Annotated in this window: 104 protein-coding genes, 1 pseudogene and 1 other annotated feature; of the genes and pseudogenes, 57 read left to right on the top strand and 48 right to left on the bottom strand. The window is 50.3% G+C overall.

Annotated elements, in window-relative coordinates; genetic code table 11:
* Positions 1-291: 291 nt before the first annotated feature.
* The 4 genes from AK95_RS14040 to AK95_RS14025 all read right to left on the bottom strand — a co-directional run bounded on the left by AK95_RS14040 (position 292) and on the right by AK95_RS14025 (position 4,786).
* Positions 292-1,797 (bottom strand): alpha/beta hydrolase, encoded by a 1,506-nt coding sequence (locus AK95_RS14040; RefSeq protein WP_071220606.1) that lies wholly within the window; start codon positions 1,795-1,797, stop codon positions 292-294.
* A gap of 110 nt (positions 1,798-1,907) precedes the next feature.
* Positions 1,908-2,513 carry a response regulator transcription factor gene (locus AK95_RS14035; RefSeq protein WP_071220605.1) on the bottom strand — a complete coding sequence of 202 codons (606 nt, stop codon included), beginning with the start codon at positions 2,511-2,513 and terminating at the stop codon, positions 1,908-1,910.
* Positions 2,510-3,631 (bottom strand): sensor histidine kinase, encoded by a 1,122-nt coding sequence (locus tag AK95_RS14030; protein WP_071220604.1) that lies wholly within the window; start codon positions 3,629-3,631, stop codon positions 2,510-2,512. The genes AK95_RS14035 and AK95_RS14030 overlap by 4 nt, the downstream gene beginning before the upstream one ends.
* 18 nt (positions 3,632-3,649) lie before the next feature.
* Positions 3,650-4,786, bottom strand: a complete 1,137-nt coding sequence (locus tag AK95_RS14025; RefSeq protein WP_071220603.1) for a DUF418 domain-containing protein — start codon at positions 4,784-4,786, stop codon at positions 3,650-3,652.
* A 393-nt stretch (positions 4,787-5,179) separates the two neighbouring features.
* Here AK95_RS14025 and AK95_RS14015 point away from each other — a divergent pair, with 393 nt between their 5' ends.
* A complete protein-coding gene (locus AK95_RS14015; protein WP_071220617.1) occupies positions 5,180-7,282 on the top strand; it encodes a TerD family protein in 2,103 nt (700 codons plus the stop codon).
* A gap of 112 nt (positions 7,283-7,394) precedes the next feature.
* On the opposite strand, the gene AK95_RS14010 is transcribed toward AK95_RS14015, so the two are convergent.
* The 3 genes from AK95_RS14010 to AK95_RS14000 all read right to left on the bottom strand — a co-directional run bounded on the left by AK95_RS14010 (position 7,395) and on the right by AK95_RS14000 (position 9,936).
* Complete coding sequence (locus AK95_RS14010; RefSeq protein WP_071220601.1) at positions 7,395-7,952, bottom strand: YdeI/OmpD-associated family protein; 558 nt, start codon at positions 7,950-7,952, stop codon at positions 7,395-7,397.
* A gap of 9 nt (positions 7,953-7,961) precedes the next feature.
* On the bottom strand, positions 7,962-8,396 hold the full coding sequence (locus tag AK95_RS14005) for a VOC family protein (RefSeq protein ID WP_071220600.1): 435 nt from the start codon (positions 8,394-8,396) through the stop codon (positions 7,962-7,964).
* A 94-nt stretch (positions 8,397-8,490) separates the two neighbouring features.
* On the bottom strand, positions 8,491-9,936 hold the full coding sequence (locus AK95_RS14000; protein WP_071220599.1) for a DEAD/DEAH box helicase: 1,446 nt from the start codon (positions 9,934-9,936) through the stop codon (positions 8,491-8,493).
* A 263-nt stretch (positions 9,937-10,199) separates the two neighbouring features.
* On the opposite strand from AK95_RS14000, the gene AK95_RS13995 reads away from it, so the two are divergent.
* From AK95_RS13995 to AK95_RS13980, 4 genes are all read left to right on the top strand, one after another.
* On the top strand, positions 10,200-11,072 hold the full coding sequence (locus tag AK95_RS13995) for an SMI1/KNR4 family protein (protein WP_071220598.1): 873 nt from the start codon (positions 10,200-10,202) through the stop codon (positions 11,070-11,072).
* 202 nt (positions 11,073-11,274) lie between these two features.
* Positions 11,275-12,015 carry a Bax inhibitor-1/YccA family protein gene (locus AK95_RS13990; protein ID WP_071220597.1) on the top strand — a complete coding sequence of 247 codons (741 nt, stop codon included), beginning with the start codon at positions 11,275-11,277 and terminating at the stop codon, positions 12,013-12,015.
* A 186-nt stretch (positions 12,016-12,201) separates the two neighbouring features.
* Positions 12,202-13,680, top strand: a complete 1,479-nt coding sequence (locus AK95_RS13985) for a protein adenylyltransferase SelO (RefSeq protein ID WP_071220596.1) — start codon at positions 12,202-12,204, stop codon at positions 13,678-13,680.
* 210 nt (positions 13,681-13,890) lie between these two features.
* Positions 13,891-14,880: an aminoglycoside phosphotransferase family protein gene (locus tag AK95_RS13980; protein WP_071220595.1), complete on the top strand. Its 990-nt coding sequence runs from the start codon at positions 13,891-13,893 to the stop codon at positions 14,878-14,880.
* Between the two features lie 50 nt (positions 14,881-14,930).
* On the opposite strand, the gene AK95_RS13975 is transcribed toward AK95_RS13980, so the two are convergent.
* Positions 14,931-15,779 (bottom strand): SDR family NAD(P)-dependent oxidoreductase, encoded by an 849-nt coding sequence (locus AK95_RS13975; protein WP_071220594.1) that lies wholly within the window; start codon positions 15,777-15,779, stop codon positions 14,931-14,933.
* A gap of 17 nt (positions 15,780-15,796) precedes the next feature.
* Positions 15,797-16,192, bottom strand: a complete 396-nt coding sequence (locus tag AK95_RS13970) for a MerR family transcriptional regulator (protein WP_071220593.1) — start codon at positions 16,190-16,192, stop codon at positions 15,797-15,799.
* A 208-nt stretch (positions 16,193-16,400) separates the two neighbouring features.
* On the opposite strand from AK95_RS13970, the gene AK95_RS13965 reads away from it, so the two are divergent.
* Together AK95_RS13965 and AK95_RS13960 are read left to right on the top strand one after the other, a co-directional pair.
* Positions 16,401-17,537 carry a VanZ family protein gene (locus tag AK95_RS13965; protein ID WP_071220592.1) on the top strand — a complete coding sequence of 379 codons (1,137 nt, stop codon included), beginning with the start codon at positions 16,401-16,403 and terminating at the stop codon, positions 17,535-17,537.
* 128 nt (positions 17,538-17,665) lie between these two features.
* Positions 17,666-18,193 (top strand): DinB family protein, encoded by a 528-nt coding sequence (locus tag AK95_RS13960; RefSeq protein ID WP_071220591.1) that lies wholly within the window; start codon positions 17,666-17,668, stop codon positions 18,191-18,193.
* 188 nt (positions 18,194-18,381) lie between these two features.
* Here the strand turns inward: AK95_RS13960 and AK95_RS13955 are convergent, their stop codons facing one another.
* The 4 genes from AK95_RS13955 to AK95_RS13940 all read right to left on the bottom strand — a co-directional run bounded on the left by AK95_RS13955 (position 18,382) and on the right by AK95_RS13940 (position 23,312).
* Entirely contained in the window at positions 18,382-19,545 is a 1,164-nt protein-coding gene (locus AK95_RS13955) for a glycoside hydrolase family 18 protein (RefSeq protein WP_071220590.1), read from the bottom strand.
* A 6-nt stretch (positions 19,546-19,551) separates the two neighbouring features.
* Positions 19,552-20,643, bottom strand: coding sequence for an acyltransferase (locus tag AK95_RS13950; protein WP_071220588.1), 1,092 nt, complete (start codon positions 20,641-20,643; stop codon positions 19,552-19,554).
* Between the two features lie 30 nt (positions 20,644-20,673).
* A complete protein-coding gene (locus tag AK95_RS13945) occupies positions 20,674-22,026 on the bottom strand; it encodes a glycosyltransferase family 2 protein (RefSeq protein WP_071220586.1) in 1,353 nt (450 codons plus the stop codon).
* A 398-nt stretch (positions 22,027-22,424) separates the two neighbouring features.
* Entirely contained in the window at positions 22,425-23,312 is an 888-nt protein-coding gene (locus AK95_RS13940) for a LysR family transcriptional regulator (RefSeq protein WP_071220585.1), read from the bottom strand.
* Positions 23,313-23,430: 118 nt separating this feature from the next.
* Between AK95_RS13940 and AK95_RS13935 the strand changes: the two genes are divergently transcribed.
* Positions 23,431-24,171 (top strand): SDR family NAD(P)-dependent oxidoreductase, encoded by a 741-nt coding sequence (locus AK95_RS13935; protein WP_071220584.1) that lies wholly within the window; start codon positions 23,431-23,433, stop codon positions 24,169-24,171.
* A 167-nt stretch (positions 24,172-24,338) separates the two neighbouring features.
* Here the strand turns inward: AK95_RS13935 and AK95_RS13930 are convergent, their stop codons facing one another.
* Entirely contained in the window at positions 24,339-25,253 is a 915-nt protein-coding gene (locus tag AK95_RS13930; protein WP_071220583.1) for a phosphatidate cytidylyltransferase, read from the bottom strand.
* Positions 25,254-25,359: 106 nt separating this feature from the next.
* Here AK95_RS13930 and AK95_RS13925 point away from each other — a divergent pair, with 106 nt between their 5' ends.
* From AK95_RS13925 to AK95_RS13900, 6 genes are all read left to right on the top strand, one after another.
* Positions 25,360-25,896, top strand: coding sequence for a hypothetical protein (locus tag AK95_RS13925; RefSeq protein WP_071220582.1), 537 nt, complete (start codon positions 25,360-25,362; stop codon positions 25,894-25,896).
* A gap of 234 nt (positions 25,897-26,130) precedes the next feature.
* On the top strand, positions 26,131-26,880 hold the full coding sequence (locus AK95_RS13920) for a class I SAM-dependent methyltransferase (RefSeq protein WP_071220580.1): 750 nt from the start codon (positions 26,131-26,133) through the stop codon (positions 26,878-26,880).
* 78 nt (positions 26,881-26,958) lie between these two features.
* Entirely contained in the window at positions 26,959-27,906 is a 948-nt protein-coding gene (locus tag AK95_RS13915; protein WP_071220579.1) for a helix-turn-helix transcriptional regulator, read from the top strand.
* 63 nt (positions 27,907-27,969) lie between these two features.
* Complete coding sequence (locus AK95_RS13910; RefSeq protein ID WP_071220578.1) at positions 27,970-28,509, top strand: DinB family protein; 540 nt, start codon at positions 27,970-27,972, stop codon at positions 28,507-28,509.
* A gap of 14 nt (positions 28,510-28,523) precedes the next feature.
* Positions 28,524-29,000, top strand: coding sequence for an EVE domain-containing protein (locus tag AK95_RS13905; RefSeq protein ID WP_235613109.1), 477 nt, complete (start codon positions 28,524-28,526; stop codon positions 28,998-29,000).
* Positions 29,001-29,103: 103 nt separating this feature from the next.
* The gene (locus AK95_RS13900) at positions 29,104-29,604 is read left to right on the top strand and encodes a cupin domain-containing protein (protein WP_083397623.1); all 501 of its coding nucleotides are present in this window, start codon (positions 29,104-29,106) and stop codon (positions 29,602-29,604) included.
* A 130-nt stretch (positions 29,605-29,734) separates the two neighbouring features.
* Here the strand turns inward: AK95_RS13900 and AK95_RS13895 are convergent, their stop codons facing one another.
* Entirely contained in the window at positions 29,735-30,079 is a 345-nt protein-coding gene (locus AK95_RS13895) for a DoxX family protein (RefSeq protein ID WP_071220575.1), read from the bottom strand.
* Positions 30,080-30,194: 115 nt separating this feature from the next.
* On the opposite strand from AK95_RS13895, the gene AK95_RS13890 reads away from it, so the two are divergent.
* Positions 30,195-30,893, top strand: a complete 699-nt coding sequence (locus AK95_RS13890) for a Crp/Fnr family transcriptional regulator (RefSeq protein ID WP_071220572.1) — start codon at positions 30,195-30,197, stop codon at positions 30,891-30,893.
* A gap of 119 nt (positions 30,894-31,012) precedes the next feature.
* Positions 31,013-32,029: an SDR family oxidoreductase gene (locus tag AK95_RS13885; RefSeq protein ID WP_071220571.1), complete on the top strand. Its 1,017-nt coding sequence runs from the start codon at positions 31,013-31,015 to the stop codon at positions 32,027-32,029.
* Positions 32,030-32,778: 749 nt separating this feature from the next.
* On the opposite strand, the gene AK95_RS13880 is transcribed toward AK95_RS13885, so the two are convergent.
* The 3 genes from AK95_RS13880 to AK95_RS13870 form a co-directional block, all read right to left on the bottom strand.
* On the bottom strand, positions 32,779-34,059 hold the full coding sequence (locus tag AK95_RS13880) for a polysaccharide deacetylase family protein (RefSeq protein WP_071220570.1): 1,281 nt from the start codon (positions 34,057-34,059) through the stop codon (positions 32,779-32,781).
* A 38-nt stretch (positions 34,060-34,097) separates the two neighbouring features.
* Positions 34,098-34,838, bottom strand: coding sequence for a hypothetical protein (locus AK95_RS13875; RefSeq protein WP_071220568.1), 741 nt, complete (start codon positions 34,836-34,838; stop codon positions 34,098-34,100).
* Between the two features lie 154 nt (positions 34,839-34,992).
* Positions 34,993-35,979, bottom strand: coding sequence for a glycerophosphodiester phosphodiesterase family protein (locus tag AK95_RS13870; protein ID WP_071220567.1), 987 nt, complete (start codon positions 35,977-35,979; stop codon positions 34,993-34,995).
* 192 nt (positions 35,980-36,171) lie between these two features.
* Between AK95_RS13870 and AK95_RS13865 the strand changes: the two genes are divergently transcribed.
* Together AK95_RS13865 and AK95_RS13860 are read left to right on the top strand one after the other, a co-directional pair.
* Complete coding sequence (locus AK95_RS13865) at positions 36,172-36,867, top strand: FHA domain-containing protein (protein ID WP_235613108.1); 696 nt, start codon at positions 36,172-36,174, stop codon at positions 36,865-36,867.
* Between the two features lie 177 nt (positions 36,868-37,044).
* Complete coding sequence (locus tag AK95_RS13860; RefSeq protein WP_071220565.1) at positions 37,045-38,670, top strand: glycoside hydrolase family 9 protein; 1,626 nt, start codon at positions 37,045-37,047, stop codon at positions 38,668-38,670.
* A 77-nt stretch (positions 38,671-38,747) separates the two neighbouring features.
* Here AK95_RS13860 and AK95_RS13855 read toward each other — a convergent pair whose 3' ends face one another.
* The gene (locus AK95_RS13855; RefSeq protein ID WP_071220564.1) at positions 38,748-39,206 is read right to left on the bottom strand and encodes a hypothetical protein; all 459 of its coding nucleotides are present in this window, start codon (positions 39,204-39,206) and stop codon (positions 38,748-38,750) included.
* Positions 39,207-39,577: 371 nt separating this feature from the next.
* Here AK95_RS13855 and AK95_RS13845 point away from each other — a divergent pair, with 371 nt between their 5' ends.
* The 5 genes from AK95_RS13845 (at position 39,578) to greA (ending at position 45,572) form a co-directional block, all read left to right on the top strand.
* Entirely contained in the window at positions 39,578-41,011 is a 1,434-nt protein-coding gene (locus tag AK95_RS13845; protein WP_071220560.1) for a PTS mannitol transporter subunit IIBC, read from the top strand.
* 74 nt (positions 41,012-41,085) lie between these two features.
* Positions 41,086-43,155: a BglG family transcription antiterminator gene (locus tag AK95_RS13840; RefSeq protein ID WP_071220615.1), complete on the top strand. Its 2,070-nt coding sequence runs from the start codon at positions 41,086-41,088 to the stop codon at positions 43,153-43,155.
* A gap of 16 nt (positions 43,156-43,171) precedes the next feature.
* Positions 43,172-43,612 carry a PTS mannitol transporter subunit IIA gene (locus AK95_RS13835; RefSeq protein WP_071220559.1) on the top strand — a complete coding sequence of 147 codons (441 nt, stop codon included), beginning with the start codon at positions 43,172-43,174 and terminating at the stop codon, positions 43,610-43,612.
* Positions 43,609-44,778, top strand: coding sequence for a mannitol-1-phosphate 5-dehydrogenase (locus tag AK95_RS13830; RefSeq protein WP_071220558.1), 1,170 nt, complete (start codon positions 43,609-43,611; stop codon positions 44,776-44,778). Before AK95_RS13835 ends, AK95_RS13830 begins: the two co-directional genes overlap by 4 nt.
* 317 nt (positions 44,779-45,095) lie before the next feature.
* Positions 45,096-45,572: a transcription elongation factor GreA gene (gene greA, locus AK95_RS13825; RefSeq protein WP_071220557.1), complete on the top strand. Its 477-nt coding sequence runs from the start codon at positions 45,096-45,098 to the stop codon at positions 45,570-45,572.
* 121 nt (positions 45,573-45,693) lie between these two features.
* On the opposite strand, the gene AK95_RS13820 is transcribed toward greA, so the two are convergent.
* The 3 genes from AK95_RS13820 to AK95_RS13810 all read right to left on the bottom strand — a co-directional run bounded on the left by AK95_RS13820 (position 45,694) and on the right by AK95_RS13810 (position 47,821).
* Complete coding sequence (locus AK95_RS13820) at positions 45,694-46,899, bottom strand: MFS transporter (protein WP_071220556.1); 1,206 nt, start codon at positions 46,897-46,899, stop codon at positions 45,694-45,696.
* A 286-nt stretch (positions 46,900-47,185) separates the two neighbouring features.
* On the bottom strand, positions 47,186-47,476 hold the full coding sequence (locus tag AK95_RS13815; protein ID WP_071220555.1) for a transporter: 291 nt from the start codon (positions 47,474-47,476) through the stop codon (positions 47,186-47,188).
* Between the two features lie 33 nt (positions 47,477-47,509).
* Positions 47,510-47,821, bottom strand: coding sequence for a hypothetical protein (locus AK95_RS13810; RefSeq protein ID WP_071220554.1), 312 nt, complete (start codon positions 47,819-47,821; stop codon positions 47,510-47,512).
* A 152-nt stretch (positions 47,822-47,973) separates the two neighbouring features.
* On the opposite strand from AK95_RS13810, the gene AK95_RS13805 reads away from it, so the two are divergent.
* The 5 genes from AK95_RS13805 to AK95_RS13785 all read left to right on the top strand — a co-directional run bounded on the left by AK95_RS13805 (position 47,974) and on the right by AK95_RS13785 (position 51,324).
* Positions 47,974-48,330, top strand: coding sequence for a nucleotide excision repair endonuclease (locus AK95_RS13805; RefSeq protein WP_071220553.1), 357 nt, complete (start codon positions 47,974-47,976; stop codon positions 48,328-48,330).
* A gap of 268 nt (positions 48,331-48,598) precedes the next feature.
* On the top strand, positions 48,599-48,928 hold the full coding sequence (locus AK95_RS13800) for an ArsR/SmtB family transcription factor (RefSeq protein ID WP_071220552.1): 330 nt from the start codon (positions 48,599-48,601) through the stop codon (positions 48,926-48,928).
* A gap of 29 nt (positions 48,929-48,957) precedes the next feature.
* Entirely contained in the window at positions 48,958-49,467 is a 510-nt protein-coding gene (locus tag AK95_RS13795; protein ID WP_071220551.1) for an SRPBCC domain-containing protein, read from the top strand.
* Between the two features lie 264 nt (positions 49,468-49,731).
* A complete protein-coding gene (locus tag AK95_RS13790) occupies positions 49,732-50,793 on the top strand; it encodes an LLM class flavin-dependent oxidoreductase (RefSeq protein ID WP_071220550.1) in 1,062 nt (353 codons plus the stop codon).
* Between the two features lie 96 nt (positions 50,794-50,889).
* The gene (locus AK95_RS13785) at positions 50,890-51,324 is read left to right on the top strand and encodes a hypothetical protein (RefSeq protein ID WP_235613107.1); all 435 of its coding nucleotides are present in this window, start codon (positions 50,890-50,892) and stop codon (positions 51,322-51,324) included.
* A 16-nt stretch (positions 51,325-51,340) separates the two neighbouring features.
* Here AK95_RS13785 and AK95_RS13780 read toward each other — a convergent pair whose 3' ends face one another.
* The 3 genes from AK95_RS13780 to AK95_RS13770 form a co-directional block, all read right to left on the bottom strand.
* On the bottom strand, positions 51,341-52,084 hold the full coding sequence (locus tag AK95_RS13780) for a zf-HC2 domain-containing protein (protein ID WP_071220549.1): 744 nt from the start codon (positions 52,082-52,084) through the stop codon (positions 51,341-51,343).
* Complete coding sequence (locus tag AK95_RS13775; RefSeq protein WP_071220548.1) at positions 52,081-52,569, bottom strand: RNA polymerase sigma factor; 489 nt, start codon at positions 52,567-52,569, stop codon at positions 52,081-52,083. The genes AK95_RS13780 and AK95_RS13775 overlap by 4 nt, the downstream gene beginning before the upstream one ends.
* Before the next feature lie 80 nt (positions 52,570-52,649).
* Positions 52,650-53,348, bottom strand: coding sequence for a Crp/Fnr family transcriptional regulator (locus tag AK95_RS13770; RefSeq protein WP_071220547.1), 699 nt, complete (start codon positions 53,346-53,348; stop codon positions 52,650-52,652).
* A 101-nt stretch (positions 53,349-53,449) separates the two neighbouring features.
* Here AK95_RS13770 and AK95_RS13765 point away from each other — a divergent pair, with 101 nt between their 5' ends.
* The 6 genes from AK95_RS13765 to AK95_RS13740 all read left to right on the top strand — a co-directional run bounded on the left by AK95_RS13765 (position 53,450) and on the right by AK95_RS13740 (position 58,410).
* Positions 53,450-54,223, top strand: coding sequence for an HAD-IIB family hydrolase (locus tag AK95_RS13765; RefSeq protein WP_071220546.1), 774 nt, complete (start codon positions 53,450-53,452; stop codon positions 54,221-54,223).
* A 137-nt stretch (positions 54,224-54,360) separates the two neighbouring features.
* Positions 54,361-54,951, top strand: coding sequence for a TetR/AcrR family transcriptional regulator (locus AK95_RS13760; RefSeq protein ID WP_071220545.1), 591 nt, complete (start codon positions 54,361-54,363; stop codon positions 54,949-54,951).
* A gap of 93 nt (positions 54,952-55,044) precedes the next feature.
* Positions 55,045-56,409 carry an MFS transporter gene (locus tag AK95_RS13755; RefSeq protein WP_071220544.1) on the top strand — a complete coding sequence of 455 codons (1,365 nt, stop codon included), beginning with the start codon at positions 55,045-55,047 and terminating at the stop codon, positions 56,407-56,409.
* A gap of 42 nt (positions 56,410-56,451) precedes the next feature.
* Complete coding sequence (locus AK95_RS13750) at positions 56,452-57,066, top strand: FMN-dependent NADH-azoreductase (RefSeq protein WP_071220543.1); 615 nt, start codon at positions 56,452-56,454, stop codon at positions 57,064-57,066.
* 321 nt (positions 57,067-57,387) lie between these two features.
* Complete coding sequence (locus tag AK95_RS13745) at positions 57,388-57,786, top strand: hypothetical protein (protein WP_071220542.1); 399 nt, start codon at positions 57,388-57,390, stop codon at positions 57,784-57,786.
* A gap of 138 nt (positions 57,787-57,924) precedes the next feature.
* Positions 57,925-58,410, top strand: coding sequence for a DinB family protein (locus tag AK95_RS13740; RefSeq protein WP_071220541.1), 486 nt, complete (start codon positions 57,925-57,927; stop codon positions 58,408-58,410).
* 147 nt (positions 58,411-58,557) lie between these two features.
* On the opposite strand, the gene AK95_RS13735 is transcribed toward AK95_RS13740, so the two are convergent.
* The 4 genes from AK95_RS13735 to AK95_RS13720 form a co-directional block, all read right to left on the bottom strand.
* Entirely contained in the window at positions 58,558-60,507 is a 1,950-nt protein-coding gene (locus AK95_RS13735) for an ABC transporter permease (protein ID WP_071220540.1), read from the bottom strand.
* Positions 60,497-61,258, bottom strand: a complete 762-nt coding sequence (locus tag AK95_RS13730) for an ABC transporter ATP-binding protein (RefSeq protein ID WP_009591195.1) — start codon at positions 61,256-61,258, stop codon at positions 60,497-60,499. The genes AK95_RS13735 and AK95_RS13730 overlap by 11 nt, the downstream gene beginning before the upstream one ends.
* A gap of 99 nt (positions 61,259-61,357) precedes the next feature.
* A complete protein-coding gene (locus AK95_RS13725) occupies positions 61,358-62,362 on the bottom strand; it encodes a sensor histidine kinase (protein ID WP_071220539.1) in 1,005 nt (334 codons plus the stop codon).
* Positions 62,359-63,048, bottom strand: a complete 690-nt coding sequence (locus AK95_RS13720; RefSeq protein ID WP_071220613.1) for a response regulator transcription factor — start codon at positions 63,046-63,048, stop codon at positions 62,359-62,361. Before AK95_RS13720 ends, AK95_RS13725 begins: the two co-directional genes overlap by 4 nt.
* A 252-nt stretch (positions 63,049-63,300) precedes the next feature.
* Between AK95_RS13720 and AK95_RS13715 the strand changes: the two genes are divergently transcribed.
* The 8 genes from AK95_RS13715 (at position 63,301) to AK95_RS35145 (ending at position 70,650) form a co-directional block, all read left to right on the top strand.
* A complete protein-coding gene (locus AK95_RS13715; protein WP_071220538.1) occupies positions 63,301-64,812 on the top strand; it encodes a copper amine oxidase N-terminal domain-containing protein in 1,512 nt (503 codons plus the stop codon).
* A 264-nt stretch (positions 64,813-65,076) separates the two neighbouring features.
* Complete coding sequence (locus AK95_RS13710) at positions 65,077-66,030, top strand: DMT family transporter (RefSeq protein WP_071220537.1); 954 nt, start codon at positions 65,077-65,079, stop codon at positions 66,028-66,030.
* Between the two features lie 120 nt (positions 66,031-66,150).
* Entirely contained in the window at positions 66,151-66,393 is a 243-nt protein-coding gene (locus AK95_RS13705; RefSeq protein WP_071220536.1) for a helix-turn-helix domain-containing protein, read from the top strand.
* 4 nt (positions 66,394-66,397) lie between these two features.
* Positions 66,398-66,916: a peptide deformylase gene (def, locus tag AK95_RS13700; RefSeq protein ID WP_071220535.1), complete on the top strand. Its 519-nt coding sequence runs from the start codon at positions 66,398-66,400 to the stop codon at positions 66,914-66,916.
* Between the two features lie 231 nt (positions 66,917-67,147).
* Positions 67,148-68,125 carry a ring-cleaving dioxygenase gene (locus tag AK95_RS13695; protein WP_071220534.1) on the top strand — a complete coding sequence of 326 codons (978 nt, stop codon included), beginning with the start codon at positions 67,148-67,150 and terminating at the stop codon, positions 68,123-68,125.
* 201 nt (positions 68,126-68,326) lie between these two features.
* Positions 68,327-68,815, top strand: coding sequence for a GNAT family N-acetyltransferase (locus AK95_RS13690; protein ID WP_071220533.1), 489 nt, complete (start codon positions 68,327-68,329; stop codon positions 68,813-68,815).
* The gene (locus AK95_RS13685) at positions 68,815-69,312 is read left to right on the top strand and encodes a phage tail protein (protein ID WP_071220532.1); all 498 of its coding nucleotides are present in this window, start codon (positions 68,815-68,817) and stop codon (positions 69,310-69,312) included. The genes AK95_RS13690 and AK95_RS13685 overlap by 1 nt, the downstream gene beginning before the upstream one ends.
* A gap of 363 nt (positions 69,313-69,675) precedes the next feature.
* Positions 69,676-70,650, top strand: a complete 975-nt coding sequence (locus AK95_RS35145; RefSeq protein ID WP_162487576.1) for a hypothetical protein — start codon at positions 69,676-69,678, stop codon at positions 70,648-70,650.
* 67 nt (positions 70,651-70,717) lie between these two features.
* Here the strand turns inward: AK95_RS35145 and AK95_RS13675 are convergent, their stop codons facing one another.
* Positions 70,718-71,122, bottom strand: coding sequence for a YybH family protein (locus tag AK95_RS13675; protein WP_071220530.1), 405 nt, complete (start codon positions 71,120-71,122; stop codon positions 70,718-70,720).
* A gap of 129 nt (positions 71,123-71,251) precedes the next feature.
* Between AK95_RS13675 and AK95_RS13670 the strand changes: the two genes are divergently transcribed.
* Together AK95_RS13670 and AK95_RS13665 are read left to right on the top strand one after the other, a co-directional pair.
* Positions 71,252-71,590 (top strand): winged helix-turn-helix transcriptional regulator, encoded by a 339-nt coding sequence (locus tag AK95_RS13670; RefSeq protein WP_071220529.1) that lies wholly within the window; start codon positions 71,252-71,254, stop codon positions 71,588-71,590.
* A gap of 129 nt (positions 71,591-71,719) precedes the next feature.
* The gene (locus AK95_RS13665) at positions 71,720-73,270 is read left to right on the top strand and encodes a BCCT family transporter (RefSeq protein WP_071220528.1); all 1,551 of its coding nucleotides are present in this window, start codon (positions 71,720-71,722) and stop codon (positions 73,268-73,270) included.
* Between the two features lie 196 nt (positions 73,271-73,466).
* Here the strand turns inward: AK95_RS13665 and AK95_RS13660 are convergent, their stop codons facing one another.
* The 4 genes from AK95_RS13660 to AK95_RS13645 all read right to left on the bottom strand — a co-directional run bounded on the left by AK95_RS13660 (position 73,467) and on the right by AK95_RS13645 (position 77,327).
* The gene (locus AK95_RS13660) at positions 73,467-74,477 is read right to left on the bottom strand and encodes a FecCD family ABC transporter permease (protein WP_071220527.1); all 1,011 of its coding nucleotides are present in this window, start codon (positions 74,475-74,477) and stop codon (positions 73,467-73,469) included.
* Positions 74,474-75,484, bottom strand: a complete 1,011-nt coding sequence (locus AK95_RS13655) for a FecCD family ABC transporter permease (protein WP_071220526.1) — start codon at positions 75,482-75,484, stop codon at positions 74,474-74,476. The genes AK95_RS13660 and AK95_RS13655 overlap by 4 nt, the downstream gene beginning before the upstream one ends.
* A 69-nt stretch (positions 75,485-75,553) precedes the next feature.
* Positions 75,554-76,531 carry an iron-hydroxamate ABC transporter substrate-binding protein gene (locus AK95_RS13650; RefSeq protein WP_071220525.1) on the bottom strand — a complete coding sequence of 326 codons (978 nt, stop codon included), beginning with the start codon at positions 76,529-76,531 and terminating at the stop codon, positions 75,554-75,556.
* Entirely contained in the window at positions 76,455-77,327 is an 873-nt protein-coding gene (locus AK95_RS13645; RefSeq protein WP_071220524.1) for an ABC transporter ATP-binding protein, read from the bottom strand. Before AK95_RS13645 ends, AK95_RS13650 begins: the two co-directional genes overlap by 77 nt.
* A 324-nt stretch (positions 77,328-77,651) precedes the next feature.
* Here AK95_RS13645 and AK95_RS13640 point away from each other — a divergent pair, with 324 nt between their 5' ends.
* Positions 77,652-78,701 carry an NAD(P)/FAD-dependent oxidoreductase gene (locus tag AK95_RS13640; protein ID WP_071220523.1) on the top strand — a complete coding sequence of 350 codons (1,050 nt, stop codon included), beginning with the start codon at positions 77,652-77,654 and terminating at the stop codon, positions 78,699-78,701.
* Between the two features lie 80 nt (positions 78,702-78,781).
* Here AK95_RS13640 and AK95_RS13635 read toward each other — a convergent pair whose 3' ends face one another.
* Positions 78,782-79,393, bottom strand: coding sequence for a TetR/AcrR family transcriptional regulator (locus AK95_RS13635; protein ID WP_071220522.1), 612 nt, complete (start codon positions 79,391-79,393; stop codon positions 78,782-78,784).
* Positions 79,394-79,564: 171 nt separating this feature from the next.
* On the opposite strand from AK95_RS13635, the gene AK95_RS13630 reads away from it, so the two are divergent.
* From AK95_RS13630 to AK95_RS13605, 6 genes are all read left to right on the top strand, one after another.
* A complete protein-coding gene (locus AK95_RS13630; RefSeq protein WP_071220521.1) occupies positions 79,565-80,743 on the top strand; it encodes a YhgE/Pip domain-containing protein in 1,179 nt (392 codons plus the stop codon).
* Positions 80,744-80,937: 194 nt separating this feature from the next.
* Positions 80,938-81,591 (top strand): response regulator, encoded by a 654-nt coding sequence (locus AK95_RS13625; RefSeq protein WP_071220520.1) that lies wholly within the window; start codon positions 80,938-80,940, stop codon positions 81,589-81,591.
* Positions 81,592-81,638: 47 nt separating this feature from the next.
* Positions 81,639-82,712 (top strand): sensor histidine kinase, encoded by a 1,074-nt coding sequence (locus tag AK95_RS13620; protein ID WP_071220612.1) that lies wholly within the window; start codon positions 81,639-81,641, stop codon positions 82,710-82,712.
* Between the two features lie 207 nt (positions 82,713-82,919).
* Entirely contained in the window at positions 82,920-83,855 is a 936-nt protein-coding gene (locus tag AK95_RS13615) for an ABC transporter ATP-binding protein (protein WP_071220611.1), read from the top strand.
* A 29-nt stretch (positions 83,856-83,884) separates the two neighbouring features.
* On the top strand, positions 83,885-85,003 hold the full coding sequence (locus AK95_RS13610) for an ABC transporter permease (RefSeq protein WP_071220519.1): 1,119 nt from the start codon (positions 83,885-83,887) through the stop codon (positions 85,001-85,003).
* Positions 85,003-86,154: an ABC transporter permease gene (locus tag AK95_RS13605; RefSeq protein ID WP_083397620.1), complete on the top strand. Its 1,152-nt coding sequence runs from the start codon at positions 85,003-85,005 to the stop codon at positions 86,152-86,154. Before AK95_RS13610 ends, AK95_RS13605 begins: the two co-directional genes overlap by 1 nt.
* 75 nt (positions 86,155-86,229) lie before the next feature.
* Here AK95_RS13605 and trpS read toward each other — a convergent pair whose 3' ends face one another.
* On the bottom strand, positions 86,230-87,213 hold the full coding sequence (gene trpS / locus AK95_RS13600) for a tryptophan--tRNA ligase (RefSeq protein ID WP_071220518.1): 984 nt from the start codon (positions 87,211-87,213) through the stop codon (positions 86,230-86,232).
* A gap of 49 nt (positions 87,214-87,262) precedes the next feature.
* Positions 87,263-87,540: a binding site (T-box leader), on the bottom strand.
* 259 nt (positions 87,541-87,799) lie between these two features.
* Between trpS and AK95_RS13595 the strand changes: the two genes are divergently transcribed.
* The gene (locus tag AK95_RS13595) at positions 87,800-89,380 is read left to right on the top strand and encodes a sigma-70 family RNA polymerase sigma factor (protein ID WP_083397619.1); all 1,581 of its coding nucleotides are present in this window, start codon (positions 87,800-87,802) and stop codon (positions 89,378-89,380) included.
* Positions 89,381-89,543: 163 nt separating this feature from the next.
* Here the strand turns inward: AK95_RS13595 and AK95_RS13590 are convergent.
* A pseudogene (locus AK95_RS13590) lies at positions 89,544-90,309 on the bottom strand (SDR family oxidoreductase).
* A gap of 200 nt (positions 90,310-90,509) precedes the next feature.
* Complete coding sequence (locus AK95_RS13585) at positions 90,510-91,379, bottom strand: MerR family transcriptional regulator (protein ID WP_071220517.1); 870 nt, start codon at positions 91,377-91,379, stop codon at positions 90,510-90,512.
* 284 nt (positions 91,380-91,663) lie between these two features.
* Between AK95_RS13585 and AK95_RS13580 the strand changes: the two genes are divergently transcribed.
* Entirely contained in the window at positions 91,664-92,470 is an 807-nt protein-coding gene (locus AK95_RS13580; RefSeq protein WP_071220516.1) for a phosphotransferase family protein, read from the top strand.
* Between the two features lie 138 nt (positions 92,471-92,608).
* Positions 92,609-93,295 carry a hypothetical protein gene (locus AK95_RS13575; RefSeq protein ID WP_071220515.1) on the top strand — a complete coding sequence of 229 codons (687 nt, stop codon included), beginning with the start codon at positions 92,609-92,611 and terminating at the stop codon, positions 93,293-93,295.
* Here AK95_RS13575 and AK95_RS13570 read toward each other — a convergent pair.
* The 5 genes from AK95_RS13570 to AK95_RS13550 all read right to left on the bottom strand — a co-directional run bounded on the left by AK95_RS13570 (position 93,290) and on the right by AK95_RS13550 (position 98,957).
* Positions 93,290-94,378, bottom strand: coding sequence for a DUF418 domain-containing protein (locus AK95_RS13570; RefSeq protein ID WP_083397618.1), 1,089 nt, complete (start codon positions 94,376-94,378; stop codon positions 93,290-93,292). The two genes, AK95_RS13575 and AK95_RS13570, sit on opposite strands and share 6 nt — an antisense overlap.
* A 3-nt stretch (positions 94,379-94,381) precedes the next feature.
* Positions 94,382-96,313 carry an ABC transporter permease gene (locus AK95_RS13565; RefSeq protein ID WP_071220514.1) on the bottom strand — a complete coding sequence of 644 codons (1,932 nt, stop codon included), beginning with the start codon at positions 96,311-96,313 and terminating at the stop codon, positions 94,382-94,384.
* Positions 96,288-97,058 (bottom strand): ABC transporter ATP-binding protein, encoded by a 771-nt coding sequence (locus AK95_RS13560; RefSeq protein ID WP_071220513.1) that lies wholly within the window; start codon positions 97,056-97,058, stop codon positions 96,288-96,290. The genes AK95_RS13565 and AK95_RS13560 overlap by 26 nt, the downstream gene beginning before the upstream one ends.
* A 190-nt stretch (positions 97,059-97,248) precedes the next feature.
* Positions 97,249-98,259: a sensor histidine kinase gene (locus AK95_RS13555; protein WP_071220512.1), complete on the bottom strand. Its 1,011-nt coding sequence runs from the start codon at positions 98,257-98,259 to the stop codon at positions 97,249-97,251.
* The gene (locus tag AK95_RS13550) at positions 98,256-98,957 is read right to left on the bottom strand and encodes a response regulator transcription factor (protein WP_071220511.1); all 702 of its coding nucleotides are present in this window, start codon (positions 98,955-98,957) and stop codon (positions 98,256-98,258) included. Before AK95_RS13550 ends, AK95_RS13555 begins: the two co-directional genes overlap by 4 nt.
* 196 nt (positions 98,958-99,153) lie before the next feature.
* Between AK95_RS13550 and AK95_RS13545 the strand changes: the two genes are divergently transcribed.
* Positions 99,154-100,569, top strand: a complete 1,416-nt coding sequence (locus AK95_RS13545; protein ID WP_071220510.1) for a hypothetical protein — start codon at positions 99,154-99,156, stop codon at positions 100,567-100,569.
* A gap of 48 nt (positions 100,570-100,617) precedes the next feature.
* Here the strand turns inward: AK95_RS13545 and AK95_RS13540 are convergent, their stop codons facing one another.
* The 5 genes from AK95_RS13540 to AK95_RS13520 form a co-directional block, all read right to left on the bottom strand.
* Positions 100,618-101,823, bottom strand: coding sequence for a Ger(x)C family spore germination protein (locus AK95_RS13540; RefSeq protein WP_071220509.1), 1,206 nt, complete (start codon positions 101,821-101,823; stop codon positions 100,618-100,620).
* Entirely contained in the window at positions 101,820-102,929 is a 1,110-nt protein-coding gene (locus tag AK95_RS13535) for a spore germination protein (protein ID WP_071220508.1), read from the bottom strand. The genes AK95_RS13540 and AK95_RS13535 overlap by 4 nt, the downstream gene beginning before the upstream one ends.
* 30 nt (positions 102,930-102,959) lie before the next feature.
* Entirely contained in the window at positions 102,960-104,627 is a 1,668-nt protein-coding gene (locus AK95_RS13530; protein WP_071220607.1) for a spore germination protein, read from the bottom strand.
* A gap of 224 nt (positions 104,628-104,851) precedes the next feature.
* Positions 104,852-107,044 (bottom strand): GH92 family glycosyl hydrolase, encoded by a 2,193-nt coding sequence (locus AK95_RS13525; RefSeq protein ID WP_071220507.1) that lies wholly within the window; start codon positions 107,042-107,044, stop codon positions 104,852-104,854.
* 35 nt (positions 107,045-107,079) lie between these two features.
* On the bottom strand, positions 107,080-108,174 hold the full coding sequence (locus AK95_RS13520; protein ID WP_071220506.1) for a GntR family transcriptional regulator: 1,095 nt from the start codon (positions 108,172-108,174) through the stop codon (positions 107,080-107,082).
* Positions 108,175-108,540: 366 nt separating this feature from the next.
* On the opposite strand from AK95_RS13520, the gene AK95_RS13515 reads away from it, so the two are divergent.
* Positions 108,541-109,020, top strand: a complete 480-nt coding sequence (locus tag AK95_RS13515; protein ID WP_071220505.1) for a MarR family winged helix-turn-helix transcriptional regulator — start codon at positions 108,541-108,543, stop codon at positions 109,018-109,020.
* 206 nt (positions 109,021-109,226) lie between these two features.
* Positions 109,227-109,757, top strand: a complete 531-nt coding sequence (locus AK95_RS13510; RefSeq protein WP_071220504.1) for a cysteine hydrolase family protein — start codon at positions 109,227-109,229, stop codon at positions 109,755-109,757.
* Positions 109,758-109,884 lie beyond the last annotated feature (127 nt).

Below are 109,884 nucleotides of genomic sequence, written 5' to 3'. Positions count from 1 at the left end.
TTTGTTTTACAACAAGGAACGTTTCCAAAACAAACTGGGCGACCTCTCCCCGATTGAGTTTCGGGAGAAAGTCGCCGCTTAATAAAATTTCTCTTTTTTTATTGTCTACTTGACGGGGCTATGACCATTTATAATGAGAATCGATTTTTTTATTTATGAGGTATATTATGAGCGAATATACAAAGAAATGGACACAGAGCGGGAGGGTGTTTGATTCTTGAACAAAAATGACCCGAAAAGATCACTTATTCCAAAGTGCCTCATGCGGGTCATTGACTCATACTTATGGATTTATTCACCTTGAAAAACCGAGCTCGGATATTTCACTTCCGGATAGTCCTCAGTGGGACCGGCCAGAAGCTTACTCTCGATTCCGCGTAAATGCTGGTTGAAAAACTCCAAAAGATAGCGATTGACGATTTCTGCGCCCCTTGCTCCATTCATGCTTCCGGTCATGCCAGTCAGTCCGATAAGCGGAGAGTACAACTGGAGATCAGTGAAGTTATAATGCCCGGCTCCTTCAATATAAACGGTCCTTCCATACCCTTGCTGCGATAAACGGTCCATCAGCTTCAGTTCCGTTTCCCGATTCGCCAGAATGGTGTCAAATTGTTCTCGCGTTAATCGGAGCCCCTTGAGCTCAGCATCCGTGGCCGGTGTTTTGCGGTACTTCGCCTGCTGCTCGTTCACATTCATAAAATCTTCGGATTCCATGAACATAAACGGTTTCTTCATGTCGTCCCGATCCTTCGTGATGAACAACGTGCCATCCATATTCACGCCGGCCTTGATTCGCGGGTTGGAATAAACGGCTTCAAAAGCTGCTGCCCCACCGAAGGAATGACCCAACATGCCGATGTTGTCTATATCCAGCATTCCTTCGAATTTGCTGGTAATGGCGCCTGAATGCAGCTTCTCTAACTGATTCACAATAAATGCTGTATCCTTGTTCCACACATCTAAAATGGCGCGGCTGTCTTCAAATAATCGCTCTTGAGACTGCTCCGTAAGGAATCCGGTCTTGCGCCCGTCCGGAAATGCAGTCATAACGGTACTGTAAGTATGATCGACTGCGAATACGATATAGCCGTGGCTGGCAAGATGTTCAGCCTGCGAGGTATGCAAAATTCTGCCGACCCCCATGCCGTGTGACAGCAGCACCACTGGATACGGATTGTCCGCGGGATGCAAATCGGCATGGATAGATGTATTGGCCTTGCTGTATTTCCAGTAGTCGAGGGTGGGAGCGGGAAGGCCCAGATATCCGGAATAAGCTTGCATATAGGCATGGAAGAGCCTTCTATCCTTAGGGAACACCGAATTTTTCTCTGCGCTCCGTCCAGATTCCGCAGCAGGGTACCATACCTGAACGACCAGCTCTCGCTTGTCGCCCTTCTGCTCGGTAAACGATTCTTCCCGGTCGTCATCGATAAAATGGAACGTTTCTGTTCCCACACTGAACTCGCCTAAAGGCTTGGGTAAATGAAAGACCGGCAGCAATACCGATAAGGCAACCGATACGCCCAGCAAAACAATGGATAGAGCCAATATCGTGTAACGCAGCAGTTTTCCGACTTTTCTGCGTCTAAATAAGACGAAGGCGAGGAGCAAAGCGGCGACGATATAGGCCGGAATCATCTGCCACCTATAGCCCTCAAACAGCAGTTGCACGGCTAACAGTGAGCCACAAGCGACGCCGGCTATAGCCTCTGTCGTCCGGTTGATTGTGTTACGGAACAGTAAGACCATCAGCACCAAAACGCTGGATGCCACCAACACCATTTCCAATACTCGCATACGTTCTCGTTCTCTCCCTTGTTGCTCCAATTTCCTATTATCGTAACGGATCAAGGTTAAAACGAGCGGACGGTTCTGGTTAAAAATGGTTTAAATTTGGGTCACGTGTTTTACAGCCACCCTTTATCTTCGGCGATCGCCACGGCCTGCTGCCGGGAATCAGCCTCCAGCTTCTGTATGGCGGAGGAGAGGTAGTTGCGAACGGTGCCTCTCGTCAGAAACAGGGCTTTACTGATGTCGCCGGTGGTCATGCCTTCCTTGGTTAAGCGAAGCATTTCAATTTCCCGTTCGCTGAGCGGATTCTCCTCCTTCATGAAGAGCGCGGCCGCCAGATCGGTACTCACAACCCGCTCGCCCTTCATGACCCGCCGAATGGCTTCGATCAAGAAATCGATCGGCTCATCTTTTAACAGATATCCCTCTACCTGAGCATCCATTGCTTTTTGCAAATAGCCCGGGCGCGCAAAGGTCGTAACGATCATGATTTTGCAGGGCAGACCTGCTTGACGTATGGAATCGGCCAATTCCAGACCGCTGATATGGGGCATCTCGATGTCGAGCAGGCACACATCCGGCTGATGCTGCCGGATCGCGTCCCAGGCTCGCTGCCCGTCCGGCACCTCGGCAACGACCTCGATGTCATCTTCGAAATGAAGCAATGAGGCGAATGCTCCGCGAAGCATTTTCTGATCTTCCGCAATAACGATTCGAATCATGAAGCGTCCTCCTTTTCATGCCGGCGAAGCGGGAGATTCAAGGATACCCTGGTGCCTCCCTCAGGCGATGGGGCGATGGCGAAAGAGCCGCCCAGCGTCTTCATCCGCTCCATGATCGACGGGATGCCGTTTCCGTCGCGGTTCCCCGCCAGCCCCACGCCGTCATCCGCGATATGGATTCCGAAGGCATGGTCCTTCGTTTCCAGTCTGATCGTGCACCGCTTGGCACGGCTATGCTTGATAATATTGGTCATGGCTTCCCGGACGCAGAGCGCAAGCATCGTTTCCTCCACGCTGGATAACAGCGGGAGCTTCTCCGGATTCTCGATGCTCAGCGAAATTCCTGCTGTATGCAGCAGTTTGGCCGAATGCTCCAGCTCGCTTGCCAGCGAGATGAACTTCATATCGGATACCAGCTCCCTCACTTGCTTCAGGGCCGTTCGGCTGGTATCGAGTATCTCGCTTAGCTCTCGCTTGGCTTGGGCAGCATCCTTATCCACCCATTTCGTTGCCAGCTCGCTCTTCATTTTGATCATCATGAGGGTCTGCCCCAAGGTATCGTGGAGATCCCTGGCGATTCGCTGCCGCTCCTCCTGCTGGATATACTTTGCGATCTGCTCGTTGGCTTCATCCAGCTCCCCCTGCAGGCTTTTTGCTTTCTCCTTGATGTAGATGACGATAGGGTATACCGTCTGGATGATCATGAACGGAAGGTAAATGGCGTTGGACGTTTCAAGCAACGGTTCCTGACGGATAACAAACACGAGCAGGTACGATAGAGCAATGGCCCCGCTGCCGATGGCGATGTGCCCCTTCGACTTGGACCGGCCCAGCAAGTCGGCAAAAATAATCCCGAACATCAGGGTGCTCGGCCCCGTATATACCCCGAGTACGCCAATGGCGAACAGGCCTGTCAGCACGGCAGCCAGCAGCCAGCCGCCCCTGCGCCATAGCGCGACATAGAACGAAACAAGGAACAGCAGGAGCAGCAAGAGGCTGCCCCACAATCCCAGTGCCGTATCCGAACGAAACACCCGGTAGCATAAGAATACGGTAAGTATGATATCAATGAGCAAATAACTTTTAATCTGATCCCTCGGATACAGCTTATAGAACATATCTAGCCCCCAATCCGGCTATCTTGATTCGAAGAAACCTACCGCCTGTTTACGGACGGTTTCCATGGGTCCCAGCTTGAAGCCGCGAAGCCACAAGGATGCCATGCCCAGCTGAAACACGGAGATTACCAGCCAGACGGCGATAATGGCGGCCGAATTCAGCTTGCCGGCAAGGCCCAAGCCCCAGCCGTAGAATACGGCGGATGCCATGAGATTTTGGAGCACGTAGCAGCTCAGCGACATTTTCCCGGCATTCTCCAGAAGGCGCCACAGCCATTCCAACTTCGTATATTGTATCATTCTCGCCAAAATTGCTATATACCCCATGGACATCAGCGGGGCGAATAAATAGCGCACCGGCAGATCGAAAGCGCCGCCAGGCACAAAAATAAGCAGGTTGAGCGGTACGCCTACATATATTCCCAGCCTAAATAGCCTTTTCCGCAGCCTTTTGCCGTTCTCGTCCGGGGAGAATACGCCTGAGCGCATGAAGCGAATCCCGAGCAGGAACAGAAACACGTTGGTCGGTATCACGAGGATGGCTTCCATTCGCAGCTGAAGGAAGTTCGCCAGCCGATATTGGACTTGCTCCATCCAGGTGCCATCCTGATAAAGGGCAACAACATCGTCAAAGCTGCCCAACGATACGCTTGCGCCGCTAGCCAGCATAAGTCCCGCGAGGGCCAGAATCGCAATAGCGAAGACGCTGCCGATTACGTTCATCGTACGCGCGATGATCCGGTCGCCGCCCTTTACGATGAAGGCTGCAATGATGGCGGTTACTCCATAACTCATTAAGATGTCATACTCCATGACCAATATAAAATGCAGCAGGCCTTCGAGGACCAGGAACAGGACGGCCCACAAATAAACGCCAGGCCACGGTTTTCCCTTGCGCTTGGCCTGCCGATACTTCATTTCCAGACCGACGCCGAACATGATGGTCAGCAGTCCGAGCAGTTTCCCGTTCACCAGGAATAAAACAATCATGCGAAGTAAGTCATTCGCTCCCCACCAACCGGAATGATCAAAGGTAGTAATGTACCTGAGGTCCCCCGCATGCGCGAAAATCCAAATATTCGTCCCGAGCGTTCCCAGGATCGCGAAGCCCCGCAAAATGTCCAGCAGGCGGATTCTGTCCTTTCGTTGTTCCATCTCCCATTCCTTCTTTCTTCTAAGTTCTCTTGTCACTATTGTAGGAACGATCCGACCGGCGCAACATTCACACCTGTAAAGAGATCCGTATGACACGTGTCATAAATGTTGGGAAAGCGAACGGTGGTTATTTTCCAAAGTCGTAATACTTTCGCCCTGTTGGCCGACTATCGGGTATGGGATGATGGGTTCATCAAAGATTTTGAGGTCATGGACTTTGAAACTTTGGCCTTCAGGCTATTGCGATCCTTCCTTCTATTTCAATTGGCGAACCTAGGGTCGCAGCTTTCCTGAAGGAGTTTTATTCAAGAGAGGAGGCGTCCAGGCTATCATATTCCTTCCTTCTACTATTCCTTTAATGACATTAGGGATATGGCTCTCCTGGACTCTTTTATGATGATGAATACCATTTATTTGCGAAGAGCGAACAAATTGATTGTAAATGAAGGCCAAGGGCCGGGGCGGCTATCGAAAGCTTATTTGGCGACGGCTATAAAAAACATCGAACATCTTGGATTTGCGTTCTCATATCCACTATTACACGCGATTCGTACCTTATCCGAGGAACAGTTTGAAGCATTTTACCAACCACTGATTGCCGATTTAAGGCTGCTGGTAGGTGCGCATGTGAAATATGAGCCGATGTATCCTGCTTTTCCGATGCAGGTGATGGAGGAGGATGACGCGGAGCTCTATCTGAATGCCATCTATCATTACCTTACTTGGGATCTGCCTGAGTATGAGCTTGAGGAGAGACTTCCGCTGCAGGACGAAGTCAGACTGAAAGTCATTGAACTGGGGAGCAAAACGGATTTTTATGCCATGATACGTCAGCTTATCCAGGCTAAAGGCTCCATCTCCCAAACAGATAAAGAGGATATTGAGGCCGTTATCAAGTTAGCAGATGCGGATGAACTGGATGCCATTCTCCCTCCCGAGATTCCGTTCAAGGAGAATGCGGGATTCGTGGCAGCCTCATTAATGAAGCATGACAAGGGGGGTATCGAGGTGATCGGGCGTTATTTCAAAACCGCAACCGATGTCCTTCGTCTGGCGGTGGCGTGGTCAGACGGAGATGTCAGTCTGGCGGAAGCCACGCGGTTTCGCAAATTTAAGCGGCGTGAAAGACGGCTGTTGCTCGGATTGCTGGAACGCTGCCATCCGATAACGGAGGATATGCTCAGATTTAAGGACCGCTGGATTCGTTTGGGCGAAATTCTGCATCCATCCGAATATAAGCATCGGTATATACGCTGCGAGGAAGCTTTTGATATTTTACGCAATCATAAGCCCTTTACCACGTATAACGGGAGTGTGGAGCTTGCATTTCAGTACAACCAGGTCTGGAATTTGATTGATCTGTTGATGCAGCGTCCGGGGGAATTTGCCCGCAGATTGGATCAGTTATTGCGATCCACCGAACATACGGAGTATGTTGTACTGGCCTTTGGCGAAGTCGCGAGTCAAGTATCGACGCCTGTATTGCTGCAAGTGAAGAACCATTTTGCCCGCCGCCGTGAGCCTCAAGAGCTGCGCGTCTTTTTTCCAAAAGGAAATGTGGCCAAAGCCTTTGCCGTGCCCCATACGCTCCCGGAGATTGATGAAGCGGCATGCCGGGACATCGTGCAGGTATGCGAGCAGGCGTTGATCCAGCGGTTTGCCGCACTGCCGCCCTTAGGAAAGGCCTATGTCGACGAGCGCTTGAAGGACTATCATGTGCCGTTCTCCCAGAGATCGGCAAGCAAAGCCCTGCATACGTTGGTTCGGGGAAGCCGCGTGCCGATGACGGAAGGGGATACCATCCGTTTCTTCAGCTGGTGGAAGGAGGGACGGGTTGACGGGGAGCCTACGGGCCGCGTGGATATTGACCTGTCCGCCGTCATGTATGATCACGACTGGCAGTATGTCGAGCATATCTCTTATACGAATCTGCGGTCATCCAATTACAAGGCTGTCCACAGCGGAGACATCGTGTCGGCCCCTCAAGGAGCATGCGAATTCATTGATTTGCATATTCCATCCATCGTCCAGTACGGCGGACGTTATATTGTGGCGACTCTTCATTCGTTTACGAATCAACCGTACTGCAACCTGCCGGAGTGCTTCGTGGGCTGGATGATGCGCAAGAAACCCGGTTCCGGTGAAATATTCGAGCCATCGACGGTGGCCAATAAAATCGATGTCGCAGCAGATACGCAGATCGCTATTCCTGTTATTTTGGATTTGGCGGAACGTACGGTTATCTGGACCGATCTGTCCCTGACGAGACATCCACATTACTACAACAATGTAGAAGGGAATCAGAAGGGGATGGTCTTGATGGGGAAAGCCATGACAACCTTACGGAAAGCTGACCTGTATGATCTTTTCATGCTGCATGCGAAGGCAAGAGGAGAGTGGGTAGATACAGCGGATCAGGCGGAAACGATCTTTTCGGTGGAAAATGGGGTTACTCCATTCGATATTGAGCAGATTATGGCGGAGTATGTGGTGTAAAAGTGGATGCAAATGGAGGTCATGATGAATGAGGAGCAGCTTACGCTGCTCCTTTTGGGGCCTGGAGCGTGAAGTAACATAGAAGGGAAGCATAGTTTCGGCTTTGAGGGGTTTACTTCCCTAAAAGACGACCATCATCATTCCATTTTCCATACATTTTATTTATACGAGTATGTTCGATGAATTTATCCAATCGTGTATGATACAGACTTGCGTCGCTTTGCACGGACTGGATGTTGTCGATCCTGACTCTAACATATAGCTCTGGCAGGGCTTTGAAGTTGTGGTATAGCACTTCGTCCTGCTGCAACTCCATCCATATAGATTCCTGAATTACAAAAGCTTCGGTCCTCATATCGGGCAGTACTTTCTTTCCTGCTTCAGTCATTAATCCTAATCGCTCTAACCGTCGGACGCGCTCTTTATTGAGCTCTGACCAGTTGCTGTTTTTCTTCCTGGGCGAGAAACGTTGTGCTGTATACGTGGCATCCATTTTTTTGCGTGTGCTGTCAATCCAGCCAAAACATAAGGCTTCCTCAACCAAATCCAAATAATTTACGGAAGGGTCCGTAATGATCGACCAACAATAATCTTCAGCACGGTGATGATCACTTAACCACTTCCGCCAATCCTGCCGAGTCTGCACGTGTACCGTCTTATCGATTTCCATGTTTTTGGGTCACCCCTGGCTTCGTGAATTCAGCATCTCTAGATAGTGAGCATTGTACATAATGCCGAGCACGTTGCCGAATGGATCTGTAACAGATGCCGTGATAAAACCTTCCCCCCGATGCACGAGCGGCTCGTACTCTTTAGCACCCATGGATTTCAATTGGCTCAGGGTGGCCTCTATATCATCGACATGCCAGTACATGATCGCTCCGCCGGGGCCGGACGTTGGTTGTGCAGGGGCAAAACGGCGATCAATGAGACCCAGCTCGTGCTGGTAGTCTCCAACTCGAAATTCGGCATAGGCCAGTTGACCATCGGGTCCCAAACGTTCGAAATAAGGCGTTATACCCAGCAGATCCGAATACCAAGCCTTTGCCGCTTCCATATCGTCCGACCAGTAACTGATGGTTGCAAATCCTCGCAATGTTGGGTGTGTGCTCATTATTATTTTCCTCCTATAACCCGCTATGGTTGGTGTTATAGCTATTATGAGCTGCGATGACTGACGGCGTTATGTCAGTGTTCTTATTAAGTTTTTATTTATTCCCTTGGCGCACTTTTAACAGCTTGCCTTTTACCGTCGTGTTTTTCATCATTTCAAGCACAAGAGGTCCCTTGCCATTCAGAATCTCAACATCCGTCACAAAATCGTGGATCGTAATAATCCCAATATCGTCGGCGGTTACCCCTTCAAGCTTGGCAATTGTTCCGACAAAGTCTACGGCTCTAAGCTTCTTTTTCTTGCCGCCATTGAAGTTAAGCTTCATAATTTGTTTGTTTAATTGCTCACGCTTATCCTTTTTCAGTTCGGGTTGGATTCTTAGTTTGTGCCCGAAAGCTTCTCGCCGGTGATCGACTTCTTCTTTGGAGGGAGCTTTCACTACGGGTATGGGAAACCCAATATACTCTTCAATGTCGGCTAATCTTCTATCGTCCCTTGGTGTGACGAAAGTAATCGCTTTACCCGTTTTGCCTGCTCGCCCCGTACGTCCCGTGCGATGAACATAGCTTTCCTTCTCAAGCGGGATATCGTAATTAATCACATGAGTGATATTCGTGATATCGATACCTCTCGCGGCTACATCCGTCGCTATCAAGTAACGGAATTGCCCTCTTCTGAACGCATTCATGACCTCGAAACGCTCTTCCTGCTCCATTCCACCGTGAATACGATCACATGGGTAGCCAAGATCAGCCAATGATCTGAATAGATTATCCACATGCTCTTGCGTACGGCAGAACACGATACAGCTCTCCGGACTCTCAACAATGAGCAGATCTTGAAGAAGGGCGAGCTTCCTCGTCTCCATCACCTGAATGAGCTCGTGTTCTATCGTGGCAGTTGTTATACCGCTGGCTTGAATCTCAATGTGGGCAGGATGGTTCATATATTTGTGGGCCAAATTGGCCACATCCTCAGGAAACGTGGCGGAGAATAACATGGTGACCCTGTCACGAGGCAGCCGTTGAATAATAGACTGAACCTGCTCAATAAAGCCCATATTCAGCATCTCATCCGCTTCGTCAATGACGAGATAAGCAATCCGCTCCAGTGAGAGCGATCCGCGTTCCATATGGTCCAGCACACGTCCCGGCGTACCCACAACCATGTGCGTTCTTTGCTTTAACTCGGCTTTTTGTATGTGAAAAGGATGTTTCCCAAAAAGAGGAGTTGCTTTGATTCGCTTAAAACGCCCAATATTCGTGATATCTTCGTTGACCTGTAACGCCAGTTCGCGGGTTGGTGTCAGGATTAATGCCTGCGGCTTATTCTCATTCCAATCCACTAGCTCGCAGAGCGGGATCCCATAAGCAGCTGTTTTGCCGCTACCTGTTTGCGATTTGACCACCAGGTCCCTTTTCTCAAGCGCAACCGGAATGACTTCCTGTTGTACCTCCGTCGGTGTCTCATAGCCCAAGCTATTTAGCGCTTTCACAATCGATTCGCTTAATTGATAATCCGTAAAGTGTTTCTTACTCATCTTCAACCTCTTCTACGCTATATTCGAATACCTATATACAGGCTCTCACCGTACATCTACAGTATGCTCATTTATTATACTGTGAATCTGGTTTTGATATTGAAATTTATACATTCGAACCAGGAGGGATCGTAAAGCAGGTCCCAAAAGAGCATAGTCTTGTCCAAGGGCATAGTATGCACCGCTAGCTTCACTATGCTGGAGAGTGACATGCCGGAATGGTATAATCTCAGAAAGATGATTAGAGTGGGAGGCGTGAAACGATGAGTGAGGAGCTAATAGAGCAGTTGGAAGAGTGGCATGAAGAGGATGAATTTGAAGAAATCGTAGATGCGATTACGGAGATTCCTGCGGAAGATCGCGATTATGCGCTGATCAGTCACTTGGGCAGAGCGTTGAATAATCTTGAACGTTATGAAGAGGCGGTTGAGCAATTCCTATCCATTCAAGAAGAGGGCAAGGATGATCCCTTATGGCATTACCGCATAGGCCTTGCTTATTACTATTTGGAGCGGTATGAGGATGCTCGCAAAGCATTTGAAGTGGCTGATCACCTGGATCCCGGCGATGAGGATACGCTGGAGTTTCTGGAGTGGATTCGGAACAAAACCGCTCCGAAACCTGCTAAAGAACCCACTGAAGTGTCTTATACGGACCCTGATGTGTTGAATTTCTGGGATGATGGCGCGCTTGAGGCAGACCAATACGTCTCGGCTCCGCCTACGGATGAATTGATTGAATCCGTGGAGGAAGCATTAGTCTTCAAGCTTCCCGCCTCTTATATTCAAGCAATGAAATTACATAATGGCGGGATTCCCCGCAAACGGAAATTTCCTATCGGAGATGGAGCGCAGGATTATATTGAAATTACAGGTATTTTGGGCATTGGACGAGAGAAGAAGAAATCATTGTGCGGAAGCTTGGGCAGCCGCTATATGATCGAGCATGGCGGATACCCTGAGATTGGCGTGGTCATTTGCGATTGTCCTTCCCAATCCGAGGTCGTGATGCTGGACTACCGTTCATCCGGAAATGACGGGGAGCCCGAGGTTATCCATGTGGGCAAAAACAATGATTACAAGATTACCCGTCTTGCTACGAACTTTGAGGCATTTATTGGCGGACTGGAAAAATAACATAAGCATAAAATGAATAAAGCATTTCCTGAGTGGGAGATGCTTTTTTCTTTGTATATGTAAAGATAGGGGTTATATTAGTTCTCCCGATGATCCATGTATTGTTAGAATCTTTGGATGATGATGCAATATTTTTCGTATCCTAAAATATTCCAACCTATGCTAAAATGAATACAAAAAAGAAGGTTAGGGAGGCATTTAATTGATAGGGCGCAGTGGAAATCCGACACTAAACGAGGAAACATTTGAGAAGAGTGGGTATTACAACGGCCAGGAAACGATGACGATTGGCGGAACGGTGAACAAATCGTTCATGCTGCTCGCGCTGCTGATCGGGGCAGCCGTCATTTCGTGGGTTATGTATTTTAACGGGTATGATGTATTCCCGTTCATGATCGGGGGAGCCATAGGCGGCTTTGTTCTGGCGCTGATCATCAGCTTTGTGCCGAAGGCAGCCCCTTACTTGGCGCCCATCTATGCGATTGTGGAGGGATTTTTCCTCGGGGCATTATCCGCTCATTACGAAAATCTGTATTACGGAATCACATTGCAAGCGGCTTTACTGACGATGTGCATATTCCTCGGGATGCTGCTCGCTTATAAAACAGGTCTGATCCGGGCAACCGCAGGCTTCAAAAAGGGGATCATTGCAGCAACCATCGGCGTTGCACTTGTATACCTGTTTAGCTTCGTTCTGGGCATGTTCGGTGTGGCGGTGCCTTACCTGCACGACAGCACCCCGATCGGCATCGGAATATCGGTTGTCATCATCATCATTGCTGCGCTGAATTTCATACTCGATTTTAACTTTATCGAAGAGGGAGCACAGCAAGGTGCACCCAAATATATGGAGTGGTACGGCTCTTTCGGTTTGTTGGTTACGCTCGTATGGCTATATATCGAAATTATCCGGTTGCTGGCGAAGCTGGCGAATCGGGATTAATATCTGGATGGGTACGATTCGCTGTCGAGGCATTCTCGACAGCGATTTTTTTTAAGATATCAGAAAGTATATGGCCTTTGAACCAGCAGAATAATAAATTTCCTTCAGTAAACCCTACAAAGAGCGACTTGTGTTTAAATAATAAGTAGATACTGTCACATCAACCTGCTTGAAGAAGGAGATCCCATGACCCATAAGAAAGCCATGATCGATATAGGATGGAATTTTGACAACAGTTATGCCGAGCTGCCTGAGTCCTTTTTTACCAAACAAGATCCCACGCCTGTGCGCTCACCGGAGCTGATTATCCTTAATGAGACGTTGGCGGCATCCCTGGGTTTAAACGCCGAGGGGCTGAAGAGCCCAGAGGGTGCAGCGATCCTCGGGGGTAACGAGATACCCGAGGGGGCATCGCCGCTCGCACAGGCTTATGCCGGGCACCAATTCGGTTATTTTACGATGCTGGGCGACGGTCGTGCGATCCTGTTGGGTGAACAAATCACGCCGCAGGATGAGCGTATGGATATTCAGCTTAAAGGCTCGGGCCGGACCCCGTACTCCCGTGGAGGAGATGGTCGGGCGGCTCTGGGTCCGATGCTGCGCGAATATATTATCAGCGAGGCCATGCATGCGCTGGGGATACCGACTACCCGCAGCCTCGCGGTGGTGTCCACCGGCCAGCCTGTCACTCGTGAGAGGGAGCTGCCGGGTGCGATTCTGACCCGTGTGGCCTCGAGTCATGTGAGAGTGGGGACTTTTCAATACGTAAGGGGAGCGGGTACAACCGAGGATCTGCGGATTCTGGCAGACTACACCCTGCAGCGGCATTACCCGGAGGCTGACCATGGTGACGGCGCCAACCGTTATCTGGTCTTGCTTCAGGAGGTCATCAAGCGTCAGGCCGCTCTAATCGCCAAGTGGCAGCTCGTTGGTTTTATCCATGGGGTGATGAATACCGATAATATGACCCTCAGCGGCGAAACGATTGATTATGGCCCTTGTGCCTTCATGGATACCTTTGACCCGAATACGGTATTCAGCTCCATCGATTCACAAGGCCGCTATGCCTATGTGAACCAGCCGTATATTGCGGCATGGAATCTCGCAAGATTGGCCGAATCCCTGCTGCCACTGCTGCATGAAGATGAGGAACAGGCCGTCAAGCTGGCCGAGGGTGCGATCGGGACCTTTACCGATCTGTATCACGAGCTGTGGCTTGCAGGCATGAGAGCCAAACTGGGGATCTTCCATGAAGAGGAGGACGACGAATCCCTGATCGAAGATCTCCTCAAGATGATGAAAAATCACCAGGCGGATTATACCAATACCTTTCGTGCGTTAACGTTTGACAAGCTGGAGGATACGCCTCTAAACGGCACATCCGAATTGGCTTCCTGGTATGAGCGCTGGCAGGCGAGAATTGGCAGCCAGCAGGAATCGAAGGAACAATCCCATCAATTAATGCGCAGCAGCAATCCTGCGGTCATTCCCCGGAACCATCGGGTGGAGGAAGCGCTGGAAGCAGCGGAGCAGGAGGGGGACTACAGCGTGATGGAGCAGCTGCTCCATGCGCTGTCCGATCCATATGCGCATTCCCCGGAACAAGCGGAGTATGCTATCGTGCCTGAGCTGTCGCGTCCTTACCGAACCTTCTGCGGCACGTAAGGATAGCGGAACGTTCCCATAGTGAGCATGAATCGGGTGCTATCAAAAAAGCCCTTGGACTGGTGTCCAAGGGCTATTCATCGGATGACTATTTTATTCGAGACATTATTCAACATCATAGCAGAGCCGAAAGAAACAGTCTATTTTTTTGCCCGGAAATGCCATAGAGTAGGGAAGCCGGCAAAACCAAATGAAATGGAGCGTGGTCTCATGAGTTGGACTTGTCACCTCGATGAAACAGATGTACAGGAGTATGTCGGAAAGGTTTTGGGTACCGGTTATGTTGTGGCGGATGTCACGAGGATGCATGGCGGGGCGCAAAAGGTCGTCTATAAGATCCAGTGTCAAAATGGATTCTCATGCGTGTTGTATGTGTGGGACTTGACGAAGAATTATTTTCAGGAAGAAATAGCGAACGAAAGTGTGCATGAACGATCCTTTGGCGGCCATTCGTTCGAAATCAATAACAGATGGTTAAAGGAGCATGGTATTTCTACGCCTGCTCTATATGATCTGCACACGGAACGGGAGCGATACCCGTTTGACTATGCATTAGTCGAATATATGGAGGGACAGAAGGCGGAAGCCTACTTTCAGCATCCGGATCAACGGGTTCGGGATGAGGTCTTTGAACGGGTGGGCACCATGGTCGCACGCATGCATGCAAACCACAGACAAAACTATGGAAAGCCCGATCAAAGCGGGAATCAACGGGAGCGATGCCATCTTGTACAGCTGGAAAATGCCAAGGAACAGCTGTCCTATATCGTGCTGCATAACGAGAGTATCCGGAAGAATCACGACAGGCTGCTCGCTGTGTTGCATGAACTGGAATCCAGGATAGATTCACGCAAGCGATATGGCTTTATCCACGGCGAGTTGGGACCCGACCATGTCCTGGTCACAGACCGTTTAGAGCCCTATCTCATTGATATTGAAGGTGCGCAATTCTTCGACATCGAGCATGAACATACATTTCTTGAGCTGCGATTCGGGAAGCATTATCGGTATTTCCAACAAAACGGGCTTGATCCGAATCGGATGCTATTTTACCGTCTGCATCACTATATCTCATTAACCTCGGGCGGCTTGAAGCTGCTTCACCGTGGATTTCCGGATCAGGTCTTTGCTTCGAATTTGGCTGATTATCATGCGCGCAACACCCTACGATTCATGGAGGAATGGCAGCTCGATAACTAGTCTTCATGAGAAAAGGCTGAAAACATCACGAATTCTCCGCTGCATAGGTTCTAAGATTTGGCTGCAAACTCCTGCTTATAGATTAGCTCGATCGTGCTAAGCAGCGCTGCACCTTGGCTTGAGAATTTCAAAGGCGTTATCTTGCCCTTGTTGAGAAAGACGCCCGTCGATTGTCGGGAACGGCCTAGCGCTGCTTCATACAGACGTGAAGCTCCTTCACTGGGATGGGAGAAGAACAGGTTACGGATCGGGATCATGAATTTTGGCATCCCGGCGTTTTTGGTCATAGTTGTTTTATTCCCTCCCGGACAAACGCTTCGGATCGTAATGCCATCTGCCTGCATGGAAGGGGCGATCTCCTGAGTCCACAACGATAAGGCTAATTTACTCGCCGCATAAGGCCCAATCAGCTTCTTGAACCCGACAGGGGACGCCAAGGTACTTTGATCGAACTCTTTGAGATACAACAACGCATTCGAAGACGTATTGATTACCGTCTTGAAGCTGCCCTTCCCAAGAAGCTCCTTCAGCTCCATCAAGATGATATAAGGGACGATAGAGTTTACTTCAAAATGCATCTCGCGCCCTTGTTGGGAGTAGGATAATTCGCCGAAGGAGACTCCTGCGTTATTGAACAGCAAGTCAATATGACCCTCGTGTTTCTTGATCTGATCCAGCGAGGCTTGGAGATCCTTGAAATCCGATAAATCAGCCTTGTACGTTATGAGCTGGCGCAATCGCAGTGCATCTTGAATCTGTGCATCGTCCGTTGGAAAGGCAGAACGGATCAAGGCGATGACTTGCCAGCCTTCGGATAACAATCGCTTGGTTAGCTCCAAGCCAATGCCGGAGCTTGCGCCCGAGATCAAGGCGACTCGATTATTTCTTTTATGTGTCATGTGTCATTCTCCTATACTTAAGATTCTTCACTGGTCGCCCTATCGGGTTTTAACAGGGACTGATTATGGATCAACTTGTCATCGATGAACCGCAGAATGCGCTGCAGGTCCGAAATTTGATCGGTAATTTTCTGACGGTAATTCTGGAGCATAGCGTTCAGCTCCGGAACGGATTGAATATTTTCCTTAAAGGGAAGATGCACATAGGCTTTCATATCCTCCAGTGACATTCCTGTCTTCTTTAGGCATGTGATGAGTTCCATAATTTCGGCATCCACTATGTGATATACACGATGGCCATTATCTTTCCTTGCGGGAGGAGGAAGGAGACCGATCTTCTCGTAATAGCGAATGGCATCCTCAGTCAAACCGGTTCGTTTAGATACTTGTTTGATGGAAAATGTGTCTCCCATGTTGGCACCTCTTTCTGCAGCAGCGCTTGGTTTGCCCTATTATCGTACAACTTGGTGTTAACACCAAGTCAATATCGATTTTTATTCACAGATCATTTACGTCTATGTGCCCTTTGATGAACTGGATCATAAAGTATTGCCGGATCAATCTTTTGGAAACACTTATATAAACACTAAAGAGTAGCTGCTTCTAGAAAGGGAGAATGAAATGCAAGCCTATGTAATGCCTGTTTTCATTGCTTTATCCATTTGTTTTGTATTAGCTTCCTTTCTGACGCTCCCTTGGGCCGTTTATCAGTATCGTAAACATGGGTATTTTAGCTTTTGGAGAACATTACTTATCTTAAGTTTTATCTTCTATGGATTAAGTGCTTTCTTCTTAGTGATTTTCCCACTCCCCAGCGCCCGGAATAATTGTGCTTCAATGGATCCCGGCACGATTTTTACTCAATATCATCCTTTTCAATTTATACGGGATATTCAACGCGAAAGCGGATTTCATTGGACGGCCCCTTCGAGTTATATCCATGTGTTAACAACGCGGGCCTTTTATCAAATGTTTTTTAATGTTTTGCTTTTGTTTCCATTAGGTGTTTTTCTGAGATATTTTTTTAGGGGGAAAGCGAAATGGTTTCATGCTGCTCTTATTGGCTTTGGTGTTTCGTTTTTCTTTGAAATAACCCAACGAACCGCTTTGTTTGGCTTTTATGAATGCCCCTATCGTATATTTGATGTAGATGATTTGTTAACGAATACGGTTGGGACTGTACTTGGCTTTATACTCGCCCCCATGTTTTTGGTGTTAATACCATCGCGGGAAACCCTTAGTGAGCAAAGCCACTTCTTTCACAATCAGAGAAAAGCAACCTTTGGTGCCCAGCTCATGGAGGTTCTTCTAAATATTATGATTGCCAGAGTGATAACCGGCTTTATATTCGGGTTGCTGAAGAGTCCAGGATTACTTGTTGACGAGATCATCTTTGCCATTGTTTTCTTTGTGTTGATGGTCGTTATCCCTGTGATTTGGAAAGGAAATACGGTGGGTTCTAAGATCGTTCGCATGAGATTACTTCCGGAAAAGGGGAATTGGATAGGAAGTTTGAGTCGACGTTACGCCATTGTCTATTTGCCTTTATTGTGTTCAGCCTTATCGGAGATATTTTCTAATCATATGGGTGAAGATCTTCTAGCCAACCTTTTTGCAATTGGGGTGGTTTTCCTTACAGGTCTGTTATGGTTCTTTATCTTCTCCCATATCGTGATTAGATGGATCAAAAGGGACAAAGTTCTTTACTTTAATCGATACAGTCACATAGAGCCTGTTAGAATCACAGGTGAAAAGTGATCAATGTAAAAATAGGATACGAATTCATGTGGAACTAAGAATAAGTCGATTGCGTTATTAAATCGAGACGATTCCGGTTTCTATAGGAAGTGGCATGGTGAATACGGAACGGATGGGAGCTGAGGGTTATGAATTTTGATATCAAGGAAGCCGTTGAGATTCTGGAGCGAACCCCCGTCACCTTGGAGCACATGTTATCCGGTTTATCGGATGGATGGCTTAGGAGCCATGAAGGGGAAGGCACCTGGAATGCCATGGAAGTGATTGAGCACCTAATCGAAGGTGAGCGGACCAATTGGATACCGCGGCTGGAGTTTATGCTGCAGGAAGGCGAGGGCAAGCCGTTTCCGCCCTTTGACCGTTACGCTCACTTAAACGAACCTGGCGGGGGATCTATCGATCAAAAGCTGCATGCATTTAAGGTTATCCGTGCTCAAAACCTGGCTAAACTAAAGGATCTAATGGAATCCGAGCCTAATCTCGAACGGACCGGCCTGCACCCGGCATTCGGTGTGGTGAAGTTGAGAGAGCTGCTGTCGACGTGGGTGGTGCACGATTTAACGCACACGTCTCAAATCGTTCGGGTGTTGGCTGAGCGTTACCGGAATGACGTGGGGCCTTGGATCGAGTATTTGGGAATCCTAAAGAGACGATAAAATGGTTAGCAGGCAAGCTCTTTAAACGGCCGCACTAGGCACTCACGAGAGTCTGACAGATTCAAAAAGCCGATGATCTGCATTCGACTGCGATGATCATCGGCTTTTTTGTGGTAGGGGCGTGGTGACGCCAGGCATATACCCCAGTAAAGATGCTGTCAAGGATAGCTTAGAAAAGGTATTGAATGTTACCGCTTGTCGTCTTGCTGTCTCTCATTCAAATGCTCCGTCAGATACTTCACGATGCCATCCTCCGCGTCCTGGGAGTACTGCCAGACCATCGCCCCTCCGAGATTCTTACTCTGGATGTACGCCACCTTCTCCTTTAAGGCTTCTTGATCCTCGTAACTGATGAAGGTGTTGCCGTCATAGAGGTAGGCGGCCTTCGCTTTGTTGTCGTAATAACGCATGAAGCCGTTTTTGTTCAGGTAGGCCTTCTCGATCTGCTTATAATTGAGGTTCACCTTGTCGATGTCGATGGGCGTACCGGGAGCGAAGAGTCCGTCTTTGGCACCCTTGGCCACCTTCACGTTTTTCCAGCCGTACGAATAAGCAGGGACGCCAAGCAGCAGCTTCTGACTGTCGATATCATGGTCCAGGTACATCGAGATAATGCCATCAATGGAGTGCTTGGATTTCCCCTGGCTGTCCACATACAGATTGGAGTTAAAGCCAGTGGTGTCGGACCACTTGCCTGTCAGGTCGTAGGTCATGACGTTGATGTAATCCACGTATTTCTCCACTTTTTTGACCTCGACGTTTTGGAAATACCAGTCCTGGGTTCCGGAGGCAAACGTCAGCAGATATTTCTTGTTCTTGTGAGGCAGCCTGTACAGCTTCTCGCGCAGCTCCTTCATCAGACTGGTGAAATTCTTCGTATCCTCCGGGCGCGCTTTCTGCGTATTCCAGGCATGGAACGCCGGATACTCCCAGTCGATATCCACGCCGTCCAGATCCAGCTCCTTGACCAGGTTGATGATGCTCTCGGTGAAAAGGTACCGGTTGCCTTCCAGCGAAGCGTCGGAAAATCCATCCGCACCATAGCCACCTACGGCCAGCACCATTTGGGTCTTCGGATTCGCCGCTTTCAACTGCTTGATGTTTTCTTTGATCTGGTTGTTGGTCGTGCTGTCTTCATGGAAGTAGAGGTCCGTTCCATTGATCTTCGCAAAAGCGATAAACGCGATATCCACGCCTTTCTCCGATAGCTTGATGTTTCGGTAATCCTGCCAGGCCTCCACGTAGACTGCCGTGATTTTCCGGTCCTCTGCCGCGGAGATCTTATAGAAATAGAGACCCATGCCCGCAAGCAGCACCACAATGAATATTTTCGTATATATCGTTATTCGCATCGTCCTTTAACCCCGCCCGCCGAATAGAATGTAGGTTGCCGTCTTGCTTAGGTTCAGCACCTTGACGGTGATGTAGCTGATGGCGAAGATGATGGAGATATTCACGATCAGACTGAGGGAGGCTTCCAAAAACGTGGCCTCAACCTCGGTTCGGCCGGATAACATCATCTCGACCAGCAGGTGAATCAGATAGATGCTGAAGCTCGCCCGGGAGACCGAGCTGATCAATTTCTGGATTTTATGGTTCACTTGATCGCTGATTCGTGCCTCCTTTTCCTTAAAGAAGATAAACAGTCCGACAGCCATGAAGAACGTGGTGATCGAATAGTTGCCGTAGAACATTTCATCCAGAACACCGCTGCGCAGCGAGACAAAATAGGTGGCTACCGGCGTGATAAAAAACGAGATGATGCCCAGATTGTATAGGATGTTTTTGGCTTTGAGCGGCAGCTCGAAATGAAAGAGATAGTACCCCAGTATAAAATAGCCGAGGAAGCCCATAAAGAACGGGATGTTCATGATCGGGATGTTGATGTATTGATCCGTTGCACGAAATACGGTATCCGAGATGAAGCGATAGGCGATACTGACGATGAACCAGAGGAGCAGATAATACCGGAGATCCTTCTCGCTGCAGGATTTGATAAATTTGCTCATCAGCGGCACCGTCATGTATATGGCAATAATGGCGTACAGGAACCACAGATGCACATAATTCCGGTCGGTCAGCAGCCGATACCCGAAGTCAACAACGAACTCATAGGCATTCAGCTTGCTTCGCATCAGATAGTATTGATTGTACAAGCCATAGATGAGCGACCAGGTCAGAAGGGGAATGAGCAGCGGTACGACGCGCTTTGTATAAAACTCCCTGTAGGATGTAATCTTCGTGCGCAGGATCATCGCTCCGCTGATCATGAAGAAAACCGGTACAGCGAAGCGGGATATGGAGTTGAAGCCGTTGCTGATCCACCAGGAGGAGGAATTGAAATCATTCGTGCTGGTCAGCACCTCCGCCGTGTAGTGCAGGATAATGACGGCAACAATGGATAGAATTCGTAGGATATCGACATAGATAATTCTTTTATTGGGAACCATGCTGTTTCAGGCAGCCTCCTTCACCATAAGTTAATTCGATCCTGCGGCGATGTTCTGGCTGATGGCGGCCACGCCTTTGCGCTCCACGAAGCCCCAGCCTTCATCATTGTCAAAATATTTGAATGTCCCCGCAATGTTAATGTACAGCAGCAAATTTCGGTAGGTTAACAGCTCCGCTTGGCTGAACAAGAACATCTTCATATAATCGGAAAATGTATACGTACTGCCATATTTACGGCATAAGTACAGGGCGATCATGATCTGTGCCGCATTCAGCAGCACGCTCATCAGCAGGAAGATGATGGCATGCAGGAGGTTTCCGCCAACGATCAGGGTCTGCCCCAGATAAAAAATAGTAGTAAACGCGGAGAGTGTCCCCAGCAAAAATCCGTCAATCGCAAAGAACAGGCTCACGCTGACGCTGAATTTCCGGGACAGTCTGGACCAATAGATGAGGATGCAGTCAATAAAGGCCTTTTGCCAACGAATGCGCTGCTTATAGAAGTTGGGTAGATTCTCCGGACATTCGGTGTAGCACACCGCTTCGGGGGCGTAGACGAGTTTTTTCTTCAGGCTATTGGCCTTAATGTACTCGTGGATTTTCAGCGTAATGTCGATATCCTCCCCGACCGTGCTGCGGAAGCCGTCAACATGAATGAGAACGTCTTTATAGAAAGCGCCAAACGCGCCTGAAATCACAACGATGGAATTAAAATACGATTGCGTGAGTTTGCGAACGTAGAAGCCGTGCGTATAATTGATGATCTGGCTCTTGATGAGCCCTCTTCCGCGAAACTTCTCAACGATGGCCCCGTTCTTGTCCCGCACGGCGCCCTGTACAATTTTGACGGTACCGCCCAGCGCAATGATGTCGTTATCGTGAAAATATTGATTCACATACTTGAGCGAGTCGGCTTCCAGCATGCTGTCCGCATCCAGTGTGATGACGATATCGGAGGCGGCATGATCGATTCCAGCATTTAGCGAATCCGCTTTTCCGCCATTCACCTTATCGATAACATAAATATGGCGGTATCGATTGGAGCGATAGAATCCTTTTATCGGCTTGTAGTTCAGCTTGCTGTCGGCCGATCTGGTACTCGGCTCCAGATCCAGGAGCTCGTCTAGGGCGGATAAGGTTCCGTCCTTGGAGCCGTCGTTGATGATCATGATCTCATAGTTGCTGTAGCGCAAGCCCGCCATGGCATCGATGCAATTTCGAATCGTCAGCTCCTCGTTGTATGCGGGGACGAGCACAGAGATTGATTTTTCGGCGAGATCGGGATTTAGCTTCTTCACCTTGCTGCACAGCAGCGGGATGAAGGTATACAGGGTTTGAAACACGAGAAATACGCCGGCTAATCCATAAAAAAAGTACTGCAAACTTCTCACTCCTCTCTTCTCTGTCTCTCTTTGTGATGAAGACCAATATGGTGCGCCTACTCTATTGGACTCGGATTAGGTATGCGCTTTTTCTATAACAAGCCATGTCAAGGGGGAAAATCCAGGTAATAAGGGATAATATCATCCAATTAAAACCTTTCATTCCATATAAACCCATATAACACTCTATGTAATAAACTATCGTAATGGACTCCTAAATGTAAAACCGCTCTATAGAGCAAGAAAACGAATACATAGATGCTTTTCGAGAGCAGTCTCTGTTTTGGTTCGACTTTCTATATTTTAGGCGGCTAAAGCGACTTGGCATGGGATGCCCATGGATTCTGGAAGATTTCGTGCAACTTCTAAGCCATCCATTAAAACCATCTAGAGCAGGTTCATAGTATGTTTCTCCTTAATTCATCCTTCAAATATTTATAAAGCTTTCGAACCGCCATGTGTTGAGGATCCGATTCTTTACACAACATCCCGAAATTCATATGTATCAGACTCCCGCCGGGGATCCTGGCAATTGTCCCCGTCGCTTCCGGTTCCACCATAATTTTCGGAACAAGGGCAATTCCCAACCCGTTCTCTACATAAAACTTCAACGCCGTCATACTCCCGATCTCCATGGTTTCAAGCACTACGTTCCCCGTTTCCTGTAGAACCATTTCCAGCTTTCTGCGATATGGACAAATCGCTGATGTAATGAGCAGGCGATACCCTTGAAAGTCATCTGGCATAATCACCGCTTTTTGCGCAAGTGGATGGTTTTCGGGCATCAATGCCACAAACTCTTCTTCGAACAGAGGCTCGTAAAATAACCCCGAACGCAGCTCAGGTGCCGTACAAAGCGCAAAGTCGATTTCTCCTTTTTGAACCCGTTCACTAAGGGTTGAAGTGTTCGAGATATCTACGGAAATACGGATGTTGGGATGCATGGACATAAACTTTCCAAGGATCGCTGGTAAACGGTAGCTGGCTGTTGGTTCGGTTACACCCAACCGTATATGTCCTGATTCACCTGATTTCAGATCCGATAGGCTGGTCTGCAGGTGCTCTATACTTTTTATGATTTGTAAGCTCTGGTCGTAAAAAAGCCTACCGGCTTCCGTCAGACTGATTTCTTTACCACGTTGTATTAGCTGGGTGCCCAGTTCAGATTCAAGCTTTTGAATTTGCATTGTGACTGTTGATTGAGCATAGTTCATTTCTTGCGCAGCTCGGATAAAGCTTCCGTATTTCACGATCAATTGAAATGTTTTTAATGCTTTAAGGTCCATATCCAAGATCCTCCAGCGTTCAATATAATTGAATTGTTTATTCAAATAATTCAATTATACAAATTTCAGGGTGGGAATTACAATGAAACTATCATTAGATACTGGAGGAGTGAGCTTCATGGAACTTAAAAATAAAGTGGCGCTGGTTACGGGCGGTGGTACGGGGATTGGCAGAGCAACCAGTTTCGAGTTGGCAAAACGGGGGGCAACCGTGATCGTAAACTATTCAAGCTCCCGTTCCGATGCGGATGAAGCTGCTCAATGGATAAACAGCTATGGAGGTCGGGCTATAGCCATACAAGCTGACGTTTCCAAAGACGAGCAAGTACGCTCTATGATCCAGACTGTCGTTCAGCATTTTGGCACGGTCGATTTGCTTGTGAATAATGCCAGCATCACCAAGCATATTCCGATGGACGATCTGGAGGCAGCAGCGGAGGAGGTATGGGACGAGTTATTCGATGTGAATGTGAAGGGTATGTTTTACTGTGCGCGGGCTGTGGCCCCTTTCATGAAAAAGAAACTTAATGGAGCTATTGTTAATATTGGCAGTATAGCCGGACAAACAGGATTAGGTTCCTCGCTTCCATATGCCGTATCCAAAGCAGCCGTTCACGGCCTTACGAAATCGTTGGCACGGGCTCTTGCTCCTGACATAAGGGTGAATTGTATCGTGCCCGGTGCCGTGGCGACAAGATGGTGGGCAGGAAGGGAACAAGAAATGAGTCGTCTCGCTCCCCATCTTCCTTTACAGCGCATATCAACACCCAAGGATATTGCCGCTATGATTTGCACAGCCTTGGAGCAGGAAGCGATGACCGGTCAAGTCATCACCGTGGATAGCGGACAGACCATGTAACTATGTACCCTACCCCAAGGGAAAACGGGTCTGAGTGTGTAATATTTTTCGTCCACGACCCAAAATGCATTGTAAAAAGCCATAACCAAGTTGAGCCTAGCTCGCATGGTTATGGCTTCTAAAGGTTGCATCGCCCCGTTCTGTACCTGAGGGGTTGTCTGGCACTTCTACATAAAGTCGTAAAAGTAACGGATGAAATGAAAAAAGATTGGTGAGGTATAGGTCAGGCTGTCGACCCGGCTCAGATAGCTTTTCTTCAAGGCATCGAACCGTCCGTCATCCCCGATTAACAAATCGCGCTTCAGCACAGAAACCGTCAAGCTGCCGAAGAAGCCGGCGAGGCTGATCAGCATGCCGGACAGAAGGCCAAACGTCGGGCTGAGCGGCGTCAGATAGGGATAGATGAGATAGGAGCTTGCGGTGGTTACGATAAATGCGCAGGCAAAGCCTTCCCAAGTCAGATTCGGGTTCGAGGTGGGCACGATTCTTCGTTTGCCAAAATAGAGGGAGGCGATCGTGTGCACCACATCGTTCAGCTGCGTTAAGACGACTAGAAACAGCACCAGCCCTGCTCCATACTGAGGCGTGGCAAATTGGAAATAGGCCAGGTGGCTGAGACCGAAAACCATGAGCATCAGACCCCATTGGGTGGAGCTGACGCTGCGCATAAAGCCGACGGTGCCTTTGTTAATCAACCGCGGAAGCGGCAGCACCAGGAATACATAAATCGGAATAAACACGATAAACATCCCGTACCATTCGATGTAGATCCAATAGAATTGGACCGGTATGGTTAAATATGCCCATAGAAACAAACGACGATCGGCTTTTCGTGTTTTGATCATCGAGAAATATTCTTTGAGCGTAAAGAAGGTTAACACCATAAGGGATAGCAGGGAAACCACGGGATTCAGAAGCGTGGCCAAGCAGAAGATGACCAGCATGCCCCACCAGGTTTTGATGCGAAATCCGACTTCCGTATAGTCGATATTCGGCTGCGTCTTGCTCATCACATAATAGAGCAGCTGGATGACCGATAAGACGGAGAATATTAGAATTAAGGTTAAAAGCGAGCTGTCCATATGCCTATCATCACCAACTTATCACGGGTATCATTCTTGTTCTACTAAAGGAATCATATGTTATTATGAAGGAATAATTCAATACGGATAAGGGGAAATTTCGTAAATGGTAGAGGATCAATCGGTCTTTATATTGCTTACCAATACCGGAACGCTCTTTACGAAAGTCATTCAGGGCTACACGAGGGCGCCTTACAACCATGCTTCGATCTCCTTTAATCGGGAGCTGTCGGAGTTATATAGCTTCGGGAGAAAGAATCCGAACAATCCTCTGAACGGCGGGTTCGTGAAGGAGGATTTGAAGACGGGAACGTTCAGTAAATATCCCAACACGACGTGCGTCATCTATGAGCTTCAGGTATCGGAACGCGACATCGCGAAGATGAAGCGGGTCCTGCAGGCTTTTATCCGAAAGGACAAAAAGTATTTTTATAATATATTGGGCGTCCTGGGCATCGCCCTAAAGGAACCGATCGAATTCAGCAACTCCTACTTCTGTTCGCAATTCGTGGCGGAGATTCTGCAGCGGTCCGGAGTCAGGTTATGGGATAAGCTGCCGGCCTTGGTGACGCCGGACGATTTTCGCCAAAGCGAGCGCCTGCAACTGATCTATGAAGGGAAACTGAGCGAGTATGAGCCTTAGATACAATCCCGGATAACCCCGGTTGCCTGCTCAGGCGAATGCGGGGTTATCTGTATTGCAAGTGTTTCGCACGAGAGTTTCGCCGATCTGGTTAGGCGTTAGGTAACAAAAGCTGGCTAATAAGCAAGTGTTGATATAAAATGGAGTTGAAAATGAAATTAGGTTTCATCTAATGAAACCGTGATCGTCGTTGTCTGGATTTCGCTTATATCTTGGATGGGAGCGTGGTTTAGGATGAACAGCAAGGAACGGTTTTCGAATCGCGTCGATTCGTATACGAAGTATCGCCCGAGTTATCCGCAAGAGGTCATGGATTATTTGTATGATACGGTAGGATTGGACGGTGAGATTGCCGATATGGGCGCCGGGACGGGGATTTTCTCGAAGCTGCTGCTGAAGCGGGGAAGTCGCGTGACCGCTGTGGAGCCGAATCAGGCGATGCGGGAAGCTGCCGAGTCGGACCTTGAAGGCGAGCCCGGCTTTCGAATGGTTTCGGGTTCAGCCGAAGTGACGGGACTGCCTGATCAATCGGTGGATCATATCGTGAGCGCCCAGGCCTTTCATTGGTTTGACCGTGATGCCGCCCAATCGGAGTTCCGGCGGATCCTCAGACCGGGCGGAAAGGTTGCCCTGATATGGAATTCCAGGCTCACGCAGGGAACGCCGTTCCTGGAGGCGTATGAGCAGCTGCTCCTTACCTATGGCACCGATTATCAGGAAGTGGATCAGAAGAATATTTCGCGCGAAACGCTGGCTGCTTTTTTTCGGGCAGGGGACATGAGGGAGGCGAAGTTCTTCAATCGACAGACGTTTGATTATGAGGGATTGTGCGGCCGCTTGCACTCGTCATCTTACGCTCCGCTGCCGGGACATCCGAACTACGATCCAATGATGAACGAACTGCGCACGATATTTGAACGGAATGAGCAGGCTGGCTGCGTGTTTTTTGATTATGAGACGAAGGTGTACTGGGGAGAGGTGTGAGCTGTCCTTCTTGCTCGGTTTCGCTGTTTGCAGAATAATAGAGCACCGGCATTAATATGGAACGGGAGGTACAGCAGCATGAACAAGACAGACCGGATGCTGGCTATCGTGCTTGAGCTGCAGCAGCGAAAGGTTGTTCGGGCTGAAGATCTGGCATCCATATTCGAGACGAGTGTCCGGACCATCTACCGGGATATTCAGGCCCTTAGCGAATCGGGCGTACCCGTGATGGGAGCTCCCGGGCAAGGATACTCATTAATGGAGGGGTATTTTCTTCCACCTGTCATGTTCACGGTGGAAGAGGCTGTGACCCTGCTCATTGGAACGGATTTCGTCGAACAACGCTTTGACCCGGAATATGGTCTGAAGGCTCGGACTTCGAGTAAGAAGATAGAGTCCATTCTGCCGGAGCCTGTCCGCGCAGATGCTTCGCGGGTTCGGAAGACCATGCGGCTGCTCTCACCCGGCAACAGGGTAAGTTTAGAGGAAGAGAAGGATTATGTTGAAATCGTTCGCCGAGCCATCCTGCAGGAGCGTAAGGTCGAATTCAAATATGTGAAAAAAATGCCCGATTCTAACGGCAACAGGAAGAGTTTTCGCTCGGCAGCTCCTTATGGTCTAGCGTTTCTCCAAGGCGCATGGACACTAATCGCATGGTGTGACCTGCGGCAGGGAATCCGCCATTTTAGGCTATCCCGCATGAAGGAATTGAAGGTCCTTGAGGAGCGTTTTGAGATGCCGCCGAATTTTGACTTGGAAGACTATCGACCTCCGGATGACCGTAACCTGCGGGTGCGGGTTCTGGCAAATCCCGATATTGCGGATCGAGTTAAGGAATCCGGCAACTATTACATGGAGACATTAGAAGAATGCGAGGACGGATTGCTTGTGAGCTTCCGCGTTCGCCGGCTGGAGGAGATCCTGCAGTGGGTGCTCGGCTGGGGATCGAATGTCGTCGTCCTTGAGCCGGAATCCTTCCGTGACCGGATCCGCGATGAAGCGGAAAAGATGTTAAAACGCTACTGACATGACGTTGTCAGTAGCGTTTTTGTATATTCGGTACAAAGACGATTTAAGGGAGTGGTTGATATGAATACAACGGAAGCATTGCAGCGGTTTGAAGAGACGGTGCAGGTCTATCTGCAGGAACTGGATGGCTTCAGCATGGAGGAATTAAAGTACAGACAGGCAGAGGACGAGTGGTCGATCGGGCAAATGTATCAGCACTTGATTCAATCCGCGTTATCCATGCATCTGCGAAATATTGAGTTATGTTTAAACCCGATTGAGGATGCAGCAGTCTCTTCAGCGGGAAAAACGGAACAAGGTATGGCGATATTCGAACAGGGCAGTTTCCCGCCGATCCGTATTCAGGTTCCGCCGTCTCCTCAATATACGCCGGAGCAGCCTGCAACCAAAGAGCAGTTGATGCAAGGTCTGGATACCGTCATCCAACGAATGAGACAAACCGAGCCGATGCTTGGAGAGGCACTCCTGCATACCGTCCCCCATCCGAGGTTTGGAGGATTGCATGCACAAGAGTGGTTTTTGCTTATCGAAATGCACTATCGGCATCATCTCCGGCAGCTGCACCGATTGAAACAGACTTTAGAGCAGCAGCGTGGATGATGGGATATCAGGACGTGGTTACACGATTAGGAGAGCGAACCCGTTATTGGATTGGAGTAGTATCCGAATCGCATGTGAAATTGGGGGTGGAAGGGGGATTTGCCCAGCTATGTCACGGTAAATCGGCTCCGCTGCGGCGTATGCGCAAAGGAGATTGGCTGATCTATTATTCTCCGCGCACCGAGATGAAGTCTGGGGAGGCGCTTCAAGCATTCACCGCAGTCGGCCAGGTTGTGAATGATCAAGTCTATGAGTATCCAATGACGGCATCATTCGTCCCTTACCGCCGGGATATCCGGTATGTTCCAGGTCAGCAAGTGAAAATAGCCTGCCTATTGGACCAGCTTAGCTTTACGCGAGGGAATCGAAATTGGGGGTATGCCTTTCGTTATGGGCATTTCGAGATCAAACGAGAGGATTTTCTGATGATTGCGGATGCAATGTTGGGCGGCTCGGACATGATACAAAAAAGAACGATAAAATCGCTTTGACCCTTCTTCATCGTGCCTATTTTTGAACAACTCGGTTTGAAAACGGCTCGCCCCGGGTACTGGTACTACGAGTGCATCAATGAGTAGAAAGGAGCGGATGACCGTGGAGGTACATGTCAGATCATTTTTCGTGAAAGACGATGGAGAGGTTCCCAATAATCCCGATCTGCCGGTCATTGTGTACAATGGAGTATTCGCGGATGACCCGAGCGGCTTGGAGGCTGCCTTTAACCGGCATCATTGGAGCGGGAGCTGGGCAGGCGGCGTATACGATTACCATCATTATCACAGCAACACGCACGAAGTCCTGGGTGTGCGGTCCGGAAGCGCGACCGTCCTGGTGGGCGGTGATGCGGGAGAACGGCTGGAGCTTGCCACAGGCGATGTGATTGTCTTGCCGGCAGGCACTGCACATATGAAACTCACCAGCACCCCTGATTTTGAAGTGATTGGTGCTTATCCCGAAGGGAATACCCCGAATATGAGGGAGCGGAACCCAACGGATCGGGCGCAGGCGATCAACGAAATCCGAAGCGTGCCTGTTCCGGATATGGATCCTGTCTTTGGAGAGGAAGGGCCACTGCTGCATAAATGGGTGAAATAAAAGAATGAATCGCCATATAGGGAAAAGAGGAAGAGGCTTGCACACGTCTGTTTGCAGACAGCATGTGTAGCCTCTTTTTATGGTGCAGATTACAGAAAGTCTTATACGGCTGCTTTCTAATTCGGAGCGACTACCGAAGAAGAAGGGTAACCGACAATACAAGCATGAGCAGAGCATTCAGGGCCATGAAGGGTTTATGCCTGGCTCGAATGAGATGGGCATGAATGGCTCCCACCATTAGAACCGCAAATAGAGAAGCAGCGTAGATCTTGTTCTCTGGAATCCAGAATGCTGATATCATAAAGACAATCCCCGCTGACTCCAGACCGGCAACAACGAACATCCCCCAGAGGGGGTATCTGTATTCACTCCAGTGCTGCACCATCGAGCGGGTGCGGAGAAATTTGAACGACGCGGAAAGTGCAAACATACCAATCAATACACATTGAAATAAAATTACCCAAAGTGGTTCCATGTGATTCTCACTCCTTTGTTTTCTCTGGCGGCTCATCCTGTCGAGGATTAGTTTACACGCTACAAAACATTGGAGTATGTAGTCCAGGATACATAGCGAAAGGGCGAAACATGGCATGGAGATGATTAAATATCTGTCACGACTGGATCTGTTTCATGGACTTAGCGAAGAAGAGCTGCTGCAATTGAACCATGTGACGCCACTTGAAATCCGTAACAAAGGAACCGTGGTGGCCTCTCCTCATATGGAGCCGAAGGTACTGTACATCGTAAAATCCGGAAAGGTGCGGCTCTATAAGCTGACGGCAGGAGGGAAGGAGCTGACGCTAGATATTTTGGGCGCGGGGCATCTGTTTGGGGAAATGACATCCTTTCATACGGGAGCTGCCATGTTTGCCGTCACGATGGAAGACTCCGTCATTTGTGAAATCGAGAGCCGTCAATTCCGAAGGTTGATCAGCGAACAGCCGGATCTGGCATTCAAGTACATTGAACTCGTAACTGGCAGGCTCAAAGAGATGGAAGAACTGCTGGAGTATATGGCTTACGGGAGCGTGCGACAACGTCTGCTATTCTTGCTGCAGAAGCTGGCGGCCAAATTCTCACCAGATTCAAAGGCTGCAGGGGAATGGGCCCCGCTAGAGATCGAGCTTAACCATCAGGAGCTGGCAACCATGACAGGCAGCATACGAGAAACCGTAACGCCGATACTCAATCAGCTGGTATCTGAAGGCGTATTGCGTAAAGAAGGGGCTCGCAAACCTTACTCGATACATAGGAGTCGTTTGGAGGCTGCGTTGGCGGTGTGCAAATAACTAACTTGCTGATGGCCAACCCTTTTTGGAAATTGTAATGGCAACCGTGCCCATGCTATCGTAAAGGTTAGAAGGTCAAGTTGCAGGTCTTCTCATTATTGCTAGCGGAGGTGCAGTTTATGAAAGCGTTGTTTATTGGAGGAACCGGAACGATCAGCTCGGCGATTACGAAGCAGCTGCTGGAACAGGGATGCGAGTTATACCTGCTCAACCGAGGGAACCGAAACGACACATTGCCCGAGGGCGCACATATTTTGCAGGCCGACATTCATGACGAAGACCAAGTGGCGAAACTTATTGAGCCTCTCGATTTTGATATTGTGGCCGACTTTATAGCATTCGAACCGGCCCATCTGGAGAGAGATTATCGTCTATTCAACGGAAAAACCAAGCAGTTTATATTCATCAGCTCCGCTTCCGCCTATCAGACGCCACTATCCGATTATCGCATTACGGAAGGCACGCCTTTATCCAATCCATACTGGGCCTATTCCAGAAATAAAATCGCTTGCGAAGACTTTCTGATGAAGAAGTATCGGGAGCATGGCTTCCCGGTAACCATCGTAAGGCCTAGCCATACGTATGATGAGCGGTCCATTCCACTCGGCGTGCACGGCAGCCAAGGAAGCTGGCAGGTCGTGAAGCGGATGCTGGAGAATAAACCGGTCATTATTCACGGGGATGGGACGTCTCTGTGGACGTTGACGCACAACAGCGATTTTGCAAAAGGATTCATCGGTCTGATGGGCAACATTCATGCCATCGGGGAGTCGGTGCATATTACCTCCGACGAGTCGCTTACCTGGAATCAGATCTACCAAATTATTGCGGATGCCCTGGGCGTACAGCTGAATGCGGTGCACGTTTCTTCGGAATTCTTGGATGCAACCAGCACGCAGGACTTTAGAGGTTCTTTGTTGGGGGACAAAGCGAATACGGTTGTGTTTGATAACGCCAAGCTCAAGCGGCTTGTCCCTGAATTCGTGGCAACCACCCGGGCGGATCAAGGAATCAGGCAAACGGTGAACTATATCCTATCCCATCCAGAGCATCAACGGGAAGATGAAGAGTTTGATGTGTGGTGTGACAAGGTTGTTTCAGCGTTGGAGAAGGCGAAGTCGATCATAACAGGGTAGGATGGGGTTGCCTCAAATAGGAGTCTCCCGCAATACGTGAAGGAAGCAGGTGCCGCGTGGATATTATACTGTTTGCGGTCATCTATTCCCTGAGTTTGATCATTTAGGTGATCGTGGCGGGAACTTTACCAGAGTATTCCAGATATTCACCTATATCATTTTAATCTTTACGGGGGTGTACATGCTCATCGAGAGTCTGTAAAGAGATCAAAGATTGGAGCGACAACGGATTATTTCACGGTTGGTTCTAGCAGCGTCTCCGCAAGCAGAGGAAACAGGTTATCAAAAGCATGCGTATTCCCCTCAAACACATACCCTCCCGGATAAGCGGGATCTTGGCCTCGGAATTCGGATCATTCGATCATGCAGCTCCCGGGCCCAAGGGAGGTCATTCGTTTTTGACGCCAGGATAATAGCCAGTCCGTAGACGGCAGGTGACTCATATGCCGCGTCAGGCTTTCTTGTCTTCCGGTTGTAGCACCCTGCCAGCTGCTGATTCTTCTGGAAATCTCCCTAGTAGGCGATGAAAACGATGCCGATTAGAGCAAGAATGGCCTTCTTGCGGGAAATCCGGGTTGTCATAGGCTCACCTCGAACATACTATTCTACGCTTGCGTTCCTAAAGCCTTTAAGAAGACCGAACGAATAAATGTAGCTTCTGAGGCCCATCGTTCGTGTTTATCCATAAAAATGCCGTACCCGATGTTTGCAGAACAACGGATACGGCATTCTCTTAAAGGATAGGTTCGCTATTGCAAACCGACGATCGTGAGTCCCTGATCCTGCAGGTGCTTAATAATCTTCGGCAAGGCGTCCACAACCGCCTGCGATTCATGCAGGAGGATGATGGAGCCGGACGCTTCGATGTGCTGGACATACTCGAGGATTTTATCCTCGTCGCGGGTCAGCCAATCCTCGGGATCCCGGTTCCAGAGCACCATCTTACTGCCTTGCTGTTGGCTTAACGCCTCGGTCCGATCGTCAAAGGCACCGTAGGGCGGACGGAAGAGTATCAGCTTCTCGTCGGTAATATGCTCGATGAGGTCGGACACGCGGGTCAACTCTGCCTGCTGCTGTTCATAGGTAAGGCTTGTCAGCTGGCTATGAGTCATGGAATGGCTGCCGACAGAGTATCCGTTCGCATGGATGGACCTGACATAGTCGGGATGTTTTTTTACATTGGTGCCAACAAAGAAGAACGTTCCGCCAACCTCGTGTTTTTTTAAGACATTCATAATATCGATAGAGTGCTTGGATGGCCCATCATCAAATGTAAGGGCTACATATCCTTTGGGAAGGCTAAACGAGATGAACTCCTCCAGCTCCAGCTGTGGAATGGAAGCAGAGGGTTTGTTATCCTTCGGTCTGCTCTCCGCTGTTTCCTCCTTTGAGGCTGTCACGGGTTTCGCGATGATGGCGCTCCGGTTCTCGGCAAGCAATTGGATAACGGTCTCTGCTTCCGCAGTGGCCGTTACTGCAGAATAAGGCTTAATGTCACCGGGATACGAGTAATTAAATGAACTTAATAATACAACAAAAATCAAGCTCATCATGATGGCGCTTACCAGCTTAAGCGGAAGATGGCGCCGTTTCCTTGCGAAACGATTGGTTTTCAGGTCCCCTTCGGCGGCTGGTATCTCTTCGGGCTGATCCGCTTCGGATCGATGCGTGGAGAGGAAAGGCAGCGTATGCAAGTCATCTGCATGCCGGATCTGCTTGATTGACTCTAATTCGCTCCTGAACGGAACGGAGCAGGCAAATGAAAACCGTTCACTATGTTCACGATATGTACGCGTAATGGAACCTATGTATTGCTGTTTGTTTGCATCCCATGCGGTATGTAAGGATATTCGGTGTTTATGAACCCCGTCGAACTCCGTCACGGCTGCTATATTCGTTATGGTCTCGTTATCGGTTAACCATAATGGCTCCGCCGATTCTATTAGGGATAGCTTGATTCGTAGACCGAATGTTTCGGTATCCCTCTCGATCGCCAGCAGCTCTATGATTCTGCCATAGGATTCTGACATGATGGCCCCCCTTTCTCTAGCTGTTCATGCGGGTAAGATTATTCCGATGGTGTATTGGAAGCCGTGGTTTTCGGTGAGAAGGAGAAGGACATCTTCTCGGTAAAATCATTGATGGTCTGCATCAGCTTGGCTTTATCATCGAGGATGTTCTGGTATTGCTCCGCGTACTTCTGGTTGGCAATTTCCAGCTCCCGGACCTTCTCTTCAAGCGAGTTGATCTTGAGCATGCTCTGATATTGGGTGTTGTTAGACTCCTCATAGAGCTTGTTGTACTTGGCGGTCTCGGTTTCGAGCTGATTGGAGAGCTTCTCATACGCCAGGTTCGACGTTAACTGGTATTCCTTGTAATCCTCCAGCAGCTGATCGTAGGCCATCTGTTTGTTCGTCAGCACGTTCTCGAGTTCGCGGATTTCCTTGTTCTTCTCCTGAACCAGCTGATCTCTCTTGATCTGCTCATGCTTATACCGGTTGATCGTCTCGTTCGCGGTAAAGAGCTGATCCTCCAGGCCTCTATTCTTATAGGTCAGCAGCTGCCGTTCCTTCAGCATGTTCTCGATCGAAACAATGACATCGAGGCCGATCTTGTCCTGATTATCCTTGGAGAATAGATGTTTGTTTCCTTCTGCAGCGGGCAGTTCAGGCTCCGCGGAATAAGCCGCCTCTTCTTCTGCCGTTACAGCAATATCCTCTTGTTCGGTACTGTTCTTCTCGGGCTGGTTCTGGTTCGAGCGGGCACTCTTAAACCACGCCATTCCTTTTTTCTCTGTTTCCCTGGCCAAAATATCAACTCCTATATATTCAATGATTCTAGTATGAAATTAGGCTAAAAGACCCCTATTAATAGTAATCGGTAAAAACGTCCCAAAAACTTTGCCCTACACCCCGTGAAAATAAAAAAAGCCCCGCAGCGGGGCGGAGGGGCTTTCCCTTCGATTATTCATTCTTCTTGATGGTCAGCTCCGGGGCGATAACGTCGACCCGATTCGTCCAAATGCCGCCGCTGTAGCCTTCCGGCAGTCGCTCCAAATCCGACAAGGAGTCGAACCCTTCCGACCAGCCGCCATCCCCGGCGACGAGGATGACCCGTGTATTGATGCTGTCCATCCGGTTCAGGAATTTATCCGGCCATCCCCACAAGTAACGGGCGTATTTCTCCGGGATATGCAGCTGGGTGTTGCGGCAGACCGATGGGAGGTAGCCGCTCCAGCCGGCTCCGGCGTAGGATGCGAGACAGCTCTTCAGCGTGCCCATCGACATGACGCGTAGGGATGGGAGCTGTGATTTTAATGCTCGGATCGGTTCGTCATCCCCATATACGGTCAGCTGGCTGAGACGCTTCATCGGCAGTCCGGACAGATACTCTGCCAGGAGTTTCCCCTCTTCGGGGTCGGTGCTTTTGATATGGATCAGGAATGAACCGTCAGGAAATGCCTCCAATACCTCGTCTAACGACGGAATCAGCCCGACTCCCTTTCCCCGAAAAGGATATGTCGCTCCCTGATCGGCGGTGTAACCATACCCGATGTCTATGTTTTTTAGCTGCTCCATGGTATAATCCTTGACCGAGCCCTCCACGTTGGTGCGGCATTCCAGGGTCCAGTCGTGGAACACGGCGAACTGTCCGTCCTTGGTTGGCTTGATATCCAGCTCGACGATATCGGCGCCTGCTTCGAAAGCGGCTTTCATGGACGGGATGGTGTTCTCCAGGTAAGCATGCTCCGGCACATAGATGCGGGAGGCAGTGCAAGTGTCAGCTTGAATGCCTTCCATCGAGAAGGTTTGGCCAAGACCCCGATGCGCCAGCAGCAGCGGCTCGGCGTCACGGTCTTTGGTGAACAGGGATGTATTATTAACGAACAGAAATACAAACAACACGAGAAAAAACAGTATGATTTTCTTCCATCTTTTTAGTTTTCGCATGATCCAATCCCCCAAAATCGTATACAATATGCAGTAGTAGATTTATATTTATCTCTATCTAAGTTCTCTATATTAAATCCTTCTTCCATAAATCTTAGTGATTTTGGGCGCATACTCAATAGCTGGATCATAACAATTGCATAATAGTGAACTGATAAACACAATGAGCAGCATATAAGAACGGGAGGGAGCATGATGGACAAATCCTCCTTTTTGATGGTGGAGCGGGGGAATCCCTACGAGCGTGGGGACGTTATAGCTTTGACCAAACCCATAACGGTGCTTGGCCGCAAGGGCCAGCATTTTGATCCGGATATCGCGTTTGATAATATCTTTGTGTCCCGGCGGCATGCAGCGCTGCTGTATCGAAACGGGAAGTTCAGCATTAAGGATCTGAACAGCAAGCATGGTACCTTCGTCAATCAGGAACGGTTGGCTCCCCATGATGAAATTCCCCTCCAGCATGGAGATACCATTGTACTCGCTGGAGATCTGATCGTGTTGTCCTTCTCCATCCTCAGCATGGATGAGACGATGGACATTACACCGCTCATTAAACAGCTGGCTGCAGTCGAGGCTTCAGGCGGGCTTAGGTTGAATCCGTTCAAGCAGGAGCTGGTATACGGCGAGGATGTGTATGCTTTTTCGGAAAAAGAGTACAAATGCATGGAGCTGCTGATCAACCACAAAGGACAGTTTGTATCCAAGGATCAGCTCAAGGCCTACGTTTGGCCCGAGCGAAGCTACGGGACGGATGATGTGCCCGATGTGAGCTCGGAGGAGCTGAATGCGCTGATTTATCGGGTCCGTAAGAAGACGAGAGACGTTCTGGACATTGAGAGCATCCGGGGAAAAGGTTATATTTTGCAGACGCAAGCCGATGGCTAAACGTGATTGTGAGAACTCAAATGAAACAAAGACAAGCTCTTCCTCATGGGCAGGAAGGGCTTGCTTCATTTTGCATTGGATTTTATAGAGCGGATGAGAGGGGATTGGCCATCGTTATCGAAGTTGTAAAGCGTGGAAGTTTCGAATCGACAATCGGAAAGGGATGAACAGGGGAGCATGAATAATGAGCATGGACAGCATAACAGCATTGCGGTCAACCAGCTAGGCTATCGCAGCCAGGATGCCAAGGTTGCCGTCATTGCGGGTCAGGGTGGACGGTTTCATATCGTCCATGCGTTGAATGGCGAGGTCGTTTGGCAGGGCCATACATCACCCGCCATCGAGGATGTGGCCAGCGGGCAGACGGTAAGCCGGGGGGATTTCACCGCATGGGCAGTGCCCGGCACGTATCGGATCGAGACGGAGCATGGGCAAGCGTCGATGCCTTTCGTTATAGCTGACGAGGTGTATGAGGATGCGCACCGCGCATTGTTGAAAGCGTTTTATTATTTCCGCTGCGGGACGAAACTGGATGAGCTGCATGCCGGACCCTGGCAACACGGAGCCTGTCATCTTACGCCCGCCATCGTCCATGGAGACGAATCGCGGCTGGTGGATGCCTGGGGAGGATGGCATGATGCCGGCGACTATGGCAAGTATGTCGTTCCCGGTGCCAAAGCGGTAGTCGACCTGCTGCTGGCTTTCGAGTTTTACCCGGAGGCGTTCGCGCAGAAGCTGCCACTGCCGGAAAGCGACGGTCGCATGCCGGATGTGCTTCATGAATGCCGGTATGAGCTGGAATGGATGCTGCGCATGCAGGAGGAATCGGGAGGTGTGTTCCATAAACTCACGACCTTGCGGTTTCCGGCGGGAGACGTTATGCCGGAGGACGATACGGCTCCGCTGTACCTGTCGCCGATCTCCGCAACGGCAACCGGTTGTTTTGCCGGAGTCATGGCGATGTCATCGCGAATCTATTCCCTCTATGACGAAGCCTTCGCCGCAAGCTGTTTGCAGGCAGCAGAACGTGCTTGGGCATGGCTGGAGGCGCATCCCGGCATGCCGGGATTCCGCAATCCGCCAGATATCGCTACAGGTGAATACGGTGACGGCCAGGATGCGGATGAACGGTACTGGGCCGCTGCAGAGTTATACCGCGCAACGGGTGAGGCGCGGTACCATGAGGCTTTTCACGCATTAGCCAGGCAGGACTCATTCGGGAAATACGAATTGGGTTGGGCGGACATGGGCGGCTATGGAACCTTCGCCTACCTGATGTCGGAGCGGGAAGAGGAGCCCGCGCTGGCACGGGAACTGCTGGCGGGTCTGCTTCAGCGTGCGGATGAGCTTACCGCTGTCAGTGATCGGGACGGTTATGGGATCTCGCTGCTGCCGGATCAATATATTTGGGGCAGCAATATGGTGGTATTGAATCATGCGATGCTCCTGCTGGTGGCGGGAAGACTGTCTGGCTCTGAAGACTATGAGCGTCATGTGCACGAGCATATCCACTATGTGTTCGGGGCTAACGTTATGGGGATGAGTTATGTGACCGGGTTTGGGGATAAGCCAATCCTGCACCCGCATCATCGTCCTTCCGAAGGTGATGGCGTGGAGGAGCCGGTTCCGGGCCTCGTCTCCGGCGGACCGAACAAGGGGCTCCACGATGATTATGCGCGTGAGCACTTGGCCGGCAAGGCGCCCGCAGCATCTTTTGCCGATGTGATGGAGAGCTATTCTACCAACGAGGTGGCCATCTATTGGAACTCGCCGGCTGTGTTCGTGCTATCACATTTTGTATAGAAGAATAAGGGTTGCGAAGCAAAAGAAGCGCCGAGAGAGATACTCGACGTTTCTTTTTTTGTATCGCCCGTTCATGGCTAGCGCCTTGATCGCCCCTTCACCAGCGGATGCAGCATCGTGGCAACAATGCCTGAGATGATGCCAACCACCGTACCTGTCACAACGCTGCTGATGAAGGCGAAGGCTCTGGTCAGAAAGCTGCCCGCTGCTGCGGGTAGATCCGCCAGATTCCCGCCCAGAACCGGCGGCGTTTCGAATGTCATATTCCACAAGAGCTGATGGGTAATGCCCAAGAGCAATCCATAGACGGTGCCGATGGCCATTAAGGGAACAAAAGGATGTTTAACGCTATGCCGCTTACCAAGTACATAAAGAATCCAGACGATCGGGGGGATAAAGACAAGCAGCCGATTGATGAACCCGTGGGGATCGACCCATTGCAAATCGTGGGCAATGACACGGGGCACACCGAGCAAAGCCAACAGCATGATAGTGAACATCGATAGTTCGATGTGGTTTCTTGCTTGTGTGTTCATTTGGTGGGAAAACCTCCATCGTTTAAGTTCGGATTCACGATGTTATCCGTTATGAGGTTCAGTATACCGAAGGATTGTTGTGAACTTATGACGGAGATGTTCGTGACCCGTGAAATTACGACGCTTCGGCTTGAAAGTTTGGGAATATTGAGGATCAATGGACAGGCTTCCCCTACGAATGAAACCGCGGTGCGGCGGTATTTTCATAAAAACGACATGATCCTTTTAAAAGTTGTCAACAATATTCTTGACGAAACCCGCTTTACCTTTCGTTGAGCCTTTTGCCGGGCTGACTTAACATAGAGATGTCAGATGAAAGCGACACAACTACATTCCGTTTTATTTTCAAATATGACTAGGAGGTCTATACGATGTCCAACGAGACAAATACAAACGCTTCCAAAGGCATTCGCTTAAGGGTACAGCAGCTCGGCCGTCTCCTTAGCGGTATGGTGATGCCGAATATCGGTGCGTTTATTGCTTGGGGTCTAATTACAGCTCTGTTCATCCCGACCGGCTGGTTCCCGAATGAGAATCTGGGAGCGCTGGTTGACCCGATGATCAAGTACCTGCTCCCGCTCTTGATCGGTTACACGGGCGGGCAGATGATCCATGGCAAACGCGGTGCGGTGATCGGTGCGGTTACCACGGTCGGCGTTATCGTCGGGGCGGAGATTCCGATGTTCCTCGGCGCGATGATAGTCGGTCCGCTGGCCGCATGGGTATTAAAGCAGTTCGACAAGCTGATTGAAGGCAAAATCAAATCCGGCTTCGAAATGCTGGTGAATAACTTCTCGCTCGGGATCATTGGCGGCGCGCTGACATTGGTCGCATACACCGGAATCGGGCCGCTTGTACAAGGGATTACCCAAGCGTTGTCAGCCGGTGTTGACGTACTGGTCAATGCGAACCTGCTGCCGCTGGTCAACATTATCGTTGAGCCTGCGAAAGTATTGTTCCTTAACAATGCGATCAACCACGGGATCTTCAGTCCGATCGCCACAGAGGAGTCGGCGCGGATCGGTCAATCGGTCCTGTATATGCTGGAATCCAATCCGGGTCCGGGACTGGGCATTCTTCTCGCCTATTGGTTCTTCGGACGCGGCTCTGCCAAGTCTTCCGCACCGGGGGCGGTTGTCATTCACTTCCTGGGCGGTATTCATGAGATCTACTTCCCGTATATTCTGATGAAGCCGGTTCTGATCTTGGCTGCCATCGCGGGTGGCGTTGCCGGAACATTCACCTTCCAGATTCTTGGAGCCGGTTTGGTGGGCCCAGCGTCGCCGGGCAGCATCATTGCTTACTTCGCCATGGCGCCTAAAGGCGGCTTGATAGCGGTCCTTGCCGGTGTTCTTGTTGCAACGATTGTCTCCTTTGCTGTAGCGGCATTACTGCTCAAAACAGGCAAAAAGACCGACGAAGAGCCGAATCTGGAAGAAGCATCCGCCAAGATGAGAGAAATGAAAACCGGCGGCATGAACGACCAAGTCGCTCCTGCTTCGGCGGCTGTAGCTAATCTGGACAAAGAGAATGTGAACAAAATCGTGTTTGCTTGCGATGCCGGCATGGGCTCCAGTGCGATGGGCGCTTCGGTATTGAGAAAGAAATTGCAGCAGGCGGGCGTCGATATTACGGTTGTGAACTCGGCGGTAAGTGAAATACCGGATGACGCGGATATCGTCATTACCCAGAAGACACTCACCGAGCGGGCCATCGCGAAGAATCCGAATGCGGAGCATATCTCCATCGACAACTTCTTGAAGAGTCCGAGATATGATGAGCTGGTGGAACGACTCAAAGACTAACATAAGCCTAAAACCATATGACACGCTGGCGTAGCAACGCCGGCGTTGTCTTTCATTTCATGAAGAAGGGGGCCATGCGTCTGGGACACATCACTGCCCGCCAACGACAAATCCTTCTGCTTCTGATGAGCAGGAACGAGGGCATGACGGCTGCAGAAATAGCCGCTGAGGTCGGGGTCAGCGTCAGGACGGTTCACCGGGAAATGGAGGAGATTGAGAAGGAACTGCAGGGCACGGGCGTTCTGCTTCATAAAAAGTCGGGAACGGGCATCCGGCTGGAAGAGGAGACGCCTGAGGATATGGCTCAGCTGCGGAAGCGCCTGCTTACAGGGAAGCCGGCCGATTATTCCATGGAGGAGCGCAAAATCCTCATGCTATGCGCCCTGCTTGAGGCAAATGAGCCCGTCAAACTGTTTGCTTTGGCCCATAGCTTAAAGGTCACCGTGCCAACGATCAGTAATGACCTGGATGAGCTGGAGCCATGGATGAAGCGGTTTAACCTTACCCTAATTCGCCGCAGAGGCTATGGTATCGAGATTGAAGGCTCGGAAGGCGTAAGGCGGTCGGCGATTTGTCGGCTTGTCGAGGAATATTTGGATTACTCCGATCTTGTCGGGGATGGATATCGTGATCATAACGAGCCGGTGACTGCACGTCTGCTCTCCATGATTGATAAACCGGTGCTGCTGGATGTAGAGAAATGTTTATGGGATATGAACTGGGATTGGACGGAGGGGCTTAGCGAAGGTGCATATACCGCGATGCTCATAGCGTTATCGGTTTCCGTAAACAGGATCAAGCAGGGCCGGAGCATAGAGTCGACGGATATTACGGCATATGGTAAATCCTCCTCGTCGGTGGAGGAGGCACAGGATTTTACGGGTCGTCTAGGCCAAGTCTTGAAGATAGATATTCACGATCCTGAAATGAAATATATTGCTCATTTGTTCGAATCAGCGAAGGACATGTCCGAGATCAGCGAACTGGCTCACACGGATGTAGAGATGGTGGAAATCGCCCAGCGTCTTATCGAACGGGTTCAGGGGCGCACCGGCATTCCGTTCCAGGAGGACCGCACGCTGCGGGCCGGTCTGGTGGAGCACATCGGGGCTGCCATGAAACGGATTCGGGAAGGGACCCGGATCCGGAATCCCTTGCTGAGCCCGATTCGGAAGGATTATGAGGAGCTGTTCGGAATCGTCCGTCGTTCGGTCGATGACATGAAGCTGGACATGATCGTCCCGGATGAAGAAATCGGGTTTCTGGTTATGCATTTCGGTGCTTCCAGCGAACGGCTGAACCAGCTGGGACATCATCTGAAGGCCATCCTGGTATGTTCCAGCGGTCTTAGCTCCTCAAGGCTTCTCGGAACCCGGCTGAATAAGGAGATGCCGCAGATTGAGGTGCTCGGCAACGTCTCGTGGTATGAAGCGGCCCGGATACCGAAGGAGCAATATGACCTTATTATTTCGACTATTGATCTTCCGCTGCCGAAGGATCGGTATGTGAGATTAAGTCCGCTGCTCACGGCGGATGATAAAGAGGCGCTGCTGCAATTTATTCAGAGCACATCCCTGAAACCGGCCGCGGGCATGGCTGCCAGTAAGGGCATCGAGGAAGAGCGTAAGGTTGCATCATTCGAGCGTCTGCGCATGCAGGCAGCCCTGATGAACGAGATTGTATCGCTACTGGATGGCTTTCATGTGTACCACCTGGATAATCGGCAGGATGATTTGCAGGGCACCTTGAGCGAAGCTTTGACTAAGGTGGTTGAGCGCGGGGCTGTTCGTGATGCGGAGAAGGTGAAGGAGCGTTTGCTTGAGCGCGAACGGATGGGCACCCAGCTCATTCCGGATACGACGCTGGCCTTGTTCCATACGCGCAGCCGCCATATTACCTGGCCGACGCTAACCTTGTTCCGGCTGACGCATCGAGCGCCGCTGGAGGACGGGGCGGAGGCGGGTGTCATACTGCTGATGCTGGCACCGAAGCAGCTTCCGAAGGAGAGCTTGGAGGTGCTCAGTGAAATTAGCGCCATGCTGCTTCACTCCGAGCTGATTGAGCTGATGGAGCGGGGCAGCGAGGAAGAAATCCGATCCTATTTAGCGGAAGAGCTTCAGCATTTTTTCAATCACAGACCATAGAAAGAAGGAGACCAACATGAGTAACATACTGTCCAAAGATAAAGTCGTACTGAACGCAAAGGCTGATAGCAAGAGTGAAGCTATCCGCATGGCGGGGAATCTGCTTGTGCAGGCAGGCCATGTATCCGAAGATTATGTAGATAAAATGCTGGAACGCGAAGAGATAGCCTCCACTTATATGGGCGGAGGACTCGCGATTCCCCACGGCACCAAAGAGGCTAAAGGCATGGTAATCTCGACGGGATTGTCCATCGTCCGTTTCCCGGAAGGCGTAGATTTCGGAGGAGATGAGCCGGCGTTTATTGTCATTGGTATCGCGGCTGCCGGTGGTGACCACATGGAGATTCTGACGAATGTGGCCATGATCTTCACGGACGACGAGAGCATTGAGAAGGTGATGAACGCTTCCAGCGAAGAGGAGATTCTGGCCATCTTCGAAGGAGGAATGGGCGCATGAAAGCAGTCCATTTCGGAGCAGGGAACATCGGTCGCGGTTTCATAGGGCTCTTGCTGTCACAAGCCGGTTACGAGGTTTGTTTTATCGATGTGAACGAAGAGTTGGTGTCGGAGCTGAAAGCGCGCGGGGAGTATCCCGTAACCTTGGCCAGCGAAGGACAGGAGACCACGATCGTTAAAGGCATCACGGCACTTAATAGCGCCTCGGAGCCGGAAGCTGCTGCACGTGCAGTAGCGGAAGCGGATCTCGTGACAACAGCGGTAGGCGTGAACATACTGAAGTTCATCGCCGGTACCATTGCCGAGGGGCTGAAGCTCCGACTGCAAGCGGAGTCGGCTGCACCCCTTCATATTATTGCATGCGAGAATGCCATCGGCGGCAGCACGCAGCTGAAAGAGCACGTCTACGGGAAGCTTGATGACGAGACGAAGCAGAAGGCTGATCAGCGGGTTGCTTTTCCGGATGCGGCCGTAGACCGGATTGTGCCGCTGCAGCAGCATGAGGACCGTCTGAAGGTCGTGGTGGAGCCGTTCTATGAGTGGGCGGTGGACCGCTCGCAGATGTTTAAGGACTATATCCCTGTGGAGGGCATTCACTATGTGGATCGCCTGGAGCCGTATATTGAACGCAAGCTGTTTACGGTGAATACAGGACATTGCTCGGCTGCTTATGTAGGCTTTCTTAAGGGCTACGAGACCATTCAGGACGCGATGAAGGACGAAGCGGTAGCGAGTCATGTCCGTGCGGTGCTGGAGGAGACGGGAGCTGCGCTCGTGCATAAACACGGCTTCAATCCTTCCGAGCATGGAACGTATATCGATACCATCCTGGAGCGGTTCCGCAATCCGGCGCTGACCGACGAGGTGTCCCGCGTCGGCCGCTCCCCGATCCGGAAGCTGTCCCCGGGCGACCGCCTGGTGTCGCCAGCCATGCTGGCTTTCGAAAGCGGGCTTGCGTACAAGAGCTTGGCGAAATCCATGGCAGCGGCTCTGATGTTCGATGTTCCGGAAGATCCGGAGAGTGTGGAGCTGCAAGCATCCGTCCGGGATATCGGTGCAAGTGACACGGCTTCCCAATATACCGGCATTGCCGGTGAGCATCCGATCATGGGCGAGCTGATGGAGCAGTATGATGCGTTGAAGGCTGATATCGAAGCGGGTTCGTAAAGTATTGGCGGTGAATATCATAACAGGCGGATGCATGCGCCGATAGGCTACAGCATTCCATCTACCTTGCATAGCCCCTGGTTCTCCTTACGGAGAAATCAGGGGCTATTATGGTTCTCTTGAGGGTATACAACGATCCTGATTTGTTCAAAATAATCCATCATATATAACTGTCCAAGTGAGTTCAATTCGGGTAGCGGCCCGCTACTGGTTTTAACTACCAATTATTCCATCCATCGATTTTCAGAAAGTTTTCGCTTATTTTCGAAATAAAGAGTACACTAGAAGTAAGAAATTAAAAAGTGGATGTGATGAACATGGCAGAAGAACTGATCTTGACCCAGGAGGGCTATGATAAACTCCAGGAAGAACTTGATGACCTCAAGTATGTAAAACGCAAAGAGTTAGCGGAACGGATCAAGCTCGCGATCAGCTATGGTGACTTGAAGGAGAACAGCGAGTACCATTCGGCCAAGAACGACCAGGCGTTTATGGAAACGCGCATCATCATCCTGGAAAAAACACTCAACAACGCCCGGATTGTCGACGCCAATCAAGTGAGCTCGAAAACGGTGAATGTTGGTTCGAATGTCGTTCTGAACGACATCGAGTTTGCGGAGAAGCTTGAATATCAGGTCGTAGGACCGGCAGAAGCCGACGTATTGAACAATAAAGTCTCCTATGAAAGTCCACTTGGTAAAGCGCTAATGGGCAAAGCAGTAGGCGATCAGGTGAACGTGGATGCGCCGATGGGTATCGTTAAGTACGAGCTGCTGGAGATCAAAGCTCTGTAATCGCAGAAGAATCAACGAATATATAAATAAAAGGCGTAACCGGGTGCAATGGCCGGTTACGCCTTTTCAACATGGTTCGTGCTTCGTGTGGTAACGAGCGTTTTGTAGCTATGGGGACAGATTAAGCATTAACCGCTATGGTCTTGCGCTCATACATATAACAAGCTGCTCCCAGAATGAAGGCAAGTCCCACCAAACCAGCCCCCACCCAAGGCAGGGCCGTTAAGCTTAGATGGGTAATGACCAACCCTCCGATAAAGGCCCCTGCTGCATTACCGAGATTGCCCGCAGAGTGGGTTGCCGTAGAGGCGAGAGCGGGAGCGGACTGGGCCAGACTCATGACACGCACCTGCATTCCCGGCATAACGGCGAAAGAGGCAGCTCCCCACAACACGATGGTCAGCACGGCGGTGACCGGGTTATGGATCGTCACGGTGAGGATGGTCAGAATGACGGCTGTCGCAAAGTAAACACCCAGAATGGAGGGCAGCAGCTTCCAGTCGGCCAGCCTGCCGCCCACGATATTACCGACGGTTACGCCGATACCGAACAGGATCAGAATCCAGGTGACGCTCGGTTCGGCAAAGCCGGTGATCTCAATCAGCAGCGGCGCGATATAAGTGAAGACGGCGAACAGGCCGGCGTTGCCAAGCGCCCCGATGAGAAGGAAGAGAAGGAGTTGTGGTCTGATAAGGGCTGTAATTTGCTGCGCGATGCTTGACGCTTGTTCCTGCCGTAGCTTCGGAATGAAGATCAGGATGCCGATCAATGCCAATACCCCCATAACGGCAATTGCGGCGAATGAAGCGCGCCAGCCCATCGTCTGGCCGATGAAGGTGCCGATCGGAACCCCGATGATATTGGCTATCGTTAATCCGGCCATCATGATGGATACCGCCCCGGCACGCTTGTCCGGCCGCACGAGGTTCGAAGCAATGACGGCTCCCACACCGAAGAAAGTACCGTGCGTCAGCGCGGTCAGCATTCGGGCACCCATAAGAACGGCATAGCTCGGAGCAAAGACCGAAATGCCGTTACCCAGTATAAATAGGCCCATGAGCAGCAGGAGCAGTTTTTTTTGCGGTATTTGGTGGGTTAGAACCGTTAGAATAGGGGCTCCTACGGCTACCCCAAGGGCGTACATTGTAATCAGCTGCCCGGCCGATGCAATGCTGACATTCAGGTCATCTGCAACATTCGGGAGTATTCCCATGATGACAAATTCCGTCATGCCAATGGCAAAAGCGCCAACGGTTAAAGACAGTATAGAGATGGGAAAGGGCTCTTTGGCGCCTTTTTTCCCAGTGGCGTGCTGCGATAGTTCCATGGTGTTCAAGTCAACCTTTCTGCTGAGTTTGTTAATGGTATAATCCCAATCTCCATTATCGGTTTTAAAGAGGGACTGTTACATATTATTTAATGTTGTCGGAGGATAATCAAGAACTTTATTTTTTGGGGAAAATGGATACCCTGAAGAGGAAGCCTCTGTTAAGGGAAGCTTGTCCATGATGTAAGAGCTCGAGAGCGCCGCAGGGGCACTCTCTTGATGAGCGGGTGGATCACCGGGGCCATTGATCGTACCTGCTGACTTCAGCCCTTGATGATGATAAGGGTTAGTAACAGGTAAACGACTCGATCCTTCTTAAATCAAACCCCGAGAAGACCCATCTTCTTCCCGTCCATCGGAAACCGGCGACCGAGGTGCGGCCGACAAAGGTCGGAAAAAACCAGAAGCCAGGCCCAAATCTCGGCCATATATAGGTGATGCGAAACAAACATCCTGTGATCGCTCCCGGGTCAACGGCAAAGGTACTGGCCAAAGGTTGTTGGGGGATCGTGGTTGGAGGCGGGGATAAGGGCCCTTGCTGTGGTCCCTGAGGTCCTTGCGGCGGCATAAATGCCATATTGGGTTCACTCCTTAATCGGGTTATATGGGTTTAGGTATACAGCAGCGTAATGACAAGCAATTCGAAGAGAACTAGGGGGAGAATGACATTATTATAGTAACCGGGGCCGAAGCCGCGCTGGTTTTCGTACCCGGACAGACTCAAGTACAGAATCCCCTTCTCGCAATGCATGATCGTCCCTTCAAAAACATCACCGTCGAGCGTTTCGACACGAACCAGCTGATTCGCATGCTGCCCGCATAGATGGTGAATATGATCGCGAACCGATTTGATGTTGTGCGTCATGTTGGGTTCAGCTTGATATAAGGTTTGTTCCTGGTGTCCGGAATGTTGAATGCTCATATAAAAAAGACCCCCATCGTTAGTAGTCATACCTAGTTTCCATCCTATGCGGATGCCTAGTGAAGGGTGATTTTGAATTTCCCGCATGGGCAAATAAGCAGATTAGTGATACGATTTAGATCAATATATGATTGAGGAAGTGAGCGTTAGTCGTGATCAATATAACCATTCCCAAGGTGGACGTTACCATTACCAAGCAGGCTGCTCCGGAGTTGAGCCACATTTACGGATTTACAGATTTTCACCTGATTCCAAGAGATCGGGGCGGGATCTTCATGTTCTACAACAGCAAGGAGGAGCTCCTGTTTGTTGGCAAAGCTAGAAAGCTCAGACCGCGAATCAAGAAGCATTTCGAAGATAGCGTCTCTCCGATCAAGGAGCATCGGGATGAGGTTACAAGAATCGAGGTCTGCGTCATTGAAGACGCCGTTCATCGAGAGATCTATGAGACCTATATCATTAATGAATTCAAGGCCAAATATAATGTAGACAAGGTGTTCTTTAAGTAAGGAATACGAAAGATAAATGACAAGAAGCAATAGACCTGGTCGAGTAAAAGACCCGCGTTTATTGCTTTTTTTTGTGTTGTGAAAAAAATCAAAAAATAACTTAAATATTCCTTTACAGGAATATTCCTTTCGTGGTATATTGTTATCAGGAAATACGGCACACCATTAAATCAGCAAAAAAAGAGGTGATGATGGTGACGTGGACAGAGAGAACTGACAATCACCGTACACGCTATAGCAGCGGGTCTGTACCCGTCATCACTATAAGATGGAACTGAACACATTTAACGCTTTAGCCGAACCGAACCGTTTTCGTATTGTGAATCTCCTGTTGAAGGGTTCTTTAACGGTAGGAGAAATCGCTGAACGTCTTGACATTCGGCAGCCACAAGCCTCCAAGCATCTGAAGGTGCTGCTGGAAGCCGGTTTGGTAGAGGTAAGGGCGGAGGCGAACCGGCGGAGCTACAAGCTGCGGTCGGAGCCGTTTCAGGAATTGGACCGTTGGCTTGATAATTACCGGAGTATATGGAACGAACGGTTTGACAACTTGGATGACTACTTGGAGAAGCTGCAATCGGAGATGAAGAAACGGGATTAAACACCATCTAATTCGAGGAGGAATATATAATGACAAATAAAATGATTACACGGGTAGAAGGTCAAGTGATCGTACTGGAGCGCGTATTTAATGCACCAAGAGAGCTGGTATTCAAGGTGCTCACCGATGGAGAGCATCTGAAGCAGTGGTGGGGACCTCGCGGATGGGAAGTTACCGTATCCGACATGGATTTCCGTCCTGGCGGCCAATGGCATTACTGCATGAAGTGTTTGGATCAGAATCAAGGGGATTTCTACGGCATGGAATCCTGGGGCAAATCGGTTTACCAGGAAATTGATGAGCCCGAGAAAATCGTCTACATCGACTATTTCTCGGATGCGGAAGGTAATATTGCGGAGGGGATGCCCGCAACCACGGTGACGATGACGTTTGAGGAATTGGATGGCAAGACCAAGCTGGTCAATCGAGGGGTATATGAATCAGCGGAAGCTCTCCAATCCGTAATAGATATGGGAATGGAAGAAGGCATTACCCAAACCTGGGATCGCCTGGAGGAATACTTGGCATCGAAACAATAAACCAATTTCAAATGTATCGCTAAAAGGGTAGAATGAATGGCCGGAATCCGCGTGGATCCCGGCCATTGTTGTATTTTTTATGTGTGGAATCCGCTGAATTCCAGTTATCAGTTAACTTGTAACTTGAAAAACCCGAGCTAAAAGTTCAATATAAAGATAATTGAATGATAGATAACGATGTTGACTGCCCGATGGCATGAAACAACGATAACCTTTTTTGCCACGGTTCTGCCTCGCGGCAAAGCATAATAGGAGGAAATTATGATGGAAATTGGGGTTAGCTCGTTCGTAGAGACTTGGCCGGATGTGAAGACAGGCGAAGTGATAAGCCACGCGCAGCGGCTGCGCGAGGTTGTTGAGGAAATCGTCCTGGCTGATCAGGTGGGATTGGATGTGTATGGGGTAGGTGAGCATCATCGTAAGGATTATGCGGCATCATCGCCTGCGGTTGTGCTCGCCGCGGCTGCGTCCCAGACGAAGTGGATTCGGCTGACGAGTGCGGTTACGGTGCTGTCCTCCGCTGATCCGGTGCGGGTGTTTCAGGATTTTGCCACCTTGGATGCCATCTCGAACGGACGTGCCGAGATTATGGCGGGGAGAGGTTCATTCATCGAATCATTCCCGTTATTTGGCTACGATCTGAGCCATTATGATGAGCTGTTCGAGGAGAAGCTGGAGCTGCTGCTCAAAATCCGCGAGTCGGAAAAAGTAACCTGGCAGGGCGGGCATCGCCCTGCGATTCATAACTTAGGCGTCTATCCGCGCCCGGTTCAGAATCCGCTGCCGGTATGGATTGGCAGCGGAGGCAATTCGGAATCGGTTGTGCGCGCTGGCCTGCTCGGTCTGCCGCTGGTACTGGCGATTATCGGCGGAAGTCCCCTGCAGTTCGCGCCGCTGGTTAAGCTGTATAAAGAGGCGGCCGCTCACGCGGGACATGATGTATCAAAGCTGCCGATCGGCTCGCATTCCCATGGATTTATTGCGGAAGATACGGAGATGGCAGCGGACAAGTTCTTCCCATCCACCCAAGCCAGCATGAATGTATTGGGACGGGAGCGGGGCTGGGGATTCTATGACCGCGCAAGATTCGATGCGGCTCGAAGCTTCGAAGGTGCGCTCTATGTCGGAGACCCGGAGACGGTCGCCCAAAAAATTATTCATCTGCGCAAGCATGTGGGCATTACCCGCTTCATGCTTCACGTGCCCGTGGGAACGATGCCTCATGACGAAGTCATGAGAGCCATTGAACTGCTCGGAACCGAAGTCGCCCCTCGGGTGCGCAAGGAAATCGACCGCTGGGAAGCCGCGGGTGAACCTGCGGAGTAAGCTAGCAGCGCTTTTATTCATATGGAATGGAATTACACACGCAACTTTTTTCGGCCCGCATCGTTTATGACGTAAACGGACAAGGCGGTGTACACCTTGCGGGTTGCTAGATATTTTGTGCTGTGGTTCGTCTTTATATTTCTGTTTACCGGTGCGATCGTAGGCATGGAGTATATCGAAGGGTATAAGATTGCAACGACGGAATATTACGGCCTTCGTAATTTGGGTTTCGTGTTGGTGATCATCCCGATCTTACTGTCATCGCTCGTATATCCGGTGATCGTGCTCCCGTTATCGTGGCTAATCGGCAGCATGCGATGGGTTAGAGATTCACTTCTCCTGTATGCTCTGCTGTATGCCGTGATGTGGGCTGGGGTAGGGGGGCGTCTGTTCTACGAATGCTATGATGCTCGATTCATACAGGAATATGAACTCCATGTCAGTACCGCCGTTATTCTGTTCGGTACGGTCGGCTTGGTCTATGCTGGGATCGAGTGGAGATTATTGCGTAGATCCGTTACGACGGTTTAAAGGTCAAGAGACCGCTTCAGGGCCCAGATGGCTGCCCTGGCGGTCTCTTGTTTTCATTCTCATCACTCTTAAACTGTAACTCGACGGACTCGCTTGCCGGAGGCAGCTCCATGCCTTGTTCCCAGATCAGAATTCGGTCATCGGCCGTTCCCAGATAAAGGGCCCTGATCTGAACACCATTGCCAAAGCTCTTCTCATAGGCATTCCGCTCTTCAAGATCATGGGAATAGTACATGTTGGATAGCCCCATACCCGCGAACCTCTTGGATTTGATGATGGGGCGCTTGGGTGTTACATAGAAGTTTCCTTCCGCATCCGTGTCGTAGCTAGCCTGATTGACGTTGAAACCGTCGGTCATCTTCACATGATAGACAATGCGCCCATCCTTCAGCTGGCTAATATCGGATACTTGCATAACACGGGTAGGCACGTTGGTTATGTTCCATTTGAACAGGCCAGCATACACCAGGAACAGTAGTCCAACGGCTAGACAAGTGAGCAACAAACCTTTGGTAAACGCGATCCACTTGGTGCGCGACCATTGGGCGGCAACTTGCCGCAATCCGGCTCCCTCATCATGGTTTTGATCAATCGTTTGGGCTGGCAGCGGCATAGGGGAGCTCATATGGCTTAGCACCTCCCGGCAATCCGGGCAATCGGCTAGATGCTCTTCTACCAAGGCCTTGGTGTCTGCGCTGCACACATGATCATAGTACAAGGGCAGCAAATCCTGAATAATATCACATGAAACTCGGTTCACGGTCGATTCTCCTCCTTGTACAGGCTTTGAATTTTTTGCTTGGCTCGAAAGAAGGTGACTCTTGCCCAGCTCTCGGTTTTTTCGAACAGCTGGCTGATTTCGCCAAAAGACAACTCTCCGAACACCCGCAGCGTGAATACCTCTTTATACGGCTCGTCCATCAAGTGCAGAATCTGGTGGATTCGGAAAGCCTCTGCTTTATCGACGGTTTGCCATTCGATCTCCAGACCGCTGCTGTGCTCGACCTGCGAGGCCGGCTCATACCGCTTTTGTTTATCAAGATAGGAGAAGTATGTATGTTTAGCGATTTGGCAGAGCCAAACGCTTAGTTTGCACGTACCTTGAAACGAATCGATATGCTTCAGCGCTTTGAAAAACGTCTCCTGTGCGAGTTCTTCCGCAACATGCTCATCTCTGCTAAGCGACAGCAGGAACCGATACACGTCTTGAAAGTGCTGATGATAGATCTGGTGCAAATCCGTCACATATTCACCTCCTTGCCTATATGACCGGGTCAGGGCCGATTCGTTACAAGAACTTGAGAAAAAAGTTTCGGCCGGGCGATCTACTCATAGCGGATCCCATTCGATGCCGTCTCCATCGCGTTCCAGTCCAGAATGCGGATGGTCTGTCCGTTTCGCTCCAGAAACCCTTTTTGTGTAAAAGCATGCATGACCCGGTTCAAATGTCGGTGCGTGGTACCAAGCAAGCTGGCGATCTCCCTGATATGGTCGGTCTTCAGCTCCATTCCGAAGGAAGGGCTGGATCCCGGCGACATGGTGGACATAAGATAGCTGGCAAACCGGTTCTCGACCGATGCCAATAGATTGACGCGGGAAGCGGTCGTGCACGTCTGGAGTTTGTAGCTCAGGTGATCCAGCAAGGTGGATGTAAAGCGGGCGTTTGTCATTTCATGCAGCTTAATATAGTCAAAGGGCAGCCCGATAAAGAGGCATTCGTTAACGGCTTCAATCTGTGACTGGACCGGAACGCCTCGAATCAATTCAATATCCCCGATGATGGAAAAAGGATGGCCAAAGCGCAGAAGAAGCGATTTGCCGGTTTCGATGCTGGAGGTCACCTTAATCTTCCCTTGCACGAGGAACAGAAGGGAATTCATGGCGAAGCCTTCATACAGAATGATCTCGCCGGGCTCGTATTGCTGCAATGTAAAAGGCACAGGCCTGCTCAGGTCCAGCATGTTCTCGAATTGAAATTGTTCCAGCTTGGCTTTCAGCAATGGTGCGTCATGAAGTAGTTTCATGGGTCTTGGGGTTGCTCCTTTCTCTCCTGGACAAATGTCCTTCTCATTATACGATCAACTGCTATGATAAGAGCAATGAGAAGATACAGGAGGGCAAGGGCATGAAATTTGTATTCGATCTGGACGGAACGATCTGTTTTAAAGGGCAGCCGGTTTCGGACGAGTTGTTGAAGGCATTGGAGGAGCTGGTGGCGCAAGGGCATGAGGTTATTTTTGCTTCCGCCCGGCCGATTCGCGACTTGCTTCCCGTCCTTCATGAGCGCGTTCATCACTACCCGATGATCGGAGGAAACGGTTCGATGGTGGCGGCAGGGGGAAAGCGGGTCTCCACGACGGGCTTTGACAGCGAGGTGCTTCCGAGCCTTCTTCATCTGTTAACAACGTATAACGTGAGCTATTTGATCGATGGAGAATGGGACTATGCCTATACGGGTCCTGCAGATCATCCGATTCTGCTGAATTTAGACCCGCACAAGCTGGCCAAGAACGTGGCGCTCCAGGAGCTGAATTCGGTTGTGAAAATATTGATGCTGACCTCGGACCATATGGCGGAAGTCGAGGAGAGGCTGAGACAACTGGATGTCGTTGTTCACGTGCATGGAGGGGAAAATGTGCTGGATATCAGCCCTAAGGGGATACATAAATGGAGCGGGCTTCAGCAGCTGGGTGTGAAGGAGGGCGAGTATGTTGCCTTCGGCAACGATGCCAACGATATTACGATGTTCCAGCATGCGCTGCACGCGGTAATGATCGGTGATCATCCGCTGCTGGCACCGCATTCCTCGGAACACCTTCCGCTGGATCGCGATATCGAGCATGCGATTGCGGAACGGCTGCAGGCGCTCGGGCGTCAATATGCTGCGACAAGTGTGTAGGTCCTGTAAGCTCCTTCGGGAAATAGGATTGGCCTATTTTTTGTTAAATGCTTGACAGAGCATAGCCGAGTGGAATATGATGGGTTCAATAAATGACAGTAAGTACTGACATTCCTAAGGGAAGAGGGAGAGCCTTCATGGAGCATAGTGACAACCTGAGCACGGATGATAAGCTGCTGCTGGCCGCGATCGACCTCATCTCTCGGAAGGGCTACAACGGGGTAACCACGCTGGAAATCGCTACGGCTGCTGGCTTAAGTGAGAAAACCTTGTTTCGTAAATTCGGGAGCAAGCAGAACCTCTTGGAAACAGCCTTTGAGCGCTATCATTATGGTGAAGAAATGACAAAGCTGTTTGAAGAGAAGCTGATAGGAGATTTAAGCGAAGACTTGCTTCTTATCAGCCGGACGTACCATGAGCTGATGATTCGGAATCGGAAGCTGATCACGATCAGCATGAAGGAGAACGATAACTTACCGGGCCTGCGGGAGATCACCAGTAAACATCCCAAGCAATACATGGATGTATTGACGAAGTATTTTACCGTGATGACCGAGAAGGGCAAAGTGATCGCAGGCGATCCGGAGGTGCGGGCCATTTCGTTCATGATGATGAACTTCGGGGCGTTTATGAATGAGCTGGACTCGGAGGAACTCTTCTCTTCGGTGACGCTTGATGCCTTTATCGAGGAAAGCGTGCGGATTTTTGCTAGGGCATTAACCCCCTAGTATTTTTTTCAAACAGAATGACAGTAAGTACTGACGGTCATAACTGCTGTGTACCGAATTTACAAAAGAAGCCAATGAGAGGTGGTTCAGGAGATGGAAACACAGAGATTAATGCGCGTTGTGATGTTCACCTTATGTCTGTCCGCTATGAGCGGCTTGATGTTTAACTTCGTGCTGCCGGACATGCGGGAGGAATTCGGCCTGACGACGGCTCAAGTCAGCTGGGTCAGTTCTTCATATTCCTTGATCTACGGCGTCGGAACAGTCCTCTATGGGAAGCTCACGGAACGGATTCAACTTCGAAATCTGATTACGATCGGACTGCTCCTGTTCGCGGTCGGATCGCTCGTCGGCCTGTTCTCGCAGGTGTTCTGGATGGTGCTGGTCAGCAGATGTCTGCAGGCCGTCGGAGCCGCGGCGATTCCGGCAACAGCGATGTTAATTCCGATACGCTACATTGCACCCGAGCGAAGGGGATCGGCTATGGCCACGGCATTCGTGGGATTGTCCATCGGCAGTGCGCTCGGTCCCATCGTGTCTTCACTTGTAGCCAGTATTGCGGATTGGCGCTGGTTATTCTGTATTCCGCTGCTGATCTTAATCACGATTCCTTTATATCGAAAATACTTGAAGGAAGAAGAACTTCAGTCCTCCGGCCAATTCGATTGGTTGGGAGGCGGACTGTTAGCGGCTGCAGTCACCTTTCTCCTGCTCGGCGTCACGAACGGATCCTGGTGGCAGCCTCTTCTTGGGCTGTTGGCTATGGGGCTGCTTATCATACGTATTCGTACGGCCTCCGTACCGTTTGTAGATCCGGGATTATTCCGGAACAAAAGCTATACCCTCCGATTAATCGTGATGTTTATCGTTAGCGGCATCGGGTTCTCTCTGCATTTTCTAAGTCCGTTGTTGTTGTCGGAGGTACAGGGGCTCTCGCCAGGGTGGGTTGGTTTTGTCATGGTACCGGCCGCAATCGCGTCGGCCTTGCTGGGTAAAGCAGGCGGAAGGCTTGCGGATGGGAGGGGGAATACGTATCTCTTCCTTGTGGCTGTCGGATTATTGCTGGCATGCTTTGCGCTGTTATCTACTTTCATTGGCATATCGCCTGTTCTGATCGCGATCTTTTTGATTCTCGGACATGTGGGGCAGACGTTTGTCATGATTGCGTTATCCAATTCCGTTTCCCTTAGCCTGCACAAGGAACAAGCGGGAGTCGGAATGGGACTGATGCAGATGCTGAATTTTATATCGGCGGGCATGGCCTCGGGTGTGTACGGCAAGATGCTGGATATCCAGTCCGGCATCCACTGGAATCCGGTCCACTTCTATACGGAGGGGAACCTCTATAGCAATATCTACCTAGCTTTGGCTGTGCTGCTGATAGCCATCATGCTGTTCTATTATGTTCAGTTCGGTCAAAGAGAGTCCAAGGGGATTGTGTTGGAAAGCCCAAATTAAGCATTTCATGCAACATCATCATACATTATGGAGGAGATTTATATGACAACAACCTTATTTATCAAAGCCAATAACCGCCAAGGGTCTGTAACGGGAAGACTATATGACGCGTTTCTGGAGAGCTATCGGGTGGCCCAACCGAAGGATACCGTAATTGAAGTGGATCTGTATAAGGAGCAGATTCCTTATCTGGATGAAGTGATGATTAACGGAAATTTTAAGTCTGCTATGGGCATGGAACTCACACCGGAAGAAAAGGCTATGAGTGATATAGTCACCCAACATCTGGAGCAGTTCATAGCCGCAGACAAGGTGGTGTTTGCGTTCCCGCTATGGAACCTGACCGTCCCGGCTGTATTGCATTCGTACCTGGACTACATGCACCATCCGCGCAAAACCTTCCAGTACACGGAGCAAGGATTGGTGGGGCTCTTATCCGACAAAAAGGCGGCCTTATTGAATGCCAGAGGCGGCGTATATGCGGAAGGAGACACGTCGGAGATGGCGGTGAGCTTCGTTAAGAATCACCTGAACGTATTCGGCATTACGAATGTGACAACCCTTGTGATTGAAGGGCATAATCAATTCCGCGACCGGAGTGAGGAGATCATTGAGCAGGGATTGCGGCAAGCTGCAGAGGCAGCTCAAGGATTTTGATATAGGGTGTTGCAGAAGGAGAGCCCAGCCAACCATCGGCTGGGCTTTTTTTATTTGTATGGATGGTGGTGTGCAGAAGGATAATCCGTCACCTTCGAGAATATCAAGTGGCATAGATGTGAGGGGAAACGGGAAGGTGTTGATAGTGGGATGTCGACATACGAGTACTATAAAGAGATTATCGCGGAGATTCCAGGCCGTTCGGAGGAAAGACTGCTTTTGGGGCAGGCTTTTTTTGAATAGTGATGAACCCATATACATGGCGGACTAAATATGTTGAGAAAGGAAATCCTAAGTAGAAAACGAAAAAGGTGAACTCGCATGAAGTCACGATTCTTCTTCTGCCTGCTGCTCGCAGGCGGGCTCCTTCTATCAGCCCCTGGAAGCTCAGCGTATGCAGGACCGGAAGGAAAGCCTAGAGAGCAGCAGCTCGAGAAGGCCTTGCTGCAGCAGTTATACCCGGTTATCCGATCGTCCCTTCAGGACATATATAGGGAGACGTATCCTGCTTTTGGCTGCGAACGAATTGTATCAATCAATGAGCGGACGACGATGGCGAAGGATAACCAACAGGCCCGTCCGGTTGACGCGATGCATGGGGCAAGCTATTTTGAGATTACGGTGGGCCTGTGCAAGGAAAGCGGGGAGAAGATCGAGCTGCGTTTCAAGAATGATACGCCAACAGCGCAGTATTATTTGGACTTGTTCCATGTGAGGTAGACGCCTTTTGCTGACAGGCTAGTCGAGAAAGAATGATTTTAATCATTTTCTGCGAATCACAGGACTTCATCCTATAGTAAAATTAGTCATGATTTGTGATGCTGCTTATTACAAGACTCATGAAGGAGTGAATGACCCATGGCGCATGCAAATGATGTTCTAATGAATCAGCTGTTAGCGAATGCAAATGATCCCAGCTGGCATATCCCGTTCCAGCAATCCGTGGAGCATCTGACCGAGGATGAAGCGTTCTGGACACCTGCCAACGATAGTCACAGCATTGTCGAGATCATACAGCATCTGCTGTATTGGAATGAAACGTGGCAGACGCGGTACCGCGATTCGCGGGTCGACGCCGTTCCTTCTATTGGAGACAACCATAAAAGCTTTATCATTCCGGATAACGCAACCTTTGCCGAGCTAAGAGACCGATTGCTGCAGGTCCTATTGCGTTGGCAGGACCTGCTGTCAGCGACCAAGCTGGAGCAGGAAGTGAATGGATTCCCGGTACCGGCCAAGTGGTGGGAGATTGTGAGCAATGCTGCTACGCATAATGCCTATCATATCGGTCAGATTGCGTATATCCGCAAGCTGCAGAAGAGCTGTACCCCCTTAGAATGGTAACCGGTGGTTTTTATCACCCCTTAGAGTGTTCCATGGTTGAAATCTCGTACAGCTTCGTTGCTCTCAGGTTGCTAATGACATCTCCCTGCACACGCAAAATGCATGGATGGTACCCGAATTTTCCCTGGGCCCACCCATGCACCTCGTTTATAACGCTTCTTTAATTACCCGTTTATAGAACATGACCGATAACAACCCGAATATGGAATACAGTGCCGTATACAGCAGCATAACCATGACCATGGGCAGCCAGAGCTCGGTTCCGAAGAAGAACCAGCCGGATTTAACGGCGAAGTAACTGTGGGACAACCCGACAACCAGCGGAATGCCGAAGTTGAACAGCTGCTTGATCTGAATCCCCTTCAGCAGGTTTCCTTGCGTGAAGCCCAGCTTCCGGAGAATGGTATAATTCGGCTTCTCCTCTTCACCTTCATCCATCTGCTTAAAGTACAGGATACATCCTGAAGTAATCAGGAAGGTAAGTCCCAGGAATCCTACGATGAACATCATCAAGCCCATGTTGCTCTTCTGGTTGAAGGCCATTTCCGTCTGAGATAGGTTCCCTGTTCCCTCGCTAATGTCGAGTCTCTTAAAGATTTGATTGGCCTGATCCACAGCGTTTGGATCCACAATATCGATGCCGTGATAGACATTGGACTTCTTCTGGATCTTCGGATCCAGGTCTTGAACCAGCTTATCAAATACGGTCTGGTCCACAATCGCCGTCGGCAGTCCGCCGCTTGCATAATAATAGGATACGTAGGCTTCCTTGTCCAAGCCGATCAGCTTCTGCTTAAGGCTGTGTTTAGGGCTTATGAGCTCAATTTCCCCTGTGGTCTGAATCGCCATAAATTGCTGGATTGCGTCACTGTATCCCGTGAACAGCGTCTCCCCGGGGGAAACATCCTTGCCTTCGACGCTGGCATCACTGATTACCGGGATGATCATGGAACTGGAATCGACTTGCCCGGAGACTTCCAGGCTGGCCCCAATAATGTCGGATAAGTCCGCATTCACCTGAATTACGTCCCGTAAGGTCTTCGTAAATTCGATATCCTCATCCGTAAGTGCCTGGATGAAGGCGGCATAATCCTTCTGATCCGCTACCGCAAAATGGTTGGGCACGCTCTGCTCGGCCGATTTCTCCGCAGAATAATATGAGATATAGCTGAGTGACAATAGTCCGATTGCAAGCGCGGATACGGTCGTAATGATGGTCAGCAGCAGCGCATTCGATTTCATGCGGAACATGATGGAGGAGAGGGACAGCACATCGTTCAGGGACAAGTAACCGCCCTTGCTCTTCCGGATTGCATTGAATAGAAAGCTGACCGACCCTTTATAGAACAGATAAGTCCCGATGATAACCGATCCCAAGATCAGGATCATGGCCATGAACAGCTCGTTCATGGTGGTGAAATCTCCGCTGAACAGCTTGGTTGATACATAATAACCGAGAAGGATGAGTCCGATGCCGAGCAGTCCGAATAACATTTCGGCGAAGGACATTTTCTTAATTTGGTTCTCGGTTGTGGATACGGCTCGGAAGAGGGACAGAATGCTCTGTCTTTTGATGAATGTATAATTCATGATCATGATTAGCACATAAATGACGGCAAACACAATCACGGTCTGGATCATCGCCTCGGTGGAGAAGGATAAAGCCGCTTCGGTATCTACGCCAGTCACCTTGAACAGAATCATCAGGATTAAGCGCGAAGCCGCGAAGCCGGCAAAAATACCGATGACCATGGAGCCGAAATACAGGATCAGGTTCTCTGCGCTTAGGATCCGGAATATCTTGGCTTTGGTCAATCCGATGAGCTGAAACAGCCCGATCTCTTTGCTGCGCCGTTTAATGAAAATCGTGTTGGCATACAGCAGGAATATCGCTACGATTGCCACGAGCAGCACGGAGGCAGCGCCAAGCGCTGCCGCTCCCTTCACAGAGCCTTTCGCTTCATCCATCGCCGGATCATATTGCAGCGTCACAAACGCGAAGTACAGACCCACGCTGAAGATGAGCGCAAATACATACAGATAATAATTCTTGATATTCTTCTTCAAATTCCGGTAGATCAGATAATTAATGTTCATTCTGAACACCGCCTAGCACGCCCTGTGTTTTGATGATGTCATTGAAGAAGGCCTGCCGGGACTGCTCACCCTTGTTCAGCTGGGTATAGATCTGTCCATCCTTAATGAAGACGACCCGGGTGCAATAGCTGGCGGCCACGGGATCATGGGTAACCATGATGATCGTGGAATCGATCTTCTGATTTAATTCGCTTAGCTTGTTCAACAGATCGGAAGCGGACTTCGAGTCCAGCGCGCCCGTCGGCTCATCGGCAAAAATAATGCTGGGATCATGGATAAATGCGCGAGCCGCGGAGGTTCGCTGCTTCTGTCCCCCGGAGATTTGGTTCGGATATTTATCCTTGAGTTCGTAGATGCCAAGCTCGGTTGCTATGCGTTGGAATTTCTGATCCGCTTCTTTCTTCGAGACTTTCTTAATGGAGAGCGGCAGCAGCACGTTTTCCTTGACGGTTAATGTATCCAGCAGGTTGTACTCCTGAAAAATAAAACCCAGATGGTGCTTCCGGAACTCCGCCAGCTCCTTCTCCTTCAGGCCCGTAAACTCTTTACCCTCGATCTTGATGCTGCCGAGGCTCACTTTATCGATCGAGGAGAGCACGTTCAGCAGCGTGGTTTTACCTGAGCCCGATGCGCCCATGATGCTGACGAACTCGCCTTTATCCACGCGGATATCGATACCCTTCAGCACTTCCTGTTTATTGAATTTGTTGCCGTAGCTTTTATGAATTTGGTTTGCTTCAAGAATTGCCAATTTCACTCACTCCTTCGTTATCTGTCCTTATCATAAAGGAGTCGCAGCGCCTTTTCCTTCGATTCGCCGAACAAAGTGCAAAAGCATGTGACATTGTTGTCACATGCCGGTCATGCTAACAAAATCATTCCGTCTCGGAAAGATCAAGGTAAAGGTGGTGCCGATGCCGAGCCTTGATTCCACCTGAATGCGAATCAGCAGGGCATCGGCTACTTTTTGCGTCAAATAGAGTCCCATGCCGGTTGCGGCACTGTCCTGATGTGAGGTGGTCGAGGTGAAGCCTTTGTCGAAAATACGAGGCATGTCCTTCGGATCAATGCCGCGTCCGGCATCCTGAATGGTAAGTCTGACATGGTCATCCGTGAGATCGCTCTCGATGATGATGTCCGAAGCGTTGCTGTATTTGACTGCGTTGGTCAGCAGCTGGCGGATGATAAAGCCCAGCCACTTGGCATCGCTGAGCACTTCCGTTACCTCAAGGGAAACGTCAAATCCGATGCCTTTCTGCATGCACCAGGACTTGAGTGCTCGTATTTCCTGGAAGATGATCGGCTCAAGCGCGAATTCCTCGATCAGCAGATCATTCCGGATAAAGGGGATGCGCTTCTGGTGCAGCTGCTGGTCAAGCAGCAGGTGGATGCGAAGCCACTCATACTGGAGTTGAGCCTTTAACGTCTCATCTTCCATGCGCTCGATCATCAATTGCATCGTGGTGAGCGGGGTTTTCACTTCGTGAATCCAGGATAACAAATCGTCCTTCTCCCCTTGTATCTCCATTAGCCGCATGGAGGATTCCTTTTTGAAGCGCTCCGTTTGAAGGGAGAGGATGTCCATGGCAATCGCCTCAAAGGGGTGCTCCGGCTCGCTGATGGCAGCTAAATCGTAGGTGTCATCCCAAGCCTGGAGGCTTTTGTAGAACTTGGTTTCCCGGTTGTACCTCACGAACAGAAACACCAGGAAGAACAGCATCGACAGAAACACGATATAAAGGATAGGCAAGAACGGGATCTGGGAGTCCACGGCGGCTATGAACAGAAACAGCAGCTGCAGAAACACGAAGAACAGAATCCAGCTTAGTCGTTCCCGGATGTAGGCGATCATCATGCATGGGCCTCTTCCGTGGCGATATAACCTTGTCCCACCTTGGTTTCGATGTAGGGATCAAGTCCGAGGGGCTCCAGCTTCTTGCGCAGCCGGTTGACGTTGACCGTTAACGTATTATCGCTGACAAAATGCTCGTTGTCCCATAAACTCTTGATCAGATCCTCACGGCTGACGATTTGATTCTTTCGCTCCATGAGGATTTTCAGAATGAACATCTCATTCTTTGTTAGTTCAGCGGTGCCCTGAGGGCTGCTAATCGTATTTTTACCGAATTCGACGGTGGCCCCGCGCCAAGTTCTCAGCTCGGTCCGTTCGGTATTGTAATTGTATACCCGGCGCAGAGTGGCCTGGATTTTGGCAATCAGGACATCAAAGTGGAACGGCTTCTGAATGAAATCGTCGGCTCCAAGCTGCATGGACATCACCATGTCGGTCGGATGATCGCGGGAAGACAGGAAGATAATCGGCACGTTCGAGTGGGAGCGAATCATTCGGCACCAATGGAACCCGTCAAACTTCGGCAATTGGATGTCGATAATGACCAGATCGGGCTGAACCGCTGTAAATTCCTGAAGTACGGCGCTGAAATCCCGTACGCCATAAACGTTATACGACCAGTGCGACAAGCGCTCCTGCACTTCGTGGAATAGGGTCACATCGTCTTCGATTAACATAATTTTAAACAAGAGATTCACCACGCTTTATAAGGTTATTCAAAGCCCCTTTGCAAACCTTCCCGGTGCTAATAAAGCTGACTATTGAACTTGCAAATGACGACAGCATTTCATTCCCAGTGTATAGCAAAATGTCGATATGTGCTATCTGTGGGACCCATCCGCGTGTGCGTATATGACGAGGCTTAAATACCTATTTACAAACATTTCCTACCTTCCCATAATAGAAATGAGCCTATGACCTGGGAGGGGACAAATATCGTTATGTATAAGAAGTTCAAATGGTTGACTGTACTCATTGCAGCTGTGCTGGTTGTTATGACAGGATGTCAGGCCGTCGGGGGACTGGATATCAACAAGGCGTTGCTTACCAGTCTCGATGTTAAATCCAGCGAATCCAAGGCAAGTATTCGATTCGAGGTGGTGCCATCGGACAAGGCCCTATCGACTGAAGATAAAGAAGCGATTGATCTCATTAATTCGTTATCTCTGAATATGGACCATGCCATCGTGCAGGATAGCAAAACGGTGTCCATTCAGGGCAGTATCCAATATTCGGACAAGAAGATTCCGCTTCATGTGTCCATGGATTCCAAAGGAATGGCGATTCAATTAGAAGGCGCCAAGCAGCCGTTCTATTTATCGATGGATACAACCGTTCCCGGATTGCCTGATACCAGTCAATACGAACAGGCGATTCAAGATGTCGTGAAGAAGGCTGCAGGACTTGTGCTGAAGCATTTTCCAAATCCATCAACAATTGCGGTGAAGTCCGCTCAGGAGAAGGTGAACGGGGAAAGCCTGAACCTGACGCATCTCCACATGGAGCTGACCGGTGAAGAGATCTTGAACATGGTTAAGCCTTTCGCTGAAAGTCTGCTTAAGGATGAAGCCGGCTTGAAGCAAGTGATCGGCGATGCGTATGATGCCATTTATCCGATGATAACCAGCATCGGCGAGGCCTACGGCGAAGACGTAGAACTCCTGCCACAGGAATCCAAGGAGGAGGTCGTCGCGTCGCTCTACGAGATCGTGCATGGCGCACTGATCGAATTCACGGAGAACTATGATGAACAGAAGGAACGGCTATTGGAGGAGCTTCCGGGATCCGAAACCGTCTTCGGCAAGGATACGATCCTCAAGCTAGACTATTACTTCGATGAGCAGCTGAATACGCGCAAGAATGCGCTGGAGCTGACCGTCGCGCTTCCGGCTTCCGAGGACCTGCCATTGAAAGCATTCAAGGTGTATTCCGAAGGTGAAGTCTGGAATATCGGCGGCGCAGTGAAGGCCAATCAGGTGGACACGTCCAAAGGCGTGCTGGACGTGCTGAATGATTCGGTGACACCGGGTCAAGTGCTGCGGAACTTTGAGAAGGATTCCCTCATCTATAACGTGTTGAAGGATGATCTGAAGATCACACACAAAACGATGTTTCTTAGTCCCGTAAGCGATGATTATGGATATGGTGTAATCAAGAAGAACAACCAGAGCTTCGTTCCGCTTCGTTACTTGACAGACCAGTTGGACGCCGAAGTGAAGTGGACCAAAGGCTCCAAGAAAATTACGGTCATTAATGATCTGACAGGAGAAGAAATCGTATTGACCGTGGGCTCCAAAACAGCCAGCGTCGGCGGTAAAAACGTGGTGCTGCAGGAAGCTCCATTCGTTCATACCAACGGATCTACCTTCGTTCCGCTCCGGTTTATGGCAGAAGCGCTCGGTGCGACGCTTCACCTGGAGGGTGATGGATGGATTTCGATTAAACGTGATTAGCGCTGATTGTTATGGATAACGGGCTGGCCTGGGTATGCCTGTTATGAAACGTATACAAGTTAAAGTATAGCGGGGCTGTTTCCTATCATCTTGGAATGGTGGGAAACAGCCTTTTTGTCATTCCTTCCTTCATCGTATGAACTGTACCGGTACAGTTGCAGTTATTTCAAATCGTAATGGGGTTCTCCCTGCCGTAAGATAAGTAGCAAATGCATCAACCTTCTGGTTGTCCTGCAAAAGAGAAGATGAAGGAGAACACATATTATGAATATACCGCATACAAGCCGTGCCTATGCCGCCGCGTTAGGATATACGGCCATCATTGGTTTTTCGTTTATGTTTGTAAAGCTGGCGCTGATCCATGCTAACCCGCTGGACACGCTGGCACACCGATTCACCATTTCGTTCATTGCCGCATCGCTCGCGCTACTCATAGCCCGTAGAAAGGTCCCGCTGGATCTGAAAAGGCTGCTGACCATCGTGCCGCTGGCGATATTCTATCCGTTCCTGTTCTTTACGCTGCAAACCTTCGGATTGGTCTACACCTCTTCGGCCGAGGCCGGAATCATTCACGCTACGGTACCGATCTTTACGATGCTCTTGGCATCGCTGCTATTAAAGGAACGCTCCAGCTGGGCACAGAAGCTGTTTACCGTGTTGTCGGTGACAGGGATCATCTCTATCTTCGTGTTGAAGGGGGTTTCCTTCGAGGCCTCGAGTACACTCGGGATTGTGCTAATTCTGCTGTCGGCGCTATCCAACGCCATTTACAGCGTGATGGCCCGCAAGCTGACGCAGAAGCAGCCGGTACTGGATATAACGTTCATCATGTCGATGATCGGATTCGTGCTGTTTAACCTGATGTCGGCCGCTCAACATGCTGCGCAGGGGACGCTTGTACATTATTTTGACCCGTTCATGCATCCGTCCTTCGTATGGGCCGTTTTGTATCTTGGCATTCTGTCCTCTCTCGGGACATCGCTACTGTCGAATTATTCCTTATCCAAGATGGAGGCATCCCGCATGGGCATCTTTAACAATCTGGCTACCGTGGTCACGATTTTCGGAGGTGTCGCCTTTTTGAATGAGGAGCTGGCTTATTATCATGTCATCGGCGCAGCACTCGTCATTATCGGGGTGATCGGGACCAGCCTTGCCGGGAGATCTAAGAGCGCTAGTCGTAAAGCGCTTGGGCGGAATGAATCCAAACCTGCTTAACCCGGTTTGTTGTAGAGAACGACTCTCGTTAGCTCCTAAAAATTAGGCTTGAGATATTAGGTAGTACCTAATAAAATAAGGTGTGAGCTAATATTTTTCATGGAACGGGAGGGGGACCCTTTGCTCGAATGGATGCTACGTAATGTGATGGCGGAGAGAGGGATATGGTCGGGAGCGGCTTTGGCGCGGCTCATGAAAGAGAAGGCGAATTACAGCTTATCAGCTGCTTCCATTAGTGCCTTGCTGACGAACCAGCCCAGACAGATGAAGGCAGAGACGTTAGATGCCCTTTGCACAACTTTAGAGTGTACTCCAGGTGACTTATGGGTGCATACACCTCCTTCTAGAACTAAGGGGGCTTAAGTGAATGACGGTTAAAGCTATTGTGCCATTCGGTGATCCGATCTTACGAAAGATCGCCCGGCCAGTCGATTCCGTAAACGCCAGAGCATTGAAGATTCTGGATGATATGGCGGAGACGCTGTATGACAGTGAAGGGCGCGCTGGTCTTGCCGCACCCCAAATCGGTATATTACGAAGGCTTATTGTCATGGACTGCGGAGAAGGGTTGATCGAGCTGATTAATCCGGAAATCGTAGAGATGGACGGGGAACAGATGGGCCCCGAAGCTTGTCTGTCTTATCCGGGGTATTACGGATATGTGAAGAGGGCCAATAAGGTTAAAGTAAAGACATTGAATCGTCAAGGCCAGACGGTGATTCTGGAAGGCGAAGATTATCTGGCCAGATGTATGCAGCACGAGATTGATCACCTGAACGGCATATTGTTTGTGGACCATGTTCGGGATGGATGGTTGTATCACGAGGAGACGCATCAACGCATCGAGCTGTTTCCTGTCATTGGATTATCCAATACTGGCGTATAACGGACATGAGGAGACTCTTATAAGGAAAGAAATAGAACGGCCGGATGTTCTTATGTCCGACCGTTTTTTTAATATCATTCACGACCAAAATAAGATATTGCATTTAGAAGGTTGACGGCACAGAATTCTCATGATACTATTATCTTAAATTAAAGATGTTTTAAATCAAAATAATAATTTTTGAAGGTCGGGCAAACACTTTCTAAATAGAAGAGACGGAGGAATTTAACCATGAACGGATTAAAAGGAATTCACCACGTAACAGCCATTACGAGCAGTGCCGAGAAGAACTACGAGTTTTTCACCTATGTGCTCGGCATGCGACTTGTGAAGAAAACCGTTAATCAGGACGATATTCAGACATACCACCTGTTTTTTGCGGATGACAAGGGCAGTGCCGGGACCGATATGACCTTCTTCGATTTTCCGGGTATCCCGCAGGGCAGACACGGTACAGACGAGATTTACAAAACCTCGTTCCGTGTTCCTAACGATGCGGCGCTCGAATATTGGGTCAAGCGATTTGACCGGCTGGATGTAAAGCATCAAGGCATTCAAGAGCTGTTTGGCAAAAAAACACTCGCTTTTGTTGATTTTGACGATCAGCAGTATCAGCTCATCTCCGATGAGAACAACGAGGGCGTGGCTTCAGGAACTCCTTGGCAGAAGGGACCGATTCCGCTGGAGCATGCGATTACAGGACTTGGTCCGGTGTTTGTACGGGTGTCCAACTTCGATTATTTCAAGGAAATGATGGAGAAAGTGCTCGAATTCAAGGAGATCGGCAAGGAAGGCTCGCTTCATCTGTTTGAGGTTGGTGAAGGCGGCAATGGCGCCCAGGTGGTTGTTGAATACAACGCCGTGCTTCCAAGAGCTCAGCAGGGCTTCGGCACTGTACACCACGCGGCTTTCCGTGTCGAGGACCGCTCGGTGCTGGAACATTGGATCAAGCGTCTTGACGACTTCCAATTCCATACGTCGGGCTTTGTAGACCGCTATTTCTTCCAGTCCTTGTATGCGCGAGTTGCACCACAAATTCTGTTTGAGTTTGCAACCGACGGTCCAGGCTTCATGGGTGATGAGCCATATGAAACACTGGGCGAGAAATTGTCCCTGCCTCCATTCCTGGAGCCAAAGCGCGAACAGATTGAGAGTATGGTTCGTCCAATCGATACCGTGCGCAGCACGAAGGAATTCGTTAAGGAATAATGCAATGAATCTGAAGAAGCAATTCGGCTGTTTAGGACACAGCTGGATTGCTTTTTTCGTTCCGTAGTAAAGGTGTGTGACAGGCAGGGCACGACATATTCTGGATTATTGTACCTTCCTTTCTTTATCCGCATAAACTGAAGTACCGCGATAACCTAAGGGTTATCGACTTTTAGGCAGGGGCAGGTATCGTATAATCCCATGATCAATATGATGGATGCCACCGAGGAAGATACAGCGTTTTTATATGAGCTGTACCGCAGCACACGCCTTAGAGAAGTTTCCTCCTGGGGATGGGGAGACCAGGAAATGGAGGTGTTTCTGCGCATGCAGTTTGATCTCCAGCAGCGCTCCTATGCACTGCAGTTCCCTCAAGCATCGCACCTGATTCTTATGAATAACCAGCTACAGGCTGGGCGAGTCATTGTACATGAGACACCTGCCGAAATTCGCCTGGTCGACATCTCGATTTTGCCTGAATTCGGGAATCAAGGTATAGGAACGGCAGCCCTGGTTCATTTACAGGATATGACCAGGACAGACTCTAAGCCCATCCGTCTCCATGTTATCCGCTCAAATCCTGCTATAACATTCTATGAACGCATAGGATTCCGGATAAGAGGGGGAGATGATGTTTATGTACACATGGAGTGGAGCGCTTCGACAGAGAGGACAGGAGGTAACATATAATGGCAGATCCGTTCTTAGGTGAAATTCGCTTATTCGCTTTTAATTTTGCTCCCGATGGGTGGGCGTTTTGTGACGGGCAGTTATTGCCGATTGCTCAGAATACAGCCTTGTTTTCTCTGCTGGGGACAACATACGGGGGGAACGGCACGACCCATTTTGCGCTCCCGGATTTAAGGGGGAGAGTTGCTGTTCATCGAGGCACCGACTTCCCGATAGGAGAGAATGGTGGAGAGGAGTTCCATACCCTAACGGACGCGGAGCTTCCCAGCCATACGCATCAAGCAATGGGAAGCGCCAATCCAGCTAATAGTGTGTTACCTGTGGATCGAACATGGGCGCTCTCTGACAGCTTGACGTATCACGAAGTTACTAATTCATTCATGAGCCCGGGCGCTATTGCTGCTACTGGAGGAAATCAACCGCATAATAACATGCAGCCTTATCTTGTTTTAAATTACTGCATTGCTATAGAAGGGATATTCCCTCCGATTCCATGAAGAACATCCACAAGTAAAATAGGCCGCTTGTTAGTCACCTGACCACCTCTTGTCTGGTCTTGAGTGCATACACTGTGTTGAACGACGGAGGGAGGTAGTGGTCATTTGTTAAGATGTAAAGTTAAACCTGTTTATTCAAGAGGTGTACCCTTACCAAGGGAATATAGTCATAACCGTAATCATTTAAAGAAACGATATTTTCAGTGCAAGAAATCCAAGGTAAGGGGAATCCGGCAACGTGGTCTCCGGGGATTTCGGGGAAGGCCAGGAGCGGTCGGGCCGATTGGTCCCGTAGGGCCTGTTGGCCCTCAGGGTCCTCAAGGTCCTCAAGGGATTCAGGGTATATCGGAAACAGCGGTAGGTTTGATTGGCCCGTCAGGACCACAAGGGCCGCTTGGGCCGCAGGGGATAGATGGTTCGCTTGCTGTTTATGGGGATGGCTCAGCGGGTGAATTGCTCATAAACAGCGGCCAGGTTGTGGATTTAAGTGTTCCAGGCTCTCTTGCAGCATTGCCTTCTGGAACAAATCTGCAGTTCTCCAGAGTGGAAATTGCGGGGACACTTATCATTCCAAGCGGCATCACGATCCAATCATCGGGGGATCTCATGATAAGTGGTGTAGTTACGGTTCTTCCCGGTGCGGCAGACTCTGGCAATGGCTCACCAAACGAGGGAATATCCGCTGCTGCTGCAGGACCATATAACGGCGGAATTGGACTCGGTTCACTGCAAGCAGCACAGATCATTCCTACAGCAGCTGGTGGTGGGGCTGGAAGCCGAACTTTGTTAGGCAGTGGCGGAGAAGGCGGAGGTAGTTTGATTTTGGCTGCCCAGGGCCAAGTCGTAATTGCCAATGGGGCTCTGATTACTGCTAACGGAAATCATGGAGTAAACCCACTCTCTGCGGGTAGCGGTATAGTCGGTAGCGGGGGCGGTGCTGGGGGCTTTATATTGATTGCTGCTAAGAATAGCATAACCATTGCTGGAATTATTGCGGCGGCTGGAGGGAACGGGGCTATCGGTTGGGATGGTAATGGCGGAGATGGCGAAGGTGGCGGCGGAGGCGGAAGTGGTGGTGTTATCCACCTTATATCAACCGTTTCTCCTACAGTTACGGGTACACTACAGCTGAACGGTGGTATAGGCGGAGTGAATGCAATGGGCGTAACAGGCATTGTTACCGTTGGCGGTGGGGGTGGGGCCAACGGTGGAAACGGTGGTAACGGGGGAGGAACTCCTGTTGCCGGACAACCTGCGGTTGATCCGCAGCCAGGCCAAGTTGGCCAAGTGCTTGTGACCATAACACCTGAGCCAGAAAATTGGTTTGTAGCTAGATAGCATAACATGGCTGGTGATCCCTTGATGAATTACCAGCCCGGTTACTAAGGTAATTGTATAATTACCTTCATTCCATAACATCCGAACCAAACGGATGGTCCACAATGTACAACCAGCTTCCATCAGGCTGCTGTCTCACGATCTCGGAGGTATAACCTTGCAGCACAAGAGGTTGGCCATCCGGGTCCACGGTATGCAAGATGAAATGGGCACGCAGCATAGCGATATTTTCAAAGGGGATGCAGTATAGATTGGTGGAGACCATCTTGCCTTGAAGCAGCAGCAGTTCCTCCAGCGTATGGCGGAAGGAATGAATTCCGATCTCCAAGCTTCCATTGCTGTGGACATGAATACTGTTCGGTTCATACAACGCCAGCACTTGATCGATGTCCCCTGAGTTATACGCATCAGCAAATGCGGCATTCATCTCCTCCGGCTTCCAGACTTGGCTTGCGGGAATGGATGGTTTCATTGAATCTCCTCTTTCTGTATGATGATAGCAATAGCCTATCTGAAAATAAAAGCTGTGGTAAGTACGCAGAATTTTATGACATAGTCATCTATTTATGACCAATGACTTAAAGGGGGTTCAGCAATACATATGCCATATCAGGATGAGCGGAATGGGTGCCCGGCTGAAGTAGGCTTGCACATGATTAGTGGAAAGTGGAAGCCTCGAGTACTGTATGAACTGTTTCAGGAAACGCTGCGATTTGGTGAGCTGCATCGGAGAATACCGGAAGTATCAAGGCATGTGCTTACCGTTCAATTGCGGGAGTTAGAGGAGAACGGCATCGTGAAACGGACGGTGTATCAAGAGGTACCCCCCAAGGGGGAATACTCCATAACGGAGTTCGGTATCCATTTCAAAGCAGTGCTCGAGCAAATGGTCATTCTGGGACAACAGTATATCAATACGAAACAGGTTCCTAACGAATAGCACTTCAAGTTGGCCTTGATCTGAAGAATACCCCCTTGCTGCACACATTTACCGATTAAGTACATCAATTCTGGTTTAAATACAGATACTGTATAGGAATGGATGACTTAATAGCCTGAGGTGGAGCATATGAAAGGGAGTTTATTGAAGAACATCGTGTTTACGGTTTCGGCCGTTATCATTGCCATTCTTGCTATTCTAGGGGCTGCTATGCCTGGAGCATTCGGTGAAGTGGCAGGGTATTTGTACAGATTTACGACGAATACGTTCGGCTGGTTCTATCTGCTCTCGATCTTTGTGATTATTATCTTTTTGATCTGGGTGGCAGCCAGTAAATACGGAACGATTCGCCTTGGCGGAGATAAGGAGAAGCCCGAGTATCCGTTCTTCACCTGGATCGGAATGCTGTTCTCTGCGGGGTTTGGTGTAGGGCTGGTATTTTGGGGCGTGGCTGAACCCATGAGCCATTTTTTTAAGACGCCGTTCGGAGGCGTCGAAGCACAAGGTGTGGACGCGGCGCGTGTGGCTATGGGCTATTCTTTTTTTCATTGGGGGATTAGTCAGTGGTCCGTGTTTGCCCTTGTCGGACTTGTGATCGCGTTTCTTCAGTACCGTAAGCATAAGGATGGGCTGGTGTCGACCGCGCTGGAGCCTGTCACCGGCTCGAAGCCCGCAGTGAAGAATACGATTGATATCCTTGCGGTGATTGCAACGGTCATGGGCATCGCGACTTCCATTGGACTTGGCGTTCTGCAGATGAGCGGTGGTTTGAACACGATTATGGGAGTGAACAATGGTGTCGGGTTGCAGTTAATGATGCTGGGGCTTATTTTTGTCGCTTATATGATCTCATCCACAACGGGATTGGATAAAGGGATTAAATACTTAAGCAACCTGAACCTCGCGTTGGCGCTCATTTTTTTATTGTTTGTGTTTGTTAGTGGTCCCACTGTTTTCATCTTGGAGACCTTTACATTGGCGCTGGGCGATTACATTACGAATTTCGTATCGTACAGTCTGAGGCTTCAACCTTACGCTGAAGGCACGTGGGTACGAGAATGGACGATCTTTTACTGGGCCTGGGCGATTGCTTGGTCTCCGTATGTGGGAGCTTTCGTGGCGAGGGTGTCCAAGGGAAGAACGATTCGTGAATTCATTGTGGGGGTGATGGTTGTGCCGCCAGTCATTGCCTGTCTATGGATCGCGGTATTCGGCGGGACGGCGATCTGGTATGATCTGCACGAGAGCACCGGGATTGCTGCAGCCGTTAATGCTGATGTTACATCTGCTCTGTTTCAGCTCTTTAACCAATTACCCTTCTCCATGGTCATGAATGTGCTGGCGATTTTACTTATTCTGACGTTCCTGGTAACATCAGCGGACTCAGCAACCTACATTTTATCCAGCATGACCACCTATGGCAGCCTGAACCCTCCGCACATTGCAAAAATCGTGTGGGGCACGCTTATGGCAGCGATAGCAGGTGTACTGCTGTATGCGGGCGGGCTGGAAGCCTTACAGACGGCTTCATTGATTGCGGCATTGCCGTTTACGGTGCTGCTGCTGTTGTTGGTCATTGCCGTGGTGAAGCTGCTTAGCCGAGAGCCGATTCCGATTCGGAAGGCTGATCTGAAACGGTTCCGGCGTCTGGAAGAGGCGGCCAACCGGGGGAAGAAGTAAAGGGCAAACGCTTAGTGGAACTAGGTTGTTTACTCCCTGCGCGATAAAGAGGGCATCCATGCGGTGCCCTCTTTATTTTGTGAGGAGATAAGCTCGGAAAAGGCGGCAACCATAGCCGAACCAGTCAAAAAAGCCCCAATTACACCTGAAAGAGTGCAATAGGGGCTTAGGCATTCAGTTAAAAAGAGATTAACGGTTATTTTTTCTTCAGCAGCAAATATACAAAATACGGCGCGCCGATGATGGCGACCATAATGCCTGCGGCGATGCCGTCGGGATCCACGAGGTTGCGTCCGATCGTGTCCGCGAGCAGCAGCAGCCAGCCCCCGATCAATACGGCAATCGGAATGTACATCTGATTCCGCGGGCCGACCAGCGCTTTGGCAATGTGTGGGCCCATGAGTCCGATGAATGTAATCCCGCCCGTAACGGATACCGCGGATGCTGCAAGCGCTACGGCAGCCAGAAGCAGGACGATGCGCTCCTTCTCAATGGATACGCCGACGCCGATGCCCACGGGATCGCTTAATCCCAGCAGATTCATGCGCTGCGCTTTGTACAGGGTGAACGGAATCAGGATGATCAGCCAGGGCAGCAGCGCCGCAATGAAAGGCCAATCGGTTCCCCATATCCCGCCCGCCAGCCACTTGGCAATAAAATCGGCCTTGGTCCGCTCGGCAGACGACGTGAGCACAATCATGAAACCCGAGAGCGCCATGGAGAACCCGACACCGGTAAGCACCAATTTAACGGGCTGCAGGCCTTCGCCTTTTCGGAAAGAGAACAGGTAGATGCCCACGGCTGTCAGCACAGCTCCGATAAATGCCGCCAAAGGCAGCATGTAAATAAAGGAGCCGGCTTCGATCGGGAAGAACAGGAAAAATACGGCTACGCCGACCCCGGCCCCCGAGTTAATGCCGATAATACCGGGATCCGCGAGATCATTTCGGGTAATGCTCTGCAGAATAGCACCCGATAAGGCAAGCGCCATTCCGGCCAGCAAAGTAATAAGCATGCGCGGCAGGCGCACATCGAAGATAATGAATTTCTCCTTGAAGCTGCCTTGGCCCAGCAGGGTTGGAATAATTCGGTCATAGCTAACGGACGAATAACCGAGACCCAGACCAACGAGGACAGTAACCACTGTAAGGATCAACAAGACCAGAAATGTAATGCGTTGTTTTCTTATTAACGATGGATGAATCATGACAGTCCCCGCCCTCCTTTGCGTACGATAAACAGGAAGAAGGGCAATCCCATGATGGCGATCAGAGCAGCTACGGGTGTTTCGTAAGGAGCATGCAGCGTTCGTCCAACCGTGTCGGCAAACAGCATGAAGATGGCTCCGACGAGGGCGGACATCGGAATGACATGGCGGTAGTCGGTTCCGACGATCCCGCGGACAATATGGGGAATCATCAGGCCGAGGAAGGCCAGATTTCCCACCAAGGCCACAGAGGTTCCAGCCAGGAGGACAATCACGACAAACAGGATGCCTTTGATAGCAGCAATGTTCTGTCCCAAACCGACGGCGACTTCTTCACTTAGGCTAAGGATGGTCAATTGTCTTGATAACACGATGGCAATTATAATTCCAATGAGAATAAACGGAAATATCGTCTGCAACTGTCCCCATGATGTGCCGATCACACCGCCTGCCGTCCACATGGACACATCCTTGGATATTTTAAAATAAATGCCGATTCCTTCAGCGATGGCGTACAGGAATGCAGATACGGCTGAGCCAGCCAGCACCATCTGCAAGGGAGAGAAGCCGCCTTTTCGCATGGCTCCGATGCCGAAGACCATCACGGCGCCGATCGCCGCTCCGATGAAGCAGGCCACCATAATGCCAAAATAATTGGCAGCCGGCATGAAAGCCAGCGTGAAGGCAAGCGCTGCATTCGCCCCGCTGGTAAGGCCGAGCAGGCCGGGATCCGCCAGCGGATTGCGGGTAATGCCCTGCATGATGGCGCCGGAGACCGCGAGCGCGGCACCGACCAGAATAGCTGCAACCTCACGGGGCAGGCGGATTTCGCGAAGGAGGGATAATTTCTCGCCCTCCATCGAGGTAGTTAGGGCAAACCATACATCCTTGATGCTGGTTTCAGCTGCACCGAACACCATCGCAACAACAAACATGCCTATAAATACGATGATGCCTGCAATCAATTTGATGGAAATAGGAATGGATCGTTTCGTAGGCATTGTCATGGAATCATCTTCTCATCTTAAAGTTGGAATATACAATCGAAATAAGTCTGAGCAAAGGCAGCCTATATGCTAGTTGCCCAAAAAGTGTTCCGTAATGAACTCCAGCTGGTACTCCAGCGTGGTGGCATCATTAAAATAAATCCGGTTTCCGTCTGCTTCGTATACGCGGCCATTCTTCACCGCCGGGATTTGCTTATACGTCTCGGTTTGCTGGAAGGACGTATCGGCATCGGCAAATTTGCTCAGAATAACATAGTCGCCGGCATACTCCGGCAGCACTTCCGCGGAAAGGGCATAGTAACCGTCCTTGAGTGCCATTTCTTTCACTTTCTCCGGCATGTTCAGCTTCATTTCCTGATACAGGATTTCAGTGCCGCGGCCCCAGTTATCGCCGTATACATAAAGCTGTTTATCAAAGCTCTCGATAACGGATACGGTGGCGTCTTCTCCAATTTTGGCACGGATGTCCTCACCGGCTTTTTGCGCCCGTTGCTTGAAATCATCGATCCAGTCCTGGGCTTCTTTTTCTTTGTTCACAAGCTTGCCGATTTCAAGATGCTGCGTCAAATAATCGACTTTTCCGTAGGTGAAGGTCACGGTTGGGGCAATCTCTTTCAGCTTATCCACGTTCTTGATAGTGGACAGGCCGATGATGAGGTCGGGGTCCAACTCGATGATTTTCTCCAGGCTTTCATCCGTGACTTCTTCGGCATCCTTGATTTTGTCAGCAAATGCGGGGTTGGCCTTGGACCAGGAATCAACGCCCACCATGTTGACGCCGAGTGCAAGCAGGTCGCCTACATAGGAAGACAGCACAATCACGCGCTGCGGTTTGGCAGGCACTTCGACGGGTCCGTTCTCGGACTCATATGTAATGGTCCCGGATGGAGTTTCGCTTTGTTCCGTTTTAGGTGATTCGGCCGTTCCTGTATTATTGCTGTTTGTCTCCGCAGGCTTGCTGCTGCAAGCGCTAAGAATGAGCAGCAGCGCTATAAACGGGATGAGTAGTTTCTTCGTAGTTGTCGTTTTGCTCCGTTTTGAGTACATCCTCTTTTTCCCCTTTTAATAGATTGTATGTGATACAGATCGGTTTCGCCGTGCGCGGATCGCGGCCGATCTCGGCGTCGATATGGAATACTTTCTTTAATACGTCGTGTGAAATGACGGCTTCCGGATCACCGGCCTGAATGATATCTCCATCCTTCATCGCGATAATGTAATCAGCGAATCTGGCGGCTTGGTTTAAATCATGCAGAACCATAACAATGGTACGCTCCTGCTCGATGTTAAGTCTCTCCAGCAGTTCCAGGATCTCAAGCTGATGCGCCATGTCCAGATACGTTGTCGGTTCGTCAAGGAAGATCATTTCGGTCTCCTGAGCAAGTGCCATCGCAATCCACACCCGCTGTCTTTGTCCCCCCGATAGAGCATCCACCGAGCGATATTTGTAATCCTGGGTCCCGGTAACCTCCAGCGCCCAGTCAATCACTTCCATATCCTGCTTGGTCAAGCGGCCAAAACCGCGTTGATGAGGATATCGGCCATAGGAGACAAGCTCGCCAACCGTCAATCCGCCCGGTCCTTCCGGAGTTTGGGGGAGAATGGCCAGCTTTTTCGCCAGCAGCTTGGTGTTCATCTTGGCGATTTCTTCTCCATCGAGAATGGCAGCACCGGACTGGTAAGGAATAATGCGGGTAACAGCCTTCAAAAGAGTGGATTTGCCGCAGCCGTTCGGCCCAATGATGGTTGTGATTCTTTTATCGGGAATATCTACGTTAAGACGATTCAATATCAGATTCTCGCCGTAACCGACGCTTATTCGATCTGTACTTAGGCGAATCATCATTTCACCTCCAGAGTAGTTAGATATCAAACGATAATGATTCTCAATTTCATCCATAAATATAATGTGGGGCCGCGTCGTTGTCAATAAATATCTTAATGGAAATTTTAAATAATATTCATGTTTCAGCCGAATAATATCCATATATAGAATTGGAAGAGTGATGCAAACCTAAATATAGGCGAAATTGTGACAATATGAATTTTTTCTAAATGATTGATTGTAAAACGGTGAAAGGCAACGTATACTAATTGATAATGATAATCATTTACGTTACAAGGTGATCACAACAGCCTTTTAATCTATAGACCGGGAGTGAAATGCATGAGTGGGAAAGAGATATTTGATGTAACGGTTATTGGTGGAGGACCAGCAGGATTATATTCTGCTTTTTATAGTGGACTGCGCGGCATGAAAACCAAGATTATAGAATATCAACCCATGCTTGGCGGGAAGGTTCACGTTTATCCGGAAAAAATGATATGGGACGTTGGCGGACTGACACCCGTTCCGGGCGCGAAGCTGATCGAGCAGATGGTTCAGCAAGGTCTGACGTTTAATCCCGAAGTGCTGTTAAACGAGAAGGTTGAATCGATCGCCCGCAATGAGGAAGGGCTGTTCGAATTACATACGGCGAATTCCGGCGTGCATCTGTCCAAAACGGTCATCGTGGCGGTCGGCGGAGGCATCCTGAATCCGCAGAAGCTGGATATTGAAGGAGCCGAGCGGTTTGAGGTGTCGAACCTGAACTACACGGTGAAGTCCCTGCAGCATTTCAAGGGCAAAACGGTGATTGTGTCCGGCGGAGGAAACTCGGCAGTGGATTGGGCGAACGAGCTGGAGCCTGTGGCGAAGAAGGTGTACCTGGCCTATCGCAAAGGCGAATTGTCAGGCCATGAAGCCCAAGTCGATCAGTTGATGAACAGCAAGGCCACTTGCCATCTCAATACATCGATCACGAAGCTTATTGCTTCGGATAATCATGAGGTGATCGAGCGGGTGGAATTGACCAATAATGAGACGGGTGAAGTTTCCTATCTGGCCGTAGACGAAGTGATCATTAACCATGGCTATGAACGGGATATGTCGCTCTTGGAGAACAGCAAGCTCGATATTCATCGGGTGGATGATTACTATATCGCGGGCAACGCAAGCTGCAACTCTTCCATACCGGGGTTGTATGCCGCGGGCGACATCCTGCATTTTGACGGGAAGCTGCACCTGATTGCGGGCGCCTTCCAGGATGCCGCGAACGCGGTGAACAGCGCGAAGCAGTTCATTGAGCCGGATGCCAAAAAGTACGCGATGGTCTCCTCGCATAACGAGGTATTCAAAGAGCGAAACCGCGAATTAGTAAAGCAATTGATCAATTAACGAAGCAGGCAAAGTGCTTATATGCCATTAAGCATAAAAGAGAAGCGAGGGAATTCCCCGCTTCTCTTCTTTTGCATTACCTACTGTTTTGGGATGATCCCTGAAGTAATCAACGGGCCGTAGTTGATCAGCTGGGTCATCATGATCGCCATTTCTCTTGCGGACTTATTCATGCCGGACTCGATCCAGTGTATGACCAGGCCGATATTGGCGGAGGTCATATACGCAATCAGGTAATCGCTCGGAATGATTTGATTCTCTCCTGCGGGCATTCGGAAGGCATGCTTAGCAAACATATGCTCCTTCATGAATTCCCTGAATTGCCGCACGAAGGATATGTCCCCATTCGGGCCGACGACTGCTCGGAAGAAGGAAGCATGACGGATGAGCTCCTCGAATATTTGCTCTGACGCCGGATAAGGCTCGCCCTTTTCCGCATAGTCTCTGGAATCCCTGGGGTCAATATGAACGACGATGTCCTTAATCTTCTGGAGCACCTCTTCTTTGAGCTTATCCAGCATATCCGGCACGTCACGATAGTGCAGATAGAAGGTACCCCGGTTGATATTGGCGCGATTGGCGATATCGGTGACGGTAATCGCGTTTATGTTTTTTTCGTCCATGAGCTCAAATAAGGTTTGCCGCAACAGCTGATTCGTCCGGATTTGCCGGCGATCCGTCTTTTTGGTCAAGGAACTCCCCTCCAGTACAATTTCAAGACATAATCAACAGAAGGCTCGTACACTGATGAGTAATGAACACTCCGCTGAAAGCTGATGATTGAACATATTTATCTCTTCATTATAATTAACGCTGTGATCATTAATCAACAGTTTGTTCATTAATAACGAGGAGTGGTAGATATGGGTTTCTTAAGACAAAAAATGCTATGGATCGGCGCATTGGTTGTGATTCTGGTGCTGTCGATATTCGGCGTGGCCATGCTGGGATCGATCGCGGGAGCGAAGCCGAAGTCCCTGCCCGTTGCACTGGTTGTCTTGGATCAGCCGGCAGAGTTACCGAACGGCGAACCGCTTGCTGTTGGCGATATGATGAAGGGGATGCTGCAGGGCAACTCACAGCTGCCCATTCAGTGGAAGATCGTGAATTCGGAAGCGGAGGCACGGGAAGGGCTTGACAGCCAGAAGTATTATGGAGCCCTTGTCCTGCCCGAGGACTTAAGCGCGAGCATCTTGTCGCTGCAATCGCCTGCTCCGAAGCCGGCTGTAGTACAGGTGCTGGTGAACGAGGGGATGAGCGCGCAGGCATCCACAGCGGTGAAACAGATGCTCGGGCAAGCGATGAAGATGGCGGGAGCGCAGCTCTCTAGCCAGGCATTGACCATGATCAGCACGCAGACGGATATGCTGCCGGTCACAACCGCGCAGGCTTTCCTTACCCCTTTTGAAGTTCAGGAGGAGGTTGTACATCCTGTCGGGATTAATCACGCAAGCGGCAATGCGCCAGGCATGCTGGTGCAGATTTTATGGATTGGCTGCCTGATCATTAGCGTGTTCTTGTTCCAGGCGCTGCAGAAAGCCGTAGCTGATGGCAGCGGCAGGGGAACCACGATTGTGCTGCAAGGCGCTACCGGTTTGCTGCTGGCGGGTCTGGCTTCCGGTTTCCTGGTATGGATGGCATCTTCCTGGTATGGCATGGAGTTTACCAACGGGAGCCGTGTTTGGCTGATGCTGTGGCTGGCAGGTTCCGCTTTTTTCCTCCTTCAGTCGACCCTGCTCAACTGGATGGGAATCCCGGCTATGGGCATCTTGGTGCTCCTGATGTTCTTCTCGATGCCGCTTCTTAATATGGCGCCGGAGTTTCTGCCGCAGGCAACACAGGATTGGCTGTACTCGTGGACGCCGCTCCGCTTCGCTGCTTCGGCTCTCCGGGATGTGATGTATTTTGACGGATACGCTCCATCTTCTTCGCATTCAGCGGTAATGTGGTTCATAGCCGGAGGTTTTCTTGTTCTGCTGCTGGCCTCGACATTCAAGAAAGGGAGACGTTCAGACCCAAGAAAATCGATGGCCGCTTCTTAATTGAATAGGTTGACGCCTAAGCAGTGCGGGGTTCATCCCTGCACTGCTTTTTATAGTTGGCTCAAGCCGACCGGGATCATGCCAGAGTCGCTGCATCGGGGAACGTATCTCCCCTTAATTCAGGTGAATAAAAATACTGTCGTTCTTCAAGATGACAGCCTGTATAATCCTGAATAAGGGAGTGTGAGCGTAAGTTGAAGATTAAAGTGATCATAGCGGACGATAATTCGTTTATCAGGGAAGGTATGAAAATCATTCTGACTACGTTTGATGAGTTCGACGTCGTGGCGACCGTTGAAGACGGCCAGGAAGCGGTGGCCTATTGCGAAGCGCATGAAGTGGATGTGGCGCTGATGGACGTCCGGATGCCGAATCTGAACGGTGTTGAGGCCGCGAAGCAGCTCACGGAGCGTACCAAGACCAAGACGCTGATCTTAACGACCTTCGACGACGATGAATATATTACCGATGCGATCCTGAACGGCGCCAAGGGTTATCTGCTAAAGAATAACGACCCGGAACGGATTCGCGATGCAATCAAAACGGTGTACCACGGCCATCATGTGCTGCAGGACGTCGTGCTGGATAAAATCAAATCCGGGCTCTCTCCCGGAAAGCCTGAAAAGGAAGATAAGGCAGACAAGTTCGACCGGAGTCTATTCACCGAAAGGGAACTGGACATTATGGCGCTCATCGCCAAAGGGCTGGCCAACAAGGAAATTTCGAAGAAGCTGTTTATTTCCGAAGGCACGATTGCCAATCACATCACTTCAGTTCTCAGCAAGACAGGTCTTGAACATCGAACCCAGATTGCGATTTTTTATCTGACGGGGGAAGTGAATAAGTGAGCGAACGCCGAAATTATGCCGAACTGTGGGTCATCGGTTTCAAAAGCATGCTGTTCCTGTATGTGATCAGCCAGTCGTATGCCTCTGATCTTGCGATAACGTCATGGTATATACTGGTCATGCTTCTCTACCTGTCCGTGAATGTATCCGTCTATATTTTCAAGAGTCGCAATACACAGCCATACTTCATGGTACTGGCTATTCTTGTTGTCGTGGCGTTCTCATTCTACATTCATCCGCTGTTCTTCATGCTGCTTCCCGCGAATCTGTATGAGCTGTTGTCTTTATATCTTCGCAGGAGCTGGATGATCCTGATTCTCCTGCTGGTTCCAGCGTTTATAGTGCCTTACGAGCTTGGCTTGACCTATTTCTTTATATCCGTTCTATCCTATATTTATCTCAACATGCTGAGGACTTTTATAAGCCGAGTCACATCCTATCAGGAGCAGAACGAGCAGATGCATCGTGAACTGGATCGGTTGACCCAGCGGCTGAGCGAAAATAATGAGTACATCCGGCAGTTTGAATATATGTTCAAGCTGGAAGAGCGAAATCGGCTGTCCCAGGAAATTCATGACAAGATCGGGCATTCCATGACGGGAGCATTGATTCAGATGGAGGCGGCCAAGCGCTTGATGACAACGAATCCGGACAAGTCCGCCGAGCTGCTGCAGAATGCCATATCCATCTCCAAAGAAGGCATTGAGAGCATCAGGCTGGTTTTGAAGAACGTAAAGCCTCCTACGGAGCAGCTCGGCATCAACCGAATGCGTTTATTCCTAGAGGAGTTCTCCACCCAGCACCCGATCAAGACCGTATTAACGCATGAGGGCAATATGGATGTGATTACACCGCTTCAGTGGAAAATCATTCAGGATAACACCCAGGAAGCGTTAACCAATACGATGAAGTATGCGAATGCAACGGCAGTCTCGTTACATATCGAAGTTCTGGGCACCATGATCAAGGCCAAGGTCAGCGACAACGGCAAGGGCATGCAGAAGGTCATCAAGGGTCTTGGGATCATAGGCATGGAGGAGCGCGCCGCGGTCGTGAATGGTACCGTGATCGTGGATGGCTCCGACGGCTTCTCGGTGACCACTTTAATACCTTATAGCTAAAACCGGTAAGTGCATTTGGCGGATTAGAGATATCGGGTCAAAATGACATTCCCCACAAGGGTGAAGATTTGGATCGTCAACAACATGAAGATTCTCATGGATAAGGATGAACTTGTGCACTATCGCAAGGGCATCCTTTTTTCGTACGATAAATGCAGATCAAGTCCACCGGTTGAAGCGTGGATGGAATATGGAGGCGAAAAACGTATGAACGTGCTGGAGATCAAAGGGCTCACGAAGAAGTTTGGGGATTTCATAGCGGTAGACCAGTTGTCGTTGAACATACGGGAAGGCGAGATTTTCGGCTTCCTGGGCGCGAACGGAGCAGGCAAAAGCACAACCATTAATATCATATCGTCGCTCATGCCCATGACCAAGGGAGAGGTCCATGTCCTGGGCAAGAATCTGATGAAGTTTCGAAAGTTCGCGAAGCAGCAGATCGGCATGGTTCCGCAGGAGGTCGCGATATATGAGGATCTGACCGCCTATGAGAATGTTCATTTTTTTGCCGGATTGTATGGATTGAGAGGATCGGAGCTTAGGAGCAGGGCCGAAGAGGCGCTTGCCTTCGTCGGACTTAGTGACAAACATAAGATGTACCCGAAGAGCTTCTCCGGGGGCATGAAGAGGAGACTGAATATCGCTTGCGCGATTGCCCACAGACCGAAGCTGATCATCATGGATGAGCCGACCGTCGGCATCGATCCCCAATCGAGGAACTATATCCTGGACTCGGTCAGGAAGCTGAATGAGATGGGCAGCACGATCCTGTACACGAGCCATTATATGGAGGAAGTGGAGGAGCTCTGCACCCGGATTGCCATTATCGACCACGGCAAGATCATAGCGGAGGGCACGAAGGCACAGCTGAAGTCCATTATTACGGACCAGAAGGATATCGGGATCGAGGTGCAAACGGCCGCCTATCTTGAAGCGAACAAGCTGAAGGAGATCTCAGGCGTCAAATCGGTTGAAGTGAAGGAGAATGTCGTGCACATCAGCTCCGACGCAGGAGTCAATAACCTGAATAAAATCATTCAGCAATTCATGGCGCAAGGCATTGAAATTCGTTCCGTTCAAGCGTCCGAGCCGAATTTGGAAACGGTGTTCCTGACGTTGACCGGCCGGAGCCTTCGGGATTAGCGGACCTAGGAAGAGGGAGGTGGAAGTACATGAACGTACTGAGAATCGCGCTGAAGGAGATGAAGATCGCCCGGGAGCCGCAGATGCTGGTATTCATGCTGGCAACCCCGGTGCTGCTCATTCTGATCCTAGGGACGGCGCTTTCGAATGCTTTTAACGGCAGTACCACGATTGGAGACATTCGGGTGTTATACCATAACGACGGAGCAGAACCCGCGCTTACGGAGCAATGGCAGGTTTTCATGGAGGAGGCGGAGCGTTCATCGGGCATGGTCTTTGAGCAAGTCAAGGAAGGCATGGACGGAGGGCAGGAAGTGACAAACAACCGGTACACCGGTTACGTGGAAATGGACGGCCAAGGTATCCGTTATGATGGAAACAGCCGCAACAGTATGGAGAACGGAATTGTGCAGGGGATGCTGTCCGCATTTACCGACCGGTACCGGCTGTCAACCACAGCAGCGAAGCTCGATCCGGCATATGAGAGCAAGCCGTTTGTTGATGATGGAGGGAGCTATGTGCTGGAGTCTTCCATTCAGGGAGCGAGGCAGCCGGGTTCGCTTGATTATTTTTCGATTGCGGTCACGACGATGATCATCCTGTACAGCGCCTTGACGGCAGGCGGACTCATCGATAGTGAGCGAAAGCGAAACACCGCGCAGCGCCTATTGGCATCACCGGTGACGAAAGCCGAGATTTTTGCCGGAAAAATAACGGGCACGCTCGCAATCAATGCCGTATTTGTCATCATCGTTGTGCTGATCAGCAAATATATGTTCAATGCCTATTGGGGGGAGAACCCCATCATGGTATTCCTGGTTTTGTTCACCGAGATCCTGTTTGCGCTCAGCCTCGGGCTCGGCATCAGCTACGTGCTGAAGGGAAATGCAGCTGGAGCTGTCATCATGGTCATTATTCAACTGGCTGCGTTCTTTGGCGGGGGATATATGCCGGTTGCAAGCACAACGGGATTTATGAGGGAGGCCGCAACGTATTCTCCCCTGCATTGGTCCAATGAAGCTCTGCTGCAAATCATCTATTCAGGCGATGGGACTGCAGCCGTGCATGCGATGATGCTGAATATCGGTTTTTCCATCCTGCTGCTGGCCGTAGCCATGATTTCGATGCGAAGAAGGGAGGGGCTGTAATGTTGAAGGATATGCTCTGGCTCATTCGAAAGACGATATTAACCTCGTTGAAGGATTATAAAAATCTGCTGCTCGTTATCGCGCTTCCCATTGTCGGCATTCTTCTATCCACCTTAATCTATAAGGGCTCCGGAGATACCTCCGTTACCCTTGGCATCGTGAATCACGATATCGAACAGAAAGTCACGCAAGATACGATCGATTTTGTTGCTCAATTGGAGCATACCGAGGCATCGGTCATTAGGGAATCGGAAGCGGATGACTTGGTTGTGTCGGGTGAGCTGGATGCGGTGCTGATCTTCCCCGAGGGGTTTGCGAAAGGCGTAATTCAGGGGACACCCGAGCCGGTCCGGATCGAATCGATTAAGGGCGCTCAGGTTACGGGGTATGTCAAATCGTATCTGAACGCGTACGTCCAGAATATTTCATCCATGGGAGTTATAGCGGGTGGCGATGCCGCCGCGTTTAACGAATTATACAGCGGTTATCGGAGTTCAACGTTTCAATTGTCCACGACTACGGTTGCGGATCAATCGGTCAATCATGATATGACCAACCGGACGATTGGTTACTTGGTTGTGTTCATGTTATTCTCCGCCGTGAATCTATCGGCGTTAACGATCCGGGATCGAGAGAATCGTACGTACTATAGACTCTTATCGTCGCCTATTACGGCCCGCAGCTACGTCTTCTCGAATGCCATCGTGAATATCGTTCTGATGATGATCCAGATTGCGGCCACCTTGTTTGTCATGACCCGGTTCTTTCATATCGAGCCTGGCATTCCGCTCTGGCAGATGTTCCTGATTCTGTCGCTGTTCGCTCTGGTCGCGGTCAGTTTATCACAGGTCATTGTCGCGTTCTCGGACAGCACCATGATGGCGAACGGAATCCAGACGATGGTGATCATGCCGACTTCGCTGCTGGCGGGGTGCGTATTCCCGCTTACCGTGATGCCCGAAGCGATTCAGCGAATCGCCGATTTCCTGCCGCAGTATTGGCTGCTCGATACGTTCGGCAAGCTTCAGCAAGGAAGCTCGTTGACCGACATTATTTTGAATGTGGCGATTCTACTCGCTTTTGCCTTGGCCTTATCGCTGATTGCAACCTACAAGTTTGGGCGGAACCGGGATACACAGAGTTATGTATAAAAAATAAGCAGGGCGCCCCTTGACCTGATTCCTGAAGCAGGATGCAGATATTAAGGGGACGCCCTCTCGGTTCTTTCAGAACGTGACCAATCCCATCGCTTTCTTGGCGGCAAGCAGTGTTGGGCCTGCGGTTTCGGAAGCCCGCTTCGCTCCGTCCATCAAAATGCGATCTAGCTCGGAGGAATTCACGATTTGATGGAACCTCTCCTGGATCGGTTGAAGTTTCTCGATGACCACTTCGGCCAATTCTTTCTTGAACGTGCCGTATCCTTGGCCTTCATACCGTTTCTCGATGACGGAGATGGCTTCCTCGGAGAATACCGAATAAATCTCGATCAGATTGCTGACCGCCGGCTTCTGCTCCCAGTCATGCCGGACCTCGCCGTCTGAGTCGGTAACGGCTTTCGAGAACTTCTTGCGGATATCCTCCGGCGTATCCATCATGTGGACACAGCTGTTTTTGTTCGGATTGCTCTTGCTCATCTTCTTGGACGGATCGTCAAGACCCATGATGCGGGAGCCAATATCCTGAATGATCGGCTCAGGCACCGTAAACGTGCGGCCATACCGGTTGTTGAAGCGTTCAGCCACATCGCGGGTCAGTTCCAGATGCTGCTTCTGGTCGTCCCCGACGGGCACATGCGTTGCCTGATAGAGCAGCACATCGGCAGCCATCAGGACGGGATACGTGAAGAGCGCCGAGCTTACCGTTTCTTGACCTTCGGATTTCTCCTTGAATTGGGTCATCCGTTTTAATTCACCGAAATGCGCCTGCGTCTCCAGCAACCACCCGAGCTCTGCATGCGCGGGGACCTGGGATTGCAGAAAGATCGTCGCTTTATCGGGGTCAATGCCCGACGCAATGTACAGAGCGGCAATGTCCCGCGTGCGCTGGTGCAGCTCCATGGGATCCTGATAGACCGTTATCGCATGCAGATCCGGCACGAAGAAATAGGACTCATACTCATGCTGCAGCTTCACATATTGACGGAGAGCACCTCCATATCCGCCAATATTCAAATCCCCGCTCGGTTTGATGCCTGACAATAATCGTTGCATAAAAAACACCTCCTGTTGTTTGCGAACAACACAAAAACACCTCATCCCTCTATGGGACGAAGTGTAACTCCGCGGTACCACCCGAATTCGACTATACTGTCGCTCTTTAGCATGACGTGGAAATGGGGGAAACACCATTATTATTCCTGCCATATCTCCCAAAGTAACGGTGGAGAGCCGTCAAGGCCTACTGCTCCGGCACAGCCGAAAGGTTCGGGTTGAAGCGAGAAGATCCATTCACTCATTCCGGGGTACCGGGCCTCGCACCATTCGCCGGTTCGCTTGGACCTCAAGAGATAAGCTACTATTTCTTCTCATAGCCGTGTGGTATGTTGTTCTTAAATTCATCTGCGCAGCTCTTTTCGGATGTAAAGAGAGAACAAGATGATTTGGTGAGTATCATCACACAGGTGTTAGGTGAATGTCAAGAGGAATCGGGTGTCTGAACCGTGCCTGGGAGGCGCCGACGAAGGCAATGGGGAATTTTTGATATATCATCCATCCGGTGCAGAATTCCTGAAGAGAGGTAACCTTTTTCGTTCAGATCGGCACTTAAGGGATAGAGACACCGGGAAGGGAGGTTTAGGTGAACGTGTTCCAGTGGATTGAGGAAGCCCGGCGGGGCAGTGCGGAGGCACAGGGAAGCTTGGTTCGACATTTTACCGGCATGGCGCTGGCCGTGGCCTACGATAAATTGCAGGATCCTTATTTGGCGGAAGATGCCGTGCAGGAGGCCTTTACGGAGGCCTTTGCGAATCTGCACAAGCTGCAGGATCCCCGGCGCTTTCCCGGATGGTTCAAAGTGATCGTTGAGCGGCAGTGCTACAGAGATCTGCGCCGCAAGCAATTTCAAACGTTACCGCTGCATGCGATGGAATTGCCGGCTGGCGACCAGCGGAGCTTGGAGTTTGTCGTGGAAAAGAGAGAGATGATCCGCCAGCTGCATGCCACGATCGCGGATTTGCCATCAAGCATGCGGATTGCGGTCCAGCTCTATTATTTTCAAGGCTACAGCCTGCGGGAGATCTCGCAATACTTGGATATATCCCTGGCGGCTTTGAAGAAGCGACTTTTTGATGCCCGGCGGAAGCTGAAGAACACGCTGCACGTAGCCGACTTTGTATCGGTGTTCACCGATCTGTATGAGGGAGGAAAACGTATGCTGCATATCGTTAACGGGGATTCGGTAGGGGATAAGCTGAAGCAAGGAAACATTGGAGGAGATATCCTGGTGTGGAGGGAGCTCTATACGTTTGGCCCGGTCTACACGAAGATGGACGAGCTGGATCATCGGAGAACGAGAGCTCGGTATTTGGAGCAAACGCTCGGGATTCCGGAGAAGGAATATATCGAGACCTGCGAGTTGCAGGAGAGGAAGCTACAGGATTTTCGAAAATATGATGAAATCGTGCTCTGGTTTGAGCATGATCTGTTTGACCAGACCATGCTGGCCTATTTGCTGCGTTGGTTTAAGGAACAGTCACTGGGAAATACGAAGCTGAGTCTGCTGTGCATTGGCGCCTACCCGGGCATCGAGCTTTTTCGCGGGCTGGGGCAGCTTAGCAGGGAGCAGCTCGAGACTTTATCGGGCACATGGCACACGATTGGAGAAGAAGAGCTTAGGCTGGGCAGCATGTTGTGGGAAGGCTATACCTCGGATCGGCCGGAGAAACATCAGCGCATGCTGGAGGTTGATTCCTCGGCACTGCCTTTTGCTAGGGCAGCATTCGAAGCCCATCTGGCGCGGCTGCCCTCTGTGAGCAATGGACTCGGGATCATCGAGCAGACGACGTTGGAGGCTATAGCGGGCGGAATCCATAAGCCGTATGAGTTGTTCCGAAAGGTAGGTGATAAGCTCCATACGCTCGGAATGGGAGATCTGGAGTTCTGGTATTACCTGGCGAAGATGACGGAGGGCCCGGATTCGTTGCTGGTTATCGATGGTACAGCACCGTTTCCCGACTTCAAACGGGCTGTACCCCATTTCCAAGATCGGCTGCTGCAAGTGACGAGCCTGGGGCGTGAGGTATTAGCCGGGAAGACCGACGATGCCTGCTCCGGAACGATCGATAAATGGGTAGGAGGCCTGCATGTGCGGGGCAAGGCTCCGTCATGGCGCTGGGATCCGGAGCGGAAGTCGGTTGTGCGGATAGCTGAATCCGATTAAACAGCAGATACAGGAAAAAAGCGATCTTGAGCAGATTGGCGAATCAGATTAACAGCAGATAGAACATAAGAGCGATCCTTGCCGGCGTTAATGCCAGGCACGGATCGCTTCTTTTTAACATATCAGAAAGTATAAACTTCGGAGGATCTGCTGCCTGATATCGTTACAGATGAGAGCCGCCGGTTGCGTCAATCATTTGTCCCGTGACCCAGCGCCCGTCGTTTGAAGACAGGAAGGCTACGATATCCGCAATATCCGACGGCTGACCGACTCGGCCAAGCGCGGACATCTCTGCGGCATGCTGCTGCCCTTCCGGTGTATGCAACCATGGAGCGTTCACATCCGTATCCACGATGCCAGGGAGAACCGCATTCACCGTGATCCCGCGTGGACCAAGCAGCTTGGCAAGATGCAAGGTGAACGTATTGACGGCTCCCTTGGTGATGTTGTAGGCCATAATATGCGGGTAAGCGATCCGCGTAACGCCGGAGGAAATGTTGACGATGCGCCCGTCATCACGCAGGAGCGGCAGGGCCTGTTGCACCAGGAAGAACGGTGCTTTTACATTTACGGCAAACAGCTCATCGAAGCTTTCCTCGGTCGTCTCTTCAAAGTTCTGGGACGTTCCGATGCCTGCGTTATTCACCAGAATATCGAAACGGTTGTCCCCCGTTACGCGAAGAAGTTCCTCCTTCAGCGAATGAATCAGCCCTTTTGTGCCGTCTACCGATTCCAGTTTGGCACCTAAAGCGATAGCTCGCCCACCCTGATCTTGTATGGTCTGGACAACCTGATCCGCCGCATTCCGGCGGGTTCCGTAAATGGACAATGACCAGAGCCCCTTCTTCCGCTAACCGAAGCGCGATTCCTTTGCCAATGCCTCGGCTTCCGCCTGTAACCAATGCGATTTTGTTTTCCAATCGTTTCATGAAATCCCACTCCTCTTGTTCGATTTAACGCTACTGTACACTCTCCTGTTAAGGGGAGAGTCAAGAGGGTGGTTTAGAATTATTCTAGCGTTTTTCATGAACATAAAGGACATCCGGGGTTACTGCTTCTGCAAGTACGAGTGGAGACGGGGCCGAGGTTCGTTTCCACATCCTATCACGGCAAGGAAAAGTTACTCCGCTTAAGCTTGCAAGGGGATAATTAATTCCGCAGGGCGCTTCTTGCCGTAGATATCTTTATCCGAGGTGAGATAGATCTCGCGGATCGGCTCCGATTCCGCCTGAACGAGGCCTTGGGACGAAATCCATGCCCTGAGCTCGGGTACGACGGGGCAGGTATAGGTGTACGGATCACAACGATGTACAAGAGATGCGGCAGATTTCAGCTGCGGCAGAAAGTCCACGCGAATGCGCCCATTAGCAGGTATGTCCCTGGTTATGGGGACTGCGACTTCGATGTCGGCAATGTCGGCATTCCCGCTGCCGTGGTCATGCCAAAGAATGGTTAGCTGCCTGGCTTCCTCTTCTCCATTAGAGGCAGCGTATTTCGTAATCTCATCCAGCAAGAGACATAACTGGCTGCGGGGAACTTGGTCACGAATGAAAACGGCACGCTGGGAGGGGACTTCCCGGATAATGGGGCCACTTGGATTCCCTGCTTCGGTTCGTTCCAAGCGCGTTATCCTGCTGTTGACCTCATCCAGCTGCAGCTGGAGGCTCCGCATCGCATGCTGAAGCTCCGTCATTTTATCCGCAAGTTTGTACTTTACGGCATCGGTTCCTATATCCTCTTCAAAAAAAGGCTTGAGCTGTTCCAAGGTGAACCCCTGTTCCTTGTAAGCGGCAATTCGCTTTACGGTCAGAAGCTGCTCCTCGGAATAGTAACGGTATCCGCTTTGTTCATCAATATGGGCCGGCTTTAATAGGCCCAGCTCATCATAATATCGCAATGTTTTGATGGAAATGCCGCTGACCTTGGCAAAAGCGCTGATCTTCATCATGCCGGCTGCAACCTCCTTTACGATTCGGTCTCTCGTGGATAACGATATCATATCTCGCGCTCCTGCTTACGTAAAGAACGCAACCTGCCGGATCTGAAGGAAGCACTCGGTCCCAAGACCGAGTCGGTTTTCAGCCCTTGGCGGGAATTCAGCTCGGCCGGATTATCGTACAATGTGTTCAAAGAAGATTCAGCGATCCTTGCTGATCAAGGTGAACGGGGAATGGAAGATATCCGCATTTCATAACTGCCGGATTCAGAAGCCAGGCTGGATCCAGCGGTTGATGATGCGTTCGAAATCAAAATCCAGCTGACACAGGAAGTGGAGGATGTACTTTGAAAAAGGGTACACGGATAGGAAAAGGCAGGAGCGCAGAGGTGTATGAATGGGGAGAGTCTCAGGCATTAAAGCTGTATTATGAAGGGTATCGCCCGGAATGGGTGACATATGAGGCGGAGATGGGCCGCATCGTTGCCGAAGCGGGCGTGCCTGCTCCTGCCGTCTTTGACATGGTGGATATCGAGGGACGAACAGGGCTGGTGTATGAACGGGTTACAGGACCGTCGATGCTGCATCAGGTTCAATCGTCACCGCTTCAGCTATTGAAGTGCGCCCGTGAGATGGCACGGCTCCAGCATGCGATGCATGGCTGCACAACAACCTTGCTGCCGTCGCAAAAAGAAAGGCTGGAGCATGCAATTCTTGATGCAAGCGGCATCCTGCAAGGAAAGGCGCAGGCTATATGCAAGGTACTGGACTCTTTTCCTGAGGGGGAATCCATCTGTCATGGCGACTTCCACCCGGATAATGTGATCGTGGCGGAGAGCGGATGCCGGGCGATCGATTGGAATAACGCCACGATTGGTGACCCATTATGCGACGTCGCCAGAACATCGCTGATGTTTCAATCGCCTTTTCATCCGCTGGAACAGTCAGGCCTTATGATGATTACGCTCCGGATGGCCCGTGTCCTGTGGAATAAAGTATATCTGAATGAATATTGCCGCTTATCCCGTGCGAAGCTGGAGGATATCGACCGCTGGATGCTGCCTGTAGCGGCAGCCAGGCTGAGAGAGGATGTCCCTGGAGAAAGAGAATGGCTGCTGGGTCTAATTGATGATCGGCTGCGTGCATATGCTTGATGGAGATCAGGGCTTCTAAGAACCCATCAGGCTCCCCGAAACGGGGAAAGTCGCCGGACAATCTCAAACTTCTAGTTTCAATACGGAACGGGAAGTATAAGGATAGATAGACGACGAAGCAGAAGGTGGGAATCCCTCATGAGCAAATGGAAGGCAAATAGCAGAGTTAGCCGTTATGCAGGCATCAGTATTTTATTAGGCGGAGCGCTGTTTGTTACAGCTACACTTATGCACCCTCCAGCTACGGATCCCTGGACGGGTCATCATGTCATTTCGATGATTCCGGACATGCTGACCTATTGGCAATGGGATCACAGCCTGATGCTGGCAGCAATATTATTATGGCTTGGAGGACTGTCTCTCGGGGAGATCATGGCCGGTAGACGCCCGGCTGCGATGATGGCTGCCCGCTTGTTCAATGCGGCAATTACGATATGGGTGCTCGTGCTCGCGATGGAATTAACCGTTCTCCCGGTGCTGGCCAAGGAGTGGGGTTCGGTGCAAGACCCGGGGACGGCCGCCTTGGGTGTCGGGTTATTTGCTTTCGGTATTATGGCCGGGGATTTTGCCATGATGCTGACCTGGATCGGAATAAGCCTGCTTAGCATTGCGCTGCTCTCTGAAGAAACTGTGAAACCGGTCATAGCATGGATAGGCATAGCAGCAGGGTTGTGGGGAGCGATTGGCATACCTGCAGCACTGCTGCTTCCGAAACTCAGCGTTATCATCTATCCGATCACCTCAGGCCCGGTGTTTATATGGACACTGATATTTGGCGTTTACATGGTAATGGGGCGAAAAGCAAAAAAAGCAGGAGACCTATAGGGTTCCTGCTTTTTTGCGAATCGGCACGATCGTCCAATAGGTGCCGCATCTCCACAACCATTCTAGGGGTCCGTATTGGAACCAACGCATCCACAGATTGCTGGCTATGATCTGACAGACTACAATCCCAAGGGAAACGAGTGTAGATACGACATAAGTCGTCGGTGTGGTGTTCAGTATGAAGCGCTGAATACCTACCAGAAAGACGGTTTGTCCGATGTAGTTGGTAAGCGCCATCCGGCCGTATGCCTGTAACGGATACAGCATCTTCGCACCTGCGCGGGTACGCCCAAGCATTAAGAGAGAGCTTAGATAAAATACAGATACGATAGGACCCGTTGCCACCCCGATATGTGCCAGAGTTAAGGCTGCCTGCATGGTCGATGACGGCGATTCGCCTTCTATCATGAACAGAAACGGGGGCATCGGCTCGGGAGGTGCTGCCCACCACATGGCCCCGATCGCAATGACGGTTCCGAGCAATGACAGCAGCCACACCATGTGCAGCTTACTCCATCTTACTCCCTTGCTGATCGCTTCGTGTAATCGGTATTGGCCCGCGGCTAGCCCTAACAGGATCAGAAACGGAATGGTAAGCAGCTTGACTCCTATGACGGCCGCAATCGTAAACCCGACCACTCCAATACCTAGATTAACTCTCCTTGGCGCCCAATAGAGGGGAAGCGCTAGCAGGCCGACAATCGCATAATGAAATAATGCCTCCCCCGATTGATACTGCTGATGGATGACGCCGATCAGCACCAGAATGGCTAACCGGCGGATATACAGCCGAAGTCTTGGCTTTCCACCCGTTGTAGCGCTTCGTGATAGAAACATGTAGAATCCTAGTCCGAACAGGAACGTGAAGATTGTATAGAATCGGGCTTCCACAAAAAAGTTAAGCCCGCGCTGCATCCAAAAATCCGCTGAGGTTTTCGGCGTGGCGATGAGCCAAAGCGCCAATACGTTAACAAACGGCAGACCAAGCAGCGCAAAACCCCTGAACTGGTCTAAAAAGTGCAATCGCCCCTTTCCAGTGGCAGGCTGGCGTTTCATCACGGTCTCATTTTTTACAGTAGCCATTAGTTACACCATCATCCTATTCACAGACTTGATATAACGGGCTCTGGCGATCAGGAAATAAATCATTTGAGCGGCCAAGAATGCCGATGAAGCCGCCAATACAGGGCCACTTACATAAGGAGAATCCAGGTATGCAAGAACCGGACCGAGCACGACTAAGGACTGCAGGGCTGCAACCAGAATGGGGATAAAGAACAGCACAGCAATCTGAATCGTCGCGGAGATGTTCATCTCACGGGCGCTGAGTCCGATCTTGGACAGGGAACGGTACATCGTTTGGTCTGTTGAAAGCTCTGTATGCAGTTTAAAGTACAGGAAGCTGGCGGATGAGATCGAGAAGATTAAGGCGACAAACACCCCGATAAAGCTGAATAACGAAAAGCCCTGTTTATTGGTGTAATAGTTCTCCGCTCTGGATTCTATATAACCTTCACTGATTGCACTTCCGTTCCATTCCGACAGCTCAAGGCCGAGCTTGGTTTCAGGATCATCCTTCTGGGGGAGTCCTTGGGAATCGGGAAGAATAAACGGATACGTATGATTCACACTGATTCCATCTGCTTTGTTCCCGCCCCTTAGCTCTTCAAACATGGTGTCCGTAACGACCAGCAATCTGCCGCTATATACCACAGCCGCAATCCGGTCTGTGCGGTTCTCCAAGCTGAAAGAGTAGGGTTGACCGGATAATTCGATATCCGCTTCCGTTAGCTTCCCTTTACTCTTCTTCGCTGCATTCGGGGTTTCTGCCAGTAAGGCTTCATTCTCGCCGAATGTCCCGGCCGGCTTGGTATTCATCAAAGCAGCCAAACGGTCGTATTGGGATTGCGGCATGATGTGTAAGGAGTCCTCTCCATTCGCTGACAAGCGATAATAGATGGTTTCGACCTCCGCCCGTTTATACTCAAGCCCTTCGGTCTGAAGCCGCTTTTCAATCAGGGCCAGCTCATCCTGCACCTTAGTCTCGTCGGCATTGCTATAGTAGGTGTAGCTAAGCGCGTAGGGGTTATCCAAATATACCGATCGAATCGATTGCTGCATGGCCAGCACGAAGCCGGTGCTCATGGAAGCCAGAGCTACGACAACCGTGACCAGAAACAACATGCGGGCATTATCCTTAATCTTGTAACTCATTTCGGAAATCCACAGCAGGTTTGTTCCTTTCCAGGTGGTTCTGCGATTTCGCTGTAGCATGCGGACAATCCACACGGATAGTTGGGAGTAGAAGAAATACGTGCCCATAATTCCGGTTACCGCAGCGATTATCAATCCAGTCGGGTCTAACTCTTTGACACGAAGGACGGTAAAGCCGATGGTAAGGAGCACCACGCCTAAGAGGGCCAGGAACAGATTGGCTTTTGGCTCGGTTTTTGGTTTGCTGGTTCCTTTGAGAAGCTCCAGAACTTGATTCTTTCGGATAAATAACAAGGTAAAGAGCGAAATGACGAGAAACAGCGCAGCGAACGCACCGGCGGTCAGCAGCATCGCTTTGACCGGCCAATAGAACGGCAGCTCGTCCATATCGATGACTTTGGTGCTGATGAGCAGGAACACCTTGGAAAGCAGCATTCCGCTGGCGATGCCCGTTACGATGGCAATGGCGCCAATCAGAATGTTCTCCAGGAAGATCAGCCAATTGATCTGTTTGGCCTCAGCTCCGAGGATGGTCAGAATGCCGAACTCCCGGTTCCGCGACTTCAGAAAGACGCTGATCGAATACAGCACGAATAAGAACGCAAACACGTAGACGATGACCGTGGCGATTGTCATTCCCGTACGCGTCATCGTGCCCATAGGCGAATTCTCAATGGCTGGATGATAGATGAATACCGCATACGTAAAAAAGATCATGACCATGAACGAGCTGCTGAGCAGGTAAGCGAAATATTGACGTGCGTTACGCCGGACGTTGTTAAACGCGAATTGAGGAAAGCTCACTTGTATTCCCTCCCCAGAACGATAGCGTATCGATGATTTTTTGGAAAAAGGCCTGCCGGTTCTCTCCGCGGTGAATTTCGGCGGCCAACTTGCCGTCTTTAATAAAAACGATGCGGTTGCAATAGCTTGCGGCGAGAGGATCATGCGTAACCAGCATTAATGTGGTACGATCCCGCTCGTTAATCTCGGCTAACGACTCCATCACGATCCGTGAGGAGTTGGAATCGAGTGCGCCTGTAGGCTCATCCGCAAGCAGTAACAGCGGCGCGCTGATGATAGCCCTGGCAATCGCGGTGCGCTGTCGTTGACCTCCCGAAATCTCGTACACGCGTTTATTCAGAATTTCGCGGATGCCAAGCCGTGAAGCGGTTTGCTGCAGCAGCGACTCCATGTCCTTGAGCGGACGGCGGTCCAGCGTAAGCGGAAGCACGATATTCTCGGCAACGGTTAACGTATCGAGCAGGTTAAAATCTTGAAACACAAAGCCGAGCTGTCTGCGGCGGAAGTGGGCAAGCTCGCTTTTTTTCATGGTGTAAGGATTTTTGCCCCCGATCTTGACCTCGCCCGAGCTTGGACGATCGATGGTGGATACCATGTTCAGCAGGGTGGTTTTGCCGCTGCCTGAAGGGCCCATGATGCCGACGAATTCTCCTTCTTTGATGGTGAGATGAATATCGGTAAGAGCTTGTGTCGCCACTTTGCCCGCATATACTTTGTTTAATGCTTTTACTTCAAGAATATCCATAATCCAGAAGCTCCTTTCTGTATACCTTATTAGTGTAGCCTAACTCTATCGTATACTGACCTGACCCTGCTATGGATTTAGGTGAAACGAAGCTTACATCTGCCATAAGGTTATGTTCGCATTTTTTGTTCGTATCTTAAGATTATCGGCGTGAGGTTTGGGGTCATCTCCCGATACAAAGAAGACACACCTAAGGTCCAGATGTGTCTTGGTTTTCGGCTCGGCGCAGCGTCAAGGTAACGGTGGTTCCTTCACCGAGCGTGGATTCCAGTTCTACGGAATGATCAAGCTTATTGGCGATTTCACGCACAAGATACAGGCCCATGCCGGTGGATTCATGATATTGCCGACCGCGCTCTCCGGTAAAGTAGGGATGGAACACCCGGTTGATGTCCTCCGGCGCAATGCCGATCCCCTCGTCGCGGATATAGAGTTTGATGTGTTTCCCCGCTGCTTCTGCGGTTAATTGAATCTTCTTGCCGGGGCTGCCGGAGTAGTTCACGGCGTTCGTCAAAATCTGACCCAGCATAAATCGAAACCATTTGGCATCCGTATAGACGGAGATCCGATCATCGATTTGGAACACCGGCGTAATCCCCTTACGAATGAACAGCTTGCGGTTCTCGACCACGGATTCGCTTACCGCAGCACGGAGCCCGATGGCTTCTACAGCAAAATCCTGCTCAAACCGGTCCAGGCGCGCGGTGTACAGCACCATTTCGAGGCCTTTGCGAATACGCTCAAGCTCTTCCCGAATATGCTCGGCGGGTGCCTCTTCGACTTCATCGAGCGTTAGCTGAATAACCGACAGCGGGGTCTTCATCTGATGTACCCAGCGGTTGACGAAAGCCAGATGCTGGTCGGTTTGGCTTTGATGCCGATGCAGCTGTTCGCGGTATAAGCGCTCGTAATGGCCAATCCGCTCGTAGATCGCTTCCGGCAGTGGCGCTTCGCCTAGGGGAGGGCTTAAGAATTCCTTCTCCGAAACCTTCTCGGAAGAAAGCTCTCGATACAACGTGCGATGGGAAAGATACCGGTAAGCAAGATAGAGAAGCAGCACGACACTGCTTAACAGCACACCGTATAGTACGACAGTAAAGGGCCTGCCTTCACCGGTAAGCCAGTACAGCAGGGGGACAAGCAGCATTTGAACGGTAAAAAACAGCATGAGCGGGAGATGCTCCCGCAAGAAAAGTTTCATGGGGTCTCCCTGCCCGTCATGAACCGGTAGCCTGCTCCCCGGACGGTTTCGATAAGATCTCCGGCGCCCAGCTCACGAAGCTTGCGACGAACCCTTGTAATATAAACATTTAACGTATTGTCATCAATGAAGTGCTGATCCTCCCACATCAGGTCCAGCAGCCGCTCGCGGCTGACCACACGGCCCCCTTTTTCCATCAGCATCGTCAGCAGGGCTGCTTCCTTTTGGGTAAGCTCGGCTGATTCGTCTCCATGTGTCACAACGTATCGCTCGGGATAGATGATAAGACCGGCGCTTTCGATGGTATGCTCATCCTCCTGACCGGAGGCATAGGCACCGACCGCACGGCGCAGGTGGCTGCGGATTTTCGCCAGAACAAGCTCCATGTCAAACGGCTTCGTAATATAATCGTCCGCCCCGTTTTCCAAGGCCATAATCTGATCCATGCCGCTGTCTCGCGCCGAGATGAAGATGATCGGGCAGTGCGATTGGGTACGGATTTGCCTACACCAATAGAATCCGTCGAATTTCGGCAGATTGACGTCCAGCAGAACCAGATCCGGCTTCGTATCCGCAAAAATGTCCATCACGCGGCTGAAGTCTTCGGTGATCCGTACGTTAAAATCATATTTGGAAATAGCCGATCTTAATTTATCCGCGATTCGTTCATCGTCTTCCACAATCAGGATGGTATACACGGTTCCAGCTCCTTTGAACTCCTAAACTACATTATGTTCTTACTATACCCGAATTGGAGAGGGCGTTGGAAATCCAGAGATTCATGTTTCTGAACGGAAGGTAACCCATTGTACGATCCCAAATTAACCTTTGCCCAGGCCCATGCATAAGATGTAGTCACATCAAACCTGCTGCCTGGGAAGGGGCGTGATTCATATGGGGATTCATTTAACCGCGATTCACTGGGTGTATCTGGCGTTTATCGTCTTGATCATGACGCTGTTGATCCGGCGGCGCGATACGGCGCTTGTTTGTATTACCGGAATATTTGCGCTTGGCCTTTTGGCAACGGAAACGCTGAGCGGCTCGGTCTCCGGTGTGTTTGATTCATTCATCTATGCGACTAAAGAGCTGATGGGCACCATCATGATTATATCCATCATCGTGGCGATGAGCCGGGTCTTGATCAAGACGGGGATCAACGAGACGATGGTGGCTCCGTTAACCCGTTTTCTGCGTACTCCCGCGATGGCTTACTGGGGCATCGGAATCATTATGATGGTAACGTCCTTTTTCTTCTGGCCGTCACCGGCAGTTGCGTTAATTGGTGCGGTCCTGCTCCCTGTGGCTATTCGTGTCGGTTTGCCGGCCCTCGGTGCAGCGGTGGCAATGAATCTGTTCGGGCACGGCATTGCGTTATCGGGAGACTATATCATCCAGGGTGCGCCCAAATTAACCGCGGATGCGGCTGGATTGCCTGTATCCAGTGTCATGGCTGCCAGTGTGCCGCTCGTGATCGTGATGGGACTTGTAACAACCGTGGCGGCATTCTGGATGATGCGTAGAGATCAGCGGAACGGCAGCTGGAGAGATGGACTGGTAACTATTAAAAGCACGGGAGACACGCTCACCACGCGTACCGAAGAGGATGAGGCTGTTGCGGCCATATCCCCGGCTATGAAAAAATGGTTGGCTATCGTCATTCTGCTGTTGTTCGCAGCAGATGTTGTCGCCATGTTCATCCTAAAGCTGCAGGGCGGCGATGCAACAGCCTTGGTCGGCGGCACAGCCGTCCTGATCCTCAGTGTCATTGCCCTGGTAGCACATCGTAATCGGGGATTGGAGAAGGTCACCTCTTATTTGATCGAGGGATTCATGTTTGGATTCAAGGTGTTCGGTCCCGTCATTCCTATCGCGGCGTTCTTCTATTTGGGGGATGCGGCATTTACCGATTTGTTCGGTAAAGTGCTTCCGGAAGCATCCCATGGTATCGTGAACGACCTGGGGGTTGCCCTCGCGAATGCGGTGCCGCTGAACGGCGCGGTAGGTTCGGTGACGTTGACGATCACCGGTGCCATTACGGGTCTGGACGGTTCGGGTTTCTCCGGTATCTCGTTAGCCGGATCGATCGCGCAGCTGTTTGCTACGGCTATCGGCTCAGGTGCGGCTACCCTGACTGCGCTTGGGCAGGTTGCCGCCATCTGGGTAGGCGGCGGCACGCTCATTCCGTGGGCGTTGATTCCGGCTGCAGCCATCTGCGGAGTCAGCCCATTCGAGCTGGCAAGACGAAATTTGAAGCCGGTGCTGCTGGGTCTGACCGCTACTACAGTCGTAGCGATGTTTCTGGTGTAATCAACAGCGAGAACTTAAAGAGCGCTGACCGTCATTGTCAGCGCTCGTTTAATCTGTTGAGGAACCGAAGTCCGTAATGTTCATGTTGATTTCATACGTAATCGGGACTTGGCTGAAGGTTTCATCCCAATTCTCCTGCACTTTTTTCCACACCTTCGGATGTTTGATGCGGAGCTCAGTGCCAAAACCCCCAACGTCCACATGATAGACATGCTGCATTTTGTTCAGGACCTGTTTGATCTGTTTATGGGCCTCTTCTTCAAACTGCTGCTCCATTTCTGAGATGTATCCACCCGATGAGGGGATCTCCGGAAAGCTCCAATCCTCGATTAATCTACCTTCGGCATTAACCTTGATATGAAATGAAATTTCGTCTCCCTGAATCTTAGGCACGATGGTGCTGTGGGATTTCTTGGGCTCAAAGGTTACGGTATGGCCGGTCTTCGGCGCATACGTCTTCAGCGCGCCCCCCTTCACGTCTGCCGTAATCCAAGACAAGCCTTCCAGATCATATTGGCTTAATTCCCCGATCCATTTCTTGGTCTTGCCTTTGAAAATGGCGGCTCCCGAGAATTTATGCTCGCTTTGAGCGGTAACGACATTTTGTAACAGGAAGCTGTCCCCGGATTGCATGGCGCTGTCAAGCTTAGTGAGTGTCACGGGAGGGATGATTTTGTTGGAACGATAACGGTTATCCACGAGTCCCATCAAGTAGAAAGCAGGGATCTCCCCAGGTTCAGTGGAGCTTAACGCTTCGAGCGCGCTTCGGTGGCTGACCACCACTAGGCAGCTGGGGCGGATATCATTATCGCGGAGAATAAAGTCAAATACCTGTTCCAGGCTGTATCTCCTGGCTAATTCGCTAGAAACCACGATGACCTTCAGATGGTGGCCGATAAGCGGCCGGTCTCTACGTAATGCAAACTGGCGAAAGATTTGAATGATGGAGTCGCCCGTCAGCTGTTCGTTCAGGTAAGCCTTGCTTGGCGATGACGAACCGCCCCCCCCTTGCTTCTCGTTCTTTCCCGCAATTGGGGGTACGATCTGAACCGTTGCCGTCAGTACTTTCTTCTTCGGATAGGTTGCCCCTTGTTTATTGATATCTCGTTCGAATCTGGATTCATTCGCTGTATCGAGTCCCAATCCAACATAGACGCTGACATCCTCAATTTCGTTGCTGCTCCAGCAGCCGGTAGTCAGGAGCAGTAGGATGCTCGCCGCCAATAGTGACGTATATCTTATATACCTGTTCATTTCGGCTTCACACCTTTCTTACGGGCGATGCTGATCAGAAGCAAGAGTAATGGTAAAGCGCCAAATAGATAGATAGAGACATTGCCTACAACATCCCCCAGCTTGAATGTTTCCGATACGTCCTTCGGAATCATCGCGATGAGGAAGATGACAGGAAGCAGGATAAAGAGAAAGGGCCGTATTTTCGTCTTAAGCAGCTGGGACCATCCTAGCGAGGCTGCATAATGCGTTATCGCAAAGGTCGAGAATATTTGCATGATCCAGATGACAAGCAGCAGGGACTCAAAACGCTCGAATATCAGTCCCTGCATTTCAAAACTCCGCATTAAGTCCAGTGTCGGCCATGTTCTTGTCTCAACTCCGTTTATGGACAGCCCGCCAATAACCATAATGACGGTGATTAAATAGATCACCAGGGGCACCGTAATGCCGACGAGCATGGCTTTGGTGCCTTTTTTGGGAGTCTTCATAAACGCCATAGCAACAAACATGATCTCGTAACCGGTAAAAGATAGCAGAGATGGCTTTAACCCTCGAATCACGGGCATAAACCCTGAGCCGAGTACCGGCCTTAAATTTTTGATGTCAAAAATGTTGCTGCTCAACAGGATCGCTATGAGGAAAAAAACCAGCGTAATCGGCAGAATGATCTCGCAGATTCTGGCGATGCTGTTGATCCCCCCGGTGGTCAAATACAGACCGATCCACATAAAGGTCATCACGATGGCCCAAACGGGCGTGCCTTCCAGCAGATATAACCCCGTTACCTCCGCCATAATCCGGATCTCAAAAGCGGCAATAGTAATGAAAAAACCAATAAATAGCAGGCCTAGAACAAAAGCCAGCCATTTCCCAGTGATCTCAGGTACAAATTGAAACCATGTTTTCCCTTGAAATCTTTGGCATAACGCCACAACGATCATTCCTGCCAACAGGATGATCAAACCGGAGATGAGAATCGAGATCCACACATCCGGCGTTTTGGCAGCCTCCACCGTCGTTCTGGGGAGTGTCAGGATACCGGCACCCAGCATGTAGTTAATGATCATGACGGCAGCTTGAGACGTGGTGATCTGGTCATGGGTGCTGTTATTTGCACTGCTCATGGTCATAGCCTCATTTCGTGCTTAGGATGATTAATTTCTGCGGTCAGGGTCGTTCGGTTTTAACATTTGAGGTCGTTTCTTCATCACTTTCAGCGGGAACCGAATGAGGAAGTCCTTCAAGTCATTGATCCCATAAGGCACCATTGGACTTGCATAAGGTACGCCGAAGCTCTTCAGTATGACCAAATGACTGCAGAGAAGAAGGAAGAACATCACGACGCCAAACAGTCCAAGCACTGCCGCAAAGAACATCGCGGAAAACCGAAGAACGCGCAGTGTAATTCCGGCACTGTAGACCGGGATCGTGAAGGAAGAGATGGCGGTTACGGCCACGACAATAACGAGAAACGGACTGACAATACCGGCTTGTACGGCAGCATCACCAATAATCAGACCACCGACGATGCCCATCGCAGGCCCGATGGGTTTCGGGAGCCGGATCCCGGCCTCCCGCAATATTTCAATGGCGATTTCCATGATGAGCGCTTCAATGATCGAGGGAAAGGGCACGCCCTGCCTGGTTTCGATAATGGTCAGCGCCAGCTTGGTCGGAATCAGCCCGGGATGAAACGAAATAAACGAAATGTAGAGAGCTGGTGCTAGCAGCGCCAGTAGGGCCGAGAGAAAACGCAATAAGCGGACAAAGGATCCCGAGATCCATCTCTCGTAGTAATCCTCCGGCGACTGCAGCAGCATGCTGAACGTGACAGGGACGATTAGAGCATACGGCGTGCCGTCAAGCAGGATAGCTACCCGCCCTTCCAGTAAAGACCCGATCACCCTGTCGGGTCTTTCCGTGTTCTGCACTTGCTGAAAAGGACTCATGACGTTTTCCTCAATTAATTGCTCGATATATCCCGATTCAAGAGGGTCGTCGATTTCGAGTTTCTGAATTCGCGTAACGACCTCATCGACTAGCTTCGGGTCGGCAATATCCTTCATATAGGCGATGACCAGATCTTTTTTCACGCGGTTCCCAACTACAAATCTGGTGAGCAGGAGGCTTTCGTTCTTTCCGTGAAGCCGTAGTAATCCTGTATTGTCTGCCAATCTCTCGGTAAACCCGACACGCGGGCCTCGAAGAAGTGCTTCGGATAGAGGTTCCTCCAGATTTCGGCTCTTCCCCTTGGCAGAACCAACCAGGAAGGCGCCTTGCATTCCATCTACCAATAAACCGGTTGTTCCCGCAAGAACAGATTGTACGAGTTCCAGTAATCTATCGGTATGTTTAATTTCGCTTACAGGGAGCATCTGGCTGCTGATATAGGCTTTGATCGTATCGCTTGAACGATTGAACTGTTCCTGCTCCGTTTCTGGAATTCCGACCATCATGAGGGGGCGTATAAGATGGGTGTCCATAAGATCGTTGTCCATCAATCCGTCAACAAAAACGATGACTGCCCGCGTTCCCGTCCCCCGGATCGTAAATTCCCTGAATTCCACGTCCCCATTGTTACCGATTGCTTTACGGACGGATGTTAAATCCGCATCGTAAAGCCCCGTCATGAGAGCCTGTGGCGGAACGCTATCCTCTCTCTCGGGGGGAGAGGGTTTGTTCGGTTTGAGGGCGTAACTCGAATTAATAGATTTCCGAAACCAATTGGTTAACGCCAGCATGAGGAAAGGCACCAGTACGAGTAGTAAAGCTTGAACCCAAATCGTCCACTTCGGAATATAGGATACAATTACTGACCACAATGAAGTCACCCCGCCATTTCTTAGCAATAGATCATAATGTGAATCAAGTGTATTGTTTCCCGAGGTGATCTTGAAAATTCCTGTTATTTCAATATCAGGAAGAATACCCTGCGCCGTTGAACTTATATAACCAATTGCTGAAAAACGGGATAACAAAAAGGGGCATCCCCAGGCCGCTGTCCTGATGGGGATACCCCTTACATATATGAACTAAGCTGTAATCGTTACTTCTTCGATATCGAGAACGGGAGCTCATCAGAGCTGTAAGCACGGTAGCTTGGAGCCAGGCCGAGACGGAAATCGAGGGACTTGCCTGCCAGAATATCCTCATGCGTAATATACAGCTTGGTGTAATCCTGTCCTTCCAATTGAACGCTGGCCACGAAGTTGGACTGCGGATTGTTGTTGTCGGTATGAATCAACATCTGTTTACCGTTTGGCAGCTCAATGCTCACACTGTCGAATAGCGGGATACCGAGCACATATTCATTACTGCCCGGACATACCGGATAGAAGCCCATGGAGCTAAACACATACCATCCGGACATGCTGCCGTTATCCTCGTCCCCCGGGAAACCGTCAAAGCCGCTGTTGAACAGGTTCGACATCAGCTGTTTGAGGACGACCTGGGACGATGCGGGCTGCCCGACATAGTTGAACAGATACGGAATATGGAAGCTTGGCTGATTGGATATCGCCAGCTGGCCATAGTCGATGGCAGCCATCTCACTCATCTCATGAATTTCAAAGCCGTAGCCCCGTACGTCGAAGTCCGGTGCTTTATTGCACAATTCGGTGATTTTATCGAAAAAACGTTCCTTAGAACCATACGCCTCGATCAAGCCTTGGAAATCCTGGAATACGGCAAAGCTGGTCTGCCAGGCGCTTCCCTCGGCATAATCAAGCCCCCAGCTCGTATCGTTGAAATCCGGACGGAATTGGCCGTCCTGATCCTTGGCCCGCATAAACCCGGTTTCTGCATCGAAAATATTTCTGTAGTTGAGCGCGCTTTGTCTGTATTGGTCTGCTACATCCGATCGGCCCAAGACATCGGCCACACGGCTGATGCAGTAGTCGCTGTATGCGTAATCCAGCGTGTGATTCACGCTCTCGTGATAGCTGCTTGGAACATAACCGTACTTGATGTAGTCCAGCGTCCCTTGCCGACCATAACAATTCTGTCCGCTCTGCGTAGTGGCTGCAGTCAGCATGGCTTCCAGCAGTTCCGGCAGCAGGTGCTGAGCCAGTCCCTTGGCCGCCGCATCCGCAATGACGGCGTCAATAAGCGTGCCCGGCATCAGCCCGCGCTCATCCGGGGACAACCATTTTGGCAGGAAGCCGGTTTCGCGGTAGGAATTCAGGAAACCTTCCAGCATTTCCTCATACTCCTTGGGCGCGATGATGGAATAGAGCGGATATACGGTTTTGTAAGTATCCCAGAAGCCGTTATTGGTATAGAGAATGCCCTTCTTGACGGATCGGGCCGTTGTATCGTAATGTACCGGCTCCATGTTGGCATCCAGCTCATAGAACTTCTGCGGGAACAGGAACATGCGGTACAGGCAAGTATAGAAGGTGCGCATATATTCTTCGTTCGAGTGAGTGACCCGGATTTTGTTCAGGTAATGATTCCAGGCTTGTCCAGCCAGTTCCTTCTGCTCATCCAGAGATATGTTCAGCTCACGCTCAAGGTTAAGCTCCGCTTGCTCCAGGCTAATAAACGACGTCGCCAGTTTAACATCCAGCACGTCTCTTTCACAGTCTTTGAAACGAATGACGACATGCTGGTCGACTCCGCCAAAAGCAACCTCCGGGAAGAATTTGCCTTCTTCGTTGTAATAACCTGTTGTTGCGAGATCTATGTCCTTGCTAAAGCTCATGGCTACGTACATACGGAACCCGTCATCGTGACAGCCTGCGAAGTTGCTGACATAGCCAGTCAAATTGCGCTGGGCTGCATCCAGTCGGAACTCGCTTATGTTATTAACATTCAGGACAAAGCCTGCCTGCTGCCCGGAATTGTACTTCATGCGCATTGCCGCACCATAGGTGCTGGGAACCAGCTCCGTGGTGATGTTATAACGCTGCTGCTTCACTCTGAGATAGTGGGGCTTGAATGTCGCTTCTTCAGGCCGGTAGGAGCTTTGACAGGTGAAGACGGACCCTCTGATTTTGTCGTCCGCAACCGGAGTCATCAGGAAGTGGGCGAAATCGCCCATCCATGGACTTGGCTGGTGTGTCAGGCGAATGCCTTGGAAGACGCGGTCATTAGGGTTGAAGAACCAGCTTCCTTCGTTTTTGGTCTGGACGACATAATGGTTCATACCGAAAGGTACACCCGTATAAGGAAGCGCATTCCCGTTGGAATAGGTGTATTGGTTGTTGGTGCCTTGCCTTGTATCGATATAGTTCAGCATGTAAAAGTCTCCTTTGGTTTTTAGAAATAGGCGTGTTACAGCTTCTTCACGGTCTGTCGTTCAATGAGACGAACGGGAACCACGGTATTCTCATGCGGGTGATCCTGGGGATTCTCGATCAGGGTGATAAGGCTTTGTGCAGCCTGATACCCCATCTGTCCGAAATCCTGGGAGATGGTGGTCAGCTTGGGTTCAACGAAGCCTGCGAGATGAATGTTGTCAAAGCCCACGATGGAGAAATCATCCGGTACGGACAGGCCCAGCTCTTTGGCAATCTGAATGATTTCGATCGCGATGAGGTCATTCTCGGCAACAATACCCGTAATTCCTTGCGTCACAACGGCTTGAATAAACTGAATATAGTATTCTCTGCCGTTGTCGTTGTCATGGGTTAAGTACCGGTCGGTCAAGTCATTGACGCTGTAATCGATCAGTTTGTAATCATACAAAGCTTTTAAATAGCCGAAATACCGCTCCCGGATCGAGGAAGAGTTCTCTACCTTCAAGGAGGAGATAAAGGCGATCTTCTTATGATTATTCTCGATCAGATGTTTAGAGGCCTGATATCCGCCGCCGAAGTTGTCGGAGACAACCGAACGGAACGGAATCCCTTCAATGCATTTATCCATCGTCACCAGCGGGTACTGTGCCAGGTGATACTGATACAGAATGCCAAGATCCGAGATGCTGCTTATCGGGTAAAGAATCAGCCCCGAATTGGCGCTTTGAAGCGCGGCCTCCAGCAGCTTCCGCTGTCCGACAATCGTATTGGACTGAATGTTCAAAGTGTAGTCGGTCGTTGCGAGATATTCGTTGATGCCTTTTTCGTAATCACCAAGTCCCGGGTTATGAGCGAATGGCAGAATTAGCAGGATCTCCTTATTCGTCTTGCTCAGGGGCCTTTGAGGGTCCCTGTCTGTGCTCACGAAGCTTCCCTTACCTTGGATCCGGTAGATCAGCTTGGCATTCTCCAGCTCGGTCAGCGCCCTCTTCGAGGTGATCCGGCTGACGTTGTATTCCTTCGAAATCTCGGCTTCGGTCGGAAGCTGATCTCCAGCCTGGAGCTCCCCGGATTCAATCTTGGCCATTAAAGCATTTACGATATGTTGATATAGTGGAATTTGTTCCATAGCGGACCTACTCCCTGAATTTGATATATCATTTTGAGGCGTTTATGTCAAAGTCTAATGATACATTTAATAAAAAGTTACAGTTGTTATGTTTGAATACGCAAAAGGAATATACTGCCCGGGTGCATATAGTTCAAAGATTCTATGTCCATATTATCGTGTCCATGGATATATTTCAAGATTAGACGCTCCCAACACCAATAAATTGGAGAGAATAAATGGGTATATATAATAAACGGATAAAGGTATTAATTGATATATCAAATATTCAGGGCTGGTTATCGCTTTCCTGCGGGCGTTGATTTGACAGTTTGTCACTTGAGTGATAAATTGACTGTGATTAGGGTAGGGAGGTGAATGGAGTCAATGAAACAATTGGGATTTCATCAGGAGAACCGATTAGCTATGCTGTCCTGGATTCGGATCACCCGTTTTCAACAGATCGGCAATCACCTCTCGAATGAGTTCTTACAGCCGTTCTGCATCACGGTTGCCCAATTCGACGTCTTGATCCAGGTCTTCGCGCACCAACCTTTATCACAGCAGGAGCTGGCCGAATATCTTTCCATTAGCGGCGGTGGTGTCTCCCATATGGTAAAGCGGCTGGAGAAGCTGGATCTGATCGTCCGCAAGCAGGACTGGAAGATAAAGTATATCTCGCTAACGGATAAGGGACAGGCCCTGCTGGAAGAAATTATTCCGCTGCTGTCGGATTTCCAAACCTCTATGTTCGACGTTCTGGATGAACAGGAGTTACAGCAGCTTTACAAGACGATGAGGAAGCTTCATCAGCATAATGTACAGAAAAAGTCGGCACACCCGAGCGTTATCGTCGAGGAGGAGTAGCTGAAGGTTGCCTTGGCTGCTTGTTATCGGCTTTACGAAGGGAGCTAAAAAAGACGCAGGGGAGTCCTAAGTGAGAGAGGGATTCCTTTTTTTGTGCGAGATGAGTTCATTTTTTAATGAGAGATCTAAATTTTCATATACATCATAGGAACGTTCGTTCTATAATGAAATCGATGAGTACATGAATCGCACAGGAGGGTGTTGTAGTGAAAAAGAGTGCGCTTTTGGTCATTGATGTACAGAATGAGATGTTTCAAGTGAATGATCCGGTGTTTGAAGGGGATCGATTGCTCCACAATCTCAAGCAGCTGATCGCAAAAGCCAGAAACGGCGGCATTCCTATCCTCTACATACAACATAATGACGAGGGTTTGAGGGCAGGGTCGGAGGCGTGGAAGATTAACCCCGAGATCGCGCCTGCGATGTCGGATACCATCATTCAGAAGACCCGACCGGATTCATTCTATAACACCTCACTTGAAGAGGAACTGAAGCGGCAAGGCATAGAACATGTGATTATTGCAGGTATGCAGAGTGAGTTATGCGTAGACACCACGTGCAGGAGAGCGTCCAGTCTGGGCTATGATGTCACACTGGTATCCGATGCACACAGCACCTGGAACAATTCGGTTTTAACCGCGCAGCAGATCATAGATCATGTGAACGCTACCCTGAGATGGTTTGCGGACGTGAAGACAACAGAAGAGATCCTCGTTACGAAAGAAGCCGGCGTGTAATGAACTGCACCCCAATTGTTAGACACATCTAACAGGTGGAGGTGCAGTTTTTTTATGACTAAATTTACTAAGGATAGCAAATTGGCATTAATTCAAGGGTATGACTCTGATCTTCTATCTCAGACAG

It is taken from the genome of Paenibacillus sp. LC231, assembly GCF_001860525.1.
Classification (GTDB): domain Bacteria; phylum Bacillota; class Bacilli; order Paenibacillales; family Paenibacillaceae; genus Paenibacillus_AQ.
The sequence above is the reverse complement of the archived record's forward strand: the minus strand, read 5'-3'. Positions and strand labels throughout refer to the sequence as shown.

Excerpts from the sequence above, each read along its gene's own strand:
- AK95_RS14040 (WP_071220606.1), bottom strand. The coding sequence starts at position 1,797 with ATGCGAGTATTGGAAATGGTGTTGGTGGCATCCAGCGTTTTGGTGCTG.
- AK95_RS14035 (WP_071220605.1), bottom strand. The coding sequence starts at position 2,513 with ATGATTCGAATCGTTATTGCGGAAGATCAGAAAATGCTTCGCGGAGCA.
- AK95_RS14030 (WP_071220604.1), bottom strand. The coding sequence starts at position 3,631 with ATGTTCTATAAGCTGTATCCGAGGGATCAGATTAAAAGTTATTTGCTC.
- AK95_RS14025 (WP_071220603.1), bottom strand. The coding sequence starts at position 4,786 with ATGGAACAACGAAAGGACAGAATCCGCCTGCTGGACATTTTGCGGGGC.
- AK95_RS14015 (WP_071220617.1), top strand. The coding sequence starts at position 5,180 with ATGATGATGAATACCATTTATTTGCGAAGAGCGAACAAATTGATTGTA.
- AK95_RS14010 (WP_071220601.1), bottom strand. The coding sequence starts at position 7,952 with ATGGAAATCGATAAGACGGTACACGTGCAGACTCGGCAGGATTGGCGG.
- AK95_RS14005 (WP_071220600.1), bottom strand. The coding sequence starts at position 8,396 with ATGAGCACACACCCAACATTGCGAGGATTTGCAACCATCAGTTACTGG.
- AK95_RS14000 (WP_071220599.1), bottom strand. The coding sequence starts at position 9,936 with ATGAGTAAGAAACACTTTACGGATTATCAATTAAGCGAATCGATTGTG.
- AK95_RS13995 (WP_071220598.1), top strand. The coding sequence starts at position 10,200 with ATGAGTGAGGAGCTAATAGAGCAGTTGGAAGAGTGGCATGAAGAGGAT.
- AK95_RS13985 (WP_071220596.1), top strand. The coding sequence starts at position 12,202 with ATGACCCATAAGAAAGCCATGATCGATATAGGATGGAATTTTGACAAC.
- AK95_RS13980 (WP_071220595.1), top strand. The coding sequence starts at position 13,891 with ATGAGTTGGACTTGTCACCTCGATGAAACAGATGTACAGGAGTATGTC.
- AK95_RS13975 (WP_071220594.1), bottom strand. The coding sequence starts at position 15,779 with ATGACACATAAAAGAAATAATCGAGTCGCCTTGATCTCGGGCGCAAGC.
- AK95_RS13970 (WP_071220593.1), bottom strand. The coding sequence starts at position 16,192 with ATGGGAGACACATTTTCCATCAAACAAGTATCTAAACGAACCGGTTTG.
- AK95_RS13965 (WP_071220592.1), top strand. The coding sequence starts at position 16,401 with ATGCAAGCCTATGTAATGCCTGTTTTCATTGCTTTATCCATTTGTTTT.
- AK95_RS13960 (WP_071220591.1), top strand. The coding sequence starts at position 17,666 with ATGAATTTTGATATCAAGGAAGCCGTTGAGATTCTGGAGCGAACCCCC.
- AK95_RS13955 (WP_071220590.1), bottom strand. The coding sequence starts at position 19,545 with ATGCGAATAACGATATATACGAAAATATTCATTGTGGTGCTGCTTGCG.
- AK95_RS13950 (WP_071220588.1), bottom strand. The coding sequence starts at position 20,643 with ATGGTTCCCAATAAAAGAATTATCTATGTCGATATCCTACGAATTCTA.
- AK95_RS13940 (WP_071220585.1), bottom strand. The coding sequence starts at position 23,312 with ATGGACCTTAAAGCATTAAAAACATTTCAATTGATCGTGAAATACGGA.
- AK95_RS13935 (WP_071220584.1), top strand. The coding sequence starts at position 23,431 with ATGGAACTTAAAAATAAAGTGGCGCTGGTTACGGGCGGTGGTACGGGG.
- AK95_RS13930 (WP_071220583.1), bottom strand. The coding sequence starts at position 25,253 with ATGGACAGCTCGCTTTTAACCTTAATTCTAATATTCTCCGTCTTATCG.
- AK95_RS13925 (WP_071220582.1), top strand. The coding sequence starts at position 25,360 with ATGGTAGAGGATCAATCGGTCTTTATATTGCTTACCAATACCGGAACG.
- AK95_RS13920 (WP_071220580.1), top strand. The coding sequence starts at position 26,131 with ATGAACAGCAAGGAACGGTTTTCGAATCGCGTCGATTCGTATACGAAG.
- AK95_RS13915 (WP_071220579.1), top strand. The coding sequence starts at position 26,959 with ATGAACAAGACAGACCGGATGCTGGCTATCGTGCTTGAGCTGCAGCAG.
- AK95_RS13910 (WP_071220578.1), top strand. The coding sequence starts at position 27,970 with ATGAATACAACGGAAGCATTGCAGCGGTTTGAAGAGACGGTGCAGGTC.
- AK95_RS13895 (WP_071220575.1), bottom strand. The coding sequence starts at position 30,079 with ATGGAACCACTTTGGGTAATTTTATTTCAATGTGTATTGATTGGTATG.
- AK95_RS13890 (WP_071220572.1), top strand. The coding sequence starts at position 30,195 with ATGGAGATGATTAAATATCTGTCACGACTGGATCTGTTTCATGGACTT.
- AK95_RS13885 (WP_071220571.1), top strand. The coding sequence starts at position 31,013 with ATGAAAGCGTTGTTTATTGGAGGAACCGGAACGATCAGCTCGGCGATT.
- AK95_RS13880 (WP_071220570.1), bottom strand. The coding sequence starts at position 34,059 with ATGTCAGAATCCTATGGCAGAATCATAGAGCTGCTGGCGATCGAGAGG.
- AK95_RS13870 (WP_071220567.1), bottom strand. The coding sequence starts at position 35,979 with ATGCGAAAACTAAAAAGATGGAAGAAAATCATACTGTTTTTTCTCGTG.
- AK95_RS13865 (WP_235613108.1), top strand. The coding sequence starts at position 36,172 with ATGATGGACAAATCCTCCTTTTTGATGGTGGAGCGGGGGAATCCCTAC.
- AK95_RS13860 (WP_071220565.1), top strand. The coding sequence starts at position 37,045 with ATGAATAATGAGCATGGACAGCATAACAGCATTGCGGTCAACCAGCTA.
- AK95_RS13855 (WP_071220564.1), bottom strand. The coding sequence starts at position 39,206 with ATGAACACACAAGCAAGAAACCACATCGAACTATCGATGTTCACTATC.
- AK95_RS13845 (WP_071220560.1), top strand. The coding sequence starts at position 39,578 with ATGTCCAACGAGACAAATACAAACGCTTCCAAAGGCATTCGCTTAAGG.
- AK95_RS13840 (WP_071220615.1), top strand. The coding sequence starts at position 41,086 with ATGCGTCTGGGACACATCACTGCCCGCCAACGACAAATCCTTCTGCTT.
- AK95_RS13835 (WP_071220559.1), top strand. The coding sequence starts at position 43,172 with ATGAGTAACATACTGTCCAAAGATAAAGTCGTACTGAACGCAAAGGCT.
- AK95_RS13830 (WP_071220558.1), top strand. The coding sequence starts at position 43,609 with ATGAAAGCAGTCCATTTCGGAGCAGGGAACATCGGTCGCGGTTTCATA.
- greA (WP_071220557.1), top strand. The coding sequence starts at position 45,096 with ATGGCAGAAGAACTGATCTTGACCCAGGAGGGCTATGATAAACTCCAG.
- AK95_RS13820 (WP_071220556.1), bottom strand. The coding sequence starts at position 46,899 with ATGGAACTATCGCAGCACGCCACTGGGAAAAAAGGCGCCAAAGAGCCC.
- AK95_RS13815 (WP_071220555.1), bottom strand. The coding sequence starts at position 47,476 with ATGGCATTTATGCCGCCGCAAGGACCTCAGGGACCACAGCAAGGGCCC.
- AK95_RS13810 (WP_071220554.1), bottom strand. The coding sequence starts at position 47,821 with ATGAGCATTCAACATTCCGGACACCAGGAACAAACCTTATATCAAGCT.
- AK95_RS13800 (WP_071220552.1), top strand. The coding sequence starts at position 48,599 with ATGGAACTGAACACATTTAACGCTTTAGCCGAACCGAACCGTTTTCGT.
- AK95_RS13795 (WP_071220551.1), top strand. The coding sequence starts at position 48,958 with ATGACAAATAAAATGATTACACGGGTAGAAGGTCAAGTGATCGTACTG.
- AK95_RS13790 (WP_071220550.1), top strand. The coding sequence starts at position 49,732 with ATGGAAATTGGGGTTAGCTCGTTCGTAGAGACTTGGCCGGATGTGAAG.
- AK95_RS13770 (WP_071220547.1), bottom strand. The coding sequence starts at position 53,348 with ATGAAACTACTTCATGACGCACCATTGCTGAAAGCCAAGCTGGAACAA.
- AK95_RS13765 (WP_071220546.1), top strand. The coding sequence starts at position 53,450 with ATGAAATTTGTATTCGATCTGGACGGAACGATCTGTTTTAAAGGGCAG.
- AK95_RS13760 (WP_071220545.1), top strand. The coding sequence starts at position 54,361 with ATGGAGCATAGTGACAACCTGAGCACGGATGATAAGCTGCTGCTGGCC.
- AK95_RS13755 (WP_071220544.1), top strand. The coding sequence starts at position 55,045 with ATGGAAACACAGAGATTAATGCGCGTTGTGATGTTCACCTTATGTCTG.
- AK95_RS13750 (WP_071220543.1), top strand. The coding sequence starts at position 56,452 with ATGACAACAACCTTATTTATCAAAGCCAATAACCGCCAAGGGTCTGTA.
- AK95_RS13745 (WP_071220542.1), top strand. The coding sequence starts at position 57,388 with ATGAAGTCACGATTCTTCTTCTGCCTGCTGCTCGCAGGCGGGCTCCTT.
- AK95_RS13740 (WP_071220541.1), top strand. The coding sequence starts at position 57,925 with ATGGCGCATGCAAATGATGTTCTAATGAATCAGCTGTTAGCGAATGCA.
- AK95_RS13735 (WP_071220540.1), bottom strand. The coding sequence starts at position 60,507 with ATGAACATTAATTATCTGATCTACCGGAATTTGAAGAAGAATATCAAG.
- AK95_RS13725 (WP_071220539.1), bottom strand. The coding sequence starts at position 62,362 with ATGATGATCGCCTACATCCGGGAACGACTAAGCTGGATTCTGTTCTTC.
- AK95_RS13715 (WP_071220538.1), top strand. The coding sequence starts at position 63,301 with ATGTATAAGAAGTTCAAATGGTTGACTGTACTCATTGCAGCTGTGCTG.
- AK95_RS13710 (WP_071220537.1), top strand. The coding sequence starts at position 65,077 with ATGAATATACCGCATACAAGCCGTGCCTATGCCGCCGCGTTAGGATAT.
- def (WP_071220535.1), top strand. The coding sequence starts at position 66,398 with ATGACGGTTAAAGCTATTGTGCCATTCGGTGATCCGATCTTACGAAAG.
- AK95_RS13695 (WP_071220534.1), top strand. The coding sequence starts at position 67,148 with ATGAACGGATTAAAAGGAATTCACCACGTAACAGCCATTACGAGCAGT.
- AK95_RS13690 (WP_071220533.1), top strand. The coding sequence starts at position 68,327 with ATGATCAATATGATGGATGCCACCGAGGAAGATACAGCGTTTTTATAT.
- AK95_RS13685 (WP_071220532.1), top strand. The coding sequence starts at position 68,815 with ATGGCAGATCCGTTCTTAGGTGAAATTCGCTTATTCGCTTTTAATTTT.
- AK95_RS13675 (WP_071220530.1), bottom strand. The coding sequence starts at position 71,122 with ATGAAACCATCCATTCCCGCAAGCCAAGTCTGGAAGCCGGAGGAGATG.
- AK95_RS13670 (WP_071220529.1), top strand. The coding sequence starts at position 71,252 with ATGCCATATCAGGATGAGCGGAATGGGTGCCCGGCTGAAGTAGGCTTG.
- AK95_RS13665 (WP_071220528.1), top strand. The coding sequence starts at position 71,720 with ATGAAAGGGAGTTTATTGAAGAACATCGTGTTTACGGTTTCGGCCGTT.
- AK95_RS13660 (WP_071220527.1), bottom strand. The coding sequence starts at position 74,477 with ATGATTCATCCATCGTTAATAAGAAAACAACGCATTACATTTCTGGTC.
- AK95_RS13655 (WP_071220526.1), bottom strand. The coding sequence starts at position 75,484 with ATGACAATGCCTACGAAACGATCCATTCCTATTTCCATCAAATTGATT.
- AK95_RS13650 (WP_071220525.1), bottom strand. The coding sequence starts at position 76,531 with ATGTACTCAAAACGGAGCAAAACGACAACTACGAAGAAACTACTCATC.
- AK95_RS13645 (WP_071220524.1), bottom strand. The coding sequence starts at position 77,327 with ATGATTCGCCTAAGTACAGATCGAATAAGCGTCGGTTACGGCGAGAAT.
- AK95_RS13640 (WP_071220523.1), top strand. The coding sequence starts at position 77,652 with ATGAGTGGGAAAGAGATATTTGATGTAACGGTTATTGGTGGAGGACCA.
- AK95_RS13630 (WP_071220521.1), top strand. The coding sequence starts at position 79,565 with ATGGGTTTCTTAAGACAAAAAATGCTATGGATCGGCGCATTGGTTGTG.
- AK95_RS13620 (WP_071220612.1), top strand. The coding sequence starts at position 81,639 with ATGCTGTTCCTGTATGTGATCAGCCAGTCGTATGCCTCTGATCTTGCG.
- AK95_RS13615 (WP_071220611.1), top strand. The coding sequence starts at position 82,920 with ATGAACGTGCTGGAGATCAAAGGGCTCACGAAGAAGTTTGGGGATTTC.
- AK95_RS13610 (WP_071220519.1), top strand. The coding sequence starts at position 83,885 with ATGAACGTACTGAGAATCGCGCTGAAGGAGATGAAGATCGCCCGGGAG.
- AK95_RS13605 (WP_083397620.1), top strand. The coding sequence starts at position 85,003 with ATGTTGAAGGATATGCTCTGGCTCATTCGAAAGACGATATTAACCTCG.
- trpS (WP_071220518.1), bottom strand. The coding sequence starts at position 87,213 with ATGCAACGATTATTGTCAGGCATCAAACCGAGCGGGGATTTGAATATT.
- AK95_RS13585 (WP_071220517.1), bottom strand. The coding sequence starts at position 91,379 with ATGATATCGTTATCCACGAGAGACCGAATCGTAAAGGAGGTTGCAGCC.
- AK95_RS13575 (WP_071220515.1), top strand. The coding sequence starts at position 92,609 with ATGAGCAAATGGAAGGCAAATAGCAGAGTTAGCCGTTATGCAGGCATC.
- AK95_RS13570 (WP_083397618.1), bottom strand. The coding sequence starts at position 94,378 with ATGGCTACTGTAAAAAATGAGACCGTGATGAAACGCCAGCCTGCCACT.
- AK95_RS13560 (WP_071220513.1), bottom strand. The coding sequence starts at position 97,058 with ATGGATATTCTTGAAGTAAAAGCATTAAACAAAGTATATGCGGGCAAA.
- AK95_RS13555 (WP_071220512.1), bottom strand. The coding sequence starts at position 98,259 with ATGAAACTTTTCTTGCGGGAGCATCTCCCGCTCATGCTGTTTTTTACC.
- AK95_RS13545 (WP_071220510.1), top strand. The coding sequence starts at position 99,154 with ATGGGGATTCATTTAACCGCGATTCACTGGGTGTATCTGGCGTTTATC.
- AK95_RS13540 (WP_071220509.1), bottom strand. The coding sequence starts at position 101,823 with ATGAACAGGTATATAAGATATACGTCACTATTGGCGGCGAGCATCCTA.
- AK95_RS13535 (WP_071220508.1), bottom strand. The coding sequence starts at position 102,929 with ATGAGCAGTGCAAATAACAGCACCCATGACCAGATCACCACGTCTCAA.
- AK95_RS13525 (WP_071220507.1), bottom strand. The coding sequence starts at position 107,044 with ATGCTGAACTATATCGATACAAGGCAAGGCACCAACAACCAATACACC.
- AK95_RS13520 (WP_071220506.1), bottom strand. The coding sequence starts at position 108,174 with ATGGAACAAATTCCACTATATCAACATATCGTAAATGCTTTAATGGCC.
- AK95_RS13515 (WP_071220505.1), top strand. The coding sequence starts at position 108,541 with ATGAAACAATTGGGATTTCATCAGGAGAACCGATTAGCTATGCTGTCC.